The 111,425-nt window shown below is 72.4% G+C and carries 108 protein-coding genes and 1 pseudogene (1 of these 109 running past the window's edge); 69 read left to right on the top strand and 40 right to left on the bottom strand.

What is annotated here, in order from left to right; genetic code table 11:
- On the bottom strand, window positions 1-574 hold the 5' portion of the coding sequence (gene glpX, locus ACFY0O_RS09400) for a class II fructose-bisphosphatase (protein ID WP_079429574.1). The gene continues 458 nt to the left of window position 1, outside the view; 574 of the gene's 1,032 nt are visible here — the first part of the coding sequence; it begins with the start codon at window positions 572-574; the stop codon falls past the left edge of the window.
- A 226-nt stretch (window positions 575-800) separates the two neighbouring features.
- On the opposite strand from glpX, the gene ACFY0O_RS09395 reads away from it, so the two are divergent.
- Window positions 801-1,319, top strand: a complete 519-nt coding sequence (locus ACFY0O_RS09395) for a DUF4245 domain-containing protein (RefSeq protein WP_388945580.1) — start codon at window positions 801-803, stop codon at window positions 1,317-1,319.
- 86 nt (window positions 1,320-1,405) lie between these two features.
- On the opposite strand, the gene ACFY0O_RS09390 is transcribed toward ACFY0O_RS09395, so the two are convergent.
- From ACFY0O_RS09390 to ACFY0O_RS09375, 4 genes are all read right to left on the bottom strand, one after another.
- Window positions 1,406-1,993, bottom strand: a complete 588-nt coding sequence (locus ACFY0O_RS09390; protein WP_388944793.1) for a malonic semialdehyde reductase — start codon at window positions 1,991-1,993, stop codon at window positions 1,406-1,408.
- A 95-nt stretch (window positions 1,994-2,088) separates the two neighbouring features.
- On the bottom strand, window positions 2,089-2,328 hold the full coding sequence (locus ACFY0O_RS09385; RefSeq protein WP_388944790.1) for an exodeoxyribonuclease VII small subunit: 240 nt from the start codon (window positions 2,326-2,328) through the stop codon (window positions 2,089-2,091).
- A gap of 24 nt (window positions 2,329-2,352) precedes the next feature.
- The gene (xseA, locus tag ACFY0O_RS09380) at window positions 2,353-3,612 is read right to left on the bottom strand and encodes an exodeoxyribonuclease VII large subunit (protein WP_388944788.1); all 1,260 of its coding nucleotides are present in this window, start codon (window positions 3,610-3,612) and stop codon (window positions 2,353-2,355) included.
- A gap of 33 nt (window positions 3,613-3,645) precedes the next feature.
- Window positions 3,646-5,019, bottom strand: coding sequence for an APC family permease (locus tag ACFY0O_RS09375; RefSeq protein ID WP_388944785.1), 1,374 nt, complete (start codon window positions 5,017-5,019; stop codon window positions 3,646-3,648).
- A gap of 86 nt (window positions 5,020-5,105) precedes the next feature.
- Here ACFY0O_RS09375 and ACFY0O_RS09370 point away from each other — a divergent pair, with 86 nt between their 5' ends.
- Together ACFY0O_RS09370 and ppgK are read left to right on the top strand one after the other, a co-directional pair.
- Entirely contained in the window at window positions 5,106-6,113 is a 1,008-nt protein-coding gene (locus ACFY0O_RS09370; RefSeq protein ID WP_388944783.1) for a 4-hydroxy-3-methylbut-2-enyl diphosphate reductase, read from the top strand.
- Between the two features lie 32 nt (window positions 6,114-6,145).
- Window positions 6,146-6,895, top strand: coding sequence for a polyphosphate--glucose phosphotransferase (gene ppgK, locus ACFY0O_RS09365; RefSeq protein WP_388944780.1), 750 nt, complete (start codon window positions 6,146-6,148; stop codon window positions 6,893-6,895).
- On the opposite strand, the gene ACFY0O_RS09360 is transcribed toward ppgK, so the two are convergent.
- On the bottom strand, window positions 6,889-7,377 hold the full coding sequence (locus tag ACFY0O_RS09360) for a DUF6542 domain-containing protein (protein ID WP_388944777.1): 489 nt from the start codon (window positions 7,375-7,377) through the stop codon (window positions 6,889-6,891). The two genes, ppgK and ACFY0O_RS09360, sit on opposite strands and share 7 nt — an antisense overlap.
- A gap of 150 nt (window positions 7,378-7,527) precedes the next feature.
- Between ACFY0O_RS09360 and ychF the strand changes: the two genes are divergently transcribed.
- Window positions 7,528-8,616, top strand: coding sequence for a redox-regulated ATPase YchF (ychF, locus tag ACFY0O_RS09355; RefSeq protein WP_388944774.1), 1,089 nt, complete (start codon window positions 7,528-7,530; stop codon window positions 8,614-8,616).
- Window positions 8,617-8,750: 134 nt separating this feature from the next.
- Here ychF and ACFY0O_RS09350 read toward each other — a convergent pair whose 3' ends face one another.
- Both ACFY0O_RS09350 and ACFY0O_RS09345 read right to left on the bottom strand, forming a co-directional pair.
- Window positions 8,751-9,014, bottom strand: a complete 264-nt coding sequence (locus ACFY0O_RS09350; RefSeq protein WP_099889685.1) for a type II toxin-antitoxin system RelE/ParE family toxin — start codon at window positions 9,012-9,014, stop codon at window positions 8,751-8,753.
- Window positions 9,007-9,276, bottom strand: a complete 270-nt coding sequence (locus ACFY0O_RS09345; RefSeq protein ID WP_019434848.1) for a type II toxin-antitoxin system Phd/YefM family antitoxin — start codon at window positions 9,274-9,276, stop codon at window positions 9,007-9,009. The genes ACFY0O_RS09350 and ACFY0O_RS09345 overlap by 8 nt, the downstream gene beginning before the upstream one ends.
- A gap of 455 nt (window positions 9,277-9,731) precedes the next feature.
- Here ACFY0O_RS09345 and ACFY0O_RS09340 point away from each other — a divergent pair, with 455 nt between their 5' ends.
- Together ACFY0O_RS09340 and ACFY0O_RS09335 are read left to right on the top strand one after the other, a co-directional pair.
- Window positions 9,732-10,013 carry a type II toxin-antitoxin system Phd/YefM family antitoxin gene (locus ACFY0O_RS09340; RefSeq protein ID WP_388944770.1) on the top strand — a complete coding sequence of 94 codons (282 nt, stop codon included), beginning with the start codon at window positions 9,732-9,734 and terminating at the stop codon, window positions 10,011-10,013.
- A complete protein-coding gene (locus ACFY0O_RS09335; protein ID WP_388944767.1) occupies window positions 10,010-10,264 on the top strand; it encodes a Txe/YoeB family addiction module toxin in 255 nt (84 codons plus the stop codon). The genes ACFY0O_RS09340 and ACFY0O_RS09335 overlap by 4 nt, the downstream gene beginning before the upstream one ends.
- 150 nt (window positions 10,265-10,414) lie before the next feature.
- Here ACFY0O_RS09335 and ACFY0O_RS09330 read toward each other — a convergent pair.
- Window positions 10,415-10,572, bottom strand: a pseudogene (locus ACFY0O_RS09330) (type II toxin-antitoxin system RelE/ParE family toxin); the annotation flags it as partial.
- A 244-nt stretch (window positions 10,573-10,816) separates the two neighbouring features.
- On the opposite strand from ACFY0O_RS09330, the gene ACFY0O_RS09325 reads away from it, so the two are divergent.
- The 4 genes from ACFY0O_RS09325 (at window position 10,817) to ACFY0O_RS09310 (ending at window position 13,826) form a co-directional block, all read left to right on the top strand.
- Window positions 10,817-11,233 carry a hypothetical protein gene (locus ACFY0O_RS09325; protein WP_388944765.1) on the top strand — a complete coding sequence of 139 codons (417 nt, stop codon included), beginning with the start codon at window positions 10,817-10,819 and terminating at the stop codon, window positions 11,231-11,233.
- Complete coding sequence (locus tag ACFY0O_RS09320; RefSeq protein WP_388944763.1) at window positions 11,230-11,778, top strand: hypothetical protein; 549 nt, start codon at window positions 11,230-11,232, stop codon at window positions 11,776-11,778. The genes ACFY0O_RS09325 and ACFY0O_RS09320 overlap by 4 nt, the downstream gene beginning before the upstream one ends.
- A 79-nt stretch (window positions 11,779-11,857) precedes the next feature.
- Entirely contained in the window at window positions 11,858-13,069 is a 1,212-nt protein-coding gene (locus tag ACFY0O_RS09315; RefSeq protein WP_388944760.1) for a hypothetical protein, read from the top strand.
- The gene (locus tag ACFY0O_RS09310) at window positions 13,053-13,826 is read left to right on the top strand and encodes a hypothetical protein (protein ID WP_388944757.1); all 774 of its coding nucleotides are present in this window, start codon (window positions 13,053-13,055) and stop codon (window positions 13,824-13,826) included. The genes ACFY0O_RS09315 and ACFY0O_RS09310 overlap by 17 nt, the downstream gene beginning before the upstream one ends.
- Here ACFY0O_RS09310 and ACFY0O_RS09305 read toward each other — a convergent pair.
- Window positions 13,795-14,535: a hypothetical protein gene (locus ACFY0O_RS09305; RefSeq protein WP_388944755.1), complete on the bottom strand. Its 741-nt coding sequence runs from the start codon at window positions 14,533-14,535 to the stop codon at window positions 13,795-13,797. The genes ACFY0O_RS09310 and ACFY0O_RS09305 overlap by 32 nt on opposite strands.
- Before the next feature lie 47 nt (window positions 14,536-14,582).
- Window positions 14,583-15,554 (bottom strand): SMP-30/gluconolactonase/LRE family protein, encoded by a 972-nt coding sequence (locus ACFY0O_RS09300; protein WP_388944754.1) that lies wholly within the window; start codon window positions 15,552-15,554, stop codon window positions 14,583-14,585.
- A gap of 81 nt (window positions 15,555-15,635) precedes the next feature.
- Here ACFY0O_RS09300 and ACFY0O_RS09295 point away from each other — a divergent pair, with 81 nt between their 5' ends.
- From ACFY0O_RS09295 to ACFY0O_RS09280, 4 genes are all read left to right on the top strand, one after another.
- Window positions 15,636-16,073 carry a MarR family winged helix-turn-helix transcriptional regulator gene (locus tag ACFY0O_RS09295; protein WP_388944752.1) on the top strand — a complete coding sequence of 146 codons (438 nt, stop codon included), beginning with the start codon at window positions 15,636-15,638 and terminating at the stop codon, window positions 16,071-16,073.
- A 139-nt stretch (window positions 16,074-16,212) separates the two neighbouring features.
- Window positions 16,213-17,367: an alpha/beta hydrolase gene (locus tag ACFY0O_RS09290; protein ID WP_388944749.1), complete on the top strand. Its 1,155-nt coding sequence runs from the start codon at window positions 16,213-16,215 to the stop codon at window positions 17,365-17,367.
- 189 nt (window positions 17,368-17,556) lie between these two features.
- A complete protein-coding gene (locus ACFY0O_RS09285) occupies window positions 17,557-18,636 on the top strand; it encodes an alpha/beta hydrolase (protein ID WP_388944747.1) in 1,080 nt (359 codons plus the stop codon).
- On the top strand, window positions 18,633-19,424 hold the full coding sequence (locus ACFY0O_RS09280; RefSeq protein ID WP_388944744.1) for a trypsin-like serine peptidase: 792 nt from the start codon (window positions 18,633-18,635) through the stop codon (window positions 19,422-19,424). The genes ACFY0O_RS09285 and ACFY0O_RS09280 overlap by 4 nt, the downstream gene beginning before the upstream one ends.
- 22 nt (window positions 19,425-19,446) lie before the next feature.
- Here ACFY0O_RS09280 and ACFY0O_RS09275 read toward each other — a convergent pair whose 3' ends face one another.
- The 3 genes from ACFY0O_RS09275 to ACFY0O_RS09265 all read right to left on the bottom strand — a co-directional run bounded on the left by ACFY0O_RS09275 (window position 19,447) and on the right by ACFY0O_RS09265 (window position 22,625).
- On the bottom strand, window positions 19,447-20,385 hold the full coding sequence (locus tag ACFY0O_RS09275; protein ID WP_388944742.1) for an EamA family transporter: 939 nt from the start codon (window positions 20,383-20,385) through the stop codon (window positions 19,447-19,449).
- Between the two features lie 44 nt (window positions 20,386-20,429).
- Complete coding sequence (locus ACFY0O_RS09270; protein ID WP_388944739.1) at window positions 20,430-21,239, bottom strand: isocitrate lyase/phosphoenolpyruvate mutase family protein; 810 nt, start codon at window positions 21,237-21,239, stop codon at window positions 20,430-20,432.
- Between the two features lie 273 nt (window positions 21,240-21,512).
- Window positions 21,513-22,625: a pyridoxal-phosphate dependent enzyme gene (locus tag ACFY0O_RS09265; RefSeq protein WP_388944736.1), complete on the bottom strand. Its 1,113-nt coding sequence runs from the start codon at window positions 22,623-22,625 to the stop codon at window positions 21,513-21,515.
- Window positions 22,626-22,855: 230 nt separating this feature from the next.
- Here ACFY0O_RS09265 and ACFY0O_RS09260 point away from each other — a divergent pair, with 230 nt between their 5' ends.
- From ACFY0O_RS09260 to ACFY0O_RS09230, 7 genes are all read left to right on the top strand, one after another.
- Window positions 22,856-24,433: a S8 family serine peptidase gene (locus tag ACFY0O_RS09260; RefSeq protein WP_388944734.1), complete on the top strand. Its 1,578-nt coding sequence runs from the start codon at window positions 22,856-22,858 to the stop codon at window positions 24,431-24,433.
- A gap of 189 nt (window positions 24,434-24,622) precedes the next feature.
- Window positions 24,623-25,771, top strand: a complete 1,149-nt coding sequence (locus tag ACFY0O_RS09255) for a septum formation family protein (RefSeq protein WP_388944732.1) — start codon at window positions 24,623-24,625, stop codon at window positions 25,769-25,771.
- A gap of 149 nt (window positions 25,772-25,920) precedes the next feature.
- Window positions 25,921-26,673, top strand: coding sequence for a GntR family transcriptional regulator (locus ACFY0O_RS09250; RefSeq protein ID WP_388944730.1), 753 nt, complete (start codon window positions 25,921-25,923; stop codon window positions 26,671-26,673).
- A gap of 194 nt (window positions 26,674-26,867) precedes the next feature.
- Complete coding sequence (locus tag ACFY0O_RS09245; RefSeq protein WP_388944727.1) at window positions 26,868-27,068, top strand: SPOR domain-containing protein; 201 nt, start codon at window positions 26,868-26,870, stop codon at window positions 27,066-27,068.
- Between the two features lie 44 nt (window positions 27,069-27,112).
- Window positions 27,113-27,535 (top strand): (deoxy)nucleoside triphosphate pyrophosphohydrolase, encoded by a 423-nt coding sequence (locus ACFY0O_RS09240; protein WP_388944724.1) that lies wholly within the window; start codon window positions 27,113-27,115, stop codon window positions 27,533-27,535.
- A 154-nt stretch (window positions 27,536-27,689) separates the two neighbouring features.
- A complete protein-coding gene (locus ACFY0O_RS09235; RefSeq protein ID WP_358895477.1) occupies window positions 27,690-28,118 on the top strand; it encodes an ATP-binding protein in 429 nt (142 codons plus the stop codon).
- Window positions 28,119-28,308: 190 nt separating this feature from the next.
- Window positions 28,309-30,927 carry a SpoIIE family protein phosphatase gene (locus tag ACFY0O_RS09230; RefSeq protein WP_388945577.1) on the top strand — a complete coding sequence of 873 codons (2,619 nt, stop codon included), beginning with the start codon at window positions 28,309-28,311 and terminating at the stop codon, window positions 30,925-30,927.
- A 9-nt stretch (window positions 30,928-30,936) separates the two neighbouring features.
- Here ACFY0O_RS09230 and ACFY0O_RS09225 read toward each other — a convergent pair whose 3' ends face one another.
- From ACFY0O_RS09225 to ACFY0O_RS09195, 7 genes are all read right to left on the bottom strand, one after another.
- Window positions 30,937-31,653 (bottom strand): PspA/IM30 family protein, encoded by a 717-nt coding sequence (locus ACFY0O_RS09225; protein ID WP_388944722.1) that lies wholly within the window; start codon window positions 31,651-31,653, stop codon window positions 30,937-30,939.
- Window positions 31,654-31,686: 33 nt separating this feature from the next.
- The gene (locus ACFY0O_RS09220; protein ID WP_388945574.1) at window positions 31,687-33,759 is read right to left on the bottom strand and encodes a TPM domain-containing protein; all 2,073 of its coding nucleotides are present in this window, start codon (window positions 33,757-33,759) and stop codon (window positions 31,687-31,689) included.
- A gap of 278 nt (window positions 33,760-34,037) precedes the next feature.
- On the bottom strand, window positions 34,038-37,256 hold the full coding sequence (locus ACFY0O_RS09215) for a protein kinase (protein ID WP_388944719.1): 3,219 nt from the start codon (window positions 37,254-37,256) through the stop codon (window positions 34,038-34,040).
- A 55-nt stretch (window positions 37,257-37,311) separates the two neighbouring features.
- A complete protein-coding gene (locus ACFY0O_RS09210; RefSeq protein ID WP_358894252.1) occupies window positions 37,312-38,094 on the bottom strand; it encodes a succinate dehydrogenase/fumarate reductase iron-sulfur subunit in 783 nt (260 codons plus the stop codon).
- Window positions 38,091-39,992 (bottom strand): fumarate reductase/succinate dehydrogenase flavoprotein subunit, encoded by a 1,902-nt coding sequence (locus tag ACFY0O_RS09205; RefSeq protein ID WP_388944716.1) that lies wholly within the window; start codon window positions 39,990-39,992, stop codon window positions 38,091-38,093. The genes ACFY0O_RS09210 and ACFY0O_RS09205 overlap by 4 nt, the downstream gene beginning before the upstream one ends.
- Window position 39,993: 1 nt before the next feature.
- Entirely contained in the window at window positions 39,994-40,818 is an 825-nt protein-coding gene (locus ACFY0O_RS09200) for a hypothetical protein (protein WP_388944714.1), read from the bottom strand.
- 93 nt (window positions 40,819-40,911) lie between these two features.
- Window positions 40,912-41,136, bottom strand: a complete 225-nt coding sequence (locus ACFY0O_RS09195) for a hypothetical protein (RefSeq protein ID WP_388944712.1) — start codon at window positions 41,134-41,136, stop codon at window positions 40,912-40,914.
- Between the two features lie 359 nt (window positions 41,137-41,495).
- On the opposite strand from ACFY0O_RS09195, the gene ACFY0O_RS09190 reads away from it, so the two are divergent.
- From ACFY0O_RS09190 to ACFY0O_RS09080, 23 genes are all read left to right on the top strand, one after another.
- Window positions 41,496-43,928 (top strand): ABC transporter family substrate-binding protein, encoded by a 2,433-nt coding sequence (locus ACFY0O_RS09190; protein ID WP_388944709.1) that lies wholly within the window; start codon window positions 41,496-41,498, stop codon window positions 43,926-43,928.
- 361 nt (window positions 43,929-44,289) lie between these two features.
- Entirely contained in the window at window positions 44,290-46,194 is a 1,905-nt protein-coding gene (gene typA / locus ACFY0O_RS09185) for a translational GTPase TypA (protein ID WP_388944707.1), read from the top strand.
- A 424-nt stretch (window positions 46,195-46,618) separates the two neighbouring features.
- On the top strand, window positions 46,619-48,262 hold the full coding sequence (locus ACFY0O_RS09180) for an ABC transporter substrate-binding protein (RefSeq protein ID WP_388944704.1): 1,644 nt from the start codon (window positions 46,619-46,621) through the stop codon (window positions 48,260-48,262).
- 180 nt (window positions 48,263-48,442) lie between these two features.
- A complete protein-coding gene (locus ACFY0O_RS09175; protein ID WP_388944701.1) occupies window positions 48,443-49,366 on the top strand; it encodes an ABC transporter permease in 924 nt (307 codons plus the stop codon).
- A 28-nt stretch (window positions 49,367-49,394) separates the two neighbouring features.
- The gene (locus ACFY0O_RS09170) at window positions 49,395-50,324 is read left to right on the top strand and encodes an ABC transporter permease (RefSeq protein ID WP_388944698.1); all 930 of its coding nucleotides are present in this window, start codon (window positions 49,395-49,397) and stop codon (window positions 50,322-50,324) included.
- An 18-nt stretch (window positions 50,325-50,342) separates the two neighbouring features.
- Window positions 50,343-51,398 (top strand): ABC transporter ATP-binding protein, encoded by a 1,056-nt coding sequence (locus tag ACFY0O_RS09165; protein ID WP_388944695.1) that lies wholly within the window; start codon window positions 50,343-50,345, stop codon window positions 51,396-51,398.
- The gene (locus ACFY0O_RS09160) at window positions 51,391-52,536 is read left to right on the top strand and encodes an ABC transporter ATP-binding protein (protein ID WP_388944693.1); all 1,146 of its coding nucleotides are present in this window, start codon (window positions 51,391-51,393) and stop codon (window positions 52,534-52,536) included. Before ACFY0O_RS09165 ends, ACFY0O_RS09160 begins: the two co-directional genes overlap by 8 nt.
- A gap of 230 nt (window positions 52,537-52,766) precedes the next feature.
- Window positions 52,767-54,392, top strand: a complete 1,626-nt coding sequence (locus ACFY0O_RS09155; RefSeq protein ID WP_388944690.1) for an ABC transporter substrate-binding protein — start codon at window positions 52,767-52,769, stop codon at window positions 54,390-54,392.
- Window positions 54,393-54,504: 112 nt separating this feature from the next.
- Window positions 54,505-55,446, top strand: a complete 942-nt coding sequence (locus tag ACFY0O_RS09150) for a GNAT family N-acetyltransferase (protein WP_388944687.1) — start codon at window positions 54,505-54,507, stop codon at window positions 55,444-55,446.
- Between the two features lie 107 nt (window positions 55,447-55,553).
- Complete coding sequence (locus ACFY0O_RS09145) at window positions 55,554-57,182, top strand: ABC transporter substrate-binding protein (RefSeq protein ID WP_388944684.1); 1,629 nt, start codon at window positions 55,554-55,556, stop codon at window positions 57,180-57,182.
- Between the two features lie 33 nt (window positions 57,183-57,215).
- A complete protein-coding gene (locus ACFY0O_RS09140; protein ID WP_358894266.1) occupies window positions 57,216-58,139 on the top strand; it encodes an ABC transporter permease in 924 nt (307 codons plus the stop codon).
- Entirely contained in the window at window positions 58,132-59,136 is a 1,005-nt protein-coding gene (locus ACFY0O_RS09135) for an ABC transporter permease (RefSeq protein ID WP_358894267.1), read from the top strand. The genes ACFY0O_RS09140 and ACFY0O_RS09135 overlap by 8 nt, the downstream gene beginning before the upstream one ends.
- A gap of 15 nt (window positions 59,137-59,151) precedes the next feature.
- Window positions 59,152-60,126, top strand: coding sequence for an ABC transporter ATP-binding protein (locus ACFY0O_RS09130; RefSeq protein WP_388944681.1), 975 nt, complete (start codon window positions 59,152-59,154; stop codon window positions 60,124-60,126).
- Entirely contained in the window at window positions 60,119-61,180 is a 1,062-nt protein-coding gene (locus ACFY0O_RS09125) for an ABC transporter ATP-binding protein (protein ID WP_388944678.1), read from the top strand. Before ACFY0O_RS09130 ends, ACFY0O_RS09125 begins: the two co-directional genes overlap by 8 nt.
- 356 nt (window positions 61,181-61,536) lie before the next feature.
- A complete protein-coding gene (locus ACFY0O_RS09120; RefSeq protein ID WP_007266329.1) occupies window positions 61,537-61,731 on the top strand; it encodes a hypothetical protein in 195 nt (64 codons plus the stop codon).
- Window positions 61,732-61,753: 22 nt separating this feature from the next.
- The gene (mshB, locus tag ACFY0O_RS09115) at window positions 61,754-62,659 is read left to right on the top strand and encodes an N-acetyl-1-D-myo-inositol-2-amino-2-deoxy-alpha-D-glucopyranoside deacetylase (protein ID WP_388944675.1); all 906 of its coding nucleotides are present in this window, start codon (window positions 61,754-61,756) and stop codon (window positions 62,657-62,659) included.
- Window positions 62,656-63,039 carry a DUF6113 family protein gene (locus ACFY0O_RS09110; RefSeq protein WP_388944672.1) on the top strand — a complete coding sequence of 128 codons (384 nt, stop codon included), beginning with the start codon at window positions 62,656-62,658 and terminating at the stop codon, window positions 63,037-63,039. The genes mshB and ACFY0O_RS09110 overlap by 4 nt, the downstream gene beginning before the upstream one ends.
- A gap of 354 nt (window positions 63,040-63,393) precedes the next feature.
- Window positions 63,394-65,226, top strand: a complete 1,833-nt coding sequence (locus ACFY0O_RS09105; protein WP_388944669.1) for a hypothetical protein — start codon at window positions 63,394-63,396, stop codon at window positions 65,224-65,226.
- Between the two features lie 180 nt (window positions 65,227-65,406).
- Window positions 65,407-66,363, top strand: a complete 957-nt coding sequence (locus ACFY0O_RS09100) for an ABC transporter ATP-binding protein (RefSeq protein ID WP_388944666.1) — start codon at window positions 65,407-65,409, stop codon at window positions 66,361-66,363.
- Window positions 66,360-67,124: an ABC transporter permease gene (locus ACFY0O_RS09095; RefSeq protein ID WP_358894274.1), complete on the top strand. Its 765-nt coding sequence runs from the start codon at window positions 66,360-66,362 to the stop codon at window positions 67,122-67,124. Before ACFY0O_RS09100 ends, ACFY0O_RS09095 begins: the two co-directional genes overlap by 4 nt.
- A 31-nt stretch (window positions 67,125-67,155) precedes the next feature.
- The gene (locus ACFY0O_RS09090) at window positions 67,156-68,289 is read left to right on the top strand and encodes a sensor histidine kinase (protein WP_388945571.1); all 1,134 of its coding nucleotides are present in this window, start codon (window positions 67,156-67,158) and stop codon (window positions 68,287-68,289) included.
- Entirely contained in the window at window positions 68,286-68,921 is a 636-nt protein-coding gene (locus tag ACFY0O_RS09085; RefSeq protein ID WP_358894275.1) for a response regulator transcription factor, read from the top strand. The genes ACFY0O_RS09090 and ACFY0O_RS09085 overlap by 4 nt, the downstream gene beginning before the upstream one ends.
- Before the next feature lie 27 nt (window positions 68,922-68,948).
- On the top strand, window positions 68,949-70,196 hold the full coding sequence (locus ACFY0O_RS09080; RefSeq protein ID WP_388944662.1) for an MFS transporter: 1,248 nt from the start codon (window positions 68,949-68,951) through the stop codon (window positions 70,194-70,196).
- Here the strand turns inward: ACFY0O_RS09080 and ACFY0O_RS09075 are convergent.
- Together ACFY0O_RS09075 and ACFY0O_RS09070 are read right to left on the bottom strand one after the other, a co-directional pair.
- Window positions 70,189-70,980: a transglutaminase-like domain-containing protein gene (locus tag ACFY0O_RS09075; protein ID WP_388944659.1), complete on the bottom strand. Its 792-nt coding sequence runs from the start codon at window positions 70,978-70,980 to the stop codon at window positions 70,189-70,191. The genes ACFY0O_RS09080 and ACFY0O_RS09075 overlap by 8 nt on opposite strands.
- A complete protein-coding gene (locus tag ACFY0O_RS09070) occupies window positions 70,977-71,966 on the bottom strand; it encodes a GNAT family N-acetyltransferase (protein WP_388944656.1) in 990 nt (329 codons plus the stop codon). The genes ACFY0O_RS09075 and ACFY0O_RS09070 overlap by 4 nt, the downstream gene beginning before the upstream one ends.
- Window positions 71,967-72,082: 116 nt before the next feature.
- Here ACFY0O_RS09070 and fdxA point away from each other — a divergent pair, with 116 nt between their 5' ends.
- Together fdxA and dapC are read left to right on the top strand one after the other, a co-directional pair.
- Complete coding sequence (gene fdxA, locus ACFY0O_RS09065; RefSeq protein ID WP_030011906.1) at window positions 72,083-72,412, top strand: ferredoxin; 330 nt, start codon at window positions 72,083-72,085, stop codon at window positions 72,410-72,412.
- Window positions 72,413-72,528: 116 nt separating this feature from the next.
- On the top strand, window positions 72,529-73,623 hold the full coding sequence (gene dapC / locus ACFY0O_RS09060) for a succinyldiaminopimelate transaminase (RefSeq protein ID WP_388944653.1): 1,095 nt from the start codon (window positions 72,529-72,531) through the stop codon (window positions 73,621-73,623).
- A 70-nt stretch (window positions 73,624-73,693) separates the two neighbouring features.
- On the opposite strand, the gene ACFY0O_RS09055 is transcribed toward dapC, so the two are convergent.
- Window positions 73,694-74,053, bottom strand: a complete 360-nt coding sequence (locus ACFY0O_RS09055) for an ATP-binding protein (RefSeq protein ID WP_388944651.1) — start codon at window positions 74,051-74,053, stop codon at window positions 73,694-73,696.
- Between the two features lie 267 nt (window positions 74,054-74,320).
- Window positions 74,321-75,460, bottom strand: coding sequence for a hypothetical protein (locus ACFY0O_RS09050; RefSeq protein ID WP_388944648.1), 1,140 nt, complete (start codon window positions 75,458-75,460; stop codon window positions 74,321-74,323).
- A gap of 77 nt (window positions 75,461-75,537) precedes the next feature.
- Between ACFY0O_RS09050 and dapE the strand changes: the two genes are divergently transcribed.
- Together dapE and ACFY0O_RS09040 are read left to right on the top strand one after the other, a co-directional pair.
- Complete coding sequence (gene dapE, locus ACFY0O_RS09045; RefSeq protein ID WP_388944645.1) at window positions 75,538-76,617, top strand: succinyl-diaminopimelate desuccinylase; 1,080 nt, start codon at window positions 75,538-75,540, stop codon at window positions 76,615-76,617.
- Window positions 76,618-76,681: 64 nt separating this feature from the next.
- Complete coding sequence (locus ACFY0O_RS09040) at window positions 76,682-77,440, top strand: TIGR00730 family Rossman fold protein (protein WP_358894283.1); 759 nt, start codon at window positions 76,682-76,684, stop codon at window positions 77,438-77,440.
- Between the two features lie 36 nt (window positions 77,441-77,476).
- On the opposite strand, the gene folP is transcribed toward ACFY0O_RS09040, so the two are convergent.
- Entirely contained in the window at window positions 77,477-78,337 is an 861-nt protein-coding gene (gene folP / locus ACFY0O_RS09035) for a dihydropteroate synthase (protein WP_388944641.1), read from the bottom strand.
- 82 nt (window positions 78,338-78,419) lie between these two features.
- Here folP and ACFY0O_RS09030 point away from each other — a divergent pair, with 82 nt between their 5' ends.
- Together ACFY0O_RS09030 and ACFY0O_RS09025 are read left to right on the top strand one after the other, a co-directional pair.
- The gene (locus ACFY0O_RS09030; protein WP_388944638.1) at window positions 78,420-78,779 is read left to right on the top strand and encodes a DivIVA domain-containing protein; all 360 of its coding nucleotides are present in this window, start codon (window positions 78,420-78,422) and stop codon (window positions 78,777-78,779) included.
- On the top strand, window positions 78,776-79,357 hold the full coding sequence (locus ACFY0O_RS09025; RefSeq protein WP_388944635.1) for a DNA-3-methyladenine glycosylase I: 582 nt from the start codon (window positions 78,776-78,778) through the stop codon (window positions 79,355-79,357). Before ACFY0O_RS09030 ends, ACFY0O_RS09025 begins: the two co-directional genes overlap by 4 nt.
- A gap of 15 nt (window positions 79,358-79,372) precedes the next feature.
- Here the strand turns inward: ACFY0O_RS09025 and ACFY0O_RS09020 are convergent, their stop codons facing one another.
- Window positions 79,373-80,176 (bottom strand): enoyl-CoA hydratase/isomerase family protein, encoded by an 804-nt coding sequence (locus ACFY0O_RS09020; protein WP_388944632.1) that lies wholly within the window; start codon window positions 80,174-80,176, stop codon window positions 79,373-79,375.
- 332 nt (window positions 80,177-80,508) lie between these two features.
- Between ACFY0O_RS09020 and ACFY0O_RS09015 the strand changes: the two genes are divergently transcribed.
- A complete protein-coding gene (locus tag ACFY0O_RS09015) occupies window positions 80,509-80,676 on the top strand; it encodes a DUF3117 domain-containing protein (RefSeq protein WP_003966491.1) in 168 nt (55 codons plus the stop codon).
- A 209-nt stretch (window positions 80,677-80,885) separates the two neighbouring features.
- Here ACFY0O_RS09015 and ACFY0O_RS09010 read toward each other — a convergent pair whose 3' ends face one another.
- On the bottom strand, window positions 80,886-81,548 hold the full coding sequence (locus tag ACFY0O_RS09010) for a class I SAM-dependent methyltransferase (RefSeq protein WP_358894288.1): 663 nt from the start codon (window positions 81,546-81,548) through the stop codon (window positions 80,886-80,888).
- A 167-nt stretch (window positions 81,549-81,715) separates the two neighbouring features.
- Here ACFY0O_RS09010 and sigE point away from each other — a divergent pair, with 167 nt between their 5' ends.
- The 5 genes from sigE to ACFY0O_RS08985 all read left to right on the top strand — a co-directional run bounded on the left by sigE (window position 81,716) and on the right by ACFY0O_RS08985 (window position 86,194).
- The gene (gene sigE, locus ACFY0O_RS09005; RefSeq protein ID WP_079429641.1) at window positions 81,716-82,495 is read left to right on the top strand and encodes an RNA polymerase sigma factor SigE; all 780 of its coding nucleotides are present in this window, start codon (window positions 81,716-81,718) and stop codon (window positions 82,493-82,495) included.
- Window positions 82,492-83,145, top strand: a complete 654-nt coding sequence (locus ACFY0O_RS09000) for a zf-HC2 domain-containing protein (protein ID WP_358894289.1) — start codon at window positions 82,492-82,494, stop codon at window positions 83,143-83,145. Before sigE ends, ACFY0O_RS09000 begins: the two co-directional genes overlap by 4 nt.
- Before the next feature lie 113 nt (window positions 83,146-83,258).
- Window positions 83,259-84,797, top strand: a complete 1,539-nt coding sequence (locus ACFY0O_RS08995) for a S1C family serine protease (RefSeq protein WP_388944626.1) — start codon at window positions 83,259-83,261, stop codon at window positions 84,795-84,797.
- Between the two features lie 147 nt (window positions 84,798-84,944).
- Window positions 84,945-85,403, top strand: a complete 459-nt coding sequence (locus ACFY0O_RS08990) for a sec-independent translocase (RefSeq protein WP_358894291.1) — start codon at window positions 84,945-84,947, stop codon at window positions 85,401-85,403.
- A gap of 74 nt (window positions 85,404-85,477) precedes the next feature.
- A complete protein-coding gene (locus ACFY0O_RS08985) occupies window positions 85,478-86,194 on the top strand; it encodes a hypothetical protein (protein WP_388944623.1) in 717 nt (238 codons plus the stop codon).
- An 83-nt stretch (window positions 86,195-86,277) separates the two neighbouring features.
- Here the strand turns inward: ACFY0O_RS08985 and ACFY0O_RS08980 are convergent, their stop codons facing one another.
- From ACFY0O_RS08980 to ACFY0O_RS08970, 3 genes are all read right to left on the bottom strand, one after another.
- Window positions 86,278-87,438 (bottom strand): Mrp/NBP35 family ATP-binding protein, encoded by a 1,161-nt coding sequence (locus ACFY0O_RS08980; RefSeq protein ID WP_388944620.1) that lies wholly within the window; start codon window positions 87,436-87,438, stop codon window positions 86,278-86,280.
- A gap of 43 nt (window positions 87,439-87,481) precedes the next feature.
- The gene (locus ACFY0O_RS08975; protein ID WP_388945568.1) at window positions 87,482-87,988 is read right to left on the bottom strand and encodes a DUF1003 domain-containing protein; all 507 of its coding nucleotides are present in this window, start codon (window positions 87,986-87,988) and stop codon (window positions 87,482-87,484) included.
- Between the two features lie 166 nt (window positions 87,989-88,154).
- Window positions 88,155-89,426, bottom strand: a complete 1,272-nt coding sequence (locus ACFY0O_RS08970) for a magnesium transporter MgtE N-terminal domain-containing protein (RefSeq protein ID WP_388944617.1) — start codon at window positions 89,424-89,426, stop codon at window positions 88,155-88,157.
- A gap of 195 nt (window positions 89,427-89,621) precedes the next feature.
- On the opposite strand from ACFY0O_RS08970, the gene ACFY0O_RS08965 reads away from it, so the two are divergent.
- The gene (locus tag ACFY0O_RS08965; protein WP_388944614.1) at window positions 89,622-90,506 is read left to right on the top strand and encodes a hypothetical protein; all 885 of its coding nucleotides are present in this window, start codon (window positions 89,622-89,624) and stop codon (window positions 90,504-90,506) included.
- Window positions 90,507-90,546: 40 nt separating this feature from the next.
- Here the strand turns inward: ACFY0O_RS08965 and ACFY0O_RS08960 are convergent, their stop codons facing one another.
- Window positions 90,547-91,059 carry a hypothetical protein gene (locus ACFY0O_RS08960; protein ID WP_358894296.1) on the bottom strand — a complete coding sequence of 171 codons (513 nt, stop codon included), beginning with the start codon at window positions 91,057-91,059 and terminating at the stop codon, window positions 90,547-90,549.
- A 44-nt stretch (window positions 91,060-91,103) separates the two neighbouring features.
- A complete protein-coding gene (locus tag ACFY0O_RS08955; protein WP_388944611.1) occupies window positions 91,104-92,216 on the bottom strand; it encodes a magnesium and cobalt transport protein CorA in 1,113 nt (370 codons plus the stop codon).
- A 372-nt stretch (window positions 92,217-92,588) separates the two neighbouring features.
- Between ACFY0O_RS08955 and ACFY0O_RS08950 the strand changes: the two genes are divergently transcribed.
- The 4 genes from ACFY0O_RS08950 (at window position 92,589) to ACFY0O_RS08935 (ending at window position 96,444) form a co-directional block, all read left to right on the top strand.
- Window positions 92,589-93,173, top strand: coding sequence for a suppressor of fused domain protein (locus ACFY0O_RS08950; protein ID WP_388944609.1), 585 nt, complete (start codon window positions 92,589-92,591; stop codon window positions 93,171-93,173).
- An 84-nt stretch (window positions 93,174-93,257) separates the two neighbouring features.
- Window positions 93,258-93,899, top strand: coding sequence for a DUF6758 family protein (locus ACFY0O_RS08945; RefSeq protein ID WP_388944606.1), 642 nt, complete (start codon window positions 93,258-93,260; stop codon window positions 93,897-93,899).
- A gap of 967 nt (window positions 93,900-94,866) precedes the next feature.
- Window positions 94,867-95,733, top strand: coding sequence for a PHP domain-containing protein (locus ACFY0O_RS08940; RefSeq protein ID WP_388944603.1), 867 nt, complete (start codon window positions 94,867-94,869; stop codon window positions 95,731-95,733).
- A gap of 105 nt (window positions 95,734-95,838) precedes the next feature.
- Window positions 95,839-96,444 carry a MarC family protein gene (locus ACFY0O_RS08935; RefSeq protein WP_358894301.1) on the top strand — a complete coding sequence of 202 codons (606 nt, stop codon included), beginning with the start codon at window positions 95,839-95,841 and terminating at the stop codon, window positions 96,442-96,444.
- Window positions 96,445-96,503: 59 nt separating this feature from the next.
- On the opposite strand, the gene ACFY0O_RS08930 is transcribed toward ACFY0O_RS08935, so the two are convergent.
- From ACFY0O_RS08930 to ACFY0O_RS08920, 3 genes are all read right to left on the bottom strand, one after another.
- Window positions 96,504-96,656 (bottom strand): hypothetical protein, encoded by a 153-nt coding sequence (locus tag ACFY0O_RS08930; RefSeq protein ID WP_007266367.1) that lies wholly within the window; start codon window positions 96,654-96,656, stop codon window positions 96,504-96,506.
- Between the two features lie 95 nt (window positions 96,657-96,751).
- Complete coding sequence (locus tag ACFY0O_RS08925; RefSeq protein WP_388944600.1) at window positions 96,752-97,612, bottom strand: alpha/beta fold hydrolase; 861 nt, start codon at window positions 97,610-97,612, stop codon at window positions 96,752-96,754.
- A gap of 109 nt (window positions 97,613-97,721) precedes the next feature.
- On the bottom strand, window positions 97,722-99,722 hold the full coding sequence (locus ACFY0O_RS08920) for a DEAD/DEAH box helicase (protein WP_388944597.1): 2,001 nt from the start codon (window positions 99,720-99,722) through the stop codon (window positions 97,722-97,724).
- 490 nt (window positions 99,723-100,212) lie between these two features.
- On the opposite strand from ACFY0O_RS08920, the gene ACFY0O_RS08915 reads away from it, so the two are divergent.
- Complete coding sequence (locus ACFY0O_RS08915; RefSeq protein WP_358894304.1) at window positions 100,213-100,971, top strand: ferritin-like fold-containing protein; 759 nt, start codon at window positions 100,213-100,215, stop codon at window positions 100,969-100,971.
- Window positions 100,972-101,046: 75 nt separating this feature from the next.
- On the opposite strand, the gene ACFY0O_RS08910 is transcribed toward ACFY0O_RS08915, so the two are convergent.
- From ACFY0O_RS08910 to ACFY0O_RS08895, 4 genes are all read right to left on the bottom strand, one after another.
- Window positions 101,047-101,349 carry a hypothetical protein gene (locus ACFY0O_RS08910; protein ID WP_388944594.1) on the bottom strand — a complete coding sequence of 101 codons (303 nt, stop codon included), beginning with the start codon at window positions 101,347-101,349 and terminating at the stop codon, window positions 101,047-101,049.
- 117 nt (window positions 101,350-101,466) lie between these two features.
- Window positions 101,467-101,694: a DUF3107 domain-containing protein gene (locus ACFY0O_RS08905; RefSeq protein WP_358894305.1), complete on the bottom strand. Its 228-nt coding sequence runs from the start codon at window positions 101,692-101,694 to the stop codon at window positions 101,467-101,469.
- Window positions 101,695-101,828: 134 nt separating this feature from the next.
- The gene (locus ACFY0O_RS08900; RefSeq protein ID WP_007266374.1) at window positions 101,829-102,467 is read right to left on the bottom strand and encodes a TetR/AcrR family transcriptional regulator; all 639 of its coding nucleotides are present in this window, start codon (window positions 102,465-102,467) and stop codon (window positions 101,829-101,831) included.
- Window positions 102,468-102,624: 157 nt separating this feature from the next.
- Complete coding sequence (locus ACFY0O_RS08895) at window positions 102,625-102,840, bottom strand: hypothetical protein (protein WP_388944591.1); 216 nt, start codon at window positions 102,838-102,840, stop codon at window positions 102,625-102,627.
- Between the two features lie 129 nt (window positions 102,841-102,969).
- Between ACFY0O_RS08895 and ACFY0O_RS08890 the strand changes: the two genes are divergently transcribed.
- From ACFY0O_RS08890 to ACFY0O_RS08860, 7 genes are all read left to right on the top strand, one after another.
- Window positions 102,970-103,965 (top strand): alpha/beta fold hydrolase, encoded by a 996-nt coding sequence (locus ACFY0O_RS08890; protein ID WP_388944589.1) that lies wholly within the window; start codon window positions 102,970-102,972, stop codon window positions 103,963-103,965.
- A 4-nt stretch (window positions 103,966-103,969) separates the two neighbouring features.
- Complete coding sequence (locus ACFY0O_RS08885) at window positions 103,970-105,550, top strand: DUF3152 domain-containing protein (protein ID WP_388944586.1); 1,581 nt, start codon at window positions 103,970-103,972, stop codon at window positions 105,548-105,550.
- Window positions 105,551-105,619: 69 nt separating this feature from the next.
- Entirely contained in the window at window positions 105,620-105,715 is a 96-nt protein-coding gene (locus ACFY0O_RS08880; protein ID WP_312847459.1) for an Ms4533A family Cys-rich leader peptide, read from the top strand.
- A gap of 185 nt (window positions 105,716-105,900) precedes the next feature.
- A complete protein-coding gene (locus tag ACFY0O_RS08875) occupies window positions 105,901-107,643 on the top strand; it encodes an ABC transporter substrate-binding protein (protein ID WP_388944583.1) in 1,743 nt (580 codons plus the stop codon).
- On the top strand, window positions 107,640-108,623 hold the full coding sequence (locus ACFY0O_RS08870; protein ID WP_388944580.1) for an ABC transporter permease: 984 nt from the start codon (window positions 107,640-107,642) through the stop codon (window positions 108,621-108,623). Before ACFY0O_RS08875 ends, ACFY0O_RS08870 begins: the two co-directional genes overlap by 4 nt.
- Window positions 108,620-109,612: an ABC transporter permease gene (locus ACFY0O_RS08865; RefSeq protein ID WP_388944578.1), complete on the top strand. Its 993-nt coding sequence runs from the start codon at window positions 108,620-108,622 to the stop codon at window positions 109,610-109,612. Before ACFY0O_RS08870 ends, ACFY0O_RS08865 begins: the two co-directional genes overlap by 4 nt.
- Window positions 109,609-111,231, top strand: coding sequence for a dipeptide ABC transporter ATP-binding protein (locus ACFY0O_RS08860; protein ID WP_388944575.1), 1,623 nt, complete (start codon window positions 109,609-109,611; stop codon window positions 111,229-111,231). Before ACFY0O_RS08865 ends, ACFY0O_RS08860 begins: the two co-directional genes overlap by 4 nt.
- The last annotated feature ends 194 nt before the right edge of the window (window positions 111,232-111,425 follow it).

The following is a 111,425-nucleotide window of genomic DNA, read 5'->3' as shown; positions in this document are numbered from 1 at the left end:
GGATCTCCTTGACGATGCCCTCGTGGCGGGGGCGGTCCAGGATGACGACCGTGACGTCCTCGGGGGCGATGCTCTTGGCCTTGGCGACCCGGCGGATGTTGACCGAGACGGGGGCGTTGATGTCGACGAAGTCGGCGGCCTCGGGGCCGGTGACGAGCTTGTCCATGTAGAAGACGGCGGACGGGTCGAACATGGTGCCGCGGTCGGCGGCGGCCAGGACGGCGATGGCGTTCGGCATGCCCTTGGCGTTCAGGGTGGTGCCGTCGATCGGGTCGACGGCGATGTCGACCTCGGCGCCCGTGCCGTCACCGACGTGTTCGCCGTTGAAGAGCATCGGGGCTTCGTCCTTCTCCCCCTCGCCGATGACGACGACGCCGTTCATCGAGACGGTGGAGATCAGGGTACGCATCGCGTTGACCGCGGCGCCGTCGGCGCCGATCTTGTCGCCACGGCCGACCCACCGGCCCGCGGCGAGCGCCGCAGCCTCGGTGACCCGTACGAGTTCGAGGGCGAGGTTGCGGTCAGGCGAGTCGGGGGCGACTTCGAGCTGGGGCGGCAGGTTGTGCTCGGTCATCGGAGCGCACCTTTCTGTACGACGACGGCCGGGAGTGTGAGGGTGCTGGAACTCTATCGGTTCGTCGACATATTGAGCAGAGCGGGTCACTTATGAGCGCATTATCGGTCAAGCGGTCCGGCTGAGCGGACACCGCCCGCCCTTCGCGCGCCGCCCGCACCGGCGCCACGGCGACCCCCGGCGGTGATCGCCGGCTGTCATGCGGGACGATGGTGGGGTGGCAGGTATGAAAGGCAAGCAGACGGTCTGGGACATGGTCCGGTCGCTGGCGGTGATCGGTGTCGTCGTGGCGGGTATCTACATGTTCATCCCGCACGACGACAAAGCCGACCCGACGCGCACGGTCGACTACCGGGTGGAGACCCTGACGGCCCGGCGCGCGGCCCCGTACCCGGTGGCGGCCCCCGTGGGCCTGCCGGAGCAGTGGCGGGCGACCTCGGTGACCTTCGAGCGCAAGAACGCCAATGCCTGGCACCTGGGCTTCCTGGACCCGCAGCAGCAGTACGTGGCGATCGAGCAGTCCACGGACGCCTCGCAGAAGAACCTCGCCAAGCTCACCCAGAAGGCCGCGCCCACCGGGCAGACCCAGCAGGTCGGCGACCGGGCGTGGGAGCGCTGGGACGGCGAGAAGTACGACGCGCTGGTGCGCCAGGACCAGGGCTACGTCACCGTGGTCACCGGTACGGGCTCGTTCGAGCAGCTGGGCACGATGGCGGCGGCGCTGGAGTTCAAGCAGGGGCAGTGATCCCCGTCGGTACGTGAAGAGGCCGCCCGCCCCGGGGGAACCGGGGCGGGCGGCCTCTTCACGTCTCGGCGCCGTCGTGGCGGGGCTCAGACGGTGGTGATGACCTCGTCGTAGGACAGGCGCGGGGAGCGGTCGTGCCAGGCGGCCTCGCCGGGCTTGCCGATGTTGACGACCATCAGCGCGCTGTGGTCGCCGTCGAGGAACTCCTTGCTGATGCCCTCGAGGTCGGCACCGGTCATCGGGCCGGCGGCCAGACCGGCGGCGCGGACGCCGACGATGAAGTAGGCGGCCTGCAGCATGGCGTTGCGGGCGGCGAAGGCCTCGCGGGCCGGGCGCTCGGTGAAGAAGCCCTTGACCGCCGGGTAGTGCGGCAGGAGGGTGTCGAACTCCTCGTGGAACTCGTTGTCCGCGGCGAGGATCGCGACCAGCGGGGCGGCGGCCGTCTTGGCCTTGTTGCCGTCCGACATCAGGTTCACCAGGCGCTCGCGGGCCTCGGCCGAGCGGACCAGGGTGATGCGCAGCGGGGTGCCGTTGAAGGCGGTGGGGCCGTACTTCACCAGGTCGTAGATGGCCTGGACCTGCTCGTCGGTCACCGGCTCGTCGGAGAACGAGTTGGCGGTGCGGGCCTCGCGGAACAGCAGGTCCTGAGCAGCGGCGTCGAGCACGAGAGACATCGGTAAGCCTTCTTCTGTACGTGTGTGAAGCGGTGACCCGACTGTAGGACAAAAGTAGATGAAATTTCAACTACTTTCCTGACGGGTGATCCGGCTCACTCCTCGCGGCCGCCCCCTTCGGCGGCCTCGGCCGCCTCCCGGGCGGCCAGCGCCGAGTCCAACCGGGCCCGGGCGCCCTCCAGCCAGTGCCGGCAGACCTTCGCCAGCTCCTCGCCGCGCTCCCAGAGCGCGAGCGACTCCTCCAGCGAGGTGCCGCCGGCCTCCAGTCTGCGGACGACCTCGACGAGCTCGTCGCGCGCCTGCTCGTAGCCCAGCGTCGTATCGGCCTCGGTCATTCCCTGTCCCATCGTAGATGTGTCTTACAACGACTTTGTTGCCGGAACGTGTCCGTCTCCAGCGGGACCCGAGGGAGCCTCCAGCACCGACACGGCGAACTCGCCCTCCGCCACCCGCGCGCGCAGCGCCTCGCCCGGCGCGACCTCCCCGGGCGCCCGCACCACGTGCCCGTCGGCCCGCTGGAGCACCGCGTACCCGCGCTCCATCGTCGCCGCCGGCGACAGCGCCACCACCCGGGCCCGGGTGTGCTCCAGCTCCGACTCCGCCCGGTCCAGCAGGTGCCCCAGCGTGCGCCGGCTGCGGCCCAGCAGCGCCTCCAGCTCGTCCTCCCGGGTCTCCACCATCCGCTGCGGATGCACGAACACCGGCCGCGCGAGCGCGTGCGCCAGCCCCCGCTCCTCCCGCTCCAGCAGCCCGCGCAGCGCCCGCAGCCCCCGCCCCTGGAGCTGGCGCACCCGCTCCAGCTCCTCCCCGACGTCCGGGACCACCTTCTTCGCCGCGTCCGTCGGCGTGGAGGCCCGCAGGTCCGCCACCAGGTCCAGCAGCGGGGAGTCCGGCTCGTGCCCGATCGCCGACACCACCGGCGTCCGGGCCGCCGCCACCGTCCGCACGACCTCCTCGTCCGAGAAGGGCAGCAGGTCCTCCACGCTGCCGCCGCCCCGCGCCACGATGATCACGTCGACCTCGTCCAGGGCGTCCAGCTCCCTGACCGCCCGCACCACCTGCGGCACCGCGTGCACCCCCTGCACGGCCACGTTGCGCACCTCGAAGCGCACCGCCGGCCAGCGCCGCCGCGCGTTCTCCAGCACGTCCCGCTCGGCCGCCGAGGCCCGCCCCACCACCAGCCCGATCAGCTGCGGCAGGAACGGCAGCGGCTTCTTGCGCTCCAGCGCGAACAGCCCCTCCGACGCCAGCGACCGCTTGAGCCGCTCCAGCCGCGCCAGCAGCTCCCCGATCCCGACGGGCCGTATCTCCGTCACCCGCAACGACAGCTGCCCGCGCGGCGCGTACCACTCCGGCTTCGCCAGGACGACCACCCGCGCGCCCTCCGACACCACGTCCGCGACCTCGTCGAAGACCTGGCGGAAGCACGTCACGCTGACGGAGATGTCGTGCGAGGGATCGCGCAGCGTCAGGAACACCACCCCCGCCCCCGGCCGCCGGGACAACTGCGTGATCTGCCCCTCCACCCACACCTGGCCCAGCCGGTCGATCCAGCCCCCGATGAGCCGGGACACCTGACCGACCGGCAGCGGCGCCTCCGCCGACGTATTGAGACCCATGCAAGGAGGCTAACCGCCGACGCTGACAGCGTCTCAGGCCCCGGGCAGGGTGTCGGGGTCCCTCCGACCCCGCTGGAAGAACAGCACCCCCAGCCCCACCGCCAGCCACACCGCCCCCACCGCCTGCGCCGTCGGCGAGGCCTCCACGATCACCGCCACCGTCACCGCCGCCCCCAGCACCGGCACCACCAGGTGCCGCACCCAGCTCGGCGGCCCCTCCGCGCGCCGCACCACGAACCAGCCCACCACCGACGCGTGCAACAGGGTGAACGCCACCAGCGCCCCCACGTCCACCACCGACACCAGGTGGTCCAGCCCGTCGTCCCGCCGCGCCGCCCACACCGCCGCCACCAGCGTCACCCCCGCCGCCACCAGCAGCGCCGCCCTCGGCGTACCCCCCGAGGTCCGCGCCAGCACCCCCGGCAGCCGCCGCTCCCGGGCCATCGCGAACAGCAGCCGCCCCGCCGCCGCCTGCCCCGCCAGCGCCGCGAACGCCGCCCCCACCGCCTTGCTCACCGCCACCAGATCGTGCAGCCAGCCCCCCACCGACGCCTCGACCGCCGCATAGAACGCCGGCCCCTGCCGCGCCGGATCCGCCGCCAGCTCCGCCGACGGGAACGGGGCCAGCAGCGCCGCCAGGTACGTCTGCGCCACGAACAGCACCCCGGTCAGCCCCAGGCAGAACAGCACCGCCCGGGCCACCCGCGCACCGCCCCCCGCCACCTCCTCCGCGAACGAGGCGATCGCGTCGAACCCCAGGTACGACAGCACCGCCACCGACACCGCCCCCACCACCGCCGCCGCCGAGAACCCCAGCGAACCGTCACCCGTCAGCGGCGACAGCCACCCCCGCCGCGCCCCGTCCCGTGCCAGCACCACCACCGCCGACACCAGGAACACCAGCAGCACCACGACCTCCACCGCCAGCACCGCGAACCCCACCCGCGCGGCCGCCCGCACCCCCCACAGGTTCAGCAGGGTCGTCACCACCACGGCCAGCGCCGTCCACACCCACCGCGACACCTCCGGCACCAGCGCGTTCATCGCGATCCCCGAGAACAGGTACGCCACCGCCGGGATCAGCAGGTAGTCCAGCGCCGCCATCCACCCCGCGATCATCCCCGGCCCCTCGCCCAGCCCCTTGCGGGCGTACGTGAACACCGACCCCGCCCGCGGGGCCACCCGCACCATCTGCGCGTACGAGAACGCCGTGAACCCCATCGCCACCGTCGCGACCAGGTAGACGAGGGCCACCGCCCCGTGCGACTTCGCGTCCAGCGTGCCGAAGACCCCGACCGGGGCCATGGGCGCGATGAACAGCAGCCCGTAGACCACCAGGTCCCGGAAGCCCAGACTCCGCCGCAGTGCCGCAGGCGCGGCCGTGCCGGGATCCACAGCGGCTGCCATCGCTCCTCCGAGGGGCTGTGAGGACGGACGTTCGACCCAGTCTCTGCCGGACGGGGGACGTCCGGCCTCCTGGAGCCCCCCGTACGATGGAGCGTATGACTGCCCCCGCACCCGCTTCCCGCCGCGTCCTGCTCGCCGCCCCGCGCGGTTACTGCGCGGGCGTGGACCGCGCCGTGATCGCCGTCGAGCAGGCCCTCGAGCAGTACGGCGCCCCGGTCTACGTCCGCCACGAGATCGTGCACAACAAGTACGTCGTCCAGACGCTGCAGAAGAAGGGCGCCATCTTCGTCGAGAAGACGGAGGAGGTCCCGCCGGGCAACATCGTCATGTTCTCCGCCCACGGCGTGGCCCCCGTGGTGCACGAGGAGGCGGCGCGCGGCCGGCTGGCGACCATCGACGCGACCTGCCCGCTGGTCACCAAGGTCCACAAGGAAGCGATCCGCTACGCCAACGAGGACTTCGACATCCTCCTCATCGGCCACGAGGGCCACGAGGAGGTCGTCGGCACCTCCGGCGAGGCCCCCGAGCACATCACCATCGTCGACGGCCCCGACGACGTCGCCAAGGTCGAGGTCCGCGACGAGTCCAAGGTCGTCTGGCTCTCCCAGACCACCCTCTCCGTCGACGAGACGATGGAGACGGTCGACGCGCTCAAGCAGAAGTTCCCGCTGCTCGTCTCCCCGCCCAGCGACGACATCTGCTACGCCACCTCCAACCGCCAGGCCGCCGTCAAGGCGATGGGCGCCGACGCCGACCTGGTGATCGTCGTCGGCTCGAAGAACTCCTCCAACTCCATCCGCCTCGTCGAGGTCGCCCTGGACGCCGGCGCCCGCGCCGCGCACCTGGTCGACTTCGCGAGCGAGATCGACGAGGCCTGGCTGGAGGGCGTCGGCACCGTCGGGCTGACCTCGGGCGCCTCCGTGCCGGAGGTCCTCGTCGAAGAGGTCCTGGAGTGGCTGGCCCAGCGCGGCTTCGCCGACGTGGAGATCGTCAAGACGGCCGAGGAGTCCATCGTCTTCTCGCTGCCCAAGGAGCTGCGCCGCGACCTGCGCGCCGAAGCCGCCGAACTCGTGGCCGGAGCCTCCGACGAGTAGCCCGTACGGCGGCGGCTTCGTACGGTGAGTCCATGCAGATCTTCGGTGTGGACATCGGCGGTACGGGCATCAAGGGCGCTCCCGTGGACCTGGACCGCGGCGAGACGACGCAAGAGCGCCACAAGGTACTGACACCACATCCGGCCACCCCCGAGGGGGTGGCCGGAGGCGTTGCCGAGGTCGTCCGCCACTTCGCGTGGGACGGCCCGATCGGCGTCACCTTCCCCGGAGTGGTCACCCACGGCGTGACCCGGACGGCCGCCAACGTCGACAAGGCCTGGATCGGCCTCGACGCGGCCGCCCTGCTCTCCACCACCCTCGACGGCCGCCCGGTCACCGTCCTCAACGACGCCGACGCGGCGGGCGTCGCCGAGATGACGTACGGGGCGGGGCGCGGGGTCCCCGGCACCGTCCTCCTGCTCACCCTGGGCACCGGCATCGGCAGCGCCCTCTTCCGCGACGGCCGGCTCGTGCCCAACACCGAGCTCGGCCACCTGGAGCTCAAGGGCCACGACGCGGAGACCCGGGCCTCGGTCAAGGCCAAGGAGGACGGCGACCTCAGCTGGGAGCGCTGGGCCCACCGCCTGGACAAGTACCTGGCGCACGTCGAGATGCTCTTCTCCCCGGACCTCTTCATCCTCGGCGGCGGCGTCAGCCGCAAACCGGAGAAGTTCGTCCCCCTCCTCAAGAACGTCCGCGCGCAGATCGTCCCGGCCAAGCTCCAGAACAACGCCGGCATCGTCGGCGCCGCCATGGCGGCCCGCGACGGGCTGACTCAGTAGGCGGCGGACCTGCCGCGCCTTGCGGCCCGGCGGCGACCGCTCAGGGCGGCCCGCCGGGCCAGCGCGATCAGCCCGGCCACCAGCGTCCCCGCGTACAGCCACCCGGCGTGCAGGGACAGCGCCGACACCACCCCCATCAGCTCCCCGCCGAAGCCGCCGGAGCCGCCCGACACGGGCCACACCCCGGCGGCGAAGGCGATCGGCACGCACACCGGCGCGGTGATCAGGTCGGCGGGCCGCACCCACAGGGCGGTCGCGGCGGCCACGGGCAGGAACAGCAGCCCGTACGCGAACAGGGAGGAGTCGAAGAGCAGCCAGCACACCCCGGCGACCAGCAGCATCGCCGCACAGGCGAACAGCCCGCCGCCGAGCCCGGTCAGCCGCGGCCGCGGCATCCGCCGGGCGGCGGACGCCGGGGGCCGGGGGTGCCGCACCGGTCGGGCGGCCTGGGCGGGCACCTGCGGGTGACGTACCGAACGCATCCTGTATCGCTCCACCCCACCAACCTAGGCGGGAGGCCCGGCCGAGCCCGCCCGGACACGCGTACAACCATGTGCGCTCATCGGGAAAGTAAACTGTCCGTCGGCCCACTCCGGGCCGCCGCCCCCACTCAGCTACGGGAAGTCGCCAACGTGTCGCTCACGATCGGAATCGTCGGTCTGCCGAATGTCGGCAAGTCGACCCTGTTCAACGCCCTGACCAAGAACGACGTACTGGCGGCCAACTACCCGTTCGCCACCATCGAGCCGAACATCGGCGTCGTCGGCGTCCCGGACCAGCGCCTCGGCGTCCTGGCCGGGATCTTCAAGTCGGAGCGCATCCTCCCCGCCACGGTCGACTTCGTCGACATCGCCGGCATCGTGCGCGGCGCCTCGGAGGGCGAGGGCCTGGGCAACAAGTTCCTCGCGAACATCCGCGAGTCGGACGCGATCTGCCAGGTCATCCGTGCCTTCAAGGACGAGAACGTCGTCCACGTCGACGGCAAGGTCTCGCCGAAGGACGACATCGAGACGATCAACACCGAGCTGATCCTCGCCGACCTCCAGTCCATCGAGAAGGCGGTCCCGCGCCTGACGAAGGAGTCCCGCCTCCAGAAGGACAAGGTCGCGGTCCTGGCGGCGGCCGAGAAGGCCCAGAAGATCCTGGAGAACGGCGACACCCTCTTCTCCCAGGGCATCACCAAGGGCACCGAGCAGGGCGACCTCCTCCACGAGCTCCACCTCCTGACGACGAAGCCGTTCCTGTACGTCTTCAACGTCGACGAGGACGAGCTGACGGACGACGCCTTCAAGGCCGAGCAGTCCGCCCTGGTCGCCCCGGCGGAGGCCATCTTCCTCAACGCCAAGCTGGAGGCGGACCTCGCCGAGCTGGACGACGAGGAAGCCCTGGAGCTCCTCCAGTCCGTCGGCCAGGACGAGCCGGGCCTGGCCACCCTCGGCCGCGTCGGCTTCGCCACCCTGGGCCTCCAGACCTACCTGACGGCCGGCCCGAAGGAAACCCGCGCCTGGACCATCAAGCAGGGCGCCACGGCCCCCGAGGCGGCCGGCGTGATCCACACCGACTTCCAGCGCGGCTTCATCAAGGCGGAGGTCATCTCCTTCGCGGACCTGGTCGAGTGCGGCTCGGTCGCGGAAGCCCGCGCGAAGGGCAAGGCCCGCATGGAGGGCAAGGACTACGTCATGCAGGACGGCGACGTGGTCGAGTTCCGCTTCAACGTCTGAGCGGATGAAATAGCACCACGTCGGTGACGTGGCAAACATGCAGGTCAGAAGGGGTCGGACTCTGTCGAGTCCGACCCCTTCGCCGTCACCGTGCTGGATGGGTGCTGGATATTCTGACGCGGGGTCAGCGGCAATCAGGTCTCGTAAACGGTAGACCTGTGTCCCACATGGACGACCCACACCACGAGCTCTCCGTTGTCGATCGTGTAGACGACCCGGTAGTCGCCGACTCGCAGCCGGCGGCGTTCCGGCTGCGACACGAGTGCGGTGGTGTTGAACCCGAGGGGATCGCTCTCCAGCTCGGTCAGCTTGGCCAGGATGCGCAGCGCCATGTCGCGAGGGATCTTCCGAAGCTCGGCCTGCGCCTCCGGTCGGAAGACGGTCCGGTACTCACTCACCGCGCGCCAGCGTCTCCCTCATGATGTCCTCGATCGGGATGCCGGGTGCCGGGTTGGCCATGCGCTCGTCGATGATCCGGTTGATCTCGCGCTCTTCCCACTCCTGGTACTTGCGCAGCACCTCGATGGAGACGACGGCGGCGACTTCCTTGCCCCGGCGCGTGATGACCGTGGGTACGTCGTCGCGGTCCGCACGCTCCACGACTTCCGCCAGGTGGGCGCGCACGTCGCGGATGGACTCTATGGGTAGCGGCTGCGTCATGCGCTCAAGCGTACCGAGTGTGCCATGTGTACACCACTCTCCCGTGGTGCTGGATGTGCTGGATGAACCCGCACCGTGCTGGATCGGTGCTGTATAGCCACTTTCAGAACCGCGTTTTCGCAGGTCGGAGCGCTGCGCTGAACGTTCCGCTTCAACGTCTGAGCGGATGAAATAACACCACGTCGGTGACGTGGCGGACATGCAGGTCAAAGGGGTTCGGCTCTTCGGAGTCGGACCCCTGACCGTTTCCCGTACCGGGGTGGTGCTGGGAAATGTGACCCCACGTCACCTCTCATCACCCCTGCTCACGCGTGGCCGTTTGCGTGGCGCTGCCAGTGCGTCGCGTGGGGCTGAAGGCGCTCGTGTCGCAGCTACGCCCCTGGCTGGCTCACCCTGCGTGAGCGGCGTGGGTAGTGGTACGTTATTAGGTACCACTTCAGGGGAGAGGTTAGGCCATGTCCATAACCGCGAGCGAAGCCCGCAGGGAACTCTTTCCGCTGATCAAGAAGGTCAACGAGAACCACGAGGCCATCGAGATCGTCTCGAAGCACGGCAATGCTGTGCTCGTCTCGGCAGAGGACTACGCGGCGCTGCGCGAGGGCTCGTACCTGCTGCGCTCTCCTGCGAACGCCCGCCGGCTCCTCAAGGCGTATGAGAACGCTCTGGCCCACGTCAACGTGTCGGAGCGCAAGCTGATCGATCCGGACTCGGCGGATGCGGGTGCGGGTGCCGCGTGAGGCTCGTCTTCGAGGATCAGGGCTGGGAGGACTACACGTCCTGGCTCAAGAACGACCGCAAGATGCTCGCTCGAATCAACAGGCTCATCGAGGACGTCAGGCGTGACCCGTTCTCAGGGATCGGCAAGCCCGAACCTTTGAAGTACCACCTGCCTGGCGCGTGGTCGCGGCGGATCGACGACGAGCACCGCCTCGTGTACTTGGTGACGGACTTGGAGATCGTCATCCTCGCGGCTCGATACCACTACTGACCGCTGAGGCGGGCGGGCGGTGCTAGGAGAGACTGCTCCGGAATCGACGTTCCGCTTCAACGGCTGAGCGGCTGCGATGACACCACGTCGCTGACGTGGCAGACATGCAGGTCGGAAGGGGGCGGGGGCTCTTTCGAGTCCGCCCCTTCATCAGGTCCCGTAGACAGTGGCCCGATGCCCACCCAGACCACCAGCTCTCCGTCGTCGATCGTGTAGACGACGCGGTAACCGCCGGCACGCAGACGGCGTCGCTCGGGCCGGGAGACGAGTGCGGTGGTGTTGAAGCCGAGAGGGTCGGTCTCCGACTCGGGCGCACGCAGCACATCGCGGATGGGCTCTCGGGGCAGTGGCTGCGTCATGCGCTCAACCGTACCGAGTGTCCCGTCTGTACATGATCGGAGTCAGGGGAGTGGCGAGGTCGCCTCGGCGGCGGCGAAAGGCCTGCGTGCGTCATCAAGGGCGTGCTATAGCTGATGACTTGCTGTGCGTGCCTGCGGCGCGACAGTGCATGGAGTCACGAGATCATCATCCCGCGTCTTCCAGGGGGAATCGGTGGACCCACAGATCGTCGCAGTCGCCGGTGCGGCCGGCTCCGCCATCGTCTCGGCGATGGCTACGGATGGCTGGCAGCGTGCGAGGGATGGTGTCGTAGGGCTCTGGCAACGGTTTCGACCCGAGTCCGCCGATTCCGTCCATGCGGATTTCGACGGACACCGAAGGGTGCTCGTCGACTCTCTCCGAGAAGGTGACGAAGCCACTCGCGCCGCACTGGTAGCGGCGTGGAACGGGCACTTTCTCGGACTGCTCGTCGCCCAGCCGGATGCTCTTGACGCCCTGAGGCAGCTCAACGCGGTGCTCGACCGGGAGAGCGTCGGCGGTTCCCGTCCGTCACTGACCATGACCGCCCATGCGAGCGGCAACGGGCAGGTGTACCAGGCCGGGCGTGATCAGAAGATCACGCGGTCGTGATGCCCCCCCAGCGCGAGGGGGAGACGAACGAGCCCTGGTCGATGTGGGCCGACGCTTCCGATGCCTCCCAAGTGCATCAGGCGGGTCGAGATCAACACTTCGTCCATCACCATTACCACTTCGACCCAGCGGTACCCCGCTTCCACGAGGCGGCTCAGGACGATGACGACGACGAGTACGTCTTCTACATGGGCCCCTGGCACGTCCCCGTCACGGTTCTGCTCTACCTGCTTGCCCCCGTCCCACTGCTCGTAGGCGGTACCAGCCTGCAGCTTGTCTTCGAAGCCGAGCCCGGACCTTCCGTGTGGTGGCTGATGGTCTACACGGCATGCGCCGTGATGGTTGGTGTGGCCCTTGAGGTCGTCCTGCTGAACAAGGCTCTGCTCCGCAGCCCATGGAGCTTCAGCACCGACACGTACGTCAGGGCCCTTCACGGATCGGTCGCCGCCGGCCTCTTCATCTATTCCTTGATCCGGTCCCCCGATGAAGCCGGAAGTGTCGGACGCCTCGCCCTTGATTGTGCGGAGGTTCTGGGGCCGTTGTAGCAGCGGCTTTTCGAGTGATCGACCAGTAGGTATTTTGCAACGGTTCGACTGATCCACCGCGAGCTGAGGGGGCTGTTCGATGGGTGTGGCAGAGGCGCGGATCGAGGGGGTCGGGAGTGTTCTCGTGGTGCCTTCGGTGGTGCCGGGGGACGAGTTGGTCCGGGACTTTCTCGGGGCTCGGATCACCCCGGAGGAGTTGGCTTCCGGTGGGGTCGACCTCGCGGGGAAGACCGTCTACCTGGGTGGGGACGTGTCCCGGGTCAGCGGGCGGGCGCTGGAGGGGGCGGGGCGGGTGTTCGTCGTGCGGGAGCTGGCGCACGGGTACCGGGCGGGGGGTGGGGAGGGCTGGACCGTCGTCGGAGTCGGGCGGGTTCCGCTGCGGGTGCACGGGGCCGGGGTGTACTACCGCCGGTTCTTCCACCCCGACGCCGGGCACTTCGGGCGGATCCGTGCGGAGCACGCGTTCCAGTCCCTGACGGAGTCCACCAAGCCGGGGACGGCCCACCGCAGCGGGATCTACCTGACGCCGGTCGAGCGGAACGGCGACGAGCTGCACTTCCGCCTGCTGCGCTGCTCCACGAACCTGTCCGGCCCGACCGAGGGCTTCGGCCCGACGGACAGGGCGATCGTGGGAGCGCTGAACCGTGAGGCCGCCGCCGTCTTCAGGAACGCGGCGCCCCTGAACCACGTCCTCGCGCAGACCTACCACAACACCCGGGCCACGGCCGAGCGCAAGCAGTCCAAGGCCAGGATCTCGGCGCACGCCGACAAGACGAAGGACATGCCGGTCAACGGCATCATGGCCTTCTGCACCTTCTACGAGGGGCTGGAGAAGCTCCAGCCCCTGGCCCAGGACCCCTTCGACCACGGGGTGAAGGGCGTCAGCGGGCTGACCCGGCTCCGCTTCCGCCTCAAGGAGCAGCAGGGCGGTGCCGTGCTCCCCGCGCAGTTCACCGTGACCCTGCACCCCGGCTCCGTGTTCCTCATGCCGCTGTCCACCAACCGCCTGTACACGCACGAGATCCGGCCCGGCGCGCTGGACGCCGAGTCGCTGCCGACCCGCCTGGGGTACGTGGTGCGCTGTTCGGGCACGGAGGCGGTCCACAAGGACGGCCGGACGTTCTTGAAGGCGGGTGAGGAGCGGGTGGAGCTGGAGCCGCCGACGCCGGAGGGCATGGACGAGCTGCGCGGGCTGTACGCCGAGGAGAACCGGAGCTCGGCCTTCGTCGACTACGCCGGCCGGTTCCCCTTCAGCATGAACCAGGGAGATTACGTTGCCCCCCGCGTCTAGGCTTCCGGAGGGGGTCTCCTCGTACGCGGTGGAGGCCGAGGGGGACGTGTTCGCGGAGCTCTCCGCGGCGACCCGTTGGGAAGACGTGGGGAAGGGGCGGCGGGGCGCCGTGCTCGTACGGGTCGACGCGGAGGGCGGCGTCCCCCTCGTACGCACCACCACCCGGTACGGCAGCCCGGCGCAGCGCTTCCGGGCGGTGCACGAACGGCTGGCGGGGCGGGTGCGGGAGCGGGCGGGCCTGACGGCCGGCTTCGACAACGCCCTCGTCGAGCGCTACACGAACGCCTACAAGACCATGGGCAGCCATTGCGACCAGGCCCTCGACCTGGCCGACGGGTCGCACATCGCCGTCTTCTCGTGCTACCGGCGTGGCGGGGAGGGCCCGCCGAGGAAGCTGGTCTTCGAGCGGAAGGGGGCGCCCGACGGGGAGAGGTTCGAGGTGCCCCTCGTCCACAACGGCGTCGTCGTCTTCTCCGTCGCGTCGAACCGGCGGCTCAGGCACAGGATCGTCCTGGACGCGCCCGTCCCGGCGGAGGACGACGAATGGCTCGGCGTGACCTTCCGAACGTCGAAGACCCGCGTCCGGTTCCGCGACGGGGAGGCGTACCTCCCCGGGGGCGAGCGCCTGACGGAGGCGGACGAGGAACAGAGCCGCGAGTTCTACCGGCTCCGGCGCCGCGAGAACCAGGAAACGGACTTCGTCTACCCCCACCTGGCGTACACCGTCAGCGAGAGCGACCTGCTGCCGCCGGAGTGAGCCCGTCCAGGTCGAGCGGCATCGGTTCGAAGGCGGAGTCCTCCTCGCCCTCGACCGTGGGGAGGAAGCCGTCCGGGACGGTGCGGGCGGCCGGGTTGAGGGCGCGGGCGGTTTCGGGGGTCAGGGGGTGGCCCGCGAGGACGTGGCGGACGGCGTCGAGGGGGACCGGGCGCTCGTAGTAGTCCTCGAAGTGGGCCTGGACGGCCTCGGGGGAGCGGTCGGTGAGGAGCCGGAAGAGGCGGCCCGAGCCGTCGGGGTCGGCGCTGCCCGGGGGGAAGTCGATGGCCGACCCGGTCCGCCAGGCCGTGCCGCCGGTCTCCCACCACAGGCAGGCGGTGACCCGCGGGACGCCGAGGCCCTCGTCGACGAAGGCCGGGTCGTCCAGGAGCGGGCGCAGCGCGGCGGGCACCTCGTCGATGACACCGGGCCAGACCTGCTCGTCGTCCGTGCCGTACGGGCTCATCTCCGACTCGTGGTCGAAGCCGCGGACCAGCACGCCGGCCGGGGTGAACAGGACGGAGAAGTCGTCACCCGAGCCGTTGTCCATCAGGGCCGCCTCCGTCCCGGGCCCCCAGGTGGTGGAGAAGGAGTAGCGGGAGAACCGCGGGTCGCGGCCGATCGCCTGGTCCAGCACGGCCAGCGCGCGCAGGTGTGCGCGGAGCTCGGCGGGGTCCGGGAGGAGGGCGGCGGTCGTGTGCACGGTGTCCATGGGCCTCATGGAAGCACCCGGCACTGACACCCGAGGGTGCGGGTCGGTCACAGCCCCCGGACCGCGGCGACCGTGAAGGGGGTCGGGGTGCCCGTCGAGGGGGTCATCGGGCCGCCCTTGTCGAACTGGGAGCGGACCACCAGGGTGCGGGTCGGGGTGTGGGCCAGGGTGGTGGGGATCTGGAGGGCCGGGTCCGTGAGGGTGTGGAGCAGGCGGGCGTGGGTGCCGTCCGGGGTGAGCTGCCAGCGGGTCAGGGTGTTGGTGATGTTGTGGGCCGCCCGGAGGGTGCCGGTGGGGGAGAGGTCGAGGCCGTCGGCGGCCTTGAGGTCGCCGCCGGTGAGGGTGACCCGGCTGAGGGCCCCGGTGGCGAGGTCGACGCGGTGGAGCTCCCCGGCGGTCATGTCGACCGCGAGGAGGTAGCGGCCCGCCGCGTCGGAGGTGATGCCGTTGAGGGTGAACTTGCCGGGCGGCGGCGGGGTGACCTGCCGGCTCAGGTCGTAGCCGACCGTCAGGGCGCCCGAGCCGGCCCGCAGCTGGGCGGGGGTGACGCGGTAGACCACCGCGCGGACGCTGTCCGTCAGGTAGGCGGTGCCGTCCGGGGTGATGGTCAGGTCGTTGATGAAGTGCGGGACGGCCGGGTCGGCCTCGAAACGGGCCAGGCGGGTGCCCGTCGCCGTGTCGTACACCGCCACGCCGGCCGTGGAGTCGGTGACCCACAGGCGGCCCCGGGCGTCGACGCGCAGGCCGTTGGCGGTGTGCCGGCCGTCGGTGCCGGAGGGCAGGAAGACCTCGGCCGTCCGGGTGCCGGGACGGGCGCGGTAGACGGTGCCGTCCGCGTACGAGCCGACGTACACCGTGCCGGTGCGGGCGTCGGCGGCTATGCCCTCGGGGTAGACCTTCGCGCCGGGCAGCGTGAACGCCGTCGACACGCGGGCCGGGCTCGGGGCGGCGCCGGTGGTGAGTGCCGTGGTCACGGCCAGGAGGGCGGCGACGGGCAGGGCGGAGGAGAGCTTGCGCATGGATGTTCGCTTCCTTCTGGGCGGGTGGGTTCGAAGAGTAGTTAGAGGTCTAATGATTGGCAAGGGTCATAGGATGGCGCCATGACCTCCATGCCCCCCGAGGAGCGCATCGGTTCGCACGTCAAGCGCGCCGAACAGGCGCTGCTCGCGGCGAAGACCACCGCCTGCAAGCCGGCCGCGGTAACGGTTCCGCAGTACGCGGCCCTGCTCTGGCTCGCCGAGAAGCCGGGCATCTCCGCCGCGGCCCTGGCCCGGCTCTGCGGGGTCACCGCGCCGACGATGAACACCGTGCTGAAGAACCTCCACGAGCGCGGCCTCGTCGAGCGCACCCCGCACGAGTGGCACCGCAACGTGCTGGAGACCCGGCTCACCGCCGAAGGGCGCGCCGCGATGGAACGTGCCGACGCGGGCGCCGTGCGCGTGGAGACGGCGCTCGCCGCCGCCTTCACCGCGGAGGAACGCGAGCAGCTCATCGCCCTGCTGGGGCGGTGCGCGGAGGCCCTCGACGCCCTGAAGTGAGCGGCCCGCCATCCGAAGTTCCGCCCAAGTTTTTGCAGAAATTTGGAACGATCCGCAGAATTCGCTCATCAGGACTAACCAAGGGGAGTCCGCGCGCCGTCCCGTCCCGGGCCGGCCGAGACCGTTCGGAGCGAAGTTCGTGCATCAGTACCCTCAGCAGTCGTCCGGACAGGAGCCCGAACGGGCCGGGGGCCGCCGGAAGTCACGGCGCGCGGTGTGGATCGGCGCGGGCGTCGCCGCCGCGCTGCTCCTCGGCGGCGGGGGCTTCGCGGCATACAAGAACGAGTGGTTCGACGGCAACGGCCAGGCCGTCAGCTTCGGCAAGAACCACGCGCCCGCCACCCCCGGCAAGGACGGCAAGGACGGCAAGGACGGCGGCGGCTCCGGGAAGAAGGCCGCGAGCCCCTCCCCCTCGCCGACGCCCACCGGTGACCCGGACGTGCAGCTCCCCGCCGGCCCGAGGTCGGAGTTCAAGCAGACGACCAAGCTCGACGACGGCACGGTCATCGCCAAGACGCGCCTGGCCGGGGCCAAGTCCGGCTTCGAGGGGGACGTCTGGGTCTGGGCCCCGAAGGAGTACGACGACCCCAAGTACGCCAAGAGCGCCTTCCCGGTGCTCATCGCCCTGCCCGGCGGCAACGGCTTCCCCGCCAACTACTGGTCCGACCGCAGCCTCGGCCTCCAGAAGGCGATCAGCGAGGGGGTTCAGGCCGGGACCAGCCTGCCCTTCGTCGTGATCATGCCGGTGCTCAACCCGGACAACAAGTACTACTACGACGGGGCCGACATACCCGGCCAGCCCAAGATGGGCACCTGGATCGCCGAGGACGTCCCCGACTTCGTCCGCAAGAACTTCCGCACCTACAAGTCCCGCGACGGCTGGGCCTTCATGGGCTCCTCCTCCGGCGCCTTCGTCGGCATGAAGACGGTCCTGCAGTACCCGGACCGCTTCAAGGCGGTGATCGCCAGCGGGGGCGAGATCGTCCCGGACTCCCCGCTCTGGAAGGGCCACCAGGCGGAGATGGACGCGAACAACCCCGAGAAGCTGGCCGACAAGCTGATCAAGGCGGGCGGCCCGGACGTCTACATCAACTTCCAGGTCGGCACCAAGGAGTCCGGCAGGGACCGGATGGCGAAATTCGTCCAGGAGTACGGCAAGGGGCCCGTCAAGACGACCATCCGCGACATCCAGAACGGCGAGCACAACGGCTGGCACTACGTGCGCGGCATGAAGGAGGGCTCGCTGGAGTGGATCAGCAAGGTGCTGAAGGGCCCGAAGCCCGAAGCCGGCTGAGCCGGTCCGGGCCCGTCCGGGCCCCGTCCGGAGCCGTACCGCACAGACGTCCGCCACGTGGCCCTCGCCACGTCGCCCCGGTCCCAGGCAACCCCTACGGTCGTTGACACCTCTGTAGAAGCGAAAAGGGGGACCAATCGGTCCGACCCGCGCCCAACCAGGGCGCCGGAGAAGGAACGGGACACTTCCGTGCAGTATGACCAGCAAGACGGCCGCGACGGCGACGACGGCGGCCCCGCGCGGCGCCCGCGCAGGCGCCGGCTCCTGATCGGCGGCGGCCTCGCCCTCGTCCTCGCCGCCGGCGGCGGAGCGGGGTACGGGCTCGGCCTCTTCTCCGACATGGGGGACCCGGTCTCCTTCGGGAAGATCCAGGAGTCGGCGGCGGCCGAGGACATCCGCCCGGGCGTGCTGATGCCCACCGGCCCCAAGTCCGAGTTCGTCCGCACCAGCCGGCTCCCGGACGGCACCCAGATCGCGATGACCACCCTGACCGGCAAGAAGTCCGGTTTCACGGGTGACGTGTGGGTGTGGGTCCCCAAGGAGTACGACGACCCGAGGTACGCCAAGAGCGGCTTCCCCGTCCTGATCTCCCTGCCCGGCGGCCGCGGCTACCCCAAGAACTACTGGGGCACCGGCCCGGGCCTCGGCCTCCAGCAGGCCGTGATCGACGGGGTCAAGAAGGGCACCAGCCTCCCGTTCATCCTGGTCATGCCCGTGATCAACGCCGACACCAAGCACCACTACGACGGCTCCGACATCCCCGGCGAGCCCAAGATGGGCACCTGGATGGCCGATGACGTCCCCGATTTCACGAGGGCGAATTTCCGGACCTTCACCTCCCGCGACGGCTGGGCCTTCATGGGCTCCTCCTCGGGCGGCTTCGGTGCCTTCAAGCACGTCCTGAAGTACCCCGACCGGTTCAAGGCGGCCATCGCCAGCGGCGTCGACTTCGTCCCCGATTCCCCGCTGTGGAAGGGCAACCGGCAGGCGATGGACGAGAACAACCCCGAGAAGCTCGCCGAGCTGCTGATCGGGGAGGGCGGCCCGGACGTCTACATCAACTTCCAGATCGGAACCAAGGAGAGCGGCCGGGACCAGACCGAGAAATTCATGAAGGAGTACGGGAAGGGCCCCGTGCACACCCGGCTCCAGGTGATCCAGGATGGTGAGCACAACGGAAAATCGTATGTACGCGGTATGAGGGAGGGCTCCCTGGAGTGGATCAGCAAGGTGATGCAGGCACCCACACCCGACCCCGGCGTGCGATGAGCCAAATGGTGAAGGGGGCGGCGGCAGCGGCCGCCGCCGCGGGGGTCGTGGCGGTGGCCGCCGCCGTGCTCCTCGGGGCGTCCGGCGAGCGGCCGGTGCACCCCTTCCCCACCGTCGGCGTGCTCATGGCGAACGGAGAGCACTGGTGCACCGCGAGCGTGGTCGACAGCCCCCGGGGCAACGTCGTCGCGACCGCCGCGCACTGCGTGGCCCCGGCCGGTGAGGACGGCCGGCCCGGCGAGGCCGCGCACGACGGGCTGGCCATCGGCGAGCTCTCCTTCGCCCCCGCCTTCTCCGGCGAGGGCTCGGGCACCCAGCCCCTCGGGGTGTGGAAGGTCCGTTCGATCCACGTGGACGAGCGCTGGACGAAATGGGGCGACGAGACCGCCGACTTCGCCTTCCTCACCGTCGAGCCGGACGGGAACGGGCGCAGCCTCCAGCAGCGGGTCGGGCAGGGCGAGGCGCCCAAGCCGGACTGGACCTCCGGGTACGAGCGCGAGGTCACGGTCGTCGGCTACCCCGAGTCCGACCACAACCCGCAGAACAAGCCCGTCTCCTGCACCACCCAGACCCGCCACGACACCGACGACCCCGACATGCTCTACATCAGCTGCGCCGGCTTCTGGACCGGCACCAGCGGCAGCCCCTGGATCGCCGACCGCGGCGGCACCGGCCAGCCCGGACGGCTCATCGGGGTGCTCAGCGGCGGGGACACCGACGTGGACTCCACGGCCGCGCTGTACGACGAGAAGGCCAAGGCCCTCTACGAGGCGGCGGCCCGGGGCTGAGCCGGACCACCCGCCACCGCCCTCACTTGCGCCGTTCCGTACTGACGATCACGCCCACCGCCGCCACCACGATGGCACCGCCCAGCACGATCGGCAGGGTCAGCGGCTCGTCCAGGATCAGCCAGCCCAGCGCCACCGCCACCACCGGGTTGACGTACGCGTACGTGGCCACCAGCGACAGCGGAGCCGCCTGGAGCAGCCACGCGTACGCCGTGAACCCGACGACCGAACCGATCAGCACCAGGTAGCCCAGCGCCAGCCAGGAGGCGGTGGAGAAAGCGCCGGGATCCAGACCGCGCTGCTCGCCGCGCAGCAGGCCGACCGCCACCTGGGCGGCCCCGCCCCACAGCATCTGGTAGACGCTGCCCGTGAACGGGTTCCCCGGCAGCGGCAGCCGCCCGGCGGTGAAGGAGCCCAGCGCCCAGGTCACCGACCCGGCCACGACCAGCAGCACGCCCGACAGCCGGACCTCCCCGCTGAGCCCGGGGCTGGTCAGCACCGCCATCCCCGTGAGGCCCACCAGCACCCCGGCCAGGGTGCGCAGGGGCGGCCGGTCCCCGGTCACCGAACGCAGCACCACCACCCACATCGGCACCGCCGCCACCAGCAGCGCGGCCAGCCCCGAGGGCACGGAGGTCTCGGCCAGCACGACCAGGCCGTTGCCGCCGAGCACCAGCAGCAGACCGACCACCAGCGTCGACCCGAGCTGCGCGCGGGTGACGCGCAGCGCGGACGGCCCGTACCGCCAGGCGACGATCCCGGCCAGGACCAGGCCGGCGGACAGGAAGCGGGCACCGGCGGACAGGAACGGCGGCATGGTCTGCACGACGATCCGGATGCCGAGGTAGGTCGAGCCCCAGACGACGTACACGAGGCCGAGGGCCGTCCAGACGGCCCCGCCGGTCCCGCGCTGGGGGGTGGCGGGTGCCGCCGCCGGCTCCGCCGGTATCGAGGTGCTCATGGCCGGATCCTACGGACGGTGGCGCATGCACGCTTCTCGGTATCTCAGCCCTTGAGCAGGGCGTTCAGCTCGCCGTACGGGAGCGAGCCGTCGAGGGAGCCGTAGGTTCCGCCGGCGAGCAGCTCCTCGGTGGCCCGGCGGGCGACGGCGTACGCGGCCTCCGCCATCCAGGAGCCGAGGCTGACGCGGGCCGCGCCGAGGGCGCCGAGGGCGGCGACCGGGGGCGCACCGGGGCCGACCAGGACGTTGAGCGGGGCGTCGATGCCGCGGGCGAGCTCCGCGATGACGGCGGGATCGGTGACCCCGGGCACGAAAACGCCGGTGGCGCCGGCGGCCAGGTAGGCACGCGCCCGGGCGAGGGTCTCGTCCAGGCGGCCCGCGCTGTCGCCGAGGCCGAAGAGGTAGGTGTCCACACGGGCGTTGATGTACAGCGGGACCCCCGCTGCGTCGGCGGCGGCACGGGCGGCGGCCAGGCGCTCCGCGTGGTCGGCGGGCGCGCGGGTGCCGTCCTCGATGTTCACCCCGACCGCGCCGGCGGCGAGCACCCCGGCGACGGTCTCCCCGACCCCGGCGGCGTCGGCGGCGAAGCCGCCCTCGATGTCGGCGGTGACGGGGACGGAGACGGTGGAGGCGACCCGCGCGACCAGGTCCAGGGCCCGGTCCCGCGCGAGCGCGTCCCCGTCGGGCGCGCCGAGGGACCAGGCGACCCCGGCACTGGTCGTCGCCACGGCCGGGGCCCCGGCGGCCTCGACGATCCGGGCACTGGCCACGTCCCAGGCGTTGGCGAGGGGGAGGGGGGCGGCGGGGGTGTGCAGGGCGGTGAAGGCGGCGGCCTTCTCAAGGAGGCTGGTCATGGGGCCAGTTGAGCAGACCGACGCCGACCGGGCTGGCGGATTTCCGACACGTACGGCACGAGCCGCGGCGGGACCAGGGCCTAGGGGCCGTCTCTTCCGGATCTTGCTCCCCCAGCTACCGCTGGGAGGGGCCCCCAGACCCGCGCCGCCCGGCACCGCACCTCGCCGCCTTGGCAGGGCACCAAGTACGTCCAGTACGGCGGCGCCCGCCAAGGCGCCGATGCACGGCACCGGACAACGCGGGCTTGACCGGCAAGATCCGAAAGAGACGCCCTAGGGGGCCAGGCCGGACTTGGCGCCGGCCCCGCACAGGGGGAGCACCGCCGTGCGGCCCTGGAGGGGGTCGGCGGGCGCGCCGGGCCCCACCGCCGCCCAGCAGGCGGCGGCCGTCGGCTCGACGAACAGCCCCCGCCCGGCGAGGTCCCGCTGCGCCTGGCGCACCCGCTCGTCCGGCACCGTGAGGATCGTGCCGCCCGACCTGCGCACCGCCGCCAGGATCTGGCGGGCCCGCGGCGGCGCCGGGATCGCGATGCCCTCCGCCAGCGTCGGCCGCTGCGGCACCGGCTCCGCCTCCTCCGCCCCCGCGGCGAAGGCCGCCGCCAGCGGTGACACCGCCTCCGCCTGCACCCCGACCAGCGCCGGCGCCCGTACCCCCCGCCGGCCCAGCTCCGCCACCGCCAGTGCCGCGCCCAGCAGCAGCGTGCCGTTGCCGACGGGGACGACGAGCACCTCGGGGAGCCGGCCGCCCAGGGCCTCCCAGACCTCGTACACGTACGTCTTCGTGCCGTGCAGGAAGTAGGGGTTGAAGACGTGGCTCGCGTAGAAGACCCCCGGCTCGTCCGCCACCGCCCGGGCGGCCTCCGCGGCGGCCTCGCGGCCGCCCGGCACGACGCGTACCGCCGCCCCGTGCGCCCGCATCTGAGCCGTCTTCTTCTCCGCGGTGCCCTCGGGCACGAAAACTTCACAACTCAGCCCGGCCCGCGCGCAGTACGCCGCGACCGACGTGCCCGCGTTCCCGCTGCTGTCCGCGACCACCCGCTCCGGGCCCAGCCGCCGGGCCAGCTCCGCGAGCATCACCGCGCCCCGGTCCTTGAAGGACAGCGTGGGCATCAGGTAGTCGAGTTTGGCGTGAACGCGGTCTCCGAGCGGCAGCATCGGGGTGTGCCCCTCGGAGAGGGTGACCGAGAACGCCCCCGGCAGCGGCAGTGCCGGAGCGAACCGCCACAGCGAGTGCGGGCCCGCCGCCGGTTCCAGGGGGATGGCCGGATCGGGCGTGAAGTCGAGGTCCCACGGGCCGCCGCAGACCGGGCAGCACCACGGGGCGGTCCGTACATCCGCGCGCGTGCCGTCCTCCGGGCAGACGTAGTCGGGAAGTGCGTGCGTCATGTGCGGAGCACCTTTGCTCGTTCATGGCTGTCGTATGGCACGGATGTTACGCATCCGTGGGGCTCTTGTGGGATGGCGCACGGGTGGGCCAACCTTTTTGAGGCGGCGGCCCGTTGGGCGTGAGTGATTGTCATGTCCATGCCGTTACCGGGCTGGAACGAACCATTCCGCACGTCCGCCGCCGGCCTGTACCCCCACGCAGCGCACCGCCAATGAGGAGGACCCCTCACATGTCCGTGATGCGTCACACCCGCCGGAAGACCGCCGGCATCGCGACCGCCGTCGTGGCCCTCGCGCTCGGCGCCGCCGCCGCGTTGCCCGCCTCGGCCGCCTCCGCCTCCGACGGCGGCCCGCAGGGCGTCATCGAGAACGCGGGCGTCGCCGGGGCCGTCCCCGGCAGCTACATCGTCACGCTGAAGGACTCCGCCGCCCGCTCCACCGCCGACAGCGGCAAGGCCGTCGCCCACCGGTACGGCGCGAAGATCGACCGGACCTACAGCGCCGCCCTCAACGGCTACTCCGTCGAGGTCTCCGAGGGGCAGGCCAAGAAGCTCGCCGCCGACCCGGCCGTCGCCTCGGTCGTGCAGAACCGCACCTTCACCGTGGACGCCACCCAGCCCAGCCCGCCCTCCTGGGGCCTGGACCGCATCGACCAGCGCGCGCTCCCCCTCGACCAGAGCTACACCTACCCCGACAAGGCCGGCGAGGGCGTCACCGCGTACATCATCGACACCGGCGTCCGCATCACCCACCAGGACCTGGGCGGCCGCGCCTCCTACGGCTACGACGCCATCGACAACGACAACACCGCCCAGGACGGCCACGGCCACGGCACCCACGTCGCCGGCACCGTCGCGGGCAACAGCTACGGCGTCGCCAAGAAGGCGAAGATCGTCGGCGTCCGCGTCCTGGACAACAACGGCTCGGGCACCACCGCCCAGGTGGTCGCCGGCATCGACTGGGTCACCCGCAACGCCGTGAAGCCCGCCGTGGCCAACATGTCGCTCGGCGGCGGCGCCGACTCCGCGCTCGACACCGCCGTACGCAACTCCATCGCCTCCGGGATCACCTACGGCGTCGCGGCCGGCAACGAGTCCACCGACGCCTCCACCAAGTCCCCGGCGCGCGTCGCCGAGGCCATCACCGTCGGCGCGACCACCAACACCGACGCCAAGGCGAGCTACTCCAACTACGGCTCGGTCCTGGACGTCTTCGCGCCGGGCTCCTCCATCACCTCCTCGTGGGGCACGGGCGACACCGCGACGAACACCATCTCCGGCACGTCGATGGCCACCCCGCACGTCGTGGGCGCGGCCGCCCTCTACCTCTCGCAGAACCCGTCGGCCACCCCGGCGCAGGTCCGCGACGGCCTGGTCGCGGCGGCCACCCCGAACGTGGTGACGGGCCCCGGCACCGGCTCGCCCAACCGGCTGCTGAACGTCGGCGCCGGCACCACCCCGCCCACCGGCCCGCGCTTCGAGAACACCGCCGACTACGCGATCAACGACAACGCGACCGTCGAGTCCCCGATCACCGTCAGCGGGGTCTCCGGCAACGCCCCCGCGACGCTGGGCGTGTCGGTGGACATCAAGCACACCTACATCGGCGACCTCAAGGTCGACCTGGTCGCCCCCGACGGCACCCTCTACAACCTGCACAACCGCACCGGCGGCAGCGCGGACGACATCGTCAAGACGGTGACCGTCAACGCCTCCTCCGAGGTGGCCAACGGGGTCTGGAAGCTGCGGGTGAGCGACAACGCGGCCGCCGACACCGGCAAGATCGACTCCTGGGCGCTGCAGTTCTGACCCGCCCGGGGCCAACGGGCCCGCGACCGGCCCGGATCGGGCCCGGGGCGCCATGAGCCGAACACGGGGGCGACCGGACATCCGGTCGCCCCCGCTGCGTACTATTTCGGGCATCCGTTCGCGCGGGGCCGTCCGCCCGAGCCGTCCGCGCGCAGCCGTTCCGAGCCCCGTGATGGAGCACCTCAGCCGGTGAGCACCCCGCCCCCGCAACCGCCCCGTCCCGCCGGCCCCGGCCACTCCTGGCCGCCGCCGTCGCCGCAGCCGGGGTGGGGGCCGCCGCCCGGACCGGCCGGGCCGCCCGCGCTCAACGGCTTCGCCCTCGCCTCCCTGCTGGTCGGACTGCTCTGCTTCCCGCCGCTCGGGGTGGTCTTCGCCCTGGTGGCGCTGGCGCAGATCGGGCGCCGGCACGAACGGGGCCGGGCGCTGGCGGTCGTCGGCCTGGTGGTCTCCCTGCTGACGTCGGCGGTCATGCTGTACGGGCTGGCGAGCTACACCCGGCCCTTCCTGGAGCGGCTGGGCTCCTCGCGGCCGGCGCCGGAGCCGGTCGAGGGCCAACTGACCGACACGGGCCGGCTGCGCCCGGGCGACTGCTTCAACGTCCCCGGCGGGGACCTCCTGGACGAGACGCCCTTCACCTACCGCACCGACTGCGCCCGGGTCCACGACGCCGAGGTCACCGCGGCGACCACGCTCGGCCCGGGCCCCTTCCCCGGCGCCTCGAAGCTCAAGGACACCGCCACGGACGCCTGCTGGAAGGCGCAGGACGCCTACGCCATGGACAGCTGGGCGCTCCCCGGCTATGCGGAGATGTACTACTTCGCCCCCACGCGGGAGGCCTGGCGCGCGGGCGACCGCCGGCTGATCTGCCTGATCGGCACCTCGGGGCAGGACCACAAGGGCAGCCTGCGCAACGACGCCGGGATGCTGAGCCCCGAACAGGTCTCCCTCCTGAGCGCCCTCAACGCGGCGGACGGCGCGCTGGGCAGCGCCCCCGAGCGGGAGCTCGACGAGGCGCTGCCGGAGTACCGGACGTGGGCCGGGCGGGTGGACGCGGCGCTGGGCGCGGAGGAACTGGCGCTGCGCGACGCGGCCGCCGCGCACCCGGAGGCGGGGGCCCGGCTGGGGGAGCTGGCGGCGGCGCGCGCGCAGTGGCAGCGGGCCGCGCGGGCGGCCCGGCCGGCCGACTTCCGGCAGGCGTGGGACGCGGCGGAGGCGGCTCTGACCACGGGCACGGAGAAGGCGCTGCGGGGCGCGTACGGATTGTCGACGCGGGTTCCGGAGTGGCTCCAGGGTGGTCAGGGAGGATCGGGGCGGGGTCCCTCGTCCGACGCGGCCTGAGGACGTCGGAGGGCCTTCGGATGTAACGCGCGGTTACGGGTTTGAGTGACCAGGCTTCATCACATCGAGTGAAACTCTGGCCCGCACTTGCACAGCTCAACAGTCGGTTGCCAGGGTGTAGCTGTCTGTCAACCTGATGGGAGTGGCCCGTGACTTTCGGTGAGCAGCCGGCCTATCTTCGTGTCGCCGGGGATCTGCGGCGGAAGATCGTCGACGGGTCCCTGCCCCCGCACACCCGGCTCCCTTCCCAGGCCCGGATCCGCGAGGAGTACGGGGTGTCCGATACCGTCGCGCTGGAGGCGCGCAAGGTCCTGATGGCGGAGGGTCTGGTCGAGGGCCGTTCCGGCTCGGGCACGTACGTGCGCGAGCAGCCCGTTCCGCGCCGGGTGGCGCGCTCCGGCTACCGCACGGGCGGGGCGTCGACCCCGTTCCGGCAGGAGCAGGCGGAGTCGGGGGCGCACGGCACGTGGGAGTCCAGCAGCGAGCAGGCGGCGGCGCCGGCGGAGATCGCGAAGCGGCTGGGCATCGAGCCGGGCGACCGGGTGATGCGGACCCGGTACGTCTTCCGGGACGGGGGTGAGGCCATGATGCTGTCCACCTCCTGGGAGCCGCTGTCCGTGACCGGCCGCACGCCGGTGATGCTGCCGGAGGAGGGTCCGCTGGGGGGCTCGGGGGTGGTCGACCGGATGGCCGCGATCGACGTGGTCGTGGACAACGTGGTCGAGGAGGTCGGCGCGCGGCCGGGGCTGGCCGAGGAGAACATGACGCTCGGCGGGGTCCCGGGGCACGTGGTGCTGGTGGTGACGCGGACGTACTACGCGTCGGGGCGGGCGGTGGAGACGGCCGATGTGGTCGTCCCGGCCGACCGCTACCGGCTCTCCTACCACCTGCCCGTGCGCTGACCACGCGTTCTCCGGCGCCGCCGGGGCTCGTTCCGCGAGCCCCGGCGGCGCTTTCGCACGCCTGGCCGGATGCGTACGCCCCCCAGGTACCTCTTCGTGAAAACCCGTATCCGCTCAGTGAAGGTCGGGCGTAAGCTCGGGCATATGCGCAATGCGGTTTCCTGGGCAGGAACATCGGCGGAGGGTGGAGCGCGATGAACGACAGCGGTGCCCTGCTTCCATGGCTGGTCATACGTCAGGACGACAACGGCAACCGCTACCGGGTGGGCCGGTACGCCACCCGGGCCGAGGCCCAGAAGGTCGTCGACGGCTTCGAGGACCGGGGGCACGAGCAGCTCTACTGGGTCGAGCGGATCGGGCAGGCGGACAGCAGCCCGGCCGCCACGAGGAATTGAGGCGGGATCGAAGGCCCCCACGCGGCCTGGCATAGGCTCCGTCCATGACTGTACGCGTGGTCGTGGGCGGAGCCCTCTGTCGTGACGGGCGCCTGCTGGCGGCCCGCCGCAGCGCACCCCCGGAGCTCGCCGGCCGCTGGGAGCTCCCCGGAGGCAAGGCCGAGCCGGGCGAGACGGTGCCCGAGGCGCTGGTGCGCGAGCTGCGCGAGGAACTCGGCGTCGAGACGGAGGCGCTGGAGCGGATCCCGGGGGAGTGGCCGCTGAAGCCCGGCCTCGTCCTGCACGTGTGGACCGCCCGGCTGCTCTCCGGCGAGCCCGCCCCGCTGGAGGACCACGACGAGCTGCGCTGGCTCGCGCCGCACGAGCTGGACTCCGTCGACTGGCTCGACCAGGACCGGCCCTTCGTCGCCGAAGCGGGCCGCAGGCTCGCCGGCCAGGGAGCGGGCGGGGCGCACCGGAGCGCGTGAGGATCCCGTTCTAGGCCGTCTGTGCCACAGTGCGCCGGTGGGTGGGGGATCGGGTGGTACGGCGCCCCGAATATCGGGTATGTCGCTATTAGTCCCTATCTCGTCCCCCATTCGTCCCCGACGAACCTGACTGGGGTCGCTGGTGGCCCGGGAAGTGATCGGCGTGATCGACACAGACGGTGAATGTGCCGAGTGGGCCTTCCCCGCCGAGCCCGGTGCCGTCCGCACCGCCCGCCACGCCGTGCGCGGCGCCCTCCGCTCCTGGGGCCTGGACGCCGTCGGCGACGTGACCGTCCTGCTGGTCAGTGAGCTGGTCACCAATTCCCTGCGCTACGCCTCGGGTCCCATCGGAGTCCGCCTGGAGCGGCGCAATCCCACCGTTCCGGGCCTCACGGGCGGCCCGGCACTCCTCGTGGAAGTCTCCGATCCGCTTCCGGATCCGCCCCGCGAACGGGTCGCCGACGCCGACGACGAGGGCGGCCGCGGACTGCACCTCGTCGCCGTCTCCGCGCGCCGCTGGGGGACCCGGCACGGGAAGTCGGGGAAAACCGTGTGGTTCGAGTTGGCTCTTCCTGGTGAGTAACAAGGAGAAGGGCGAGAAGGGCGGCAGGGGTCTCCCGGAGCGCGTCAGGGATGACCGCCGGACGTGGCCGGAAAACAACGGGACCCTTTTGTGATCGTGAACGCCGTGCCGTACGGGGCCGTGGTGCTGAATACTTCGGTCATGGCCGGTCCGGTTGCGGTGAGCTGGAGGGGACGGTCGCGTGAGCGAGATACCTGCGCAGGCACATCAGACCCGAGTGCCCGGGGGGTCGTGGCACGACTCCCTGTGGCACAGCAGTCCGCCTGGCTCGATATATGACTACATAAAGGTCGCGTCGTTCTCGATCGGTCCGGACGGGCTGGTCGACCAGTGGAGCCTGCGCGCCGAAGAGCTGTTCGGACTTCCCGCAGCCCAGACCGTGGGCCGTGATCCGGTCGAGGCCTTCATGCCGCCCGAACTGCGCGACGGCGGACACCGCAAGGTCGCGGAGATCCTCGACGGCAAGGAATGGACCGGGCTGGTCCCCTTCCGCATCCCCGGCGGCGACGGCCGGCACGGCGTGGCCGAGATCTACGTGATGCCCACCCAGACCGAGACCGGCGAGCGGGCCGCGCTCTGCGTCGTGGTCGACGTACGCGCACTGCGCCGCATCGAATCCGACCTCGCCGCATCGCAGGCCATATTCGGCCAATCTCCCTTCGGGTTCCTCCTCTTCGGCACCGACCTCACCGTGCAGCGCGCCAACCGCCGCTTCGCCACCGTGTTCGGCGGCGCCGCCGAGGAACACCGCGGCCGCACCGTGCACGACTACCTCCCCGGACACGAGGCCGACCGTATGGCCGCCGCCCTGCGCCGGGTCCTGGAGACCGGCGAATCCGTCACCGACCTGCGGATCACCGGCGCCGCCCCCGGCAGCCGCGACGACCGCCACTGGTCCATCAACCTCTACCGCGTCCACGACGGCACCGGCCGCCCCATCGGCGTCGCCGGCCTCGGCACCGACGTCACCCGGCGCCACCTCGCCGCCCGCGAAGCCGCAGGCGTCCGCCGCAACCTCGCCCTCCTCAACGAAGCCGGGCACCGCATCGGCAACTCCCTCGACCTGGAGACCACCGCCCGCGAACTCCTCGACGTCACCGTCCCCGGCTTCTGCGACCTCGCCGCCGTCGACCTCTACGAAGGCCTCCTGAGCGGAGACGACGACCGCCCCGCCCGCCCGCAGGGCCCCGGACTGCCCTCCCTGCCAGGCCAGGGCGCCCGCCGCGCCCCCTCCGCCCCGCTCCGGCGCGTGGCCTTCGCCTCCGCCGTGTCCGACGCCCCCCTCTCCGGCCCCGGCGCACCCGCCGCCGTGGGGGAGACCCACCGCTACCCGGCCGCCTCACCCGGCGCCGTCGCCCTGCGCACCGCCCGGACCCGCCTCATCGACGGCGGCGGATCCGACGACCGCGTCCAGTCCACCCTCATCGTCCCGATGGTCGCCCACGACACCGTCGTCGGCCTCGCCCAGTTCTCCCGCACCAAGGGCAGCGAACCCTTCGGCGAACGGGACCGGGCCGTCGCCGTCGAACTCGCCGCCCGCGCCGCCGTCTGCATCGACAACGCCCGCCTCTACCGGCGCGAACACGAACGCGCCCTGATCCTCCAGCGCAGCCTGCTGCCCCCCGGCGACCCCGAAGCCGCGGGCCTCGACATCGCCTGCCGCTACCTGCCCGGCAACGCCGCCACCGAGGTCGGCGGCGACTGGTTCGACGTCATCGAACTCCCCGGACACCGCACCGCCCTGGTCGTCGGCGACGTCATGGGACGCGGCCTGCGCGCCGCCGTCGCCATGGGCGAACTGCGTACCGCCGTACGCACCCTCGCCCTCCTCGACCTCGAACCCGCCGAGGTCCTCACCGCCCTCGACGAGGTCGCCCGTGGCCTCGGCGCCCCCGGCGGCGCCCAGCAGGCCTCCCGTTCCGCCCTGCACTCCCGCGACGCCGACCGCTCCGAGGTCTACCTCGCCACCTGCGTCTACGCCGTCTACGACCCGGTCACCCGGCGCTGCACCATCGCCAACGCCGGCCACATGCCGCCGGTCCTCGTCGAACCCCCCGAGGACGGCGCCGCCCCCCGCCCCGGCCTGCTCCTGGAGATCCCCACCGGCATGCCGCTCGGCGTGGGCGGCGAACCCTTCGAGGAGGTCGAGGTGGAACTCCCCGAGGGAGCCCTGCTCGCCCTCTACACCGACGGGCTCGTCGAATCCCGCGACCACCCCCTGGAGGAGGGGCTGCGCGGACTGCGCGGCGCCGTCGCGAACCCCGCCCGCCCGCTGGAGGAGGTCTGCGACCAGGTCCTCGACACCCTCCACACCCGCCACGGCGAGGACGACATCGCCCTGCTGATGGCCCGCGTCCAGGGCCTGCCCGTGGAAGCCGTCGGCGACTGGCAGCTCCCCCGCGAGGCCCGCTCGGTGGGCCGGGCCCGCGAACTGGCCCGCGCCAAACTGCCCGCCTGGGGCCTGGAGGGCCTCCTCGACACCACCGAACTGCTGGTCAGCGAGCTCGTCACCAACGCCCTGCGGTACGGGGAGGGCGAGATCCGGCTCCGGCTGCTGCTCGACCGGACCCTGGTGTGCGAGGTCTGGGACGCCAACCTCGCCCAGCCCCGCCGCCGCCGCGCCCGCGACACCGACGAGGGCGGCCGGGGCCTGCAACTGGTCGGCCTGCTCTCGGCCGGCTGGGGCACCCGGCGCACGCACCGGGGCAAGACGGTCTGGTTCGAACTCCCCCTCCCGATGCCCGGCGCCGCCCCGGACGAGACCGGCACCGAACTCTCGGCGGAGCAGCTGCTGGACATGTACGGGTGAGGGGGCGGCCTACGCCGTCCTCGCCTTCAGGGCGGCCAGCCGGGCCTCGATCTCCGAGGCCCGGCCCAGCTCCTCCAGCGACTCGAACTGCGCGTCCAGCGAGGACGCCGCCAACTCCTGCCGGCCCAGGGCCATGGCCTCCTCCCGCCGCACCTTCTCCTCGAAGCGGTGCAGGTCGCTCGCCGGATCCAGCACGTCGATGTCCTTCACGGCGTCCAACATCGTGTTCTGCGCCCGCGCCGTCCGCGCCCGCGCCACCAGCTCGTCCCGCTTGGCCTGGAGCTCCGCCAGCCTGTCCTTCATCGAGGCCAGCCCCGCCCTGAGCTTGTCGACCACCTCCGTCTGGGCGGCGATCACCGGCGCCGACACCTCCGCCTCCCTCTCCGACCGCATCTGCCGGCCCAGCGCCACCTTCGCCAGGCCGTCGAACCGGTCCGCCTCCACCGTCGCCCCCGACGCCCGCAGCCCGTCCGCCTTCCGGCTCGCCGCGACCGCCTTCGCGCCCCACTCGGCCGCCGCGTCCACGTCCTCCTGGTGGTCGGCCTCCATCATCCGCAGGTTCCCGATGGTGGCGGCCACCGCCTGCTCGGCCTCCGAGATGTTGTTCGCGTAGTCGCGGATCAGCTGGTCGAGCATCTTCTGCGGATCCTCCGCCTGGTCCAGCAGCGCGTTGACGTTGGCCTTAGCGAGCTGGGTGACACGGCCGAGGATGCTCTGCTTGCTCATGGGTGGGTCCTCCAGAGGGGGTGGGTACGCCGTTCAGAAGCGGCCGCCGCCGCCCATGCGGCCCCGGGTGCCCTCGCCGCCGAAGGAACCCGGGCCGCTTCCGCTGCCGCTTCCGCCGCCGAAGCCCCCGCCCCCGCCCCCGCCGCCGCCTCCGCCTCCGCCGAAGCCGCCCCGGCCGCCGCCGCGCAGGAGCTCGCCGAGGATGATGCCGCCGAGCACCGCCCCGCCCCGCCCGCCGCCGGCCCGCTGGCCGGCGTACGGGTTCCGGTACGCCCGTACGTCCTGCTCCGCCAGCCCCTGCGCCTCCCGCGCCAGGGAGTCCGCCCGCTGAGCCTCCGCCAGCGCGCCCGCCGGGTCCTCGTCCGCCAGGGACACCGACCGCTCCAGACGCCGCTGCGCCTCCGCCAGCCGGGTGCGGGCCTCGCTGCCCACGGCACCCCGGCTGGTGGTGACGTAGTCCGTCGCCGCGCCGATCGCAGTGCGGGCCGACCACTGGGCCCGGTCCAGCAGGGCCGCCGCCCGCCGCCGCCCCGACTCCTGCTCCCGCGCCCCCGCCAGGGCCTCGTCCAGCGCCGCGTCGGCCTCCTCGACCCGGCGCAGCGCGTCGATCGGGTCGTACCGGCCAGCCGCCTCCTCCCGCCGCACGTCCGCCAGCACGGACTCCGCCCGGCCGATCCGGCCCCGCAGGTCCGCCGTGGAGGGGCCCGCCGTGGTGCCGGTCAGCAGGCCGCGCGCGTCGGCGAGGTCCGTCTCCGTCTCGGTGAGGGCGCCCGGCAGCTTCCCGGCGGCCTCGGCCAGCTCCTGCGCACGCCGCTCCACCGCGTTCACCAGCGTCGCCGCCTGGTCCACCGCCCCCTCGGCGGCCCGCACGTGCACCGCCGCCCGGCCGCTGTCCCCGCCGTCCAGCGCCGCCCGCGCCTCACCGAGACTGGTCGTCGCGAACAGCAGCCGGTCCTTCGCCTGTTCGGCGTGGGAGGCCACCGGAGCCGACGCCGACTCCGCGTACCGGCCGGCCAGGGCCGTCAGGGTGGCCGTGGCCGTCGTCGTCCGCCCGGTCAGCTCCCGGAAGCGGGCCTCGACCGCGGCCAGGGCCCGCGGGGCGTTCTTCTCCAGGTCCCGCAGCCGGTCGAAGGCCGCCGACTCGGCGTCCAGCCGCCGGTTCGCCTCCGCGCAGCGGGCCAGGATCTCCTCCAGCATCCGGCGGCGGGTGGCGTCGTCCTCGGGGTAGGCGTCGTCCAGCTGCTGGCGCAGCCGGAACGCCTGCGTCAGCTCACCCTTCGCGTACTCCACCGCCGAGGTGAAGGAGGTCACGGCCTCGTCACCGAACTGGGCCGCGGCGAAACCGAGCTCCTCGGTGCTGGTCCGCACCGCGTCGTCGGTCTCCACCAGCAGGGTCCTGGCCCGCCCGTCCACCTCCGGGAGCGGAGCCGGCTCCGCCCGCCGCCCGTCCCACCCGGGGTGCGCGGTAGCCGTCCCCCGCCCCCCGGCCCCGGCGCCGCGCTTCCGCCGTCGGCTCAGCGTGTACGCCCCGAGCGCCCCGGCCGCACCGACCGCGACCACCGGGAGCACGTAGTCCCCGACCCCGCCGCCCTCCCTCCGCGCCGCGCCCCCGCCCGGGTTCGCCGGACCGGGGGTGATGGCGGGCACCGGGACGCGCTTGCCGCCGAGCACCGCGTCGTAGCCGTCGGCCGCGCCGATGGCGGCCCCCGCCCAGTCGTTCTGCCGCAGGGCGGGCTCGATGGCGGTACGGGCGACATCGGTGAGCTGCGCCTGGGTGAAACCGGAGTCGACGTCCGCCGAATAGGCGTACTGGCGTGTGCCGGTGGCCACCGCGAGCAGCACGTCGTCCTGCCCGAAGCCGTTCTTCTGGGCGGTGGCGTCGGCCCAGCTCTGGGGGGAGCGGTCGGAGAAGTCGTGCACGTAGGTGACGAACAGCTGGATCCGCCGGTCGGAGTACAGCCGCTCCAGCGCGGCGGCGACGGCGGCCCGCCGGGCCCCGAGGGCCCCCACCCGGTCGGTGATCTGCCCCTGCTCCAACGCCACGGGATCCTCGGCCCGAGCCTCCACCCCACCCCCGACCCCCACCCACCCGCCAACCACCAGCAACACGACGCCAAGCCGCAACACACAGCGACCTCGCGCCCGGGCCCGGCTTCTGGAGGGGTGCACGTATGGGAGCGTATGGGCGGTTATGCACCCCCGCACCTGGAGAGGGGCGGGGGCCCTGTCGTGCCGGCCCGCTCTCGCCCCGCGAGGGGGGGCGGGCGGTGGCGGCGCCAGACTCAGCCTCCGGTCCCGCCCGGCGGGATCCCGCACCCGGCCCACCCAGCCGCACCCGGCGAAGCGGGCCCGCGCCGGGAGGCATGGCGCCCGCGCCGCCCCGGTCACCCCGGGAGGGTCATCCCCGTCAGCAGGGGGGTCGCCGCCACCAGGGTGTCGGCCGCCAAGGCCACCGCCGGGCCTGACGCCGCCTCGTGTTCCCATACGCGGCGGGCTCGCCCCGAGGCCGTCTCCAGGGCCGTGACGAACGGGGGTGCCCCGCGGCCCAGGAGGCCGCGGCGGCCGCCGTGGGTCGAGCGGACGTAGAGCATCCCCCGGCGGACGCCCAGCAGTTCGAGGACGCACTCCGTGCCCTCGCGCCGGGTGACCGGCTGCTGCCAGCGGACCGCCCCGCTGCCCGCGTCCAGGGCGAACACCGTGTCCCAGCCGTGTTCCGGCCGGTACGCGGCCACGTACACCGCCCCGTCCTCGACCAGCAGCCGGTCCGCCGCCGCGCCGGGCTCGAAGCGCCACAGCTCGTAGCCCCTGCGCCGGTCCAGGGCGCGCGCGACGCCCCCGTCCAGCACGTGCACCGTCCCCGCCGGCAGGTCGGGGACCTCCCGCGCCCCGGCGCCGTAGCCGCGCGGCCAGGACCACAGCGGTGAGCCGGTCGGCAGGTGCAGGGCGCGCAGCTGGCGGCCGTCGCCGAGGACGAGGCACTCGCCCGACACCGTCACCGTCCGCGGGTCCGACTCCGGCAGCGGCTGCCGCCACACCCGTTCGCCGGTGTCCTTGCGCAGGGCGCTCAGCTCTCCGTCCGCCGCCAGGAGCAGCAGACCGGGCGCGGGCGTCAGCGCGGGCCGCCCGGGCAGCTCCCGCCACCACCGCACGCGCCCGTCCGCCGGCTCCCGGACCACCAGGCGGGCGCCCGGCCCGCCGTCCGACTCCACCACCACGCACACGGTGTCGGCGTCGGCCGCGCACCACACCCGTTCCGGCTCCGGCAGCGGGCGGGCCGCCACGCCCTCGTCGGCGTACGCCGTCCAGCGGGTGGTGCCGGAGTCGGCCTCCGCGCACCCCACCTCGGAGCCGGAGGTCCACACCACCCGCTGCCCGGCCGCGTGCAGCACGTCCGGCCGGGCGCCCTCGGCCCGCCAGCGTTCCGCCCGCGTCGCACCCGGACCGGCCGGGAGTCCGCCGGCCCTGCCCGGCCCCGAGGTCACGGAGTGCGGCGGGCGCGTGCCGGGGTCGGCGGCGGCCGGCTCCAGCCAGGGCGCGCCCGCCGCGCAGTCCCGGGCGATCCAGGCCAGCTCGCGGCCCCGCTCGGCCGGTTCGGCGAGCTCCCGCGCGGCGGCGGCCCGCTCACGGGCGGTGGCCGGCTCCAGCACCGGGCGGTGGCCCTCGGCGTTCAGTTCCCGGGCGGCCTTCAGGGCGCCACGGGCCGCCTCCACCTCCTCCCGCTGCCCGGGCCCCGCCGCCAGCTCGGCCAGGGCCTCCTCGGCCCGGTCGAGGGCGTCGGCGGCGCCGGCCCGGTCCCCGACGGCCAGGCGTTCGCCCGCCACCCGGCACAGCGCCCGCACCCTGGACCCGCCGACGGGGATCCGCGCGGCCAGTCGCAGGGCGGCGGGCAGGTCCTGCCGGGCGACGGCGGTGACGGCCTTGGACTCGGTGGCCGCACGGACCGCCGCGCTCGGTATCCGGGCCAGCCAGCGCTCGGCCCGGGCCAGGTCGGTGGGGGCGCTCGCCAGGGCGGCCCGGGCCAGCACCGCCTCCTCCGCCGCGCTGCCGGGGAAGTGCCGCCGGGCCAGCCGCACCCCGCGGTCGGGGGCCACCGCCGCCAGCTCCTCCGCGACCTTGCGCAGCCGGCTCGCGCGGCGCGGCCCGAACACCGGGAACAGGGCCTGCTGGGCGTCGGTGAGGACCCGTTCGGTGCGTGCGGGGGCGTCCCGCGAGATCCGCCGGGCCAGCCCCGTCAGCAGCCCGGCCACCCGGGCGCCGTCCCCGCCGCCGTCGGCCCACGCCCACCGCTCGGCGTCCGCGAGCAGCCGCGCCGCGAGTCCGGCGTCGAACCGAGCCGCCGCCTCGGCGGCGAGCGCCAGCCCCTCGACCCGGGCCTCCCCGGCCCCGGCGGGCAGCCCGCCCAGTGCCTCCTCGGCCTCGGCCAGTAGTTCCCGCACCAGCGCGACGAGGGCGCCCTGACCGAGCCGGCCCTCACCGCCCGAGCCGCCCGGCTCCTGGCCGCCGCCCAGGTCAGGGCGGCCGTCCGGCCTTGGTTCCGCGGCCTCGCCGCCGTCCGCCGCCCGGCTCCCGCCGGTGTCCGAACCCGGCGCGTCGCCCGGCGCCCGGCCCTCGGCACCCGCCCCCGTCCCGGAACCGGCCCGGCCCTCACCGGCACCGAAGCCCGAGCCGTCGACCCCGACCCCCGTCCCGGAACCCGCCCGGCCCCCGCCCCCGGCGCCCCCGCCCCCCGGCGCGCGGAGCGCCGCCCCGCGCCGCCCGATGCCCGGCGCCAGCTCCCGGAGCGTCGCCCCCACCGCCTCCGCCGACCCCGGCCGGTCCGCCGGGGACTTCGCCAGCAGGGCCGCCAGCAACGCCTCCAGCTCCGCCGGTACCACCACCCCCGCCTCCCGCAGCGGCGGCGGGGGGTCCTCGATGTGGCGGCGCATCAGGACGTACGGGCCCTCGCTCTGGCCGAACGGCGGCTCGCCGCTCAGCAGGGCGTACAGCACGCACCCCAGGGCGTACAGGTCGCAGCGGGCGTCCACGTGCTCGCCCCGCCACTGCTCGGGCGCCATGTACGGCGGCGTGCCGAACATCCGGCCCGTCACCGTCCAGCCGGCCGTCGCGTCCGCGGAGTGCGCGATGCCGAAGTCGCAGATCTTGAGCCGGCCGCCGGGCAGCAGGAAGAGGTTCTGCGGCTTGAGGTCCCGGTGGACCACCGCCCGTTCGTGCGCGGCGGCCAGCGCCTCCGCCGTCTGCGCGGCCAGCTCCACCGCCCGCGCCACCGGCAGCCCGCCCCGCTCCCGCGCGAGCACCGCCCCCAGGTCCTCGCCGGGCAGCAGCTCCATCACGATGAACAGCCGTCCCTCGTGCTGCCCAACGTCGTGCACCACGGTGATCCCCGGATGCTGGAGCCGCGCCCCGATGGTGGCCTCCCGCCGGAAGCGGGCGATCAGTTCCGGGTCGGTGGCCGCCTCCAGCAGCACCTTCACCGCCACCGGCCGGTCCAGGGCCAGGTCGTGCCCCGCCCACACCTCGCCCATGCCGCCCGCACCGAGCCGGCGCTCCAGCCGGTACCGGTCCGCCAGCAGTTCCCCCACCCGCACCGCGAAGCCCCCTGACACCACGTCATTCGACGGTCGACGGTCGTCCAGGGGGCATTCTCCACCGTGAAGTGAACTACCGGGGGTCGGAGGGCGAACGACGCCTGATCCGGCTGCCCAGCCACACCAGCGGGTCGTACTTGCGGTCCACGGCCCGCTCCTTCAGCGGGATCAGGGCGTTGTCAGTGATCTTGATGCCCTCCGGGCAGACCTCCGTGCAGCACTTGGTGATGTTGCAGTAGCCCAGCCCGTGCTCCTCCTGGGCCGTCCGCTTGCGGTCCAGGCCCGCCTCCTCGGCCGCGTCCAGCGGGTGCATGTCGAGCTCGGCGACCCGCATCAGGAACCGCGGTCCCGCAAAGGCGGGCTTGTTCTCCTCGTGGTCGCGCACCACGTGGCAGGTGTCCTGGCACAGGAAGCACTCGATGCACTTGCGGAACTCCTGCGAGCGTTCCACGTCCACCTGCTGCATCCGGTACTCGCCCGGCGCCAGCCCGGCCGGCGGCACGAACGCCGGGACCGACCGCGCCTTCTCGTAGTTGAACGACACGTCCGTCACCAGGTCCCGCACCACCGGGAAGGCCCGCAGCGGGGTGATCGTGACCGTCTCCGCCCGGTCGAACACCGACATGCGGGTCATGCACATCAGCCGCGGCCGCCCGTTGATCTCCGCGCTGCACGAACCGCACTTGCCCGCCTTGCAGTTCCAGCGCACCGCGAGGTCCGGGGCCTGGGTGGCCTGGAGCCGGTGGACGATGTCCAGGACCACCTCGCCGTCGTGCACCTCGACGGTGAAGTCCCGCAGGTCCCCGCCCTCCGCGTCGCCCCGCCAGACCCGGAAGCGGGCGTCGTAGGTGGTCATCCGTAGAGCTCCTCTTCGGCCAGGTACTTGGCCAGCTCGTCCTTCTCGAACAGCGCCAGCAGGTCGGGGCGGATCGGCTCGGTCCGTACGTGTTCCAGGGCGATCCGGTCGGCCGCCGGATCGGCGGGGGCCGGGTCGACGGGCCGGCACAGCAGGTTCACCGGCCGCCACGCCCGCTCCATCGCCGGACGGTCCTCGCGGGTGTGCCCGCCCCGGCTCTCGGTGCGCTCCAGGGCGGCCCGGGCCACGCACTCGCTGACCAGCAGCATGTTCCGCAGGTCCAGCGCGAGGTGCCAGCCCGGGTTGAACTGCCGGTGCCCCTCGACCCCGGCGCGGGCGGCCCGGGCCCGCAGGGCGGCGAGCCGTTCCAGGGCCTCCGCCATCTCCGCCTCGCGGCGGATGATGCCGACCAGGTCGTTCATGGTCGTCTGGAGCTCCTGGTGGAGCGTGTACGGGTTCTCCGCGCCCTCGTCGGCGTGGAAGGGGGCCAGCGCCTCGGCGGCCGCGGCGTCGATCTGCTCCTGGGAGGCCGTCGGCCGCTCGCCGCCGGCCGCCGCGTGCTCCGCGGCGTGCAGGCCCGCCCGCCGTCCGAAGACCAGCAGGTCGGAGAGGGAGTTGCCGCCCAGCCGGTTCGAGCCGTGCATGCCGCCCGCGACCTCGCCGGCCGCGAACAGACCCGGCACCCCGACGGTGGCGGCGGTGTCCGAGTCGACCGCGATCCCGCCCATCACGTAGTGGCAGGTCGGCCCGACCTCCATCGGCTCGGCGGTGATGTCCACGTCCGCCAGCTCCTTGAACTGGTGGTACATCGACGGCAGCCGCCGCTTGATCTTCTCGGCGGGCATGCGCGTGGACACGTCCAGGAACACCCCGCCGTGCGGGGAGCCGCGGCCCGCCTTCACCTCGGCGTTGATGGCCCGCGCGACCTCGTCACGGGGCAGCAGCTCGGGCGGGCGCCGGTTGTCGTCCGGGTTCTCGTACCAGCGGTCGCCCTCCTCCTCCGTCTCGGCGTACTTCTCCTTGAAGACGTCCGGGACGTAGTCGAACATGAACCGCTTGCCCTCGCTGTTGCGCAGCACCCCGCCGTCGCCGCGCACCGACTCGGTGACGAGGATGCCCTTCACGGACGGGGGCCAGACCATGCCCGTGGGGTGGAACTGGACGAACTCCATGTTGAGCAGCGGCGCTCCGGCGAGCAGGGCCAGCGCGTGGCCGTCGCCGGTGTACTCCCAGGAGTTGGAGGTGGTCTTGAAGGACTTGCCGATCCCGCCCGTGGCCAGCACCACCGCCGGGGCCTCCAGGACGAAGAAGCGTCCGCTCTCGCGCTCGTAGCAGAAGGTCCCCGCGACCCTCTCCCCGTCCTTCAGCACGCGGGTGACGGTGCACTCCTGGAAGACCTTGAGCCGGGCCTCGTGGTCCCCGTGCTCCCGGAAGTCCTCCTGCTGGAGCTGGACGATCTTCTGCTGGAGGGTGCGGATCAGCTCCAGGCCGGTGCGGTCGCCGACGTGCGCGAGGCGCGGGTACTCGTGGCCGCCGAAGTTGCGCTGCGAGATCCTCCCGTCGGGCGTCCGGTCGAAGAGCGCGCCCCAGGTCTCCAGCTCCCACACCCGGTCCGGGGCCTCCTTGGCGTGCAGCTCGGCCATCCGCCACTGGTTGAGGAACTTCCCGCCGCGCATGGTGTCGCGGAAGTGGACCTGCCAGTTGTCGTGCGCGTTGGCGTTTCCCATGGAGGCGGCGATCCCGCCCTCCGCCATGACGGTGTGGGCCTTGCCGAAGAGGGACTTGCAGATCACCGCCGTACGGGCGCCCCGCTCCCGGGCCTCGATCGCGGCCCGCAGCCCGGCACCGCCCGCCCCGACCACGACCACGTCCCACTGCTGCCGGTCGACTTCGGTCATGTCAGAAGATCCTCGGGTCGGTGAAGGCGCCGGTGGCCAGCAGGTACACGTAGAAGTCGCAGAGGGCCACGCTGATCAGGGAGGCCCAGGCGAGCTGCATGTGGCGGGTGTTGAGTCGGCCGACCCAGCTCCACAGGCGGTAGCGCACCGGGTGCGCGGAGAAGTGCTTGAGGCGGCCGCCCATGATGTGCCGGCAGGAGTGGCAGGAGAGGGTGTAGGCCCAGATCAGCGTGATGTTGACCAGGAACAGCAGGGTGCCCAGGCCCATGTGCCCCCACGCGTAGTGCCCGTCGCGGAAGGTCAGCACGGTGTCGTACGTGAGGATGCCCGCGACCGGGACCGCCGCGTAGAAGAACCAGCGGTGCGCGTTCTGCAGGATCAGCGGGAAGCGGGTCTCGCCCGTGTACCCGGTGTGCGGTTCGGCGACCGCGCAGGCGGGGGGTGAGGCCCAGAAGCCGCGGTAGTAGGCCTTGCGGTAGTAGTAGCAGGTCAGGCGGAAGCCGAGGGGGAAGACCAGGATGAGCAGGGCGGGGGACAGGCCCCACCAGCTTCCGAACAGGTCGAGGTTGGGGCCGCCGCGCATCGTCTCGCAGTTCTCCGCCAGGCAGGGGGAGTAGAACGGGGAGACGTAGGGGGCCGCGTAGTAGTGGGCGTTCGCGAACGCCCGCCACGTCGAGTAGACGACGAAGGCGAGCAGCCCGGCCGCGGTGCCGGCGGGGGCCAGCCACCACCGGTCGGTGCGCAGGTGCCGGGCCGTGATCGCGGCCCGGGAGGGGGAGTGGACCCCGCCGGGCCGTTGTCGGGGTGGTTCCGTGCCTGTGGCCAAGGAGAACTCCGGGTGGAGTGCGATGAGGGGTGGCCCAGGAGGCCCGGCCGCTCGCGCGGCCGGGCCAGATGGGAGTGCGGGGACGGTAGTGGATCAGGGCGCGCGGCGATCGCGGACGCCGAGGCCCTCGTCGTCCGTGTCCGTCCACTTGGACTGGTCGTACGGGGTGTCCGGGACGGTGACCATCCCGGACGGGCCGGAGGGCCTGGTGGCGGCGGCCGGCGACTGCCGGGCGACGTCCTGCTCCAGCCGTTCCACGGAGCGGACCAGCTCGTTCAGGTTGCGTCGTACGGCGGTCAGATCGTCTTGCAGGGACATGACGTGACCTCACTTCCGCGGGGGTGCGGTGGCAACGCTCACGGGCGCCTGCGAGTGTCGCGCCTCCCGTCCCCGGTTGTGAAGGGACGTGCAGCGATTCCGGGCGCGCAGGCGCAAACCGTGCGCCCCTCCCTGCCCCCATTTTCATCCCTCGAACGAGGGAACGCCCGTCCGGGACGCAACCGGGATTGGTCCGCACGGGTGGGCTTCGCGGCGTGGCGCGGGTCCGGTCCGGAGGACCCGGCGGGCCGTCGATTTCAGTGGATTCCGGCACCAGTGTGATCAGCTCCATATACCGCCGAACGTGATCAAGACCCCCCGCTTTCACGGCTCCACGCCCCGCCCCGGAGGTATCACCCATGACCCAGAGAACGCGCAGGTCCTTGGCGCTCCTCACCTCGGGAGTCCTTGCGCTGCCGCTCCTCGCGGGCTGCGGGGCGGGCGACGACGACGGGGGTCCGGCCGCCGCCGCACCGGACATCGCGCTGACGGCCCGCGAGCAGGTCGCCGACGGCGGGGTCCTGCGCTGGGCGGTGGACTCCCTCCCGGAGACCCTCAACAGCTTCCAGGCCGACGCGGACGCCACCACCAACCGGATCGCGGGGGCGGTGCTGCCCCAGCTGTTCACGCTGGACGCCAAGGGGCGGCCGGCGGCCAATCCCGACTACCTGGAGAAGGCCGAGGTCGTCGCGCGCGAGCCCAAGCAGGTCGTGCTGTACCGGCTGAACCAGAAGGCGGTGTGGAGCGACGGGCGGGAGATCGGCGCCCCCGACTTCGTGGCGCAGTGGCGGGCCCTGAACGGCAAGGACTCGGCGTACTGGACGGCCCGCAACGCCGGCTACGAGCGGATCGAGAAGATCGAGCGCGGCAAGTCCGACCTGGAGGTCAAGGTCACCTTCAACCGCCCGTACGCGGACTGGCGCTCCCTGTTCAGCCCGCTCTACCCGAAGCAGGTCATGGGCACCCCGGAGGCCTTCAACGAGGGCGCCCGGGGCGCCCTCAAGGTCACGGCCGGCCCCTTCAACCTCGGGGCCCTCGACAAGAAGACCGGCACGGCGGCCCTGACCCGCAACCCCCGCTGGTGGGGGCGGCCCGCCAAGCTGGACACCCTGGTCCTGACGGCGGTCCCGCGGGCCGGGCGGCCGGCGGCGCTGGCGGCAGGGAAGGTGGACCTGGCGGAGGTCGACCGGGCGGGCGCCGACCGCATCGCCCTCGCGCACCGCGACGCGGGCGGCACCGACGGCAGCCACGGTCCGGGAGCCTCGCTCACCCCGGCGCAGGCCACCCTCTCCTGGGCGCTGGCCCACGGTACCGACGAGGCGAAGGCCAAGGAGGAGCAGGAGAGCCGGCAGAAGGCTGCCGAGGCGGTGAAGCAGTACGCGGACGAGCAGTCGGCGCTGCGCGGCTTCGAGGTCCGCAAGTCGCTGGAGGCCTCGTACACCCAGCTGGCGATGAACGGGGCGTCGGGTCCGCTGGCCGACGAGCGGGTGCGCCGGGCGATCGCCCGGGCGCTGGACCGCAAGCAGCTGGCGGAGATCGTCCTGAAGCCGCTGGGCCTGCCGGCGAAGCCGGTAGGCAGTCACCTGGCCCTGGCCGGGCAGCTCGCGTACGCGGACAACAGCGAGGCCCTCGGCGGTACGGACACCCACGCGGCCCAGGCCCTCCTCGCGGACGCGGGCTGGCGCAAGGGCGGCAAGCTGACCGAGCCGGAGGCGAAGGCGGGCCCGGAGGGCGAGGGGGCGACGGACGACTCCAAGACCCGGGCGGGCGTCAAGCCCGGGCCGGGCGACGGCACGGGCAACGACGGGCTCTACATCGTGGGCCAGGACGACGGCCGCAACGGCGCCGTGCGCCGGGACCGGCCGGACCGCCAGGGCCGGGCGGGCCATCGGGGCGCCCCGAGCGCGGGCCCGCACGTGTTCCAGGAGGGCCGGGTCGACTTCGGGGAGCAGCTCGTCGACGAGGGGATCGCCTTCGCCCCGGGCGGCCTGCGCACGGGGGTCTCGCCGGTGCTGGCCCCGTCCTCCCTGGCCGCCCAGCAGGAGGACGCCCTGCTCACGCAGGCGGGAGCCATCGAGGACGGCAAGCGCGCGGCCGCCGCCGCCGCGGCGAAGGCGAAGGCGGAGGCCGACGGCGAGGGGGAGGACGCCAAGGAGCCCGCCAAGGCCACCCCGGCCCCGGCCCCGGTCAAGCAGACCGCCCCCCGCACCTCGGGCGCCATGCTCGCCAAGGACGGCAAGCAGCTCAACCTGCGCTTCGTGATGCCGGCCGGTCCCGGCTCGGAGGCCCTGCGCGCGGTCGGCGACCGGATCTCCCAGACGCTGCGGAAGATCGGCATCAACACCCAGGTGACCAAGGTGCCCGACGAGAGCTTCTTCAAGGACCACGTCGCCTCGGGCCAGTACGACCTGGCCCTGTACTCCTGGCCGGCCACGGCCTTCCCGGCCACCGACGCCCGGCCGATCTTCGCGAAGCCGGAGCCGGCGGCGGACGGCTCGCTGCTCGTCGAGCAGAACTACACCCGGGTCGGCACCGACCACATCGACCAGCTGTTCGACCAGGCGGCCGGGGAGCTGGACGAGGGCAAGGCCCGCGACCTGATGCGCAAGGCGGACGCCCGGATCTGGGCCGAGGCCGGGTCGATCCCCCTCTACCAGCGCCCGGAGCTGGTCGCGGCCAAGCCGGGGCTGGCGAACGCCGGCGCCTTCGGGCTCGGGGCGCCGCGCTTCCAGGACATCGGCTGGAAGAAGCCGCCGGCCGCGAAGGGCGCGAAGGACGCGAAGGAGAAGTAGCCGGTGGCCGGAAGACGCCCGGCGAAGAAGTGGTGAAAAAACGGGGCCTGTCGGGTTGACCGGCGGGTAGCAAGCTCAGAAGTGACTCAAGTTCCTTGCCCGCCGGATGCCCGGCGGGCAAGGTCGTGCGTACCCGTTGACCCGCAGGAACACCCGCTCCCTCCCCGTAGTGCAGACAGCCGGGAACCCCCACCCACCCCCCGGCCGTCCTCAGTCGTCCGGCCCCTTGACAGCCCCCCCGGCAGGCGGTTCCCGCCGTTCGACGTACGATGGGGTAAGGCCGTGGCAGGTTTCCGCCCGGCAGAGGCTCGCGTGCCAGGCCGTACGCGACGCCATCCACGATCCCGGGAGAAGCGCCGAAGTGCCCACGCGCCACGACATCCGTAACGTCGCCATCGTCGCCCACGTCGACCATGGAAAGACGACCATCGTCGATGCCATGCTCAAGCAGGCCGGTGCCTTCGCCGCCCACCAGCAGCTCGACGACCGCATGATGGACTCGAACGACCTGGAGCGTGAGAAGGGCATCACGATCCTCGCCAAGAACACGGCGGTGAAGTATCACCCCAAGGACGGCGGGGCCCCGATCACGATCAACATCATCGACACCCCCGGCCACGCCGACTTCGGTGGCGAGGTCGAGCGCGGTCTGTCGATGGTGGACGCGGTCGTCCTCCTGGTGGACGCCTCCGAGGGTCCGCTGCCCCAGACCCGCTTCGTGCTCCGCAAGGCGCTCCAGCAGCGCAAGCCGGTCATCCTCTGCATCAACAAGACGGACCGCCCGGACTCCCGGATCGACGAGGTCGTCAACGAGACCTACGACCTGTTCCTGGACCTGGACGCGGACGAGGACCAGATCGAGTTCCCGATCGTCTACGCCTGCGGCCGTGACGGCATCGCCTCGCTGACCAAGCCGGAGGACGGCACCGTCCCCGCGGACAGCGAGAACCTGGAGCCGTTCTTCTCGGCCATCCTCGAGCACGTCCCGGCCCCGGTGTACGACGAGGAGGCCCCCCTCCAGGCCCACGTCACCAACCTGGACGCCGACAACTTCCTCGGCCGCATCGCGCTGCTCCGCGTCGAGCAGGGCGAGCTGCGCAAGGGCCAGACGGTCGCGTGGATCAAGCGTGACGGCACGATCTCCAACGTCCGCATCACCGAGCTGATGATGACCGAGGCGCTCACCCGCAAGCCCGCCGAGGTCGCCGGCCCCGGTGACATCTGCGCCGTCGCCGGTATCCCCGACATCATGATCGGCGAGACCCTGGCCGACCCGGAGAACCCGATCGCGCTGCCGCTGATCACGGTGGACGAGCCGGCCATCTCCATGGTCATCGGCACCAACACCTCCCCGCTCGTCGGCCGCGGCGGCACGGGCAAGGGCGCGGACGCGAAGGCGGCGGTCAAGGACCGCAAGGTCACCGCCCGCCAGGTCAAGGACCGCCTGGACCGCGAGCTGATCGGCAACGTCTCGCTGCGCGTCCTGGACACCGAGCGCCCGGACGCCTGGGAGGTGCAGGGCCGTGGTGAGCTGGCGCTCGCCATCCTGGTCGAGCAGATGCGCCGCGAGGGCTTCGAGCTGACCATCGGCAAGCCGCAGGTCGTCACCCGCGAGATCGACGGCAAGATCCACGAGCCGGTCGAGCGCATGACGATCGACGTGCCCGAGGAGCACATGGGTGCGGTCACGCAGCTCATGGGCGTCCGCAAGGGCCGCATGGACAACATGTCGAACCACGGCTCCGGCTGGGTCCGCATGGAGTTCGTCGTCCCGTCCCGCGGCCTCATCGGCTTCCGTACCGAGTTCCTGACCCAGACCCGCGGCACCGGCATCGGCCACTCGATCCACGAGGGCCACGAGCCGTGGTTCGGCCAGCTGGTCACCCGCAACAACGGCTCCCTGGTCGCCGACCGCGCCGGTGCGGTCACCGCCTTCGCGATGACCAACCTGCAGGAGCGCGGCGTGCTGTTCACCGACCCCGGCACCGAGGTGTACGAGGGCATGATCGTCGGCGAGAACTCGCGCGCCGACGACATGGACGTGAACATCACCAAGGAGAAGAAGCTCACGAACATGCGCTCCTCCTCCGCCGACTCCTTCGAGGCGATCGTCCCGCCGCGCAAGCTCTCCCTGGAGCAGTCCCTGGAGTTCTGCCGCGACGACGAGTGCGTCGAGGTGACCCCGGAGGCCGTGCGCATCCGCAAGGTCGTCCTGGACCAGAAGGAGCGCTCGCGCACCGCCTCGCGCGCCAAGTCGGCCAAGTAGGACGCGAGTAGGCTTCTGGCCGAAACACATACCTTCGGCGACGGCCCCTCCCCGCACCGGTCCGGTGCGGGGAGGGGCCGTCGCCGTTTGTCAAACCGTTTGTGGGGCGGATGTGTCCGCATACCGATCGTGACGCTCCGGAAGAAGGACTAACCGTCCGTTTCGCACGTGTCTGTCTCCTATCCGTTTGTCCGGATTTCGGGTTTTCGCCATGCGGTGATGTTGTGAAAACGAGACCACTTAACTGTGGTTTACGGTCTGGGCGTCCCTGAGGATGGCTCCATTGAGCTCGGGTCAATGGGTCACACGCTGTGGGGAGCGTCGACTCACGAGCACACACGACGGGACCGGATTTCGCTGTCAGGGGTGTCAGCGGGGGACGGGCCCACATCATCGACAGTGACTCCTGAGGAGGCTATTACCCATGCGCGGAGCAACGAGCGCCAAGTGGGTCGTGGGTGCGGTCATCGTGGCGATGGCCGCGACCGCATGCAGCAGCAACGACGCGGGCAGCAAGGACGCCGCCAAGGGCGGCACGTTCCGCCTCGGCATCACCGAGCCCACCGCGATCGACCCGTTCAACTCCCAGGAGTCCGAGGGCGCGCTCATCACGCACAACCTCTTCACGGGTCTGTACAGCGCCACGGTCGACGGCAAGCTGAAGCCCGAACTCGCCGAGTCGGTCCAGACCAGCGACGACGGCAAGACCTGGACCTTCAAGATCAAGCAGGGCACGAAGTTCTCGAACGGCGAGGCCGTCGACGCCGAGTCCTTCGTCCGCGGCTGGACCCGTGTGGTCGCCAAGGACTCCGCCTCCGACGTCGCCTACCCGTTCGCGGGCATCAACGGCTACAAGGAGCTCAACACCGGCACCGCGACCACCTTCGCCGGTGTGACCGCTCCGGACGCGAGCACCCTCAAGGTCGAGCTGTCCGAGGCCGACTTCGAGTTCGACAAGAAGACCGTGCACCAGGCCTTCAGCCCGGTCCCGAAGGCCGCCGGCGCCGCCAGCAACAAGGCGTACAACGACGCGCCCATCGGCAACGGCCCCTTCAAGATGGAGGGTTCGTGGCAGCACAACAAGTCCATCACCCTCGTCCGTAACGACGACTACGGCCTGGAGAAGGCCAAGCTCGCCAAGGTCGAGATCTCGATCCTGAACTCGGCCAACGGCTCCACCCTGGAGTACCAGGGCTTCCAGTCGGGCCAGTTCGACTGGGCGCGTATGCCCACGCCGCAGCAGCCGGTGGCGAAGGCCAAGTACTCGCCCATGAAGAAGTGGATCGAGGCCGACACCAGCGGTGTCAACTACCTGGTCGCCTTCAACCAGACCGCGCCGCTGAACAACCCCGACGCCCGCAAGGCGATCTCCTACGCGATCGACCGCGAGGCCATCGCCAAGGGTGTCTTCCAGGGCATGCAGAAGCCGGCCACCTCGGTCCTGCCGCCGTCCTTCGCGGACACCTACCAGGACGGCGTCTGCTCCTCCTGCGTCAAGCAGGACAAGGAGAAGGCCAAGCAGTACGCGGAGAAGGGCGGCCTGAAGCCGGGCACCGTCCTCGACTTCGGCTACAACACCGGCGCCGGCCACGAAGAGTGGGTCCAGGCCGTCGCGCAGCAGCTGAAGGACGTCCTCGGCCTCGACGTCAAGCTGAACGGCAAGCCGTTCAAGGAGGCCCTGGCCCAGCAGCAGGACAAGGCGACCGGTGGCATCTGGCGCTCGGCGTGGGGCGCGGACTACCCGACCCCGGACAACTTCCTGTACCCGCTCCTCGACTCGGGTTCGATCAACGAGGACCCGGCGACGGGCAAGGCGGCCGGTGACAACCGCGGCCGTTACAACAACCCGAAGTTCGACGAGCTGATCACCAAGGCCCGCGGCACCAAGGACCCGGCGGCCCGCGCCGCGGTCTACAAGGAGGCCGAGAAGCTCGCGGTCGACGACGAGCAGGGTCTCATCCCGCTGTGGAAGCGCACCCAGTTCCGCCTCGCGGCCACGGACAAGTTCAACAACATCCAGCTGGACTTCTTCGAGGACCCGAACCTCGCTGAGATCTCGGCCAAGTAAGAGCCTCCTCAACAACAGGTAGGCGAAGGTCGTGGGGGCCCGAGTTACTTCTCCGGTCCCCACGGCCTTCGCTCAGTCCCGGGCGCACCCCTCTCTCTTGTCGATCCGCGCCCGGATGCGGCCAATCTCCCGATCGGATGATGCCGCCAACCCCCACGCTCGGTATGTAAAGGAGGCATCGTGGGAAGGTATGTGATCCGGCGGCTCGGACAGATGGTTGTCGTTCTCTTCGGTGCGACGGTTATTCTCTTCTGCTGTCTTTTCGTGCTCCCCGGCGACCCTGTGGGTTCGCTCGGTGGTGACAAGGCCCGCGACCCGGCCGTCGTCGAAGCGCTCCGCGAGCGCTACGGACTCAACGACCCGCTGCCCGTGCAGTACGGGAACTTCGTCAAGAACCTCGCGCAGGGTGACCTGGGTGAGGACTACACCCAGCGCCGGCCGGTGACCGAGGTCCTCGCGCCGAAGCTCACGAACACCGCTGAGCTCGCGCTGGCCGCCATCGTCCTGGACATCCTGATCGGCCTGCTGGCGGGTCTGATCGCCGCGCTGTTCAGATACTCGTTCTGGGACGTGTTGATCACGCTCCTGACCACGATGGCCGTCGGCTTCCCGTCCTTCGTGATCGGCATGGTGCTCCAGAAGGTCTTCGTGGTCCAGTTCCAGTGGGTCCCGCTGATCTCCGACGGCACGGTGAAGTCGCTGATCCTGCCCGCCTTCACGCTGGCGATCCTCGACGCCGCCCTCGTGGCCCGGCTCATGCGCGGCACCATGCTGGAGGTGCTGCGGGCCGACTACGTCAAGACGGCCGTCGCCAAGGGTCTGCCGCGGCGGACCGTGCTCGTCAAGCACGTCATGCGCAACTCGATCATCCCGGTCGTCACGTACCTGGGTATCTCCTTCGGCTCGCTGCTCGGTGGCGCCCTGATCACCGAGGCGATCTTCAACTGGGACGGCATCGGTCTCGCCCTGGTGCAGGCGGTGCAGCAGCAGAACAACCCGATCATCATCGGCGTGGTGAGCTTCGGCGTCGCCGTGTTCGTTCTGCTGAACCTCATCGTCGACCTCTTGTACGCGGTCCTCGACCCGCGCATCCGCCTCGCCTGATCCAGGCAGCCCGTTCTAGGAGTTACCCATGACCGAGCTCACCAAGAGCACATCGGTGGCGGGGGACGCGACCGCACCGGCGCAGGCCGCGAACGCGGAGGCCGAACCGGCCGTCGCCCGCGTGACCCAGTGGGGCGAGATCCGCCACCGCTTCCTCGCCAACAGGCTGGCCGTCGTCGGCCTCGGCCTCGTCCTGCTGCTGTTCCTCACCGCGGCCTTCGCTCCGCTGATCGCCCCGCAGGATCCGCTGGCCCAGGACCTGAACAACACCCTTCAGGAGCCGGGCAACGGCCACCTGCTGGGTACCGACGCGCTGGGCCGCGACCAGTTCTCCCGCATCATCTACGGCACCCGCATCGCCGTGGAGATCGGTCTCGCGTCGATCTTCCTGGCGTGCCTCATCGGCATCGTCATCGGCGCGCTGGCCGGATACTTCGGCCGCGCCACCGACTCGGTGCTGATGCGCATCGCCGACGTCTTCTTCGCCTTCCCGCTGCTGATCGGCGCCATCGTCATCATCATCGCGATGGGCCGGGGCGTGATGCCGGTGATCATCTCGCTGGCCGTCTTCTCGTGGCCGACGGTCTCCCGTCTGCTGCGCAGCTCGATCCTGTCGGTCCGTGAGGCCGACTACGTGCTGGCCGCCCGCGCCCTGGGCGCGGACACCCGCCGGATCATCGTGCGGCACATCATCCCCAACTCCATCGCCGCGGTGATGGCCTACGCCGCGTTCAGCGTCGGCGGCGCCATCGTGGCCGAGGCCTCGCTGTCCTTCCTGGGCGTGGGCGTCAGCCCCGAGATCCCGGAGTGGGGCAACATGCTCGCCGCCTCCAAGGACTTCATGGGGGTCAAGGACTTCCTGTGGACCTACCCCAGCATCGCGATCGTGCTGACGGTCCTTGGCTTCGTATTCGTCGGCGACGGGCTCCGCGACGCCCTCGACCCGAAGCTGCGCTAGAAGGGCGGCACCACCGAAATGACTGCTTCAAGCACCACCGCAGACGCGTCCCGTCCGAAGGCCGGCGACGCCGAGGCGCCCGTTCTCGAAGTGCGCGACCTGCACGTCGAGTTCGCGACCCGTGAAGGCGTCGTCAAGGCCGTCAACGGCGTCAACTACAGCGTCTCCTCCGGCGAGACCCTGGCCGTGCTCGGCGAGTCCGGTTCCGGCAAGTCCGTGACCGCGCAGGCGATCATGGGCATCCTCGACTCGCCCCCCGGGCGGGTCGCCAAGGGCGAGATCCTCTTCCGCGGCGAGGACATCCTCAAGCTGCCGGAGAACGAGCGGCGCAAGCTGCGCGGCCCGAAGATGGCGATGATCTTCCAGGACGCGCTGTCCGCCCTGAACCCGGTCTTCTCCGTCGGCAACCAGCTGGGCGAGATGTTCCGCGTCCACCAGGGCATGTCGAAGAAGGACGCCAAGGCCAAGGCCATCGAGCTCATGGACCGGGTGAAGATCCCCGCGGCCAAGAGCCGGGTCGACGACTACCCGCACCAGTTCTCGGGCGGTATGCGCCAGCGCATCATGATCGCGATGGCGCTCGCCCTGGAGCCGGACCTGATCATCGCGGACGAGCCCACCACGGCGCTCGACGTGACGGTCCAGGCCCAGGTCATGGACCTGCTGGCCGACCTGCAGCGCGAGTACAACATGGGTCTGATCCTGATCACCCACGACCTCGGCGTCGTCGCCGACGTCGCGGACAAGATCGCCGTGATGTACGCCGGCCGCATCGTCGAGCAGGCCCCCGTCCACGAGCTGTACAAGCGCCCCGCGCACCCGTACACCCGTGGTCTGCTGGACTCGATCCCGCGCCTGGACCAGAAGGGCCAGGAGCTCTACGCGATCAAGGGTCTGCCGCCCAACCTGCTCAAGGCCCCCTCGGGCTGCGCCTTCAACCCGCGCTGTCCCAAGGCGCAGGACATCTGCCGCACCGAGATGCCGCCCCTGCTCCAGGTGACCGAGCAGGACGGCACCGAGCTGGCCGGCCGTGCCAGCGCCTGCCACTTCCGCGAGGAGCAGCTCCATGGCTGAGTTCGACAAGAAGGATGACGCCGTGGACGCCACCCCCGGCATCAGCGAGGTCGAGGTCGTCGAGGCGGCGACCGAGACGGCGGCCGTGGCCGCCATCGAGGCGCCCGTCGAGCGCGGCGAGCCGATCCTGCAGGTGCGCAACCTGGTCAAGCACTTCCCGCTGACCCAGGGCATCCTGTTCAAGAAGCAGATCGGCGCCGTCCGCGCGGTCGACGGGATCTCCTTCGACCTGCACCAGGGCGAGACCCTCGGCATCGTCGGCGAGTCCGGCTGTGGCAAGTCCACGGTCGCCAAGCTGCTGATGCTGCTGGAGACGGCGACGTCCGGCGAGGTCTTCTACAAGGGCCAGGACATCACCAAGCTGTCGGGCAAGGCCCTCAAGGCCGTGCGCCGCAACATCCAGATGGTGTTCCAGGACCCGTACACCTCGCTGAACCCGCGCATGACGGTCGGCGACATCATCGGCGAGCCCTTCGAGATCCACCCCGAGGTGGCCCCGAAGGGCGACCGTCGGCGCAAGGTCCAGGAGCTCCTGGACGTCGTCGGCCTGAACCCGGAGTACATCAACCGCTACCCGCACCAGTTCTCCGGCGGCCAGCGCCAGCGCATCGGCATCGCCCGCGGCCTCGCGCTCCAGCCCGAGATCATCATCTGCGACGAGCCGGTCTCCGCGCTCGACGTGTCGGTGCAGGCGCAGGTCATCAACCTGATGGCGAAGCTGCAGGACGAGTTCAACCTGTCCTACATCTTCATCGCGCACGACCTCTCGATCGTCCGGCACATCTCGGACCGCGTGGGCGTCATGTACCTGGGCAAGATGGCGGAGATCGGCACCGACGAGCAGATCTACGACCACCCCACCCACCCGTACACCCAGGCGCTGCTCTCCGCGGTGCCGGTGCCGGACCCGGCGGCCCGTGAGGGCCGCGAGCGGATCATCCTGACCGGTGACGTCCCGTCGCCGGCCAACCCGCCGTCGGGCTGCCGCTTCCGCACCCGCTGCTGGAAGGCGCAGGACATCTGCTCCACCGAGGTCCCGCTGCTGGCCGTCCCCGAGCGCTTCCAGGGTGAGGACACCCCGGCCGCGCACGAGTCCGCGTGCCACTTCGCCGAGGAGAAGACGGTCCTGCCCGTCTGATCCCCCGCGCGCACCCCACCGGGCACGGCCGTTCGCGGCCGTGCCCGGTGGGCTTTCCGGGGCCCGGAGGGCGGCCCCGTACCGGCTCGGTAACGTGACCGCTCAGGTATGTTCTATGGGTCCGGGCGTCCCCGAGGATGGCCCCAACGAGCTCGCGTCTCGGGTCAAGCGCTGTGGGGAGCGTCGGCTCACGAGCACACCGACAGTGACTCCTGAGGAGGCAATTTCCCATGCGTGGAGCAACCCGCGCCCGTTGGGCCGCCGGCACCGTCGTGCTGGCGATGGCCATGACGGCCTGCGGCGGCGGGGACGACCCGTCGGCCGAGGGCCGGATGGGCGGCCACATCACCGTGCGGCTGAGCGAACCGCAGCACGGGCTGGTGGGCCAGAACACCGGCGAGTCCGAGGGCGCCGAGGTGCTGCACGCGCTGTTCACCGGTCTGGTCGCGTACGACAACAAGACCAGCGAGCCGAAGCTCGCGGTCGCCGAGTCCGTCGAGACGACGGACTCCAAGACCTGGACCATCAAGCTCAAGGACGGTTTCACCTTCCACAACGGCGAGAAGGTCGACGCGCAGTCCTTCGTCCGCGCCTGGAACTGGGGGGCCAACCAGGAGAACGGCGCCGAGGCGATGGGCTTCTTCTCCAAGATCGAGGGCTCCGAGGAGCTGGCTCCCGGCAAGGGGAAGACCCCCACCGCCAAGGAGCTCAAGGGTCTCAAGGTCGTCGACAGCAAGACCTTCGTGGTCACGCTGAAGGCGCCGTTCTCCCAGTTCAAGACCATGCTGGGCTACAACGCCTTCTACCCGCTGCCCAAGGCCTTCGAGGCGGACCCGCAGAAGTTCGGCGAGGCGCCGATCGGCAACGGCCCGTTCCAGATGGACGGCACGTGGGAGCACAACAAGCAGATCAAGGTCAAGAAGTACGCGAAGTACCCGAGCGACGGCCGCGCCAAGCTCGACGGCGTCACCTTCAAGATCTACGGCAACCTCGACGCCGCCTACGCCGACCTCCAGGCGGGCAAGCTGCAGATAGTCGACAAGCTGCCGGTCACCGCGCTGCCCACCGTCTCCCAGGAGTTCGGCGAGCGCTACATCTACAAGCCCGAGGCCTCCATCGGCTACATCGGCCTGCCGCTCGAGGCGAACTCCGAGGCCTTCGGCAAGCCCGACGTCCGCAAGGCGATCTCGATGGCCATCGACCGGGACGCCATCGCCAAGAGCATCTTCAACGGCACCCGCAAGCCGGCCGACGACTTCATCAGCCCCATCGTCCCCGGCTACCGCAAGGGCGCCCTGGGCGAGGCCGGGACCTTCAACCCGGTCAAGGCCAAGGAGCTGCTCCAGCGCGCCGGGGGCATCCCCGGCAACAGGATGGAACTCGGCTACGACGCCGACAGCGACAACAAGGAGTGGATCGAGGCCGTCGCCGCCCAGCTGAAGACCAACCTGGGCATCGAGGTCACCCCCAAGCCGTTCCCGAAGGCCGGAGACCTGCTGAACGCGCTGGGGGCCCAGCGGTTCGAGGGCGCCTTCCGCACCGGCTGGGCCATGGACTACCCGGCGGCCGAGGACTACCTGCGGCCGGTGTTCTCCAAGGAGGCCATCGCCAACGGCTCCAACTACGGGCACTACAAGAGCGAGGAGTTCGAGGCGGCCCTCGCCGCGGCCGACCGATCCACCGACCCCGCCGACAGCACGAAGCTCTACCAGAAGGCCGACGACATCGTCATCCGGGACCTCCCGTACATCCCGGTCTTCACGTACATGTCCGCCGCCGCCTACACCAAGGCCGTGACCCACGTCGAGGTCGACGCCCAGGGCCGCATGGACCTCGCCAACGTCCAGATCACCTGAGGCACGGACCCGTTCCCGCCGCCCGCCCCCGGCCGCCCCGCGCGGTCCGGGGGCGGCCCGGTTGCGGGCAAACCGCTTGCGGGCGGCCGCCGCGGCCGCCGAGAGTGGGCCGATGGCCACCGACACGCTGACCGTCCGCCCGGCCGGCCCCGGGGACGCCCGGGACATCTGCGCCCTCCTCAACGCCGTCGACCTCGTCGAGATCGGCAGGCCCGAAACCGACCTCGGCACCGTCGAGGCCGACCTCAACCACCCCGACGTCGACCTCGCCACCGACTCCTGGCTCGCCTTCGAGGGCGGCCGCCTCGTCGCCTACGCCCTCGTCTGGGCCGACTCCGGACCCGGCAGGATCGACGGCGACCACTACGTCCTGCCCGGCCACCACCGGGCCGCGACGGCGCTCCTGCACCGGATGGAGGCCCGGGCCCGCCGGATGGCCTCCGGCACCGGACCGGGCGCCCGCCTGCGCCTCCAGCTCAACGTCCGCCCCACCCTCGACCTCACCCTCCTCACCGGCCGCGGCTACCGCAGCGTCCGCCGCTACCAGGTGATGACCCGCGCCCTGGGCCCCGCCGACCAGCCGCCCGCGCCGCCCGCCGGCCTCGTGCTGCGCGACTGCGCCGCCGACGAGGCCGACCGCCGCCGTGCCCACGCCCTGGTCGAGGAGACCTTCGCCGCCCACTTCGGACACGCCGAGCGCGACTACGAGGCCTGGCTGGACCACGTGGACGGCCGCCGCCTCGACTGGTCCCTGGTCTGGATCGCGAGCCTCCCCGGCCAGGGCGACACGGCCGTCCTCGTCACCCGCGACGACCGCACCAGCATGGGCTGGGTCAGCCACATCGGCGTGCGGAAGGAGGCCCGCGGCCGGGGCGTCGGCTCCCACCTCCTGCGCCACGCCTTCGCCGCCTACGCGGCCCGCGGCCGCGCCACCCTGGGCCTGGGCGTGGACACCCTCAACGAGACCGGCGCCCTGGCCCTCTACGAGGCGCACGGCATGACCCTGCACTACGCGGTCGACACCTGGGAGCTCATGTTGCACCCCCAGGGGTGACAGCCGGGGGACGCGAGGGTGCAAAACGGCCAACCGAGGGTGAAACCAGTCCTACATAAGGTGACATTGCCCCTAAGTGAGTCTTGGGACCCCTTAGGAGGCAGTCCATGCGCGGAGCCACCCACGCCCAGTGGGCCGCATGTGCGGTGGCCGTCGCCCTCGCGGCGACGGCCTGCGGCGGCGGGAGCGACAGCGGCGGGGGCGGCGCGGCCGGGATCGTCAGCTCCTCCTGGGGCGACCCGCAGAACCCGCTGGAGCCGGCCAACACCAACGAGGTGCAGGGCGGCAAGGTCCTCGACATGCTCTTCCGCGGCCTCAAGCGCTACGACGCCAAGACGGGCGAGGCCCGCGACATGGTCGCCGAGAAGATCGAGACCACCGACAGCCAGAACTTCACGATCACCCTGAAGGACGGCTGGAAGTTCAGCAACGACGAGCCGGTCACCGCCCAGTCCTTCGTCGACGCCTGGAACTACGCGGCGGACGTGCGCAACAAGCAGAACAACGCCACCTTCTTCGCCGGCATCGCCGGCTACGACGACGTCCACCCCGCCTCCGGCGAGCCCAAGGCCAAGACGATGTCCGGCCTGGTGGTCAAGGACCCCAAGACCTTCACCGTCGCCCTGAAGTCGAAGTTCTCCACCTGGCCCGAGACCCTCGGCTACCAGGCCTTCTCCCCGCTGCCCAAGGCCTTCTTCACCGACCACTCCGGCTGGCTGAACAAGCCGGTCGGCAACGGCCCGTACACGGTGGACTCCTACACCAAGGGCACCGGCATGAAGCTGCGCAAGTGGGACGGCTACCCCGGGGCGGACAAGGCGCAGAACGGCGGCGTGGACCTCAAGGTCTACACCGACAACAACACCGCCTACACGGACCTGATCTCCGGCAACCTCGACCTCGTCGACGACGTCCCCGCGCAGCAGCTGAAGAACGTCAAGAACGACCTCGGCGACCGCTACATCAACCAGCCGGCCCTCATCCTCCAGACCCTCACCTTCCCGCTCTACGACCCGCAGTGGAGCAAGGAGGGCATGGACAAGGTCCGCCGCGGCATCTCCATGGCGATCAACCGCGACGAGATCACCGAGCAGATCTTCCGCGAGACCCGCACCCCGGCCAAGGACTGGACCTCGCCCGCCCTCGGCGACAAGGGCGGCTTCAAGTCCACGCTCTGCGGCGACGCCTGCAAGTTCAACCCCGCCGAGGCCAAGAAGCTCATCCAGGAGGCCGGCGGCCTGCCCGGCGGCAAGATGACCCTCACCTCGAACGTGGACACCGGCTCCCACCGCGACTGGATGGAAGCCGTCTGCAACAGCGTCAACAACGCCCTGGGCGAGGGCCCCGTCTGCACCGTCAACCCCATCGGCACCTTCGCCGACTTCCGCAACCAGGAGAGCGCCTTCAAGCTGACCGGCCCCTTCCGCTCCGGCTGGCAGGCCGACTACCCGCTCATCCAGAACTTCCTCCAGCCGCTCTACTACACCGGCGCCTCCTCCAACTACGGCAAGTTCAGCAGCCCGGAGTTCGACAAGCTCGTCGACGAGGCCAACCAGGAGAGCGACACCGCCAAGGCGATCGGCAAGTTCCAGGACGCCGAGAAGGTCCTCGCCGAGCAGATGCCCTCCATCCCCCTCTGGTACCAGAACGGCAGCGCCGGCCACTCCGAGCGGACCTCCGACGTCGCCCTGAACCAGTTCAGCGTCCCCGTCTACAACGAGATCAAGGTCAGCTGACCCCGCCGCCGAGCCCGACACCCTGGAGCATCCATGGGACGTTACGTGATCCGGCGGCTGCTCCAGATGATCCCCGTGTTCATCGGCAGCACCTTCCTGATCTTCTTCATGGTCTACGCGCTGGGCGACCCGGTGGCGGCCCTCTTCGGGGACAAGGCCCCCGACCCCGCCACCGTCGCCCGCATCCGCAAGGACCTCTACCTCGACCGCCCCCTGTGGGAGCAGTACGTCCACTACATGGGCCAGATCTTCCAGGGCGACTTCGGCACGGCCTTCAACGGCCAGAAGGTCACCGAGCTGATGGGCACCGCCTTCCCCGTCACCCTCCGGCTGACCTGCGTCGCGATCCTCATCGAGATCCTCGTCGGCATCACCCTCGGCGTGATCGGCGGACTGCGCCGGGGCAAGGCCGTCGACACCAGCCTGCTGGTGGCCACCCTCATCGTCATCTCCGTGCCCACCTTCGTCACCGGGTACGTGCTCCAGTTCCTCTTCGGCGTCAAATGGGGCTGGGTCCGGCCCACCGTCTCCGCGGACGCCCGCTTCGACGAGCTGATCCTGCCCGGCCTCGTCCTCGCCCTGGTCTCCCTCGCCTACGTCACCCGGCTCTCGCGGACCTCCATCGCCGAGAACGTCAAGGCCGACTACGTCCGCACCGCCGTCGCCAAGGGCCTGCCGCGGCGCCGGGTCGTCACCCGCCACCTGCTGCGCAACTCCCTCATCCCGGTGGTCACCTTCATCGGCACCGACATCGGCGCCCTGATGGGCGGGGCCATCATCACCGAGCGGATCTTCAACATCAAAGGCGTCGGCTACCAGCTCTACCAGGGCATCCTGCGCGGCAACTCGCCCACCGTCGTGGGCTTCGTGACCATCCTCGTCATCGTCTTCCTGGTGGCGAACCTGCTCGTCGACCTGCTCTACGCGGTCCTGGACCCGAGGATCCGCTATGCCTGAACCCGAGCCGCAGCCGCCCTACGACCCGCTGAAGCCGGGCGAGCACGAGGCCATCGCCCCGACCGGACAGGGAGGCGCCATGGACCTCGCGCTGGAGGAGGCCGAAAGCCTGGAACAGCCCCTCGACCCCGGCTCCGCCGGCCCCCGCGAGCGGGCCCGCTCCCTGTGGTCCGACGCCTGGCACCAGCTGCGCCGAAACCCCGTCTTCATCCTCTCCGCCCTGCTGATCCTCTTCCTCGTGGTCATCTCGATCTGGCCCCAGCTCATCGCCGGCGGCGACCCGCTCCACTGCGAGCTGTCCAAGTCCCAGCAGGGCCCCGCCCCCGGGCATCCCTTCGGCTACGACACCCAGGGCTGCGACGTCTACACCCGCACCGTCCACGGGGCCCGCGCCTCCATCACCGTCGGCATCTGCGCCACCCTGGGCGCCGCCCTGCTGGGCTCCGCGCTCGGCGGACTCGCCGGGTTCTTCGGCGGCTGGGGCGACGCCCTGCTCTCCCGGGTCGCCGACATCTTCTTCGGGATCCCGGTCGTCCTCGGCGGCCTCGTGTTCCTCTCCGTGGTCACCAGCACCACCGTCTGGCCCGTGGTCGGTTTCATCGTGCTGCTCGGCTGGCCGCAGCTCGCCCGCATCGCCCGCGGCTCGGTGATCACCGTCAAACAGAACGACTACGTCCAGGCCGCCCGGGCCCTCGGCGCCGGCAACACCCGCATGCTGCTGCGGCACGTCGCCCCGAACGCCGTCGCCCCGGTCATCGTCGTCGCCACCATCGCGCTGGGCACCTACATCTCCCTGGAGGCCACCCTCTCCTTCCTCGGAGTCGGCCTGCGCCCGCCCACCGTCTCCTGGGGCATCGACATCTCCAACGCCGCCTCCCAGATCCGCAACGCCCCGCACATGCTGCTCTGGCCGGCCGGCGCCCTGAGCCTGACCGTGCTCGCCTTCATCATGCTCGGCGACGCCGTGCGCGACGCCCTCGACCCCAAGCTGCGCTGAGGAGTGAGCCGCCAGATGCTGCTCGAAGTCCGGGACCTGCACGTGGAGTTCACCACCCGCGACGGGATCGCCAAGGCCGTCAACGGGGTGACCTACTCGGTGGACGAGGGCGAGACCCTCGCCGTGCTCGGCGAGTCCGGTTCCGGGAAATCGGTGACGGCCCAGGCCGTGATGGGGATCCTCGACACGCCGCCCGGCCGGATCGCGGGCGGACAGATCCTCTTCAAGGGCAAGGACCTGCTGAAGACGAAGGAGGAGGAGCGCAGGAGGATCCGCGGCGCCGAGATGGCGATGATCTTCCAGGACGCCCTGTCCTCCCTCAACCCCGTCCTCACGGTCGGCGCCCAGCTCGGCGAGATGTACGAGGTCCACCGCGGGATGTCCCGCAAGGACTCCCGCGCCAAGGCCGTCGAGCTGATGGACCGGGTGAGGATCCCGGCCGCCCGCCAGCGCGTGGGCGACTACCCGCACCAGTTCTCCGGCGGCATGCGCCAGCGCATCATGATCGCCATGGCGCTGGCCCTGGAACCCTCCCTGATCATCGCCGACGAGCCCACCACCGCCCTCGACGTGACCGTCCAGGCCCAGGTCATGGACCTGCTCGCCGAGCTCCAGCGCGAGCTCGCCATGGGCCTGATCCTGATCACCCACGACCTCGGCGTCGTCGCCGACGTGGCCGACAAGATCGCCGTCATGTACGCGGGCCGGATCGTCGAGTCCGCCCCCGTCCACGCCCTGTACGCCGCACCCGCCCACCCCTACACCCGGGGCCTGCTCGACTCGATCCCGCGCCTGGACCAGAAGGGCCGGGAGCTCTACGCCATCAAGGGCCTGCCCCCGAACCTGCTGGCCATCCCGCCCGGCTGCGCCTTCAACCCGCGCTGCCCCATGGCCCGCCCCGTCTGCCGGACCGAGGTCCCGCCGCTGGCCGAGGTCGGCCCCGACCGGGCCAGCGCCTGCTTCTTCTGGAAGGAGTGCCTCGGTGCCTGAGCCCCTCCTGGAGGTCCGCGGCCTCGTCAAGCACTACCCCCTCACCCAGGGCGTCCTCTTCAAGAAGCAGGTCGGCGCGGTCAAGGCCGTAGACGGGGTCTCCTTCGGCCTCGCGGCCGGCGAGACCCTCGGCATCGTCGGCGAGTCCGGCTGCGGGAAGTCGACCGTCGCCAAGATGCTGGTCCACCTGGAACGCCCGACCGCCGGCGCCATCTCGTACAAGGGCGAGGACATCACGAAGCTGTCGGGCAAGGCCCTCAAGGCCGTGCGCCGCAACATCCAGATGGTCTTCCAGGACCCGTACACCTCGCTGAACCCGCGCATGACGGTCGGCGACATCATCGGCGAACCGTACGAGATCCACCCCGAGGCGGCCCCCAAGGGCGACCGGCGGCGCAGGGTCCAGGAGCTCCTGGACGTGGTCGGCCTGAACCCGGAGTACGTCAACCGCTACCCGCACCAGTTCTCCGGCGGCCAGCGCCAGCGCATCGGCATCGCCCGCGGCCTCGCCCTGCGGCCGGAGGTCATCGTCGCCGACGAGCCGGTCTCCGCGCTCGACGTCTCCGTCCAGGCCCAGGTCGTCAACCTCCTCGCGCGCCTCCAGGCCGACTTCGGCCTCTCCTACGTCTTCATCGCGCACGACCTGTCCATCGTCCGGCACATCTCCGACCGGGTCGCGGTCATGTACCTGGGCCGGGTCGTCGAGACCGGCACCGACACCCAGATCTACGAACACCCCACCCACCCCTACACCCAGGCCCTGCTCTCCGCCGTGCCCGTACCCGACCCCGAGGCCCGCGCCCACCGGGACCGGATCCTGCTCTCCGGCGACGTGCCCTCCCCGGCCGACCCGCCCTCGGGCTGCCCCTTCCGCACCCGCTGCTGGAAGGCCGAATCCCGCTGCGCCACGGAGGTGCCGCCGCTGGCCGTCCCGCCGGTCTTCCCCAGCGGTCCGGCGGCCCATCCGTCGGCCTGTCACTTCGCGGCGGAGCGGCAGGTGGTCCCGCCGCCCGGGGAACTGGCGCCCCCGCCGGCCCCGCTGACGGAGGAGTAGGGGGCGGGCTGGAAAACGCTGTAAGGACCGATCATTTCCAGCCACCCCGCAAGGTCCCCACGGAGGGGGCCGTTTGGGCTCCAACCCGGCGTAATCGAGGGTGACTTGACCGATTCTGCCCCGAGTTCCCGTTCCGGCCTGTGGGGCGGGATAAGGCCGTAGGGGCGCCGGTGGGCGCGCGGGCCTCCTCCGCGGCTCGTCCGCGCCCCCGGCCGTGCGCGGTATGCGCCCCTCGTGCTGCCGGAATTCGACCGATGCGCTGGTACGGATAGTTATGATCCGTAGCGCACGGTGGGTATGAATCGCCGAGCACGAGTACGCGTACCGATGTCCGCTCGACGTGGAGGTGAAACGCCGTGGCACTATCGATCTCGGCCGTGGTGCTGCTGGCGATCGTCGTCTTCCTTCTGGTCCGGAAGTCGGGGCTGAAGGCGGGCCACGCGTTCGTCTGCGTGCTGCTCGGGTTCTACCTGGCGAGTTCGACGGTGGCTCCCACCCTCAGTCAGCTCACCTCGAACGTGGCGAGCATGATCAGTGGCCTCAAGCTGTAGGGCGGCCTCGTAGGCTGGCCCCATGAACGGTCTTCCCGCCCGCCGTCTGCTCCTCGTGCACGCGCACCCGGACGACGAGTCGATCAACAACGGCGTCACCATGGCCAAGTACGCGGCCGAGGGCGCCCATGTCGCGTTGGTGACCTGCACCCTGGGCGAGGAGGGCGAGGTCATCCCGCCCGAGCTGGCCCACCTCGCGCCGGACCGCGACGACACCCTCGGCCCCTTCCGGGTCGGTGAGCTCGCCGCCGCCATGAAGGAGCTCGGGGTCGCCGACCACCGCTTCCTCGGCGGCGCCGGCCGGTTCCGCGACTCCGGGATGATGGGCGCCCCGCAGAACGCCCGGCCCGGTGCCTTCTGGGCCACCGGCGTGGACGAGGCCGCGGGCCACCTGGTCGCCGTCATCCGGGAGCTGCGCCCGCAGGTCCTGGTCACCTACGACCCGGACGGCGGCTACGGCCACCCGGACCACATCCAGGCCCACCGCGTCGCCATGCGCGGCGCCGAACTGGCCGCCGACCCCGCCTACCGGCCCGAGCTGGGCGCCCCGCACGCCATCGCGAAGGTCTACTGGAACCGGGTCCCGCTCTCCGCGGTCGAGGAGGGCTTCGCGCGGCTGCGCGAGCGGGGCGCCGCGCTGCCCTTCCCGGGCCTGGCGACCCCCGCCGACGTGCCGGGCGTGGTCCCCGACGGGCGGATCACCGCGGAGATCGCCGACGCCGAGGGCGAGCGGGTGCTGGCGGAGGCCAAGGCGGCCGCCATGCGGGCGCACGCCACCCAGATCGCCGTCGACGGGCCCTTCTTCGCCCTCTCCAACGACCTGGCCCAGCCGCTGTTCGCCCGCGAGTACTACGAGTTGGCCGTGGGGGAGTCGGGGGCTCCGGCCGGTGAGCGGGAGCGCGACCTCTTCGCGGGGGTGGAGGCGTGACCACGGCGCTGACGGCGGGGCGGATCGCCGCCCTGCTGGGCCTGCTCGTCGCGGGCACCGCCACCGGGCTGGCCGGCTGGCTCGTGGTGGACCTGTGGTTCCCGGCCGGGCTGGTGCTCGCCGTGCTGGCCCTCCTCGGGCTGTTCCTCGGCGCCCGGATCGCCCTCGGGGGCGGGCTCGGCGTGGGCGTCGCGGCGGCCGGCTGGTTCCTCTCGTACGTGCTCCTCGGTGTCCCGCGCCCCGAAGGGGACTTCCTGCTCGGTTCCTCCGGAATCGGTATGTACGCATACCTTTTGGGCGGGAGTGCGGTCGCTGTGATCTGCGCCACGATGCGCGGTCCCGTGGAACCACCGGTTTCGGCCCCGAAACCGCGCGGCTGACCGGCCGCTGAGCTCCCGCGCCCTCCGATCGGGGACGGGTTGCGGGGGTTTGACGGGCCCTCGGAGGAGGAACTGCGGAGGGTTAAGAGGAACCTTTCATTCCCCTGGGACAGTTGCGTGCGCGCGGCGGCCAGTATGGTGGACGGGCCGCCGAGCTGCCCGCGCACGGCACGCGGGCGGCGGAGCCAACCGGGAGAACCTGCCTTGAGTCGTGAAACCGACAGTTCGCCCCCCGGGCCCGTAGGGCACGGTGGAGCCGCCTACCCCTCGGGTACGCCGCCGTACGGAACCGGCCAGTCCGCGCCCACGTCCCTGCCGCCCCGGCCTGGCGCGACCGCCCCGGAGGAGAATCCTGTGAGTTCGAACCCGTCCACGCCCGACACCGACGGGCCGAAGACCGAGACCACCCTGACGACCCGGATCCGGATCAACATCCCGGGTTCGCGGCCGATCCCGCCCGTGGTCGTCCGCAAGCCGGTGAAGGGCGGCTCCGCGGAGCCCGCCCCCGGCTCCGCCGAGTCCGAGCCGGCCCCGGCCCCGCGCGGCCAGGCCGAGCCCCCCGTGCGCGCCGCCCTGCCGGCGCGGCCCACGGGCCAGACGCCCGCGCCCGCCCCGGCCCCGAAGGCCCCGGCCGAGGCGCCGGCGGACGGCGGCGGCTGGTTCGCCCCGCGCAAGGCGGCCACGCCCCCGCCCGCGGCCCCGGCACCCGCCGCGAGCTACGGCTCCTCCGCGCCCCGCCCCGGCAACGGCGCACCCGGCGGCCACCCCGGCCCCGGCGCCCCCGGCGCCCCGGGCAACGGCTTCGACCCCGCCCCGTACGAGGGCGCCGGCACCGGTGCCGGATTCGCGCCCCCGGCCGCCCCCGGCGTGCCGCAGCGGCCCGCCCCCGGCACCGGCCCCGGCGCCGGCTTCGCGCCCGCGCCCGGCCCCGGCGGCCCCGGCGTCGGCGGCCCCGGTGTCGGCTCGGCCCAGGGCTACCCGGCGTACGACGGCGGCCCGTCCACCGAGGCCTTCCCCGCCTTCACGGAGCCCTCCGGCCCCACCGGCGGGCCCGCGCTGGGCACCGTGCCCGTGGGCGCCGACGAGACCCCGCGCTGGCCCGGCCCCGAGGCCATGGACGCCCCCGCCCCGGCCGCCCCCCGGCCCGGCCCGGCCGCGCCGCCGCCCGGCCCGCAGCCGCCCCGGTCGATGCCCGCCCCCGCCGGGAAGTCCGGCAAGGCGGCCCCGGCCGGCAAGCCCGCCAAGAAGAAGGGCCGCTCCAAGCTGGTCCTGCTCGGCGGCGGCCTCATCGGCCTGGTCGCCGTGGCCTACGGCGCCGGGCTGCTGATGAACCACTCCGACATCCCCAAGGGCACCAAGGTCCTGGGCGTCGACATCAGCGGCAGCCGCGACGACGCCGTCGCCAAGCTCCAGACGGCCTTCGGCAAGCGCTCCGCCACCCCGCTCCAGCTCACCGTCGGCGGCAAGACCGTCGAGCTGAAGCCCGAGAAGGCCGGCCTGACCCTCGACAGCCAGACCACCGTCCGCAACGCCACCGGCAGCGACTACAACCCGGTCACCGTCATCGGCTCGCTGTTCGGCGTCGAGCGCACGGCCGCAGCCGTGATGCCCGTCGACGAGGAGAAGCTGAAGGGCTCCCTCCAGGAGCTGGCCGGCACCGCCGGCACCGCCTCCGAGGGCACCATCACCTTCGACACCGGCAAGGCCGTGGCGGTCCCCGGCAAGGCCGGCACCAGCCTGGACGTCGACAGCTCCGTGGACAAGGTCACCAAGGCCTTCCGCGAGCTCGTCGCCAACGGCAAGGCCGCCCCCGTCGAACTCCCCACCACCACCAAGGAACCGACCGTCACCCAGGCGGAACTGAACCGGGCCATGAAGGAGTTCGCGGAGCCCGCCATGTCCGGCACCGTGACCGTCAAGGCGGGCACCAAGTCCCTGTCCTTCGGCGCCAAGTCCCTGCCCAAGATCCTCAGCATGGTCCCCGTCCAGGGCAAGCTCGTCGAGAAGTACGACCTGGAGGCCCTCAAGGCCACCTACGGCAACGCCTTCGACGGGGTGCTGATCACCCGCGGCACCGGCGCCAAGACCCCCGTCACCCCGCAGGACGTCTCCGGCGCCCTCGGCAGGGGCCTCGTCGGCAAGACCCCGGCCGAGCGCATCGTGACCATCGACACGAACGCCAACTGAGGCCGGCCGCGACCCGCACGGCCCGTCAGGAGCCCCTCCCCGCACCCCGGGAAGGGGCTCCGCCCGTTCCGGAACCCCGCTCCGACCAGCGCCGTCACCCCCAGGGCGTGACATCTGTCATGCAGCTGTCACGACTGGAGACACTGCCGCGCGGACCCCCGCCCGGGAGAAGCTCGGTGCATGACGACGACGACCGCGACGCACTCCGGAGCCCCCGGACCCGCACGAGGTGCCGCCCACGGCACCGTGGTGAGCTTCCAGAACGTGACCAAGAGCTACGGCCAGGTCAAGGCCGTGGACGGCCTCACCCTCGAACTCCACCCGGGCGAGACCGTCGCGCTCCTCGGCCCCAACGGCGCCGGCAAGTCCTCCACCCTCGACCTGCTCCTGGGCCTGCGCCCCGCCGACTCCGGCACCGTCAGCCTCTTCGGCACCACCCCCCGCGAGGCCCTCGGGGCCGGCCGGGTCGGCGCCATGCTCCAGAGCGGCGGCCTGATGGAGGAGGTGACCGTCCGCGAGCTCGTCACCCTCGGCTGCGCCCTGCACCCCCGCCCGTACCCGGTGGACGAGGTGCTCTCCCGCGCCGGCATCGACGAGATCGCCGGCCGCACGGTCAACAAGCTCTCCGGCGGCCAGGAGCAGCGCGTGCGCTTCGCCCTCGCCACCGCCGGCCACAACGACCTGATCATCCTCGACGAGCCCACCACGGGCATGGACGTCACCTCCCGCCAGGCCTTCTGGGCCACCATGCGGGAACAGGCCGCCCAGGGCCGCACGGTCCTGTTCGCCACCCACTACCTGGAAGAGGCGGACGCGATCGCCGACCGGGTCCTGGTCCTGAACAAGGGCCGGCTGCTCGCCGACGGCACCGCCGCCGAGATCAAGGCCAAGGCCGGCGCCCGCAAGGTCGCCTTCGACCTCGACGGCGAGATCGACGAGCAGGTCCTGCGCGCCCTGCCCGCCCTGACGACCTTCGAGGTCAACGGCACCACCGTGCGCCTGCAGTCGCGCGACGCCGACGCCACCGTCCACGCGGTGTACGCGCTCGGCCTCTACCCCCGCAACCTGGAGGTCGCGGGCCTCGGCCTGGAGCAGGCCTTCATCGCCCTGACCGAGGCCGAGGAGGCCACCCGATGAGCACGTCCCCCAACGCCGGCACCCTCCAGCTGGTCAAGCTGGAGATCACCCGCGCCCTGCGCAACAAGAAGTACCTGTTCTTCACCGTGCTCTACCCGGCCGCCCTCTTCCTGATGCTCGGCGGCACCCTGGACGGCACCACGAAGGTCTACGGCACCGAACTGACCATGCCGGCCTTCTACATGGTCGCCATGGCCTCCTTCGGCGCCCTGACCGCCGTCCTGGTCGGCAACAGCGAGCGGATCGCCAAGGAGCGCGAGAAGGGCTGGGTGCGCCAGCTGCGGCTCACCGCCCTGCCCGGGCACGGCTACGTGCTCGCCAAGACCGCCAGCGCGGGCGTGCTGTCCCTGCCCTCCATCCTGGTCGTCTTCGCGGTCGCCGCGTTCGGCAAGGGCGTCCGGTTCGAGGCCTGGCAGTGGCTGGCCCTCACCGGCTCCATCTGGGCGGGCAGCCTGGTCTTCGCCGCCCTCGGCGTGGCCGTCGGCTACCTGGCCACCGCGGACAACGTCCGTCCGATCACCATGCTGATCTACTTCGCCCTGGCGATCCTCGGCGGCCTGTGGATGCCCACCGCGAACTTCCCGCAGTGGCTGAAGAACATCTGCGAGTGGCTGCCCACCCGCGCCTACACCGGCCTCGGCCAGGCCATCGAGCTGGGCGGCGCCCCCCACGCCAAGGACGTGGCGATCCTCGCCGTGTACTTCGTACTGTTCACGGGTGCGGCCGCCTGGCTGTACCGCAAGGACTCACTGAAGGCGTAGGAACGTGGCGCTGACGCACGAGGACGAGGGCGTGACCCCCGTCGTCCGGGCACCCGACAGCACCGTCCACAGGGTGGTCAAGAGCCTCTGGATCCTCATCTGGCTCTTCTACCTCAGCGCACCCGTCACCGACCTGGTGCGCGGTGGACACAGCGACGGTGCCCGGGTGCTCGGCGGGCTGGGCCTGCTGGGGTTCATCACCTGGTACCTCGTACTGGTGTTCCGGCCGGACCGGCAGATGCCCGTCCGGCCGGTCCTGCTGTCGCTGGTGGTGCTCAGCGCCGAAGCCGCGGTCCTCGCGCTGGCGCTGGGCCGCGAGTGGCTCGTGCTCTTCGTCTACGTCTCCATCGCCTCCGGCGCCGCGCTCCCCGCGAAGGTCTCCCGGCTGACGGTGCCCGCCGCGACGACGCTGCTGGCGGGGCTGGCCCTCACCGTGCCGGACGGCGGCGACTACCTGTGGGGGCTGCTGATCCCGGCCCTGATGGGCGGGTTCGCGATGGTCGGGGTCCGCGAGATGATCCGGACCACCGTGGAGCTGCGGCAGGCCCGGGCCACGGTCGCGCAGCTCGCGGCCAACGAGGAGCGCCTGCGGATGGCCCGTGACCTGCACGACCTGCTGGGCCACTCGCTGTCGCTGATCACCCTCAAGAGCGAGCTCGCGGGCCGGATGCTGCCCGACCACCCCGACCGGGCCGCCCAGCAGGTCGCGGACATCGAGAAGGTCAGCCGGCAGGCCCTGGTCGACGTACGGGAGGCCGTGAGCGGCTACCGGCGGCCCACCCTGCCCGGCGAGCTCGCGGGAGCCCGGACGGCGCTGGCGGCGGCCGGGGTCACGGCCGACCTGCCCGCCGACTTCACCGACGAGGTGCCGGAGGAGCAGGAGTGCGCGCTGGCCTGGTCCCTGCGGGAGGCGGTGACCAACGTGGTCCGGCACAGCGGCGCCCGGCGCTGCACGGTCACCCTGACCACCCGCCAGACGCTCGCGGGCCCGGTGCTGGAGCTGTCGGTGACCGACGACGGCTCGGGCGGCTCCGCCGTCCCCGGCAACGGCCTGACAGGCCTGACGGAGCGTCTGGAGGCGGTCGGCGGCACGCTCTGGGCGGGCCCGGCGGGCAAGACCGGCTTCCGCCTGCTGGCACGGGTCCCCCTAGGATCCGGGGCATGACCCACGCCTCCGGAGCCGCCCCGGCCCCCATCCGCATCCTCCTGGCGGAGGACCAGTCCATGGTCCGGGAAGCTCTCGCGGCCCTCCTGGGACTGGAGCCGGACATCGAGGTCCTGGCCCAGGTGGCCCGGGGCGACGAGGTCGTGCCGGCCGCCCTGGCCCACGACGTGAACGTGGCCCTGCTGGACATCGAGATGCCCGGCATGACGGGCATCGAGGCGGCGAAGGCCCTGCGCCTGGCCCGCCCGGCCCTGAAGATCGTGATCGTCACCACCTTCGGCCGCCCCGGCTACCTGCGCGGCGCGATGGAGGCGGGCGCCTCCGCTTTCCTGGTCAAGGACGCGCCGGCCGCCGAGCTCGCGGAGGCGGTCCGCAAGGTCCTCGCGGGCGAGCGCGTCATCGACCCCGGGCTCGCGGCGGCCGCCCTGGCGGAGGGCGCCAACCCCCTCACGGAACGGGAACGGGACGTCCTGCGCGCGGCGGAGCACGGCGCGACCAACGCCGAACTGGCCGCGGCCCTCTCCCTCTCCCAGGGCACGGTCCGCAACTACCTCTCGACCGCCATCCAGAAGCTGGCCGCCCGCAACCGCGCCGAGGCGGTCCGGGTCGCCCGGGAAAAGGGCTGGCTCTGACCTGGGGTTCGTGACCAGACTGCCCCGGTGTTCAAAAAACTGTGGGCCGCGACGGCCGCGTCGAACCTGTCGGACGGCGTGAGCCTGGCCGCCGCGCCCCTGCTCGCCGCCACGCTCACCCGCGACCCGACCCTGATCGCCGGGATCACCGTCGCCCAGCGGGCCCCCTGGCTGGTCCTCGCCTTCGTCTCGGGGGCGCTCGCCGACCGGCTGGACCGCCGCAAGGTGGCGCAGAGCGCGAACTGGATCCGAGCCGTCGCCTTCGCCGCCCTCACGGCGGCCGTCCTCGCCGACACCCTGTCGATGCCCCTGCTGTACGTGGTGTTCTTCGCGATCGGCACCGCGGAGACGCTCTACGACAGCGTCTCCGCGGCCTGGGTGCCGATGCTGGTCGGCCCCGAGGAACTGACCCGCGCCAACAGCCGGCTCCAGACCACCTTCGTGGTCTGCAACGAGTTCGCGGGCCCGCCGATCGGCGGCTTCCTCTTCGCCGCGGCGGCCGCCGTTCCGTTCGCCGTGGGAACGGCCGGATACCTGGCCGCCGTGGGCCTGCTCGCCCTGATCCCTTCGGCGGCGCACCGGACGGACGCCCCGGACGGCGCACCGCTGACGGTCGCGAGCGTGCGCGAGGACATCGCCGTCGGGGCCCGCTGGTACTGGTCCTCGCCCGTGCTGCGCGCCCTGAGCCTGGTCGCGGCCGTCGGCAACGCCGCCGCGGCGGCCTCCTACGGCCTGCTGGTGCTGCTCGCCCAGGACGAACTCGGCGTCTCCGACCAGGGGTACGGCGTGATGCTCGCCGCCGGCGCGGTCGGTGCCGTCCTCGGCGGGATGGCGGCGGGACGGGTCGGCGGGTGGTTCAAGCCCGGCACCCTGATCCTCGTGACCAGCCTCCTGTCGGCCGCCGCCATGGCCGGACTGGGCCTCGCGATCAGCCCGGCCGTGACCGTCGCCCTCATGGCCCTGGACGGCTTCGTGGTGCTCGTCGTCTCCGTCCACATGGTGACCCTGCGCCAGCAGATCGTCCCGAACGAGCTGATGGGCCGGGTCACCTCCGTCTACCGGGTCGTCGCCGTGGGCTCCTTCGCCGTCGGCGGCATCGCGGGCGGCGCGGTGGCCGCGGCCTTCGGCGTCCCGGCCTCCTTCTACGCCGGCGGGGCGGCCCTCGCCCTCGTCTCCGTCCTGGTGCTGCCGGTCCTGAACAACACCCGCCTGGCCGAGGTCAGGCGGCAGGCCGAGGCGGACGCGGCCGCCGCCGAACCCGCGCCGGTCAGTTGAGCAGGGCGCGGGCCGAGGCGGCCTCCGCGCGGATCCGGGTCGCCGCCTGCGGGTCCACCGCGTCCATGACCACCGCGTACGCGTCCATCTCCGCGGCCCCCGCCTGGAAGGAACCCCGCTCCACCAGCAGCCGGGCCCGCTCGTAGCGCAGCGCCGCCGGATGCGAGGGCAGCAGCAGGGACAGGTCCAGGGACCACAGCGCGACCGCCGACTGCTCCGGGCGGGCGGACGCCCACACCCGGATGTTGCCCAGCACGCGCAGCACGATGTCCAGGGTACGCGCCGGAGTCCGCGGCCCCTGCGCCAGCTCCGCCGGGCCCGCGCCCAGCGAGGCCCCGCCCGCGAAGGGGTCGACCACGACGCCCTCCTCCGGGTCCCCGAAGCCCACCGTGAAGTGCCCCGGCAGCCCCAGCCCGTACACCGGCGCCCCCGCCCGCCGGGCCACCTCCAGCCAGACCACCGACAGCAGGATCGGCAGGCCGCGCCGGCGCCGCAGCACCTCGTGCAGCAGCGAGGACTCCAGCCGCTCGTAGTCCTTCGGGGTGCCGTGGAAGCCCATCCGGCCGCCCAGCAGGTCCGTCACCGCCGCCGCCCAGGCCTTCGACCCGCGCAGCCCGTACGGCAGCATCCCCGCCAGCCGGTCCAGTTCCATCTGGGCCCAGTCCATGGCCCGTTCGTCCAGCTCCGGGTCTGCCTCCGCCGCCAGCAGCAGGCACAGCAGCGCCAGGTCCGGCCGCTCGGAGCGGGCCTCGGCCGCGAACAGCTCCCGTGTGGCGGCGCTCATGCCCCGGCCCCGGCGCGGAAGTGGTGGTAGGCGTGGTGGGTGGCGAAGCCCATCCCGTCGTACAGGGCGCGCGCCGCGGGGTTGTCGGTCTCCACCTGCAGCCAGGCCGCCGACGCGCCCTCCTCCAGCGCCCGCCGGGCCAGCGCCGTCATCACCGCCGTCGCCAGCCCCCGCCGCCGCTGCTCCGGATCCACCGTCACCGCGCCGAACCCGGCCCAGCGCCCGTCCACCACGCACCGCCCGATCGCCAGGCCGCCGTCCAGGGAGGCGAACCACACCGATGGGCCCTCCACCAGCATCCGCCGGGCGAGTTCCGGGTCGCGGACCTTGCCGTAGCGGCCCAGCCACGCCTCGTCCGGCTCACGGGTCAGCCGTATCCCGGACACCTCCGCGTCCTGGTCGGCCACCGGGGCCAGGCCCGCGGTGCGGACCTCCGCCGAGACCTCGTTGACCCAGCCGCGCCGCTCCAGCTCCGCGCAGAGCACTTCCTGGGTGCCCGCCGAGCCGGTCGCCGCCTGTACGTAGGCGGGGAGGTCCCGTCGCGCGTACCAGTCCGTCACCCGCGCGAGTGCTTCGTCCAGGGGTATCCCGGGGTCGCCGAGGGCCAGCACCGAGTTGGCCCGGCGGGTGAAACCGCCGGCCGCCCGCAGCGTCCAGTCGCCCAGCGGCTCGCTCTCCAGCGGCTGCCAGGCCCGCGCGGTGACCCGCGCCAGCTCCTCGAAGGAGGCCGCGGGACCCCTGCGGCGGGCCGGCGCGGCGGGCACCACCTTGCCCGCGACCAGCGAGGATTCCGGGATGTGGACGGACACGCCGTCCTTGCGTGTGATCGTCAGCACACCCCCGGTCCAGGATGTGAGAACCCCGACGGCGTCGGTGAAGGCGGGAGAGCCGCCGACCCCTTCCCGCAGCCGTCGTACGGAGACTCGTTTACCCACGTCAGCCGGGGTAATACGAATCTCCAGCAGTCCACCGGCAGTGATTTCCACAGCTCTGTCCGCCCCTCCTGTTCGGATCGTGCCCGGGAACGGAGATACTAGGTGCGGGCATCGACGACGCCGCGCTCCCGCGCGAATGGACAGCCCTACCGAGGAGGAACGAGAGCGTGACCTACGTCATCGCGGAGCCTTGTGTCGACGTCAAGGACAAGGCCTGTATCGAAGAGTGCCCCGTCGACTGCATCTACGAGGGCCAGCGGTCCTTGTACATCCACCCGGACGAGTGCGTCGACTGCGGCGCGTGTGAGCCGGTCTGCCCCGTCGAGGCCATCTTCTACGAGGACGACACCCCGGAGGAGTGGAAGGACTACTACAAGGCGAACGTCGAGTTCTTCGACGAGCTCGGCTCGCCCGGTGGTGCCTCCAAGCTCGGCCTGATCGAGCGCGACCACCCCTTCGTCGCCGCGCTGCCCGCCGGCATCAACGGCGAGCACTGACCGTTTCACGGCAGACGCGCCCCTCGGTCCCGTCCGGCACTGCTGCCGCACGGGACCGAGCCGTTTTCCCGTCCCTTTCCCGCACCTGACCCGCCCCTGAGAGAGAGCAGAGCACCGTGGCCGCAGTTTCCGACCGTCTCCCCACGTTCCCCTGGGACAAGCTGGAGCCGTACAAGAAGACGGCGGCGGCCCACCAGGACGGCATCGTCGACCTGTCCGTCGGCACGCCCGTCGACCCGGTGCCGCGGCTGATCCAGGACGCCCTGATCGGCGCCGCCGACTCCCCGGGCTACCCGACGGTGTGGGGCACCCCGGCGCTGCGCGACGCGATCACCGGCTGGCTGCGCGGGCGGCTCGGCGCGAGCGCCGCCGGACACCGCAACGTGCTGCCCGTGGTCGGCTCCAAGGAGCTCGTGGCCTGGCTGCCGACCCAGCTGGGCCTGGGCGCCGGCGACAAGGTGGCCTACCCCCGCCTCGCCTACCCCACGTACGAGGTCGGCGCGCGGCTGTGCGGCGCCGAGGCCGTGGTCTACGACGACCCCACCGAGCTGGACCCGGCCGGCCTGAAGCTGCTGTGGCTCAACTCCCCGTCGAACCCCACCGGAAAGGTCCTCGACAAGGAGGAGCTCATCCGGATCGTCGCCTGGGCGCGCGAGCACGGGATCCTCGTCTTCAGCGACGAGTGCTACCTGGAGCTCGGCTGGGAGGCCGAGCCGGTCTCCGTCCTGCACGACGAGGTCTGCGGCGGCTCCTACGAGGGCCTGGTCGCCGTCCACTCCCTCTCCAAGCGCTCCAACCTGGCCGGCTACCGGGCCGCCTTCGTCGCCGGCGACGAGGACGTCCTCGCCGAGCTGCTGGAGATCCGCAAGCACGGCGGCATGATGACCCCGGCCCCCGTCCAGGCCGCCGTCGTCGCCGCCCTCGGCGACGACGCGCACGTGGCCGAGCAGCGCGCCCGCTACGCCGCCCGCCGCGACGCGCTGCGCACCGCCCTGGAGGCGCACGGCTTCCGCGTCGAGCACAGCGAGGCCAGCCTCTACCTGTGGGTGACCCGCGACGAGCCCTGCTGGGACACCGTCGCCCACCTGGCCGCCCTCGGCATCCTGGTCGCGCCGGGCGACTTCTACGGCGAGGCCGGCGCGAACTTCGTCCGCGTCGCCTTCACCGCCACCGACGAGCGGGTCGAGGCCGCCGTCAAGCGCCTGGGCTGACCGCCGGACGCCCCGAGGGGCCGGGAGCTGTGCGCTCCCGGCCCCTCGGCGTCGCGGTGGGTGCGACGGTTCAGCCGCCGAGCGGCAGGTTGCCCAGCGGCAGCGCGCCGACCGGCAGGTCGTGGCCCACCGGCAGCTGGGAGACGGGCAGGCCGCCCAGCATCTGGCCCGCGCTGCCCGCCACCTCCGAGGCGGGGGCGGCGGCCGGGACGGCCTTGGTGGCGGTGCCGGCGACCTCGGTGGCCGCGCCGGTGGCCGTCCCGGTCGCGGCGGAGGCGTCGGCGGTGTCGGGGGCGGCGAGCGAGCCCAGCTGCGGCACGGACTCCAGGCCCGCGGCGCTGGCCGCGCCGGCCGCACCGACCACCGGAGCGGTGCCGGCGGCGAGGAGAAGCGCGGCGCGGGCGATCCGGCGGGTCAGGGGGAGGGACATGATGCTCCTAAGCGGTAGCGGCTGAGTACGCCGTGTACAACCGCCTCCGGGGTGGGCCGAGTTGCGGACCACCGGGGTAAAGGATCAGTAACGCATCGTTTGATCGGCTTCTGTGACAAGCCCATCGGACCGGCGCCGACCAGGGCTTCTGCCGTCAACACGCCCGGGCGCGAGGAACACCCGGCCACCCCCTCCCGGGGGACGTGCCGCACGCGCGAACGATCACGTCCCGTCGGCGGGACGGCGCGCGGACGGCGCCGGGCCGCCTCAGCCTGCGCTGCGGGGGAGGAAGATCCGGACCTGGCCCGGGACCGCCTCGTACGGGTCGGGCGCCGCGCCGCCCTTCGCCGCGCCGGCCCCGCCGCGCCGCCACTCGCCCCGGCTCTGGCCGGCCAGCCAGGCCGAACCGTCGTACGAGACCCGGGCGATGCCCAGGTCCTGGGAGCGGGCCACCGCCCAGTGGGCCATCGCCCTGCCGCGCCGGGCCTCGGCCGGACCGCCGCCGTCCTTCAGCCAGACGTCCACCTCCGCCTCCCGGGCGCCCGCCGACGGCGAAGGCTCCGCCAGGGGGCCCGCCACGGGGCTCGCCGAAGCGGCTGCCGAAGGGCTCGCCGAGGCCTTCGCGGCGGCGCCGCCCGAGCTCTTGGGGGACGCCCCCGGCCCGGCCTTCGCCGAGGGGTCCGCCGAAGGCTTCGGCCCGGCGTGCAGCGCGGCCCGGCCCCCGGCCAGCGCCTCCTTGCCGAACGCCCGCGCCAGCTCGGTGCGCACCTTCTCCGGGTCGCCCTTGAGCGGAGCTGGGCCCGCGCAGGTCAGCGTGGCCTGCGTCTCACCCTCGCCGAAGGCGGCCGTCAGCACCGTCGCGTCCGGCTCGTGCTTGGCGTAGGCCTGCGGGAACCCGCTCAGCTGTACCCGCTGCGCCGCCACCGTCAGCGGCAGCCGGGTGTAACCGCCGACCTCCACGAGCCGGTCGTAGAAGATCCCCGCCGAGTACACCGGGTCCATGATCTGCTCCGGGGTGCCCCACCCCTGCGAGGGCCGCTGCTGGAACAGGCCCAGCGAATCCCGGTCCCCGTGGTCGAGGTTGCGCAGCCCCGACTCCTGCATCGCCGTCGCCAGCGCGATCGTCAGCGCCCGGTCCGGGAGCCCCTTGGAGATCCCGACGGCGGCTATGGTCGCTGCGTTCGACGCCTGCTCGGGGGTCATCTCGTACGTCTGGACGGCCCCTCCGGAGCCGCCCGCCGGGCCCTTCGCCGTCACCGTGCAATACGGGGAGCCGACCCCGCCGTTGGAATAGTGGTGCACCAGGACGTATCCGATCACCGCGAGCAGGACGGCCAGACCCAGGGCCGCGCGGAGCGGCCCGCGGCGGCGGGGGCGGGGGCGATCGGTCTCGGACACGCGGCCCACCGTACTTGAGGCCGATAACGCGTCCACCGACCGGACGCCGCCGGTACCCGCCCATCCCGGGGCGTTAGGGTCGGTTCATGTCCGAATCCGAGCTCGACCTCACCCTCGACGCCGCCCGGCTGACCGCCCGCCTCGTCGACATCCCCTCCGAGAGCGGCGACGAGAAGGTGCTCGCCGACCTCGTGGAAGACGCCCTGCGCCGCCTGCCGCACCTGACCGTCGACCGCCTCGGCAACAACGTCGTCGCCCGCACCGACCTCGGCCGCGCCGAGCGCGTCGTGCTCGCCGGGCACCTCGACACCGTGCCGATCGCCGGGAACGTCCCGTCCCGGCTGGACGAGAACGACGTCCTGTGGGGCTGCGGCACGACGGACATGAAGTCCGGGATCGCCGTACAGCTGCGGATCGCCGCCACCGTGCCCGCGCCCAACCGCGACCTCACCTTCGTCTTCTACGACCAGGAGGAGGTCGCCGCCGACCTCAACGGCCTCGGCAAGGTCGCCGCCGCCCACCCCGACTGGCTGGCCGGCGACTTCGCCGTCCTGCTGGAGCCCTCCAACGCCGAGGTCGAGGGCGGCTGCCAGGGCACCCTGCGCGTCCTGCTGCACACCCGCGGCGAGCGGGCCCACTCCGCCCGCAGCTGGATGGGCTCCAACGCCATCCACGCCGCGGGCCCGATCCTGGCGAAGCTGGCCGCCTACGAGCCCCGCAAGCCCGTCATCGACGGCCTGGAGTACCACGAGGGCCTCAACGCCGTCCGCATCGAGGGCGGCGTCGCCAACAACGTGATCCCGGACGCCTGCACGGTCACGGTCAACTTCCGCTACGCCCCCGACCGCAGCGAGGCCGAGGCCCTCGCCCACGTGCGCGAGGTCTTCGCCGACTGCGGCGTCGACGCCTTCACCGTGGACGACTCCTCGCCCGGCGCCCTGCCCGGCCTGTCCCACCCGGCGGCCGCGGCGTTCATGGAGGCCGTCGGCGGCCACGCCATGCCCAAGTTCGGCTGGACGGACGTCTCCCGCTTCAGCGCCCTCGGCGTCCCCGCCGTCAACTACGGGCCGGGTGACGCACTGCTCGCGCACAAGGTGGACGAGCGGGTCGAGACCAAGGCCATCCTGCACTGCGAGGAACGACTCCGCGCCTGGCTGACCTCGTAAATTCCCCCTCCCGTCACTTTTGTGCGCCTAACCTGATCCAACGATCAGCAGGAGGGAGCACATCATGGGCAACTCCGAAGGCAGTGGGAGCCGGCGCCCCGAGGAGCAGCAGCTCGGGCCGGTGCTGCGCAGGCGGGGTCAGGTGCAGGCGGGCAGTACGACGGACCAGCGGCTGCTGGACTCGGCGGGCCCCTCCGAGTGGGTGCACACCGACCCCTGGCGGGTCCTGCGCATCCAGTCGGAGTTCATCGAGGGCTTCGGCACGCTCGCCGAGCTGCCGCCCGCGATCAGCGTGTTCGGCTCGGCCCGCACCGCGGTGGGCTCACCGGAGTACGAGGCCGGCGTACGGATCGGCAGCGCGCTCGTCGAGGCCGGCTTCGCCGTCATCACCGGCGGCGGCCCCGGCGCGATGGAGGCGGCCAACAAGGGCGCCCGCGAGGCGAACGGCATCTCGGTCGGCCTCGGCATCGAGCTCCCCTTCGAGCAGGGGCTCAACCAGCACGTCGACCTCGGGCTGAACTTCCGGTACTTCTTCGTCCGCAAGACGATGTTCGTGAAGTACAGCCAGGGGTTCGTGGTGCTGCCCGGCGGGTTCGGCACCCTGGACGAGATGTTCGAGGCGCTGACCCTGGTGCAGACCCAGAAGATCACCCGGTTCCCCATCGTGCTCTTCGGCACCGAGTACTGGGGCGGGCTCGTCGACTGGCTGCGCAACACGGTCATCGCCCAGGGCAAGGCCTCGGAGAAGGACCTCTACCTCTTCCACCTCACGGACGACGTGGACGAGGCGATCGCCCTGGTGACGAAGGAAGTCGGCAAGTAGCCGGCGGCTGACGGGCGCCCGCGGGCGCGGGCCGGCTCAGGCCAGCCCGCGCCGGGCCACGGCCGGGGGCCGGTGGCCCTGGATCGACCGGACCATGTCCAGGACCTGCCTGGTCTCCGCGACCTCGTGGACCCGGTAGACCTGGGCGCCGAGCCAGGCCGAGACCGCCGTGGTCGCCAGCGTGCCCAGCAGCCGCTCCTTGACCGGCTTGTCCAGGGTCTCGCCGACGAAGTCCTTGTTGGACAGGGAGACCAGGACCGGCCAACCCGTTTCGGTCATCTCCGCCAGGCGGCGGGTGGCCTCCAGCGAATGCCGGGTGTTCTTGCCGAAGTCGTGGCCCGGGTCGATCAGGATCGACTCCCGGGGCACGCCGAGGGCCTCGGCCCGCTCCGCGAGCCCGACCGTGACGCGCAGGATGTCCTCCATCACGTCCTCGTACGAGGTCCGGTGCGGCCGGGTGCGCGGCTCGACCCCGCCCGCGTGCGTGCACACGAGGCCCGCGCCGTGGCGCGCCGCGACCTCCGCCAGCTTGGGGTCCACCCCGCCCCAGGCGTCGTTCAGCAGGTCCGCCCCGGCCTCGCAGACGGCCTCGCCGACCTCGTGCCGCCAGGTGTCCACGCTGATCACCACGTCCGGGTGGCGGCGGCGCACCTCCGCCACGAAGCCCACCGTGCGCCGGGCCTCCTCCGCCGCGTCCACGTGCTCGCCGGGACCCGCCTTGACCCCGCCGATGTCGATGATCGCCGCGCCCTCGGCCACGGCCTGCTCCACCCGGTCCAGCGCCGGCTGGTCGCGGAAGGTGGCGCCCTGGTCGTAGAAGGAGTCGGGGGTCCGGTTCACGATGGCCATGATCACCGGCTCGTGGGTGTCGAACTCGCGCCTGCCCAGTCGCAGCATCCCGCTCTTTCCTCCTTCGGCGACCCTCGCGCCACGTCTGCGACCTTAACCTGGTGGCCGGAGTCTCTCAGGGGAGTTGATCGTGTTCTGGTTCTTGCTGATCGCGCTGGTCGTGGTCGTGGCCGCGGTCACCCTCGCGGTGATCGGCGGAGGCGCGGAGGCCGTGCTGCCCGAGGCCGAGCCCGACCGGGTGGCCGACGCCCTGCCCGAGACCCGGCCGGTGCTGCGGGAGGACATCGACGCGCTGCGGCTGCCGATCGCGCCGCGCGGCTACCGGATGGCCGAGGTGGACGACGTACTGGACCGGCTCGCGGCGGAGCTCGCCGAGCGGGACGCGCGGATCGCCGAACTGACGGCGGCGCTCACCCCGGCGGCCCAGGCTCCGGCGGTGGCCCCGGCGCCCGCCGACCGGCCCGTCGACCTCACCAAGGAGGAGCGGTGAGCGGCGGCGGGCTGCTGGCGGGCCCGGACGGCGGCCTGCGCTGCCCGTGGGGCCTGTCCACGGAGGACTACGTCACCTACCACGACACCGAATGGGGCAAGCCGGTCCACGGCGACGACGCCCTGTACGAGCGGCTCTGCCTGGAGGCCTTCCAGTCCGGGCTGTCCTGGCTGACGATCCTGCGCCGGCGCGAGGGGTTCCGTAAGGCCTTCCGCGACTTCAGCATCGCGGCGGTCGCGGAGTTCGGCCCGGCCGACGCCGAGCGGCTCCTCGCGGACGAGGGGATCATCCGCAACCGGGCCAAGATCGAGGCCACCCTCGCCAACGCGAAGGTGCTGGCCGGCTGGGAGCCCGGCGAGCTGGACGCGCTGATCTGGTCCCACGCCCCGAAGCGCAGGGGCCGGGCGCCGCGGAGCACCGCCGAGGTGCCGGCGGTCACCCCGGAGTCCACGGCCCTGGCCAAGGCCCTCAAGAAGGCGGGCGTCCGCTTCGTCGGGCCCACCACGGCCTACGCCCTGATGCAGGCGTGCGGCCTGGTCAACGACCACCTCGCGGGGTGCGTCTCCCGCGAGGTGTGAACAGTCGGTGAACGTTCAGCGGCCCAGGTACTCCGGGGGCTGCTTGGCGAGGAAGGCCTGGACGGCGATGGAGTGGTCCTCCGAGGCGCCCGCACGGGTCTGGAGGACGTCCTCCCGCTCCAGGGCCTCGGAGAGGGTGTGGGAGGCCCCGTACGCGAGGGACTCCTTCAGGGCCGCGTAGGCGACCGTCGGGCCCGCCGCGAGGGTCCGGGCGACCGCCTCGGCCTCCTCGTGCAGGGAGTCCGCCGGGACGAGCCGGTTGACGATGCCCAGCTCGTAGGCCTCCTGCGCCTTGATCGAGCGGGGGAACAGCAGCAGGTCGGAGGCCCGGGAGGCGCCGATCAGCCGGGGCAGGGTCCAGGAGACCCCGGAGTCGGCGGTCAGGGCGACACCGGCGAACGAGGTGTTGAAGGAGGCGGTGTCGGCGACCACCCGGAAGTCCGCCGCCAGCGCGAACCCGAAGCCCGCCCCGGCCGCGACGCCGTTGACCCCGGCCACCACGGGCTTGGGCATCTCGGTGAGGGCCCGCACGATCGGGTTGTAGTGCTCGGAGACGGTGTTCATCGTGAGCCGCGAGCCGGTCTCGCGGTCCGCCGCCAGGTTCCCGATGTGCTCCTTGAGGTCCTGGCCCACGCAGAAGGCCCGAGTGCCGGAGGCGGTCAGCAGGACCGCCCGCACGGCCGGGTCGGCGGCCGCCGCCTGCACGGCGTCGCGCAGGGCGACCTTGGCCTCCGTGTTCATGGCGTTCATCGCGTCGGGCCGGTTGATCGTGACCTTCGCGAGTCCGTCGGTCACTTCGTAGAGCACGCTGTCGGCCATGGCGGGGGTCCCCCTTCGTCGCGGGTGTGGCTACCGGCCGGTACCGGCCGGTCCAAGGGTCAGCATGGCGGACGGGACCACCGCCGGACATGTGATGTGCGTCAAACGAAGCGGAGCCGCTCCCCGGGGAGCGGCGGCGAAGTATCGCAGGCGGATCCCCGAAATGAGTGGTTTTGGCCGAGCGCGTTGCCCAAGCGTTCCCTGCCGATGTTGGTCATCGGGTCCTGACATGCGGGATAATGGCTGGGAAGCAATGTGTTCGATGCCGGGTACTAGGCGCCTGAACGGGGCCGTCGGCTGACGATGAGCTGGTTTCAGGAAGGGGAACGAGCATGGCGGCCATGAAGCCGCGGACGGGCGACGGCCCGCTCGAGGTCACCAAGGAGGGGCGAGGCATCGTCATGCGCGTACCGCTCGAAGGCGGCGGTCGGCTTGTCGTCGAGCTGACGCCGGACGAGGCGGACGCCCTGGGTGACGCCCTGAAGAAGGTCGTCGGCTGAGCCTCGGCCACAGATCTCTGCACCGCCCCCGCCGCACCCGCGGCGGGGGCGGTGTTGCTTTGTCCCGCCGGCAGATCCAGCCCCGCCGGCAACCCTCAGCCCCGCCGGGGCGTAGTCGTTTCAGCCCCACCGGCGCTTGAGGTGGAAACGGAGAAAGGGCGGGGCGGGGAGAGGCTACGCGCAGCGCCCCCCGGCCCCGGCGGCACGACCTACCGCCGCACCGCGCAGAGCAACCCGTCGCCCACCGGCAGCAGCGCCGCTTCCAGCGCAGGACTCTCCCGGACGCTGCGCAGCAGCTCCCGCACCCGCAGCACCTCCACCGGCTGGGCGGCGGAGTCCACCGTGCGCCCGTCCGCGAACACCCCCTCGAAGCACACCAGCCCCCCGGGGCGCAGCAGGCGCAACGATTCCGCGAGGTAGTCCAGCGACTCGGTCGGGTCCCCGTCGCAGAACACCAGGTCGTACCCGCCGTCGGCGAGCCGCGGCAGCACGTCCAGGGCCCGCCCGGGGATGAACCGGGCCCGGTTGCCCGCGAAGCCCGCCGCGCGGAACGCCTGCCGGGCGAAGGCCTGCCGGTCCGGTTCCGGGTCCACCGTGGTCAGTACCCCGTCCGGCCGCATCCCGTGCAGCAGGTGGATCCCCGAGACCCCCGTCCCGGTGCCGATCTCGGCGACCGCCTTGGCGTCCGCGGTGGCGGCGAGCAGACGCAGCGCGGCCCCGGTGCCGGGGGAGACGGAGCGCAGGCCCGCTTCCCTGGACCGGTCGCGGGCCCATCGCAGGGCGTCGTCCTCGGCGACGAACGCGTCGGCGAACGCCCAGCTCGTCTGCCGGTTGCCGGTAATGACCCTCTCCTGTCCCCATAGTTGGCGCAACGGTGACTGTATCCGCTGGAGTCGGGAACCCGCAGATGGGACCGGGCGTTGGGAGGGTGAGAGGCGGGATAGAGGGGACGCCGGCGGGCAGAACGGCGAAGCGGAACCCGAGTCCCGGGCAAAGTTACTGCAAAAATGCTTATCCGGAGCTGACGGGAGGGGTGGCTATGGTAGGGGCTCCACTGGACACCACCAGAGCCGACAGGGGAGGTGCGGCTGCGCCTGTGGATCGTGGAGGCGTACTGAGACGTCTCTTCTGGTCGGCGGGTGAGCCGAAATCCGTGACCTACACCGCTGACCGTTTCCACACCGCCCACACCGCGACCACCGCGACCTTTGCCGCCGATGCGGGCTCCCAGGCGTGGACCCCTCCCACCTGGGAGGAGATCGTCAGCACGCACAGCGCGCGGGTCTACCGCCTCGCCTACCGCCTGACGGGCAACCAGCACGACGCCGAGGACCTCACGCAGGAGGTCTTCGTCCGCGTCTTCCGCTCGCTGTCCACGTACACGCCCGGCACCTTCGAGGGCTGGCTGCACCGCATCACCACCAACCTGTTCCTGGACATGGTCCGCCGCAAGCAGCGGATCCGCTTCGACGCGCTCGCCGACGACGCCGCCGAGCGGCTCCCCAGCCGTGAGCCCTCCCCCCAGCAGGTGCTCCACGACACGCACTTCGACGCCGACGTGCAGCAGGCGCTGGACACCCTCGCGCCCGAGTTCCGCGCCGCCGTGGTGCTCTGCGACATCGAGGGCCTCTCCTACGAGGAGATCGCCGCCACCCTCGGCGTGAAGCTCGGGACCGTCCGCAGCCGTATCCACCGCGGCCGTTCACACCTGCGCAAGGCGCTCAAGCACCGCTCTCCCGAGGCCCGCGCCTCCCAGCGCGCCCTGGCCGGTGTGGCGGTGGGCGCCCCGGGCGCCGGGGGAGAGGGCGGAGCCGAGTGAGCGGAGTCAGTCCGTCCCCCGCCGAACAGCACCTGGGCGACCGCCTCGCCGCCCTGGTGGACGGGGAGCTGAAGCACGATGCCCGCGAGCGGGTCCTGGCGCACCTGGCCACCTGCGCCAAGTGCAAGGCCGAGGCCGACGCGCAGCGCAGACTGAAGACCCTCTTCGTGGAGAGCGCCCCGCCGCCGCTGTCCGCCGGACTGCTGGCGCGGCTCCAGGGCCTGCCGGGCACGGGCCCCGAGGGCCCCGCGGGACCGCCGGGCGGACCCGGTGCGCCCCGCCCCGCGGCCCCTCCGGGTGCCGACCCTTTCGCCACCTTCGGTTACGCCGTCCCGGCCGCTCCGCGGGAAGGGTTCCGCATCCATGAGATGGGGCGTCCCAGACGCCGCCTCGCCTTCGTCGCGGCCGGAGCCGTGTCGCTGGCCGCGATCGCCCTGGGCGGCACGCTTCCGCTGGACGCGATCGAGCCGAACGCCCGTGGTGAGGCGCCGGCCTCGCGGCCCGGGCCGTCGATCCCGCTGACCGACGCCGCCATCCGCGACCGGCTGCCGCTGCGCGACGGGGTGCGCGGCCCGAGCCCGTCCGCCCCGCTGCCCACGGCCGTGTCCCCGCCCCCGGTCACGGCCCAGCCGGCCTCCCTCACCCGCTGACAGCCCGGCCCGGGCCGCGGCTTCGCCCCGGGCCAGCGCGGAGGTCCGGCACCTGGTTGAATCTGCGGCACACGTGCCGCCCTGCGGCGCGCCAGGCCCGCGGGGGAGCGCACATGTCCGACAGTCAGCAGAACGGCCCGGCTCCCACCGGAGGGAGCCGGCCGTCCGCCCCCGCGCCGCGCGAGGGATCCGCGGACACCGCCACCCCGGCCGTTCCCGCCCCCCGCGCCCCTCAGAACACCCCGAACGCCCACCCGCCGGCCCCCGCCGCCCCGACACCAGCCCCGCACCCCGCGCCCGACGCCGCGCCGGCGTCGGGCGCCGCCCCCGCGCTCGGCACTGCACCGGCCCCGAGCCCCGCGCCTGACCCCGCGCCCGCCCCCGCCCCGCACGCCGCCCCCGCAGCCGGTACCGCAGCGGCGGTCGAGGCCGCCCCTGAGCCGGGCGGGGCCGGCGTCGACGCCGAGCTCGTCACCGGGCCCCGGTACGACCCCTGGGGCGACCAGCCCCTCCACGTCGTGGACGACCAGGGCGCGCCCCCGCGGCGCGGGCCCTCCCTGTGGCGGCTGGCCGTCTTCGGCGTCGTGATCGCCCTCCTGGCCGGCGGCGTCGGCGGCTGGCTCGGCATCCTCGCCGAGCGCCGCACCAGCACCCGCCTGGAACTCCCGCAGGCCGCCGTCGACGGCAGGGGCCGGGCCCCGGACAGCGTGGCCGGCATCGCCGCCACCGCCCTGCCCGGCGTGGTCACCCTCCACGTCAGCGGAGGCGAGGGCGGCGGCACCGGAACCGGCTTCGTCCTGGACGGACAGGGCCACATCCTGACCAACAACCACGTCGTGGCCGACGCCAAGGACATAACCGTCACCTTCAGCACCGGCGACAGCGTCACCGCCGAGCTGGTCGGCCGCGACACCGGCTACGACCTGGCCGTCGTCAAGGTCACCGGGGTCAGCGGCCTGCGCCCGCTGGCCCTCGGCAACTCCGAGAACGTCCGCGTCGGCGACCCCGTGGTCGCCATCGGCGCCCCCTTCGACCTCTCCAACACCGTCACCGCCGGCATCATCAGCGCCACCGGCCGCCCCATCACCGCCGGCGGCGACAAGGGCAGCGGCAGCGACGTCAGCTACGTCGACGCCCTCCAGACCGACGCCCCCATCAACCCCGGCAACTCCGGCGGCCCCCTCCTCGACTCCCGCGCCCGCGTCATCGGCATCAACAGCGCCATCCGCGGCGCCGACAAGGGCGAGGACGACGGCGAGCGCACCCGCCAGAGCGGCAGCATCGGCCTCGGCTTCGCCATCCCCGTCAACCAGGGCAAGCGCGTCGCGGAAGAGCTCATCCGCACCGGCCACGCCACCCACCCCGTCATCGGGGTCACCTTGGACATGCAGTACACGGGCGACGGAGCCCGGGTCGACACCAAGGGCGGGGACGGCAAGCCCGCCGTCGTCGCCGACGGCCCCGGCGCCCGCGCCGGCGTCCGCCCCGGCGACGTGATCACCAAGGTGGACGGCGTCCGCGTCCACGGCGGCGACGAGCTGATCATCAAGATCCGCGCCCACCGGCCCGGCGACCACCTCTCCCTGACCGTGCTCCGCGACGCCCGCGAGCACACCCTGGACGTGGTGCTCGGCTCGGCCAGCGGCTCCTGAGAGCACCCGCGACCCGGCGTCCGTCCGGCAAACACGGCACGACGGCCGGGTGAATCCGACGAAGGGCCCGCACCGGCGTAGGGGCGGGCCGGGAACGCCGGGTACCGTTGACCGGGCCGGAAGTGGAGAGAGCCGAGGAGCGGCAAGGTGTTCAACGACATAGGCGCACTCGAGCTGGTCACCATCGTGGTGCTCGCCATCCTCATCTTCGGGCCGGACAAGCTCCCGAAGGTGATCCAGGACGTCTCGGGCTTCATCCGCAAGATCCGCGCGTTCTCGGACAGTGCCAAGCAGGACATCCGCTCCGAACTGGGACCCGAGTTCAAGGACTTCGAGTTCGAGGACCTGAACCCCAAGACCTTCATCCGCAAGCAGCTCACGGAGAACGAGGACCTCCAGGAGCTGCGCAGCAGCTTCGACCTCCGCAAGGAGCTGAACGAGGTCACCGACGCGGTCAACAGCCGCGACACCGGCCCGGCGCCCTCCGCCTCCCCGGCTGCGGCGGCCCCCGCCACGCCCGCCGCCGGTACCGGCCCCGATCTGCTCAAGAAGCCCGCCGCACCGGCCCAGGAAGCCCGTACGCCCTTCGACGCCGACGCCACCTGAGCCCCGGCCTGCCCCTCGATCCCGGACCGGATGGCTATCCTCCATCTGCCGACCCCACGGAACGAGAGGCGCCCATGGAGACGACGAGCACGAGCAGCAGCCGGGTGGGCGCACAGCCCGCCGAAGCCCCCGACGCCACGGCCCCGCAGGCCGGGCCGGCGGCGCCGCCCGCCGACGCCACCGCCCCCGTCCCTGCGGCCCGCCGGGCGGCCGAGGGCTACCTGAAGGCGGAGTTCCCCTGGTACGGGCTGGACGGGGCCTTCACCGGCCCCCGCTGGCTCATGCAGGTCGGCACCGGCGCCGACGGCACCGTGGAGCACGGCTCCACCGGCCACGGCGACGAGCCCTCGGTCCGGGGTGAGATCGCCACCGGGGAGAAGGAACGCTTCGCGGTGGTCGTCACGGTCGCCAGCAACCCCCTGCGCCGCAGCGGCGACGGCACCGGCGTCCTGGAGGCCACCTCGGTCTCCTCGGCCGCCTGGCTGGCCGGCTCCGGGCTGTTGGCCTACAGCTGGCCGCCGCAGATGGACCACAGCCTGCGCGACGACTGGCTGGACCAGCAGACGGAAGCCGCGTGGGAGCTCGCCGACGACCTCACGGGGCCGGACTGGTCGACGCTGTCGCTGCCGGTGGACGGGGAGCCGACGCCGTTCCACTACCGGGAGTCGGAGTTCGGGTGGGTGCTCGCCGGATCCACCGGGAGCGGGGTGCACCTCGGGGCGTACGGGCGGGGGATGAGCGCGTACGGGCTCGGCTTCTCGGCCATCGCCGACCTGGGGTCGTACGAGTAACCCGGTCCGGGGTACGGGAAAGGGCACCGCCTTGCGGCGGTGCCCTTCACGCTGCGCGGCCCTGCGGGCCGCCCGCACCTCTCTCAGAACTTGTTGCGCGGCGTGATGCCCAGGGACATGCCCGACAGGCCGCGGGCCCGCCCGCCCAGCTTGCCGGCGATCGTGCGCAGGGCCGCGCCGGCCGGGGAGTCCGGGTCGGCCAGGACGACCGGCTCGCCGTTGTCGCCGCCCTCGCGCAGCCGCACGTCGATCGGGATCTGTCCCAGCACCGGCACCGTGGCGCCCGTGGTCTTCGTCAGGCCGTCCGCGACCAGCTGGCCGCCGCCCGTGCCGAAGACGTCCACCATCTCGTCGCAGTGCGGGCACGGCAGGCCCGACATGTTCTCGACGACGCCGACGATCTTCTGGTGCGTCTGCACGGCGATCGAGCCGGCCCGCTCCGCGACCTCGGCCGCCGCCTGCTGCGGGGTGGTGACGACCAGGATCTCCGCGTTCGGGACCAGCTGCGCCACCGAGATGGCGATGTCGCCCGTGCCCGGCGGGAGGTCCAGCAGCAGCACGTCCAGGTCGCCCCAGAACACGTCGGCCAGGAACTGCTGGAGCGCGCGGTGCAGCATCGGGCCGCGCCACACCACCGGGGCGTTGCCCGGGGTGAACATGCCGATGGAGATGACCTTCACGCCGTGCGCGGACGGCGGCATGATCATGTTCTCGACCTGGGTGGGCTTGCCGTCCACACCCAGCATCCGCGGCACGCTGTGGCCGTAGATGTCCGCGTCGACCACGCCGACCTTCAGGCCGTCGGCCGCCATCGCCGCCGCCAGGTTGACCGTGACGGAGGACTTGCCCACGCCGCCCTTGCCGGAGGCGACCGCGTAGACGCGGGTCAGCGAGCCCGGCTTGGCGAAGGGCACCTCGCGCTCGGCGGTGCCGCCGCGCAGGGTGGCGGCGAGCTCCTTGCGCTGCTCGTCGCTCATCACGTCCAGGGAGACGGCGACGGAGGTGACGCCCGCGACCTTCGCGACGGCGTCGGTGACGTTCTTGGTGATGGTCTCGCGCATGGGGCAGCCCGACACCGTCAGGTACACCGTGACGGCGACCGCGCCGCCGTCGCCGATCTCCACCGATTTGACCATGCCGAGTTCGGTGATCGGCCGGTGGATCTCGGGGTCGTTGACCGTCGCCAGCGCGTCCAGGATCGCGTCCTGCTCCGGCACGGCGGCGGAGGGTGTCTCGGTAGCCATGTCCCTGATGGTACGGCTCGGTAGCACGGCTCCGGTAAGCCCGTCAGCGGTCGCCTTCGTCACTTTCACCCTGGAACAGCCGCCGCTCGTCCATCTCCTTGATCAGGTCCTGGAACTCCGAGCGGATCCAGTCGCGCGTGGCGACCTCGCCCAGGCCCATCCGCAGCGCCGCGATCTCCCGGGTCAGGTACTCGGTGTCCGCGATCGACCGCTCGTTCTGCTTGCGGTCCTGCTCGTGGGTGACCCGGTCCCGGTCGTCCTGCCGGTTCTGCGCCAGCAGGATCAGCGGGGCCGCGTACGAGGCCTGCAGCGACAGCATCAGCGTCAGGAAGATGAAGGGGTACTGGTCGAAGCGCAGGTGGTCCGGGGCGAAGACGTTCCACAGCACCCACACCACGATGACCAGCGTCATCCAGACGATGAACCGGCCCGTGCCGAGGAACCGCGCCACCCGCTCCGACAGCCGCCCGAAGGCCTCCGGGTCGTACTCCGGCAGCAGCTTGCGCCGGGCCTGGCGCGGCTGGTCCAGCCGCACCCGCGAACGGGTCAGCGCACTCGCCCCCGAGGGCGAACCGCTGCGTGCCCGCTCGAAGGAACGTTCCGCCGACCGCTCGCCGCGCAGCCGCGCCGCCTCCTCCAAGCGCTCCGAGAGCCCTTCACGGGCCTGCTCGCGGCGCTCCCGGCGGCGCTCGCGCGCGCCCTCGCCGCGTCCGCGTTCAGTGGCCACGTACGGCCTCCTCGGAGTGGAAGTCCGTCTCCCGCCAGTCGTCGGGCAGCAGGTGGTCCAGGACGTCGTCGACCGTCACCGCGCCCAGCAGCGAACCGCTCTCGTCGACGACCGGCGCCGCCACCATGTTGTACGCGGCCAGGTAGCTCGTCACGACGGGCAGCGAGGCGTCCGGGGGCAGCGGCGGCAGGTCCGTGTCCACGATCGAGCTCACCAACGTGAACGGAGGGTCCCGCAGCAGCCGCTGGAAGTGCACCGTCCCCAGGTACTTGCCGGTCGGCGTCTCGTCCGGCGGCCGGCACACGTACACCTGCGCCGCCAGCGCCGGCGACAGGTCCGACTGGCGCACGCGGGCCAGCGCGTCGGCGACCGTCGCGTCGGGCCGCAGCACGATCGGCTCGGTGGTCATCAGACCGCCCGCGGTGTTCTCCTCGTACGACAGCAGGCGGCGCACGTCGGCCGCGTCGTCCGGCTGCATCAGCGTCAGCAGCCGCTCCTTGTCGTCCTCCGGCAGCTCGGACAGCAGGTCGGCCGCGTCGTCCGGGTCCATCGCCTCCAGGACGTCGGCGGCGCGCTCCTCCTTCAGCTTGCCGAGGATCTCCACCTGCTCGTCCTCCGGCAGCTCCTCCAGCACGTCCGCCAGCCGGTCGTCGTCGAGGGCGTTGGCCACCTCGGCGCGCCGCTTGGGCGTCAGGTGGTGCAGCACGTTCGCCACGTCGGCCGGGCGCATCTGCTCGAAGGTGGCGACCAGGTTCTCCGCGCCCTGGCCCTCCTCCTCCAACGAGAAGCCCGTCACCGCCGACCACTCCACCGTCAGCGTCTCGCCGCGGCGGCGCAGCGCGCCCCCCTTGCCCTTGCGGACGAAGATCCGGTCGATCTCCCAGTCGCGGCGGGCCGGCAGCTGCTGGATGGCCACGTCCAGGACGGTGACCTCCTCGCCGCCGCCCACCAGCGTCACCCGGCGGTCCAGCAGCTCGCCGATGATCAGCCGCTCGGTCGGCCGCTGCTCGAAACGCCGCATGTTGACCACGCCGGTGGTGATGACCTGCCCGGACTCCACGCCCGTCACCCGGGTCATGGGCAGGAAGATCCTGCGCCGGCTGACCACCTCGACCACCAGCCCCAGCAGCCGGGGCGGGCGGCCGCCCACGCGCAGCATCGCCACGAGGTCGCGGACCCGGCCCACCTGGTCGCCGTTGGGATCGAAGACGGGCACACCCGACAGATGCGAGACGAAGATCCGCGGGGCGCCTGCCACCATCCGAGCGCCTCCTAGAGCGTCCATCACCAGTCCTGCCGTGCCTCAGGCTAGCCCCTGCCGGGGGAAAGCGTCCTGGTGGGGCGGTCCGGCCGGGGGTCCGGCGGGACCGGCCGCGCAGCCGGGTACGCTGCCTGCTGCTCCTGCGGCCACCGCCGGGAGCCGTACCGAGCCGACCCACGACGAGAGGCACCCGACGTGAGCGCCCACTCCTCCGCCGTACGGCTGCGCCGGGCCGCCGTCATCGGTGCCCTGTGCGCGGGCATCGCCGTCACCGCGACGGGCTGCGCGGAGAAGACGGACCCCGACAAGGGGACGAACGGGGTCGGCAAGCAGACGCCGGAGAAGATCGAGGGCCAGGCGAAGGCCGCGGCCGCCGCCGCCAACTCGGTCCACCTCTCCGGGAACCTCGTCGTCGGGGGCAAGCCCTTCACCCTCGACCTGCGGCTCAAGGCCGACGGGGGCTCCGGCGAGGTGAAGTCGCAGGCCGACACCTTCCAGGTGCTGCGGGTCGGCGAACAGCTGTACCTCAAGGCGAGCGCGGCCTTCTGGGGGAAGTCGGACTCGGCCGGCAAGCTCGGCGACAAGTACGTGAAGGTCCCCGAGAGCGATCCCACGTACAAGCAGTTCCGCGGGTTCACCGACATGCACGTGCTGCTCGACGGGCTCCTCGGCCTCCAGGGCAAGCTCACCAAGGGCGGCTACACCACCGTCGGGCACAGCCGGGCGGTGCCGGTCTCGGCCGACGCGGGCAAGGGCGGCAAGCTCATGGTCTCCCTGGAGGGGACCCCGTACCCGCTGCTGATGGAGCGCGCGGGCGGCGCGGGCCGGATCGAGCTGTCCGAGTGGGGCAAGACCTTCCCGCTGGAGGCGCCGGCGCAGGACCAGACCGTGGACTACGGCTCCCAGCTGCCGACCACCAAGGACGGCACGGGCGGCACGGGCGCCACGGGCGCCGCCACCGGCGGCAAGGGCACGGGGACGGGCGTCTCCCCGGCCCCGTCCAAGAGCGCCGGCACGGCAGGCTCCGGCTCCACCGGCGGCGGCTCCGCCGGCCAGGGCTCCAACCCGACCGGCGGCTGAGGCCCCCGCAGGCCCCGGCCCCGCCAGGCCTGGTCTGGTCTCAGCCCCGCTTCTTCTTCCGCTTCAGCAGCAGCTTCGGCAGACCCGCCGGGATCGCCCTGCGGGTGGTCGCGGGGGAGGCCAGGGGCGCCGCGGCCAGCGAGCCCACGGGCAGCCGGTCCGCCACCGCCACCGGCTCCAGCCGCAGCAGCCGGCACTCCCGCGCCCAGCGTTGCGTCATCGCCTCCGAGTCGGGGGCGTTCAGCCGCTTGCCCTTCAGCTCGGCGACGGCGGCCTCCCACGGACCGCTGCCGGGCGCGAGCTCCCGCACCGCCGCCGTCCAGGCCACGAGCCGGCCGCCCTTGTCCTTGCTGCGGACCGTCACCTCGGCGGCGGCCCCGTCGGCGAGCCCCGGGAACGGCTGCTCGCCGGGCCCGTCACCGAGCACGTGCGCGGCACCGTCCACCCAGGCGTGCCACAGCGCCCGGTCCGCGCCGGCGCCGCGGACCCAGATCAGGCCGGACTTCTTGGAGGCCTCCTCGACGAGGGCCAGGTCGAGTGCGCTGAGAGTCATGTGCACAGGGTAGGCGGTGGGCACCCGCCCGCTACCGTTGGCTACTACAGCCAGCCGTTGCGGCGCAGGGCCCGGTGGATGGCGAAGCAGCTGCCGACGATCGCGGCCATCACCATCGGATAGCCGTAGCGCCAGTGCAGCTCCGGCATGTGGTCGAAGTTCATCCCGTACACGCCGCAGATCATCGTGGGCACGGCGATGATCGCCGCCCAGGAGGTGATCTTGCGCATGTCCTCGTTCTGGGCGACCGAGGCCTGGGCCAGGTTCGCCTGGAGGATGGAGTTCAGCAGCTCGTCGAAGCCGATGACCTGCTCGTGCACCCGGGCCAGGTGGTCGGCGACGTCGCGGAAGTACTTCTGGATGTCCGGGTCCACCAGCCGCATCGGCCGCTCGCTCAGCAGCTCCATCGGCCGCAGCAGCGGGGACACCGCCCGCTTGAACTCCAGCACCTCCCGCTTGAGCTGGTAGATGCGGCCCGCGTCGCCACCCCGGGCGACACCCTTCGCGGGGGCGGCGAACACCGCGCTCTCCACCTCGTCGATGTCGTCCTGCACCGCCGCCGCGACCGCGATGTACCCGTCCACCACGTGGTCGGCGATCGAGTGCAGCACCGCCGACGGACCCCGGGCGAGGAGCTGCGGGTCGTCCTGGAGGCGGTGGCGCAGGGTCCGCAGGGAGCCCTGGCCGCCGTGCCGGACCGTGATCACGAAGTCGGGGCCCGTGAAGCACATCACCTCGCCGGTCTCCACCACCTCGCTGGTGGCGGTCAGTTCGGCGTGCTCCACGTAGTGGATCGTCTTGAAGACCGTGAAGAGGGTCTCGTCGTAGCGCTCCAGCTTCGGCCGCTGGTGCGCGTGCACCGCGTCCTCCACCGCCAGGGGGTGCAGCCCGAAGGTGGCGGCGATCCCCGCGAACTCCGCCTCGGTCGGCTCGTGCAGACCGATCCAGGCGAACCCGCCGTCCTCCCGGACCCGGCGCAGCGCCTCACGCGGCGTCAGACGGTCGCCCTGCGCCCGCCGGCCGTCGCGGTAGACGGCGCAGTCGACGACCGCGCTGCTCGCGGACGGGTCACGGGTGGCGTCGTAGCCGGGCTGTACGGGGGTGGACCTGCGCAGTGCCGGACGGACGGCGGCACGCAGGTAGGGCAGCATCGACATGGCAGGCTCCTTCTCGCGCACGGCTGCGGACCGTACGGGTGGGAGGCCCTCCGGCGACACGCGGGCAGGTCCGCGCGGACGGAGGGAAACAGGACGGGAGGACGAAGTTCTGCCGTCGCTCTTCTGCTGATCAGAAGATCAAAGGGGGCTGGAGCCGCCCTGGAAAGTCGCCGAAGAGCGATTGGTACTGCACGATCGACTTCGATCCATCGCAGCCCCACCTCCTCCGGCCGGTCCCCCGTGGGGGACGTCCTGTCGCCGGAGCCCTGAACATGCTTCTGCACGCGGCCCCGACCGGCTGTCAACACTATCAGCCGACGGATGGTCAAACGCCGGTCTTTACCCGCCGGATAGGAGTTCTATGCTCCCTCCATGGCAGAAATTCCGGCTCTCGTCGAAGCCCGGCTGCGCAGCGCGTTCGGCGAACCCGACGCCCGCGCCGCCGTCACCTTCCTCGGCACCGACCGCATCGAGGTCCTCCGCTTCGCCGAGGGCGACCTCGTGCGGTACGCGACCATCGGCATGTCCGCGCACCCCATGACCGACCCGACCGCCGTGGTCGCCGACCCGGTGCGCGGCCCGCGCGCCGAGCTGGTGCTGACGGTACGGGCGGGGCTCGCGCCCACCGACAAGGTGCTGCGCCCCCTCGCGGTGCTGGCGGCCTCGCCGGTGGTCGAGGGGCTCGTCGTGGCCCCCGGCGCCTCCCTGGACGTCGGCGAACCGCTGTGGGACGGGGCGCCGTTCACCTCGGTCCTCGTCGCGGAGCCGGGCGGACTGGTCGAGGACCTGGAACTGGACGAGCCGATGGACCCCGTCCACTTCCTCCCGCTGCTGCCGATGACGGCGAACGAGGCCGCCTGGAAGCGGGTGCACGGCGCGGCCGCCCTCCAGGAGCGCTGGCTCGCGCGCGGCACGGATCTGCGGGACCCTCTGCGTACGGCCGTCGCACTGGACTGAGCGCGGCACCCGCGGGCACCGCATGCCATCCGGACGGGTGATCGCGTCTTGACGGGGCGCCGGGCGGGGAGGAGCGTGCTTCCTATGAGGGGCGAACCGAGTTGCCCGAAGTGTGGTGGCCGGGTCCGCGCGCCCGGTCTTTTCTCCGACTCCTGGCAGTGCGCCGTGCACGGCCCCGTCCACCCGCTGCAGCCCGTCATCCCGCCCAGCGTGGAGGCTCTGGCCGTGGTGGCGAACCGGTCCAAGGTGCCGGTGTGGATGCCCTGGCCGCTGCCGGTGGGCTGGCTGTTCACCGGGGTGGCGTCCGCCGGTGACGACCGGACCGGCGGCCGGGCCTCGGTCGTGGCCTGCACCGGCCCCGGCCCGCTGGGCGGCCTGGGCGAGCTGCTGCTGGTCGCCGAGGAACTCGGCGTCGGCCTCGGAGCCCGCTTCGCGGGCATCGACGGCCCCGACCCCGGCCCGGGCCTCGACGTCTCGGGCCCCCCGCACGCCAAGGTCGTCGCCGACGGCAGGCCGACCCCGCTGTGGCACGTGAAGGGCCCCCCGGAGGACCGCGCCGTCTTCGCGGGCGAGGCCCGGGGCCTGTGGCTGTGGGCCATCGTCTGGCCGGAACAGTCGGGCCTCCTCATGTATGACGAACTCGTCCTGGCCGACCTCCGCGACGCGGGCGCGGAGGTGGAACTGGTCCCGTGCGGGGCCCTGAGCCCGCGCATCCTGGGGCCCTGAGGCGAATTTCTTAGCGGCTGCGACCCGTCCGGGGTTGCTGCTGTCGCCAAAGGACGACGCATTCGTCATCGGGGGCCGCCCTCCGCGCCAGATCGCTACGCGCTCCTCTTTTCTCGGCGTCCGGCGGCCGTCTTGGGCCGGGATGCTCTGCGGATCGGCTTTTGGTGCGGTCACCAGCCCCGGACGGTGGTTCGACGCCGAGATTTGAGGAGCGCGTAGCGATCTGCCGCGCCCCGCGAGCCCGGATGCCGTCCTGTTCGTCATTTGGTGCAGGTATCAGCCCAGGACGGCAGCTCGCCGCCGAAAAATGGGCAGCGCGTAGCGATCTGATGCGCCTGGCGGCTTCGGATGCTCATTCCGTCGGCCTTTGGTGCGTCTATCAGCCCCAGGCGGCTGGTAGACGCTGCGACGGGAGGAGCGCGTAGCGATCTGGGGCGCCCACCGGCGCTGGATGACGAATCCGTCGTCCTTTGGTGACAGCAGCAGCCCCAGGCGGCTGGTAGACGCTGAGACGGGAGAAGCGCGTAGCGATCTGACGCGGAGGGCGGCCCCGAATGGCATGCATGGGGGCCGGATGCCCGGCGAGGCGGCGCGCGGCCACCCCGCCTCATCGCTGAGGGAGCCGGATGGTCAAGGTACATCCGTCCCGTTCCTTTGGGGGTTTCCCGGCAGTCCTTGTCTTTCCGGGGCGGGACGGGCTGTCAAGGGTGGCCGAAGGCCATCGCGGAGCGACGCGACCGGAGGGAGCGCCCTTGACAGGCCGGCCCGAACCGGAAGGACAGTGGGACTGACGGGAAAGCCCCAAGGCAGCTCTGAGACCGTTTGCTGAGGTCCCGACCCTCCCCCATACCGCCGGGCCTTCCGGTGCCGCCCTGGTGGGGCAGGCCCCGCCGGGAGGCGGGTGGGGCAGACGCCGCCCTGTACCCTGGAGTGTCCCCTTCGTCCGTCTGAATCCTGGAGTCCGGCTGTGCGCATCGATCTGCACGCCCACTCCACGGCTTCCGACGGGACCGACACCCCCGCCGAGCTGGTGCGCAATGCCGCCGCGGCCGGGCTGGACGTGGTGGCGCTGACCGATCACGACACCGTCGGGGGATACGCCGAGGCCGTCGCGGCCGTGCCGCGGGGCCTCACGCTGGTCACCGGGGCCGAGCTGTCCTGCCGGCTCGACGGGGTCGGGCTGCACATGTTGGCCTACCTCTTCGATCCGCAGGAGCCCGAGCTCGCCCGTGAGCGGGAGCTCGTGCGGGACGACCGGACCCCCAGGGCCCAGGCCATGGTCGGCAAGCTCCAGGAGCTCGGTGTCGGCGTGACCTGGGAGCAGGTGGCCCGGATCGCCGGGGACGGTTCCGTCGGGCGGCCGCACATCGCGACCGCCATGGTCGAGCTGGGGGTCGTCCCCACCGTCTCCGACGCGTTCACCGCGGACTGGCTCGCCGACGGCGGCCGCGCGTACGCCGAGAAGCACGAGCTCGACCCCTTCGACGCCATCCGCCTGGTCAAGGCGGCCGGCGGGGTCACCGTCTTCGCGCACCCCGCCGCCGTCAAGCGCGGCGTCTGCGTGCCCGAGGAGGCGATAGCCGCCCTCGCGGCCGCGGGTCTGGACGGTATCGAGGTCGACCACATGGACCACGACACCGACACCCGCGCGCGCCTGCGCGGACTGGCCGGGGACCTCGGTCTGCTGACCACCGGTTCCAGCGACTACCACGGCAGCCGCAAGACCTGCCGTCTCGGGGAGTACACCACCGACCCCGAGATCTACGGCGAGATCACGCGCCGGGCGACGGGGGCCTTCCCCGTCCCGGGCGCCGGTGGAGACGCCCGCGCCTGACGCCGCCGACCGCCGTGGACACCGCGGTCGCCGCGCCCACGGGCGCCCTTCTCCGCGCCTTCTCCTCGCCCTTTTTCGTAACACCTCTCTATGCAAGGCATCACTGTGTTCGATTTCGCTGTCTTCGGATCCCTTTTTCTCACGCTTTTTGTGATTATGGACCCGCCGGGCATCACTCCGATCTTCCTCGCGCTGACCTCGGGCCGCCCGGCCAAGGTGCAGCGCCGTATGGCCTGGCAGGCCGTCTGCGTCGCCTTCGGTGTGATCGCCACCTTCGGCATCTGCGGCCAGCAGATCCTCGACTACCTGCACGTCTCCGTGCCGGCACTGATGATCGCCGGCGGTCTGCTGCTCCTGCTGATCGCGCTCGACCTGCTCACGGGCAAGACGGACGAGCCCAAGCAGACCAAGGACGTCAACGTCGCCCTCGTTCCGCTGGGCATGCCGCTGCTGGCCGGCCCCGGTGCGATCGTCTCCGTCATCCTGGCCGTGCAGAAGGCCGACGGGTTCGGCGGGCAGCTCTCGGTGTGGACGGCCATCGCCGCGATGCACGTGGTGCTCTGGCTGACCATGCGCTACTCGCTGGTGATCATCCGGATCATCAAGGACGGCGGCGTCGTCCTGGTGACCCGCCTCGCCGGCATGATGCTGTCGGCCATCGCCGTGCAGCAGATCATCAACGGCGTGCTCCAGGTCGTCCGCGGCGCCTGACCCGGCCCCGCATGCGAACGCCCCCGTACCGGATCGGTACGGGGGCGTTTCGGGAAGCATCAGGAGGACGCACTCTCGGCCGGTCGGATCAGGATGCGCTGGCCGATGGCGGCCGCCTGCTGCACGATCCGGTTGACGGAGGCCGCGTCCACGACGGTGCTGTCCACGGCGGTTCCGTCGACGTCGTCCAGGCGCAGAATCTCGAAGCGCACGGCTTCTCCCTTCGTCGGTGTTCTCCTTGCACAGGGTTCAACCAGGCGCCCTTCAGAAACATTCCCTACGCTAAGGAAATTTTTTCCTTAGCTAACTACTGCGTGGTCAAGGATCGCCAGAAGGTGGCTAGAGAAGCGGCCGTGAGCTGGGGGTTCTCCGCGTTCGGGGAGTGTTCGGCGCCTTCGATGACGATGCGCGAAGCGGTCAGGCGGGCGGCCATCTCGTCCATGAGGGAGACCGGCCAGGCGTAGTCCACCACCCCGGACAGGACCAGCTTCGGCAGCGGGACCGCCGCCAGCTCCGCCACCCGGTCCGGCTCCGAGACCAGGATCCGGCCGGTGGTGATCAGCTGCTCGGGGACGGTGGCCAGCCAGCGGTCGCGCAGGAACGCGGCCAGTTCGGGGGAGTCGGGGACGGCGTCCGCCGGGTCCTGGGCGCGCATGGCCTCCCAGATGGCGGACATGTCGTCGCGCATGGCCTCCAGTGCCGCCACGAGCAGTTTCGTGCGGGCCTGCTGCTCCTCCGTGATCGCGGCGGGGCCGCTGCTCATCAGGGTGAGGGAGGCGAAGGGGGAGGGGTCGCGCAGGACCGCGGCGCGGGAGACCAGGCCGCCCAGGGAGTGGCCCACCAGGTGGAGGGGGCCGGGGGCGTCCAGGGCCGTGGCCTGGGACAGGAGGTCGAGGGCGAGCTCGTGGAGTTCGTACGCGGACTCCTCGCGCGGGCCGGGGCTCTCGTGCTGGCCGCGCCCGTCGACGGCGACCACCCGGAACCCGGCGGCGGCCAGGGGCTCCAGCAGGGCGATGAAGTCCTCCTTGCTGCCCGTGAACCCCGGGACCAGCAGGGCGGTGCCGTGCACGGGCTCGCCCGCCTCGTGCACGGCGAACTCGCCGCGCGAGGTGGTGAGGCGGTGCGCGCGGGCGGCGGGGGGCAGGGTGAGGCGCGGCGGCTTGCTCATGGCGCCGAGGTTACCGGCCCGTAAGCCCGGCTACGAGGACGGCTCCGCCCGGGTACGAGGACGGCCCCGGCCCCCTCGGAAGGGGACCGGGGCCGTGCGCCCGGGGTGCCTAGCGGAAGCGGCGGGTCGTGCGGGCCGGCTCGGTCGGCGGGGCGATCTGGAACTGCGGCTCGGAGGCCTGGGCGGCCACCTTGCGGGTCCGGCGGCGGGGCGCGACGGGCGCCTCGTCGATGACCACGGCCGGGATCGGGGTCGGGACGGCCTTGCGGGTCGGGACCCGGCGCTGCCGGACCGGCGCCTCGGCGACGGCCGGGGCGGCGGCCGCGGGGGCCTCCGCGGCCGGGGCCTCCACGACGGCGGCCTTGCGTGTCCGGGTGCGCTTCGGCTGGGCCGGAGCCTCCTCGGCCACGACGATCTCCACGACCGGCGCCTCGGTGGCGGCCTTGCGGGTCCGGGTGCGGCGCGGCGCGGCCGGGGCCTCCTCGGCCACGACCGGGGCCTCGGCCACGGGGGCTTCGGCCACGACGACCTCTGCGACCGGGGCCTCGGCGGCGGCCTTGCGGGTCCGGGTGCGGCGCGGCTTGACCACCGGCGCCTCCTCGGCCGCGACCGGAGCCTCGGCCACCGGCGCCTCGGCCACGGGGGCCTCGACGACCGGCGCCGCCACGGCCGGAGCCTCGGCCTCGTTCACCGCGGCGACGGCCGCGGCCGTCAGCCGGGTGCGGCGGCGGCGCGGGCGGCGCGCCTCGTCGTCGGCGGGAGCCTCGGCGGCCGGGGTCGCCACGGCGGCGGCCTCGACCTCGGCGCCCAGCTCCGAACCGCCACGGGTGCGGCGGCGCTGGCGCGGCGTACGGGGACCGGAGGAACGCTCCTCGGCCGGAGCGGCCGCGCCGCGGCCGCCACGGCCACCGCGCCCGCCGGTCTCGCCCAGGTCCTCCAGCTCCTCGGCCTTCAGGCCGGCCCGCGTGCGCTCGGCGCGCGGCAGGATGCCCTTGGTGCCGGCCGGGATGCCCAGCTCCTCGTACAGGTGCGGGGAGGTGGAGTACGTCTCGACCGGGTCGTGGAAGTCCAGCTCCAGCGCCTTGTTGATCAGCTGCCAGCGCGGGATGTCGTCCCAGTCGACCAGGGTGACGGCGGTGCCCTTGTTGCCCGCGCGGCCGGTGCGGCCGACGCGGTGCAGGAAGGTCTTCTCGTCTTCCGGCGTCTGGTAGTTGATGACGTGGGTCACGCCCTCGACGTCGATGCCGCGGGCGGCGACGTCGGTGCAGACCAGCACGTCGACCTTGCCGTTGCGGAACGCGCGCAGCGCCTGCTCGCGGGCGCCCTGGCCCAGGTCGCCGTGGACGGCGCCGGAGGCGAAGCCGCGCTTCTCCAGCTGCTCGGCGATGTCGGCCGCCGTGCGCTTGGTACGGCAGAAGATCATCGCGAGCCCGCGGCCGTCGGCCTGGAGGATGCGGGAGAGGAGCTCCGGCTTGTCCATGTTGTGCGCGCGGAAGACGTGCTGCTTGATGTTGGCGACGGTCACGCCCTCGCCCTCGGGCGAGGTGGCGCGGATGTGCGTCGGCTGCGACATGTAGCGGCGGGCGAGGCCGATGACGGCGCCCGGCATGGTCGCCGAGAACAGCATCGTCTGGCGCTTGGCCGGCAGCAGGTTCATGATCTTCTCGACGTCGGGCAGGAAGCCCAGGTCGAGCATCTCGTCGGCCTCGTCGAGGACGAGGGCCTTGACGTGGGACAGGTCGAGCTTCTTCTGCCCGGCCAGGTCCAGCAGGCGGCCCGGGGTGCCGACGATCACGTCGACGCCCTTCTGGAGCGCCTCGACCTGGGGCTCGTACGCGCGGCCGCCGTATATGGCGAGGACGCGGACGTTGCGGACCTTGCCCGCGGTCAGCAGGTCGTTGGTGACCTGGGTGCACAGCTCGCGGGTCGGAACCACCACGAGGGCCTGCGGGGCGTTGGTCAGCTGCTCGGGCTGGGCCCGGCCCGCCTCGATGTCCGCGGGGACGACGACCCGCTCCAGCAGGGGGAGGCCGAAGCCCAGCGTCTTGCCGGTGCCGGTCTTGGCCTGGCCGATGACGTCCGAGCCCGAGAGGGCTACGGGGAGGGTCATCTCCTGGATCGGGAACGGGGAAACGATGCCGACGGCTTCCAGGGCCTCGGCGGTCTCGGGGAAGATCCCGAGTTCTCGGAACGTAGTCAGGGTGCTGCCTCTTCTGTGAGACGCGGCGCGAGGCGGCGAGGGGGGTCCTACCGTGCCGGGCTTGCGGTACTGCGCCCACCCGGAGACCGGGAGGGTCGTACGAAGCTGCGCGGGACCACTGCCATCGCTCAGGCGCTCTTGCCGCTGAGGGGGCCCCTCGTGGAGGCGGTACGCATGGGCGTACTCGCCGCGCCGAGGGCGGTCGGGTGGAGCCGATCGGGCCACCGACCGGGCATCCTCATTCGGATGGCCCGCCGAGTATTCGGCAGGCGCATTACCACTGTACCCCGGAATCGCGCAGCTGTGTCGGGTGAATTCACCACGTAGGCGGGTTTACACGGAGCGGGAGCACGTAGGAGTGGTGAGTTGTCCCGCCTTTCGGCGGGCTATTGTGCGGAGCATGTCGACCGTTGAAAACGCATCTCCCGCCGACGACAACGCCCAGGCCGGGGCGCAGGGCATCGCCGCCCAGGACTGGGCGACCGCCTCCGCCTCCCCGCAGTACCGGGCCGCCGTCGTGGACCTCCTCGGCGCGCTGGCGTACGGCGAGCTCGCGGCCTTCGAGCGCCTGGCGGAGGACGCGAAGCTCGCGCCCACCCTGGGCGACAAGGCGGAGCTGGCGAAGATGGCCTCCGCCGAGTTCCACCACTTCGAGCGGCTGCGCGACCGGCTCGCCGCGATCGACGCCGAGCCGACGGCCGCGATGGAGCCCTTCGCCAAGGGCGTGGACGACTTCCACCGCCAGACCGCCCCCTCGGACTGGCTGGAGGGCCTGGTCAAGGCGTACGTCGGCGACTCGATCGCCAGCGACTTCTACCGCGAGGTCGCCACCCACCTCGACACCGACACCCGCGCCCTGGTCGTCGGCGTCCTCGACGACACGGGCCACGGCGGCTTCGCCGTGGAGAAGGTCCGCGCCGCGATCGAGGCCGACCCGCGCGTCGGCGGCCGGCTCGCGCTGTGGGCGCGCCGCCTGATGGGCGAGGCCCTCTCGCAGGCCCAGCGCGTGGTCGCGGAGCGCGACGCGCTCTCCACCATGCTGGTCGGCGGCGTGGACGGGATGGCGGCCGGCTTCGACCTGGCGGCCGTCGGCGAGATGTTCACCCGGATCACCAAGGCCCACACCAAGCGGATGGCGGCCCTGGGGCTCGCCGCCTAGGGATGCACGGGTCCGGCCGCACTCAGGCCGCGGGCTCACGGCGGCCGGTCGCGCCATGCCGGCGGCCGACGCCGCTCAGCCGCGCGACGGAAGCGAAAACGGAGGGCGGCGCGGACCCCCGCCGCCGCCGGACGCCGGACGCAGCAGCAGGGACAGCACGACGGCCGACACGCCGAGCCCGCCGAGCAGGGTCGCGAACAGGGTGTTGTGCCCCGGCCCCAGCGACATGTGCGTCAGGTAAGCCCCGAAGAGGGCCCCAGCCACGCCGCTGACCAGCACCGTTCTGGTGGAGGGCAGTCGTTTCGCGAGGACCCGCACGGCCACGCCCGCGAGGGCCAGGCCCAGCAGACCGGATCCGACGGCCTCCATCAGCATCATCTGGTCACTCCCCTACGTCAGGGCAAACCGGGTCACTGCGGTCCTACCCGAAGCGGAAGAAACGGAAACGGCCCGGCGGATGCGTCCGCCGGGCCGTTCCACTCGTACTCGAGTGCCTCAGAGCGCCCCGAAGCCGACCTTGCGCTGCGCCGGCTCGCCGAGGTCGACGTACGCCAGACGGTCGGACGGCACCAGGACCTTGCGGCCCTTGACGTCGGTCAGGCTCAGCAGCGGCGCGGTGCCGGTCAGCGCATCGGCGATGATGCTCTCCAGCTCCTCGGCGCTCAGGCCGCTCTCCAGCACGATCTCCCGGGGTGCGTGCTGCACGCCGATCTTGACCTCCACGGCTTTGTCCCTCCGACGGTCCGGTTCGCGCGATCAGCCGCGCCGTACGCGGTCCACATTAGCCCGGTGAGGGGACACGATCGGCTCGCGGCGGACACGCTCGCAGCGAACAGCGGCCGGTCAGGCCCTTCCCGTCAGGCCTCCGTGCCGTGCAGCGGGAAACCGGCGATGCCGCGCCAGGCGAGCGAGGTCAGCAGGCCCACCGCCGTGTCCCGGGCCACCGGGCTCTCGCTCGACAGCCAGTACCGGGCCACGACCTGCGAGACCCCGCCCAGGCCGACGGCCAGCAGCATCGACTCGTCCTTCGACAGCCCCGTGTCCTCGGCGATCACGTCGGAGATGGCCTCCGCGCACTGCAGCGACACGCGGTCGACGCGCTCGCGCACCGCCGGTTCGTTCGTCAGGTCCGACTCGAACACCAGCCGGAACGCGCCACCCTCGTCCTCCACGTACGCGAAGTAGGCGTCCATGGTCGCCGCCACGCGCAGCTTGTTGTCGCTCGTGGACTCCAGCGCCCCGCGCACCGCCTGCAGCAGGTTCTCGCAGTGCTGGTCCAGCAGCGCCAGGTAGAGGTCGAGCTTGCCGGGGAAGTGCTGGTACAGCACCGGCTTGCTGACGCCCGCCCGCTCCGCGATGTCGTCCATCGCCGCGGCGTGGTAGCCCTGCGCGACGAACACCTCCTGGGCAGCGCCCAGCAACTGGTTGCGCCGGGCACGGCGCGGCAGCCGCGTACCCCGCGGACGCGCTGCCTCGGTCTGCTCGATGGCTGTCACGCCGCCTCCCACTTTCTCTAAGAACACAGTGCGCTCTGCGCCGCGCCGCCATCGTACTTTTCGGTAACCGAATCTGGTGGGTTCAAGCCTGGTTTTCTCGCGGTACGGACGGCCCGGACACACCCCTGACCCGCTGGTCAGCGCCTGGCAGATGCTGTCAGCGGTAGTCCTCCTCGTCCAGGGGCACGACCCGGGCCTGCTCCGCGGCGTCCGCCTCCGGCGCCTCGCCCCGGTCCCCGCCGGTGAGCGGGTCGTCCTCCTCCGGACGGATGTCGGTGAGCTGCTCCGCGGCGTCCGCCTCCGGGGCCTCGGTGTCGAGCGGCTCCCCGAGCCGCCCCCGGAAGGTGTCCGGTTCGCCAGGGTCGACAGTCATTGCGCTCCCCTCCTTCGCTGGTCCTCCTACGAGCCTAGGAGGATCGGCAGCCCGCCGCCAGGCGGTCTTGTGACCGCCAACACAAGGGAACGCCCGGGGGTGAGCGTGATCGTCTCGTAACATTGGCCCATGTCTTCGACCGAGCTGCCGGGCGTACGGTCCACCGCCGAGCCGACCTCCCAGGTGGGGGCCGTCCGGGTGGCCGAAGGGGAGGGGCTGCGCACCGTCGCGCTGCCGGGCCTGGAGATGAACGTACGTTTCCGGCCACCGCAGCGGGAGGGGCTGCCGCCCGCGCTGTTCGTGCACGGACTCGGCGGTTCCTCCCAGAACTGGTCCGCGCTCATGGAGCAGCTCGCCGACGGCGTCGACGGCGAGGCGGTCGACCTGCCCGGCTTCGGCTGGTCCCCGCCGCCCGCCGACCGCGACTACTCGGTCACCGCCCTGGCCCGCGCCGTCATCCGCCACCTCGACGCCGCCGGACGCGGACCGGTGCACCTGTTCGGCAACTCCCTCGGCGGCGCCGTCTCCACCCGCGTCGCGGCCGTCCGCCCCGACCTCGTGCGCACCCTGACGCTGGTCTCGCCGGCCCTGCCCGAGCTGCGCGTGCAGAGCTCGGCCGTGCCCACCGCCCTCCTCGCCCTGCCCGGCGTGCCGGCCCTCTTCGTGCGCCTCACCCGGCACCTGACGGCCGAGCAGCGCACCCGTGGGGTGACGGACCTCTGTTACGGAGACCCCTCACGGGTGACACCGGAAGGCTTCGCCCACGCCGTGGAGGAGATGGAACGGCGCATGGCCCTGCCGTACTTCTGGGAGGCGATGAGCCGTTCCTCGCGCGGGATCGTCGACGCCTACACCCTCGGCGGGCAACACGGGCTGTGGCGCCAGGCGCAGCGCGTGCTCGCGCCGACCCTGCTGGTCTACGGTGGCCGGGACCAACTGGTCTCGTACCGTATGGCGCGCAAGGCCGCCGCGGCCTTCCGGGGTTCGCGGCTGCTGACCCTGCCCGAGGCCGGGCACGTGGCGATGATGGAGTACCCGGAGGTGGTGGCCGCCGCCTTCCGGGAGCTGCTGCGCGACACCGCCGCCGGGGACACCGACCGAGATACCGCAGACGGCAAGGGCTGAAGACGTGGGACGACATAGTCGCAAGACCCCCGCGGCCGCACCCGCGCCGTCGCCGTACGAGACCGGCCCGGACGGCCTGTACGCACCCGAGCCGTACGCCGCCGACCCGTACCCGGCCGCCCCGTACGAGCCGCGGCCCCACTCGGCCGACCCGTACCCGGCCGACCCGTACGAGCAGCAGCCCCACCCGGCCCACCCGTACGAGCAGCCCCACCAGGCCGACTGGTACGAGCCGGAGCCCCGGACCGGCCGCCCGCACGAGCCGTGGCCGTCCGGCCGGGCGCACGAGCAGCGCCCCTCTCGGCCCCAGGAGCCCGCGCCGCAGCCCTCGGCTCCCCGCGGACACCAGCCGCAGCCCCGGTCCTCCGGGCCCGCGCCGGACGCGCCCGCCGGGTACGGGGAGCCGCGCGGGCGGCGGCGGGCCGCCGAGCCCACCGTCGTCCACCAGGGGCACGCCCCGCCCGCCGCCCGCCCCTCCGGCCACCCCGAGCAGCGTGAACAGGGCGGCGCCTGGGGGACCGGCCCGGCCCCCGCCGGCCGGTACGGCGACTGGCGCGGGACCCCGCGCGCCGCGGCGCCCACCGCGCCCGCGCCCCGGGACACCGGCGGCCCGGCCTCCGAGACCCCCGCGGCCGGCCTCCCCCGGATCGCCGAGGAGCCCCCGGCCCCCGCACCCGACGCCGTCACCTCCACCGGCTCGCACCGCCGCGTACCCGGCCCCCGCACGCCCCCGGCGCCCGACGCCGGCCTCCCCCCGAAGCCCCGCGGCACGCGAACGCGCATCTACACCGGCGTCGCCGCCCTGGCCGTCACCGCCGCGCTCGCCGTGGTCGTCGCCGGCCAGGTCACCACCGAGGGCGACCCGGTCGCCTCCGGCGCGCACACCGCCGGGGGCGACGGCACCCAGCGGGCCGTCGGCGACAAGGCCGCCTCCCGCTCCGACGGCCGCCCCACCCCGGCCTCCCCGCCGCCCGCGCAGCCCGCGACGTACGAACAGCAGATGGCGCAGCAGCTGCCCGTCGACGCCAAGCTCACCGGCCCCGGCACCTTCGACACCGTCCCCGGCATCGCCAAGGCACCCGGCAAGGGCAAGGTCGTGCGCTACCGGGTCGACGTCGAACAGGGCCTGGCCATGGACCCGCAGCTCTTCGCGGAAGCCGTCCAGCGCACCCTCAACGACCCGCGCAGCTGGGCCCACGACGGGGACATGACCTTCGAACGGGTGCCCGAGGGCAAGGCCGACTTCGTCATCACCCTGGCCAGTCCCGGCACCACCGGCGCGTGGTGCGCCAAGTCCGACCTGGACACCACGATCGACAACGTCTCCTGCGACTCCGCCAGCACCGAACGCGTGATGATCAACGCGTTCCGGTGGGGACAGGGCTCACCGACCTACGGCGTCGACCAGATGTTCGCCTACCGGCAGATGCTCATCAACCACGAGGTCGGCCACCGCCTCGGGCACGGGCACGTGAGCTGCACCAAGGCGGGCTCCCTCGCGCCGATCATGCAGCAGCAGACGAAATCCCTCGACATCGACAACGTCCATTGCCTTCCCAATCCCTGGGTGTATCCCGGGAATTGACCGCACCGGGCGGAGGAGTGGCCGGTACGCGCGTTGACAGCCGTTCGATGATCGGTAATTGTTCTCCGCATGTCGCACCGCCACACCTCCGCCGCGAGCGCCGCCATAGAGCTGGCGCTCCTCGGTGTGGCCGCGCACAGCGTGGCCGACATCTTCTGTCGCTAGCGCCAGCCTGAGCGCCGCGACCCCCTTTTTCTCCTTCTGGTTCCGTCGCGCCCGGGCATCTCCCTTGCCCGCAGGCGCGGCTTCCCCTTTTCCCGGCCCCCGGCTCCCGCCGGCCGCCGGTGATCACCCGTCGTCGCCCCTCGCGTGGCTTCCGTACCCCTTCACGCCGAGAGGTCCCTTCCGTCATGGCCCGTCAGTCCCACATATCGCGCCGCGTCGCCGCGCTCGCCGTCAGCCTCGTACTGGCCGGGGGCGCCGCCGCCTGCGGCCCCGAGGACGCGGCGGGCGGCTCCGGCGGCGAGTCCTCCGGCAAGCCCGGTGCCGCCGGCGCCCCGCAGAAGGGCGGCACCCTGACCGTCCTCAACAACGAACCGCAGAACGACTTCGACCCCGCCCGCCTCTACACCTCCGGCGGCGGCAACATCCCCTCGCTGGTCTTCCGCACCCTCACCACCCGCAACCGCGAGGACGGCCCCGCCGGCGCCAAGGTCGTGCCCGACCTCGCCACCGACCTCGGCAAGCCCAACGCCGACGCCACCGAGTGGACGTACACCCTCAAGGACGGCCTCACGTACGAGGACGGCAGCCCGATCACCACCGCCGACATCAAGTACGGCATCGAGCGCTCCTTCGCCGCCGAACTCTCCGGCGGCGCCCCCTACCTGCGCGACTGGCTCGTCGGCGGGGAGACCTACGAGGGCCCCTACAAGGACGGCGGAAAGGGCCTCGACTCCATCGTGGTCCCCGACGCCAGGACCATCGTCTTCAAACTCCGCAAGCCCGAGGGCGAGTTCCCCTTCCTCGCGACCCAGACCCAGTTCGCCCCCGTCCCCAAGGCCAAGGACACCGGCGTCAAGTACGAGGAGCACCCGGTCTCCTCCGGCCCGTACAAGGTCGTCAAGAACACCGGCGACGGAGAGACCCTCCTCCTGGAGCGCAACGAGCACTGGGACCCGAAGACCGACGAGGAGCGCAAGGCCTACCCGGACCGGATCGACGTCCGCTCCGGACTCGACGCCGCCGTCATCAACCAGCGGCTGACCACCAGCTCCGGCCCCGACGCCGCCGCCGTCACCACCGACACCAACCTCGGCCCCGCCGAACTCGCCCAGATCGGCGACAACAAGCAACTCGCCTCCCGCGTCGGCACCGGCCACTTCGGCTACGTCAACTACCTGGCCTTCAACCCGAAGGTCGCCCCCTTCGACAACCCGAAGGTCCGCCAGGCCATCTCGTACGCGATCAACCGCACCAGCGTGGTCAACGCCGCCGGCGGTTCCGCCCTCGCCGAGCCGGCCACCACCTTCCTCCCCGAGCGCGAGGCCTTCGGCTACACGCCCTACGACCACTTCCCGGCCGGCAAGACCGGGAACCCGGCCAAGGCCAAGGAGCTCCTGAAGGAGGCGGGCTTCCCCGACGGCCTGACCGTCACCCTCACCCACTCCAACGCCCAGAACCGCCAGACCGGCCCCGAGATCGCCACCGCCGTCCAGCAGGCCCTCGCCGCCGCCGGCATCACCGTCAAGCTCGAAGGCCTGGAGAACAACGCCTTCAACGAGCGCCGCTGGGACGCCGGGAACACCCCCGGCTTCTTCCTCTCCCGCTGGGGCGCCGACTGGCCCTCCGGCGGCCCCTTCCTCGCCCCGATCTACGACGGCCGCCAGATCGTCACCCACGGCTCCAACTACAACCACGCCCAGCTCAACGACCCGGCCGTGAACGCCGAGATCGACGAGATCGCCAAGCTCACCGACCTCGCCGCCGCCGGAAAGCGCTGGGGCGCCCTCGACAAGAAGATCGGCGAGCAGGCCCTCGCCGTCCCCCTCTTCCACCCGGTCTACAAGCGGCTCGTCGGCAAGGACGTCAAGAACGTCGTCATCAGCGACTGGACCGGTGTCCTCGACGTCTCGCAGGTCGCCGTCAAGTGAGCACGTTCCTCGACCGGCCGGCATCCGCGAACGGGGCCCCCGCCCCGGCCGAGGGCGCCGGCCGCCGGGTCCGGCGGTGGCTGCGCGGGCGTCCGTCCGCCCTCGCGGCCACCGCCGTCCTGGCCCTCCTCGTCCTCCTCGCCCTCGCCGCACCCCTGCTCGCCCACCTCACCGGCCAGGACCCGAACGCCTACCACGACGAGCTCGTGGACTCGGCCCGCGGCGGCGTCCCCCTCGGCTCCTTCGGCGGGATCTCCGCCGACCACTGGCTCGGCGTCGAACCCGGCACCGGCCGCGACCTGTTCACCCGCCTGCTGTACGGAGCGCAGGTCTCCCTGCTCGTCTCCCTCGGCGCCACCGTCGTCCAGGTGTGCGTCGGCGTCACCGCCGGGATCACCGCGGCCCTCGGCAGCCCCCTGCTGGGACGACTCATCGGCGGGGCCACCGACGTGATGATCGCCCTGCCCATGCTGGTCCTGGCCATCGCGCTCACCGCCGTCGTCCCGCCCGACTTCCCGCGCCCGCTGCTGCTGGTCCTCGTCATCGGCATCCTCGACTGGGGCGGCACCGCCCGCCTGGTCCGCGCCCAGACCCTCTCGCTGCGGGGCCTGGACTTCGTGGAGGCCGCCCGGCTCGCCGGAAACAGCCGGCTGCGGATCGCCCGCCGGGAGCTCCTGCCCTCGCTGGCCGCCCCCGTCATCACCCTGGCCGCCCTCAGGGTCCCGACCAACATGGTGGTCGAGGCCTCCCTCTCCTTCCTCGGTGTCGGCGTCAAACCGCCCACCCCGTCCTGGGGGCAGATGCTCTCCGGCGCCCAGACCTGGTTCCGCGCCGACCCCGCCTGCGTCCTGCTCCCCGCCGGGCTGCTCTTCGTCACCGTGCTGGCCTTCACCGTCCTCGGCGACGGCATCCGCACCGCCCTCGACCCGCGCGAGGGCTCGCGCCTGCGGGTCGGCACCGGAAAGGAGAACGCCGCATGACCGCCTTCGCGCTCAGACGCCTCGGCAGCGCCCTCCTCGTCCTCCTGGCCCTGTCCGTCCTCGTCTACGCCCTCTTCTACGTCGCCCCCGGCGACCCCGCCCGCCTGGCCTGCGGCGAACGCTGCAACCCGCAGCAGATCGCCCAGGTCCGCGAGCAGCTCGGGCTGAACGACCCCGTCGTCACCCAGTACCTGCACTTCCTCCAGGGGCTGGTGGCCGGCCGCGACTACTCCGGCGGCGCCGGACTGGTCCTGCACTGCGACGCGCCCTGCCTCGGCTTCTCCTACCAGAACGACCGGCAGGTCACCGAACTCCTGCTGGACCGGCTGCCCGCCACCTTCTCCCTCGCCCTGGGCGCCCTCGTGATCTGGCTCGTCGTCGGCGTCGGCACCGGACTCCTCTCGGCGCTCCGCCGGGGCGGGATCACCGAACGGGTCCTCACCGTCCTGACCCTGGCCGCCACCGGCACCCCCGTCTTCATCCTCGGGCTGCTGCTGCTCATGGCCGTCTGCGCCTACCTCCAGTGGCTGCCCTTCCCGACGTACGTGCCCTTCGGAGAGGACCCCGAGCAGTGGGCGTGGAACCTGCTGCTGCCGTGGGCCACCCTCGGCGTCTTCGAGAGCGCCAAGTACGCCCGGCTCACCCGCAGCTCCACCCTGGAGACCCTGGCCGAGGACCACATCCGCACCTTCCGCGCCTACGGGGTGGGGGAGCGCACGATCGTCACCCGGCACGCGGTGCGCGGGGCCGTCGCCCCCGTGATCGCCCTCAGCGCCGTCGACTTCGGCACGATGATCGGCGGCGCGGTGCTGACCGAATCGCTCTTCGGCATCCCCGGCCTCGGCAAGACCCTCATCGACGGCGTACGGGTCGTGGACCTGCCCGTGGTCGTCGGCGTCGTCCTCGCCATCGGCACCGCCGTGGTCCTCGCCGGCGCCGTCGCCGACCTCCTGTACGCCCTCGCCGACCGAAGGGTGACCCTGACATGACCGACCACCTGGTGGACGTCACCGACCTCACCGTCGACTTCCCCGTCGGGCCCGCCGGCGCGTACGTACGGGCCGTCGACGGGGTCTCCTTCACCCTGGAGCCCGGGCGGGCCCTGGGCATCGTCGGCGAGTCCGGCAGCGGCAAGTCCACGGTGGCGGCCGCCCTCCTCGGCCTCCACCGGGGCACGGGCGCCCGCCTGACCGGCACCGTCCGGGTCGCCGGCACCGACGTGGCCACCGCCACCCCGGCCGCCCTGCGCACCCTGCGGGGCGGGACGGCCGCCATGGTCTTCCAGGACCCCTTGACCTCCCTGGACCCCTACCACGCCATCGGCGACCAGATCGCCGAGGTCCACCGCGTCCACACCGCCACGACCCGCCGGGCCGCCCGGGCCCGCGCCGTCGAGGTCCTCGACCGGGTCGGCATCCCCGACGCCGCCCGCCGCTCCCGCGCCCGCCCGCACGAGTTCAGCGGCGGCATGCGCCAGCGCGCCCTCATCGCGATGGCCCTGGCCTGCGAACCCCGCCTCCTGATCGCCGACGAACCGACCACCGCCCTCGACGTCACCGTCCAGGCCCAGATCCTCGACCTCCTCCACGGCCTGCGCGAGGAACACGGCCTCGCCCTGCTCCTCGTCACGCACGACGTGGGCGTGGCGGCGGAAAGCGTGGACGCCCTGCTGGTGATGCGGGAGGGACGGGTGGTGGAACGCGGCCCCGTGGGGGAGGTCCTCACCGCCCCGTCGGCGCCGTACACCCGCGCCCTGCTGTCGGCGGTGCCGCGCCTCGACGCACCGTACGACCGGCCTGCCGGCCGAGCCCGCGGGGACGCCCCGACGGTCGAAGCCTCCGCCCTGCGCAAGGAGTTCGGCCGCGGCAGGCGCAAGCTCACGGCCGTGGAGGACGTGTCACTCACCCTGCACCCGGGAGAAACCCTCGGCATCGTCGGCGAGAGCGGCAGCGGCAAGAGCACCCTGGGCCGCCTCCTCGTCGGCCTCCTGCCCCCCACCTCCGGCGAGGTCCGCCACGCCGGCACCCCCACCACCGGCATCGCCCCCGGCGCCCAGATGGTCTTCCAGGACCCGGTCTCCTCCCTCAACCCCCGCCGCAGCATCGGCGCGTCCATCGCCGACCCCCTGCGCGCGGCCGGGGAGCGCGACGGGGCCGCCGTCCGCGCACGGGTCGAGGAGCTCCTGACCAGGGTCGGCCTGGAGCCCGGCCACTACGACCGCTACCCGCACGAGTTCAGCGGCGGCCAGCGCCAGCGCGTCGGCATCGCCCGCGCCCTGGCCCCCCGGCCCCGGCTGATCGTCTGCGACGAACCCGTCTCCGCCCTGGACGTCACCACCCAGGCCCAGGTCACCGCCCTGCTGGCGGAGATCCAGCGGGAACTGGGCATCGCCCTGGTCTTCATCGCCCACGACCTGGCGGTGGTCCGGCAGGTCAGCGACCGGGTCGCCGTCATGCGCGCCGGCCGGATCGTGGAGGAGGGGCCGGTGGACGAGGTGTACGGCCGTCCCGCGCACCCGTACACCCGGCAGCTCCTGGACGCCGTGCCGGTCCTGGACCCGCGGCTCGCCGCCCGGCGCCGGTCGGCCCGCCAGGAGGTGTACGCGTAACGCCTTTCCTACCGCGCTCGAACGCGAACCGTACGGGAAAGTTACGAGTCTTCACCCCTTCCGGTGGGGGGGGGGGGCGCGCCCCCCCCCCCCCCCCCCAGCGGGGGGGGGGGGGGGGGGAAAGGGGGGGCCGAAAACCAGCCACTCCCACGCGCGCCGGGGCCCAGGGGGGGGGCGGGCCTGAGAGGTAAGAT

It is taken from the genome of Streptomyces sp. NPDC001594 (genome assembly GCF_042893675.1).
In the GTDB taxonomy this organism is placed as follows: Bacteria; Actinomycetota; Actinomycetes; order Streptomycetales; family Streptomycetaceae; genus Streptomyces.
This window is presented reverse-complemented; position numbering and strand designations above follow the sequence as displayed.

What these genes read in the sequence shown, in the direction of transcription:
- ACFY0O_RS09205 (WP_388944716.1), bottom strand. Translation starts at nt 39,992, where the DNA reads ATGACCGAAGTCGACCGGCAGCAGTGGGACGTGGTCGTGGTCGGGGCG.
- ACFY0O_RS09140 (WP_358894266.1), top strand. Translation starts at nt 57,216, where the DNA reads ATGGGACGTTACGTGATCCGGCGGCTGCTCCAGATGATCCCCGTGTTC.
- ACFY0O_RS09055 (WP_388944651.1), bottom strand. Translation starts at nt 74,053, where the DNA reads ATGTCCCTCCCCCTGACCCGCCGGATCGCCCGCGCCGCGCTTCTCCTC.
- ACFY0O_RS09340 (WP_388944770.1), top strand. Translation starts at nt 9,732, where the DNA reads ATGTCCATAACCGCGAGCGAAGCCCGCAGGGAACTCTTTCCGCTGATC.
- ACFY0O_RS08910 (WP_388944594.1), bottom strand. Translation starts at nt 101,349, where the DNA reads ATGATGCTGATGGAGGCCGTCGGATCCGGTCTGCTGGGCCTGGCCCTC.
- ACFY0O_RS09015 (WP_003966491.1), top strand. Translation starts at nt 80,509, where the DNA reads ATGGCGGCCATGAAGCCGCGGACGGGCGACGGCCCGCTCGAGGTCACC.
- ACFY0O_RS09260 (WP_388944734.1), top strand. Translation starts at nt 22,856, where the DNA reads ATGTCCGTGATGCGTCACACCCGCCGGAAGACCGCCGGCATCGCGACC.
- ACFY0O_RS09190 (WP_388944709.1), top strand. Translation starts at nt 41,496, where the DNA reads ATGACCCAGAGAACGCGCAGGTCCTTGGCGCTCCTCACCTCGGGAGTC.
- ACFY0O_RS09180 (WP_388944704.1), top strand. Translation starts at nt 46,619, where the DNA reads ATGCGCGGAGCAACGAGCGCCAAGTGGGTCGTGGGTGCGGTCATCGTG.
- ACFY0O_RS09150 (WP_388944687.1), top strand. Translation starts at nt 54,505, where the DNA reads ATGGCCACCGACACGCTGACCGTCCGCCCGGCCGGCCCCGGGGACGCC.
- ACFY0O_RS09075 (WP_388944659.1), bottom strand. Translation starts at nt 70,980, where the DNA reads ATGAGCGCCGCCACACGGGAGCTGTTCGCGGCCGAGGCCCGCTCCGAG.
- ACFY0O_RS08875 (WP_388944583.1), top strand. Translation starts at nt 105,901, where the DNA reads ATGGCCCGTCAGTCCCACATATCGCGCCGCGTCGCCGCGCTCGCCGTC.
- mshB (WP_388944675.1), top strand. Translation starts at nt 61,754, where the DNA reads ATGAACGGTCTTCCCGCCCGCCGTCTGCTCCTCGTGCACGCGCACCCG.
- ACFY0O_RS09345 (WP_019434848.1), bottom strand. Translation starts at nt 9,276, where the DNA reads ATGACGCAGCCGCTACCCATAGAGTCCATCCGCGACGTGCGCGCCCAC.
- ACFY0O_RS08995 (WP_388944626.1), top strand. Translation starts at nt 83,259, where the DNA reads ATGTCCGACAGTCAGCAGAACGGCCCGGCTCCCACCGGAGGGAGCCGG.
- ACFY0O_RS09265 (WP_388944736.1), bottom strand. Translation starts at nt 22,625, where the DNA reads ATGACGCACGCACTTCCCGACTACGTCTGCCCGGAGGACGGCACGCGC.
- ACFY0O_RS09275 (WP_388944742.1), bottom strand. Translation starts at nt 20,385, where the DNA reads ATGAGCACCTCGATACCGGCGGAGCCGGCGGCGGCACCCGCCACCCCC.
- ACFY0O_RS08950 (WP_388944609.1), top strand. Translation starts at nt 92,589, where the DNA reads ATGGCAGAAATTCCGGCTCTCGTCGAAGCCCGGCTGCGCAGCGCGTTC.
- dapE (WP_388944645.1), top strand. Translation starts at nt 75,538, where the DNA reads ATGTCCGAATCCGAGCTCGACCTCACCCTCGACGCCGCCCGGCTGACC.
- ACFY0O_RS09170 (WP_388944698.1), top strand. Translation starts at nt 49,395, where the DNA reads ATGACCGAGCTCACCAAGAGCACATCGGTGGCGGGGGACGCGACCGCA.
- ACFY0O_RS08985 (WP_388944623.1), top strand. Translation starts at nt 85,478, where the DNA reads ATGGAGACGACGAGCACGAGCAGCAGCCGGGTGGGCGCACAGCCCGCC.
- xseA (WP_388944788.1), bottom strand. Translation starts at nt 3,612, where the DNA reads ATGGGTCTCAATACGTCGGCGGAGGCGCCGCTGCCGGTCGGTCAGGTG.
- ACFY0O_RS09020 (WP_388944632.1), bottom strand. Translation starts at nt 80,176, where the DNA reads ATGGCCGACAGCGTGCTCTACGAAGTGACCGACGGACTCGCGAAGGTC.
- ACFY0O_RS09385 (WP_388944790.1), bottom strand. Translation starts at nt 2,328, where the DNA reads ATGACCGAGGCCGATACGACGCTGGGCTACGAGCAGGCGCGCGACGAG.
- ppgK (WP_388944780.1), top strand. Translation starts at nt 6,146, where the DNA reads ATGCAGATCTTCGGTGTGGACATCGGCGGTACGGGCATCAAGGGCGCT.
- ACFY0O_RS09155 (WP_388944690.1), top strand. Translation starts at nt 52,767, where the DNA reads ATGCGTGGAGCAACCCGCGCCCGTTGGGCCGCCGGCACCGTCGTGCTG.
- ACFY0O_RS08920 (WP_388944597.1), bottom strand. Translation starts at nt 99,722, where the DNA reads ATGACCCTCCCCGTAGCCCTCTCGGGCTCGGACGTCATCGGCCAGGCC.
- ACFY0O_RS09145 (WP_388944684.1), top strand. Translation starts at nt 55,554, where the DNA reads ATGCGCGGAGCCACCCACGCCCAGTGGGCCGCATGTGCGGTGGCCGTC.
- ACFY0O_RS08880 (WP_312847459.1), top strand. Translation starts at nt 105,620, where the DNA reads ATGTCGCACCGCCACACCTCCGCCGCGAGCGCCGCCATAGAGCTGGCG.
- ACFY0O_RS09395 (WP_388945580.1), top strand. Translation starts at nt 801, where the DNA reads ATGAAAGGCAAGCAGACGGTCTGGGACATGGTCCGGTCGCTGGCGGTG.
- ACFY0O_RS09375 (WP_388944785.1), bottom strand. Translation starts at nt 5,019, where the DNA reads ATGGCAGCCGCTGTGGATCCCGGCACGGCCGCGCCTGCGGCACTGCGG.
- sigE (WP_079429641.1), top strand. Translation starts at nt 81,716, where the DNA reads ATGGTAGGGGCTCCACTGGACACCACCAGAGCCGACAGGGGAGGTGCG.
- ACFY0O_RS09165 (WP_388944695.1), top strand. Translation starts at nt 50,343, where the DNA reads ATGACTGCTTCAAGCACCACCGCAGACGCGTCCCGTCCGAAGGCCGGC.
- ACFY0O_RS09360 (WP_388944777.1), bottom strand. Translation starts at nt 7,377, where the DNA reads ATGCGTTCGGTACGTCACCCGCAGGTGCCCGCCCAGGCCGCCCGACCG.
- ACFY0O_RS08895 (WP_388944591.1), bottom strand. Translation starts at nt 102,840, where the DNA reads ATGACTGTCGACCCTGGCGAACCGGACACCTTCCGGGGGCGGCTCGGG.
- ACFY0O_RS09195 (WP_388944712.1), bottom strand. Translation starts at nt 41,136, where the DNA reads ATGTCCCTGCAAGACGATCTGACCGCCGTACGACGCAACCTGAACGAG.
- ACFY0O_RS08915 (WP_358894304.1), top strand. Translation starts at nt 100,213, where the DNA reads ATGTCGACCGTTGAAAACGCATCTCCCGCCGACGACAACGCCCAGGCC.
- ACFY0O_RS09040 (WP_358894283.1), top strand. Translation starts at nt 76,682, where the DNA reads ATGGGCAACTCCGAAGGCAGTGGGAGCCGGCGCCCCGAGGAGCAGCAG.
- ACFY0O_RS08860 (WP_388944575.1), top strand. Translation starts at nt 109,609, where the DNA reads ATGACCGACCACCTGGTGGACGTCACCGACCTCACCGTCGACTTCCCC.
- ACFY0O_RS09095 (WP_358894274.1), top strand. Translation starts at nt 66,360, where the DNA reads ATGAGCACGTCCCCCAACGCCGGCACCCTCCAGCTGGTCAAGCTGGAG.
- ACFY0O_RS08980 (WP_388944620.1), bottom strand. Translation starts at nt 87,438, where the DNA reads ATGGCTACCGAGACACCCTCCGCCGCCGTGCCGGAGCAGGACGCGATC.
- ACFY0O_RS09315 (WP_388944760.1), top strand. Translation starts at nt 11,858, where the DNA reads ATGGGTGTGGCAGAGGCGCGGATCGAGGGGGTCGGGAGTGTTCTCGTG.
- ACFY0O_RS08890 (WP_388944589.1), top strand. Translation starts at nt 102,970, where the DNA reads ATGTCTTCGACCGAGCTGCCGGGCGTACGGTCCACCGCCGAGCCGACC.
- ACFY0O_RS09295 (WP_388944752.1), top strand. Translation starts at nt 15,636, where the DNA reads ATGACCTCCATGCCCCCCGAGGAGCGCATCGGTTCGCACGTCAAGCGC.
- ACFY0O_RS09100 (WP_388944666.1), top strand. Translation starts at nt 65,407, where the DNA reads ATGACGACGACGACCGCGACGCACTCCGGAGCCCCCGGACCCGCACGA.
- ACFY0O_RS09130 (WP_388944681.1), top strand. Translation starts at nt 59,152, where the DNA reads ATGCTGCTCGAAGTCCGGGACCTGCACGTGGAGTTCACCACCCGCGAC.
- ACFY0O_RS09280 (WP_388944744.1), top strand. Translation starts at nt 18,633, where the DNA reads ATGAGCCAAATGGTGAAGGGGGCGGCGGCAGCGGCCGCCGCCGCGGGG.
- ACFY0O_RS09225 (WP_388944722.1), bottom strand. Translation starts at nt 31,653, where the DNA reads ATGAGCAAGCAGAGCATCCTCGGCCGTGTCACCCAGCTCGCTAAGGCC.
- ACFY0O_RS09305 (WP_388944755.1), bottom strand. Translation starts at nt 14,535, where the DNA reads ATGGACACCGTGCACACGACCGCCGCCCTCCTCCCGGACCCCGCCGAG.
- ACFY0O_RS09370 (WP_388944783.1), top strand. Translation starts at nt 5,106, where the DNA reads ATGGAGCGTATGACTGCCCCCGCACCCGCTTCCCGCCGCGTCCTGCTC.
- ACFY0O_RS08955 (WP_388944611.1), bottom strand. Translation starts at nt 92,216, where the DNA reads ATGTCGATGCTGCCCTACCTGCGTGCCGCCGTCCGTCCGGCACTGCGC.
- ACFY0O_RS08960 (WP_358894296.1), bottom strand. Translation starts at nt 91,059, where the DNA reads ATGACTCTCAGCGCACTCGACCTGGCCCTCGTCGAGGAGGCCTCCAAG.
- ACFY0O_RS08970 (WP_388944617.1), bottom strand. Translation starts at nt 89,426, where the DNA reads ATGGTGGCAGGCGCCCCGCGGATCTTCGTCTCGCATCTGTCGGGTGTG.
- folP (WP_388944641.1), bottom strand. Translation starts at nt 78,337, where the DNA reads ATGCTGCGACTGGGCAGGCGCGAGTTCGACACCCACGAGCCGGTGATC.
- ACFY0O_RS09135 (WP_358894267.1), top strand. Translation starts at nt 58,132, where the DNA reads ATGCCTGAACCCGAGCCGCAGCCGCCCTACGACCCGCTGAAGCCGGGC.
- ACFY0O_RS08865 (WP_388944578.1), top strand. Translation starts at nt 108,620, where the DNA reads ATGACCGCCTTCGCGCTCAGACGCCTCGGCAGCGCCCTCCTCGTCCTC.
- ACFY0O_RS09270 (WP_388944739.1), bottom strand. Translation starts at nt 21,239, where the DNA reads ATGACCAGCCTCCTTGAGAAGGCCGCCGCCTTCACCGCCCTGCACACC.
- ACFY0O_RS09390 (WP_388944793.1), bottom strand. Translation starts at nt 1,993, where the DNA reads ATGTCTCTCGTGCTCGACGCCGCTGCTCAGGACCTGCTGTTCCGCGAG.
- ACFY0O_RS09085 (WP_358894275.1), top strand. Translation starts at nt 68,286, where the DNA reads ATGACCCACGCCTCCGGAGCCGCCCCGGCCCCCATCCGCATCCTCCTG.
- ACFY0O_RS08925 (WP_388944600.1), bottom strand. Translation starts at nt 97,612, where the DNA reads ATGAGCAAGCCGCCGCGCCTCACCCTGCCCCCCGCCGCCCGCGCGCAC.
- ACFY0O_RS09240 (WP_388944724.1), top strand. Translation starts at nt 27,113, where the DNA reads ATGACTGTACGCGTGGTCGTGGGCGGAGCCCTCTGTCGTGACGGGCGC.
- ACFY0O_RS09245 (WP_388944727.1), top strand. Translation starts at nt 26,868, where the DNA reads ATGAACGACAGCGGTGCCCTGCTTCCATGGCTGGTCATACGTCAGGAC.
- ACFY0O_RS09160 (WP_388944693.1), top strand. Translation starts at nt 51,391, where the DNA reads ATGGCTGAGTTCGACAAGAAGGATGACGCCGTGGACGCCACCCCCGGC.
- ACFY0O_RS09300 (WP_388944754.1), bottom strand. Translation starts at nt 15,554, where the DNA reads ATGCGCAAGCTCTCCTCCGCCCTGCCCGTCGCCGCCCTCCTGGCCGTG.
- ACFY0O_RS09210 (WP_358894252.1), bottom strand. Translation starts at nt 38,094, where the DNA reads ATGACCACCTACGACGCCCGCTTCCGGGTCTGGCGGGGCGACGCGGAG.
- ACFY0O_RS08945 (WP_388944606.1), top strand. Translation starts at nt 93,258, where the DNA reads ATGAGGGGCGAACCGAGTTGCCCGAAGTGTGGTGGCCGGGTCCGCGCG.